The organism is Phycobacter sedimenti, assembly GCF_038148855.1.
GTDB classification, from domain to species: Bacteria; Pseudomonadota; Alphaproteobacteria; order Rhodobacterales; family Rhodobacteraceae; genus Phycobacter; species Phycobacter sedimenti.
The window spans coordinates 62,189-172,455 of the sequence record NZ_JBBVGR010000006.1 but is presented as its reverse complement, the minus strand read 5'-3'; the positions used below and the strand labels follow the sequence as shown (position 1 = coordinate 172,455).

Here is a 110,267-nt window from a genome sequence, read left to right as displayed (position 1 = left end):
TAGAAATCGTCCGCGCCGTCGATGTTCGGGGTCAGGATCAGATTGTCGGACATCCGTGTTACTCCTTGCCCACGGCGCGGCGGATGGCGGCGCGGAACTGGTTGTCGTCATAAGATGAGCGGCGCGCGGCCACGTGCTGATCCGGGCGGATCAGGTAGACGCCGCTGTCATTGTCGCCAAGGTAACGCTCCTTCAGCGCCATGGTCTTGTCGTCCTTGATGGACAGCGCCAGGCGCGTGACTTCGATACCGTCTTCCTCGATCAGATCGGGGGCTTCGGCGTCGATGGTCAGCAGGGTGAACTTGTCCGCCAGTTTCGGCAGCAGGAATTCATCGCCAAGCGGCGCATCGGGGCAGGGCGATCCGGGGCGGGTGCGCTCCGGCCCATTGGGCAGGGCATCGGCTGAATTCAAGGTGGAGCCATCATAGGTGCAGGGCACCGACAGGCGCCCCGAGTTCACCAGGGGACGGGCAAATTCGTGATGCTCGCTGAGGTCCAGCACCGCATCGCGCAGCACGCGGGACATTTCCGATTTCGGCGTGATGAAATCGGTGGAGCGGCTGGAATTGAGGATGTTCTCATCCGCGCCATGAATGCGTTCCTGGTCATAGCTGTCGAGCAGGCTTTCGGGCGCCTTGCCCTCCATCACCAGTTTCAGTTTCCAGCACAGGTTGTCGGTGTCCTGAAGGCCCGAGTTCGCACCGCGCGCGCCAAAGGGAGAGACCTGATGCGCAGCATCGCCCGCAAAGATCACCCGGCCATGGCGGAATTTCTCCATGCGGCGGCACTGGAAGGTGTAGATCGACACCCATTCCAGTTCGAATTTCACGTCTTCGCCCAGCATTTCTTTCAGGCGCGGGATGACGTTTTCGGGACGTTTTTCGCGCTCCTTGTCGATGTCCCAGCCCAGTTGCAGGTCGATGCGCCAGACGCCATCGGGCTGCTTGTGCAGAAGGGCGGACTGGCCCTTGTTGAAGGGAGGATCGAACCAGAACCAGCGTTCGGTCGGGAAATCGGCGTCCATGATCACATCGGCGATCAGGAAGTTGTCCTCGAACACACGACCCACGAAATCGAGCCCCAGCATGGTGCGGGTCGGAGAGCCGGCGCCATCACAGGCGATCAGCCAGTCGGCCTCAAGGTTGTACGACCCTTCGGGGGTGTCGATCTCAAGCGTCACGTGATCGGGATGGGTGCCGATGGCGGAGACCTTGTTGCGGCCGCGGATCTCGATCGGGGCGCCCTCGGCCTGTAGCTCCTTGACCCTGTTCACCAGGTATTCTTCGAAATAATACTGTTGCAGGTTGATGAAGGCCGGGCGCTGGTGGCCCTCTTCGGGCAGCAGGTTGAAGTCATAGACCTGGCGGTCATCGAAGAAGACCTTGCCGAGGTTCCACTGCACCCCCTTGTCCACCATCGGCTGGCCGCAGCCCAGACGGTCGAGGATTTCCAGCGGACGCTTGGCGAAACAGATCGCGCGAGAGCCGAAGCTGACCTTGTCGTTGTCATCCAGCACCACGGCCTCAATCCCCTGCTGAGCAAGGTCGATTGCGGCGGCCAGACCAACGGGGCCTGCGCCAATGATCACCACCTTGCGCCGCACCGGCGCCGGGGCGTCCTGATCCGCATGGCGTTCATACGGGTACAGGGGCACTTCAAAGATCTTGTTCATCTGGTGTCCTCCCAAATGGTGCCAATTGGCACGACTTCTCTGGTTCCCGGCCAGTATTCAGGCCGGGAGGCTGTTGTCATCGTCTCATGTCTTTTTGTGGGGCGGTACGATCTGGATCAAACCGGCCCACAGGCTGGATGGAGCCTGGGGCTCCGCCCGTTCGGCCCTGAAACCATCCCCCGGATGGTTTCCAAGACGGGCCTCACCCCTGCAGGGCGTCCCACATTTCCAGATCGCGCTGGGCGGTCCAGATGCGGGGGGTGTCGATGCCGCGGGCCTCGTCATAGGCGCGGGCGACGTTGAAGGGCAAGCAGTGTTCGTAGATCGCGTAGTCCTTGAACTTGGGGTCGCATTCCTCGCGCACCGCGTCCCAGGCCTCTTTCAGGGTGCCGTTGCGGGCGGCCACGCGGGCGGCGGGGCGGTAGGTGCTTTCGACGAAATCGCGGGTGTTTTCGATGGCGGCATTGACCATTTCCTTGCCGACCAGCGCGTCGCCACGACCGGGAGCAATCGCGTCCACGTCGAAGGACTTGATGGCATCAAGGGTATCGCCCCAGTCGCTGAAGTGACCGTCGCCGCAATAGCAGGCCGAGTGGTATTCCACGATGTCGCCGGTGAACATGACGTTCTGATCCGGCACGTGGATCACGATGTCGCCTGCGGTGTGGGCGCGGCCCAGGTGCATCAGGTCAACGCGGCGGTTGCCGAGATAGATGGTCATGTCATCGGAAAACGTGGTGGTCGGGTAGGTGAGGCCCGGAATGCTTTCGTGGCCTTCAAACAGGCGCGGGAAACGCTGGAACTCGCTGTCCCAATCTTCCTGACCGCGTTCCACGACCATGGCGCGGGCCGTATCGCCCATGATGATCTGCTGCGCGCCAAAGGCCGAGGCGCCCAGAACCCGCACCGCGTGATAGTGCGTCAGCGCCACATGGGTGATCGGCTTGTCGGTCACCGAGCGGACGCATTCGATCACCTTGTTCGCCAGACGCGGGGTGGCCTGCGCCTCGACGATCATCACCGAGTCATCGCCGATGATCACGCCCGAGTTCGGATCGCCCTCGGCGGTGAAGGCGTAAAGCCCCTCACCCACCTCGGTGAAGCTGATCTTCTTTTCCGTCATGTCGCCTTGCGACGCGAATGCCTTTGCCATGTGTTCAGTCCTTTTGCGGTGGGCCGAAGAACGCGCGTCAGGGGCGGTCTTCGGTGCCTGTGTTGTTTGAGGGGGCGCTTAGCGCTTGTAAGGGTCGTCCAGCGCGGGCAGCACCTTGCCCACACAGTCGCCAAAGCCGATCATGTAGCCGTCGCCTTTGGCCGCGCCCTTGAGTGTCAGCGTGTCGCCATCGGCGATGAAGGAACGCTCCTCGCCCGTCTCCAGCGTCAGCGGTTCCTTACCGCCCCAGCTGAGTTCCAGAAGCGAGCCGCGGCTTTCCTTGGTCTCGCCCGAGATGGTGCCAGAGCCCAGGAGGTCACCGGCATTCATCGGGCAGCCCGAGGTGGTGTGATGCGCCAGCTGCTGCGCAGCGGAGTAGTACATTTCCTTGTAGTTGGTGCGCGCGATGGTGGTGGCCGGTTTGCCTTCCGGCGCCATCGTGACCTCAAGATCGATGTCATAGAGCATCGGCCCGCAGTCCTTGATGTGGTCCAGCAGCTCAACCTCGCGTTCTGGCGTGTCGCAGCGGAAGGGTTCCAGCGCGGCCTTGGTCACGATCCAGGGGCTGATGGTGGTGGCGGTTGCCTTGGCCTGGAACGGGCCAAGCGGCTGGTATTCCCAGGCCTGGATATCACGCGCGGACCAGTCATTCAGCAGAACATAGCCAAAGATATTGGCGTCGGCCTCGGCCACGGTGATCGGCCCTTCGGAAGGGGTGCCGACGATGGCGCCCATTTCCAGCTCGATGTCGAAACGCGCGCAGGGGGCCCAGCGGGGGGCGTCGTCATTCGGACCCTTCAGCTGGCCCCAGGGGCGGCGCACATCGGTGCCGGACACCACAACGGACGACGCGCGGCCATTGTAGCCGATCGGGATGTGCAACCAGTTCGGCGGCAGCGCGTTTTCCGCGCCGCGGAACATGGTGCCGACGTTCACGGCATGGTTCTTGCCTGCATAGAAGTCAGTGTATTCGCTGACCATCATCGGCATGTGCAGCTCGGCGTCCTTCATCGGCACCAGGAGCGGTTCCACCTTGGCCTGTTCGGCAGCACCTTCGGACAGAAGCGCCGTCAGGCGTTCGCGCAGGGCGGCCCATACGGCGGGGCCTTCCTCCATCAGGTCGTTCCAGAAGGGCACTTCGAACAGGGCGTATTCGGTCAGGTCAATGAGGCCTGCCTCTTCGGCGGCCTGCATATCGAGGATCATATCGCCAATGGCGACGCCGCAGCGGGGATCTTCCTCACCGACGGAGAAGACGCCGTAGGGCAGGTTGTTCAGCGGAAAGGGCGTGTCGGCGGAGTTGGCCGAGGCGACCCAGGATTTCAAAAGGGGCATGGTGTCTCCCAAAACGTTATGTGCGGGCGCCGGGAATGCCCCGGCGCTGAAAACGGCTATGGCTACAGGCTTACTTCAGGCCCGGCGTGCCGTCGAATTTCTTTTCGATGTCGGACCAGCAGTCGATGTAATCGTCCTGCAGCGGCGCTTCCTTGGCAGCGAATTCGGTCAGGTGCTGCGGGAAGCGGGTTTCGAACATGAAGGACATGGTGTTTTCCAGCTTCTCCGGCCCGAGGTTCGAGTTCGACGCGCCTTCAAAGGCGTTCTTGTCCGGCCCGTGCGGCAACATCATGTTGTGCAGTGACATGCCGCCGGGGATGAAGCCCTGGGGCTTGGCATCATACTGGCCGTAGATGTTGCCCATCAGCTCGGACATGATGTTCTTGTGATACCAGGGCGGACGGAAGGTGTTTTCCGCCACCATCCAGCGCTCGCGGAACAGCACGAAGTCGATGTTTGCGGTGCCCGGCTGGCCCGAGGGCGCGGTCAGCACGGTGAAGATCGACGGATCCGGGTGGTCGAATAGGATCGCGCCGACCGGGCAATAGGTACGCAGGTCGTATTTCACCGGCGCGTAGTTGCCGTGCCAGGCGACCACGTCGAGCGGCGAATGGCCGATCTTGGTCTCGTGGAACTGCCCGCACCATTTGATGGTCACGGTCGAGGGCACTTCGCGGTCTTCAAACGCCGCCACCGGCGCCTTGAAGTCGCGCGGGTTGGCCATGCAGTTGGCGCCGATGGGGCCACGGCCCGGCAGTTCGAACTTCTGACCGTAGTTTTCGCAGACGAAACCGCGGGCGGGGCCTTCCAGAACCTCGACGCGGTACAAAAGGCCACGCGGCAGGATTGCGATTTCTTTCGGCTCCAGATCGATGATGCCAAGTTCGGTGCAGAACCGCAGGCGGCCCTCCTGGGGGACGACCAGAAGTTCACTGTCAGCCGAGAAGAAATAGCTGTCTTTCATCGACTCGGTGACCAGATAGACATGGCTTGCCATGCCGACCTGGGTGTTCACGTCCCCGGCGGTGGTCATGGTGCGCATACCGGTGAGCCAGGTCAGCGGCTCGCCCCCGTGCGGCACCGGATCCCAGCGGTACTGACCAAGCGAGGTCACATCGGGATCGACGCAGGGCGCGGATTTCCAATAGGGCAGGTCGATCTTTTCATAGCGGTGGGAATGCTTCACCGAGGGGCGAATGCGGTAGCACCAGGTGCGCTCGGGGCGCTCGGCGGTAAAGGCGGTGCCGCTCAGCTGTTCGCCATAAAGACCGTAATTGCATTTCTGCGGGCTGTTCATGCCCTGAGGCAGAGCGCCGGGCAGGGCCTCGGTTTCATAGTCATTGCCAAAGCCGGGCATATAGCCCTCATGCGCCCCGGCAAGCGACGGGGCCTGGATCATTTCGTGCGGATGTACAGGACGATTCATGGCGCGTTCCTCCTTTTCTGCTTGCCGGGGTAATAGTTGTTTTTGTAACTAACAAGGGCAAGGAGACCTAAATGCCGGAAAAAGATGATTTCGTTTTGCAGGATTTCCTGCCCTTCCTGCTGAACCGCGCGGCCGAGGAAAGCTCGCTCGCCTTCCAGTCTTATTACAAGAACCGCTATGGGATGCTGCGCAACGAATGGCGGGTTCTGTTCCACCTTGGGACCTATGGCACAATGACGGCCAAGGACATCGGCCAGCGCGCCAAGATCCACAAGACCAAGATCAGCCGCGCCGTCGCAAAGCTGACCGAGCGGCGGTTCATCACTCGCAGCCGGGACGAAAGCGACCGTCGGTCCGAGCATCTGCAGCTGACCCCGGCGGGCGAGGCGGCCTATCGGGACTTGCGCGGCCAGGCGGCAAGCTATGACAAGCAGCTGGCAGGCCGGTTCACGGCCGATGAAGAAAAGGCCCTGCGGCGCATGCTGCGCCAATTGGCGGGGATCGAGCCATAGACATTTGCCTGCGGGGCGCTCAAATGACAGCCACAGGCGCCTCTGCGCACAACCCAAGGAATGCCCGATGCAACAGCCAGACCCACGCGCCTATGCCCTGATCAACTGGCTGGCTGAGAACGGGTTGCGCGGTCGGGATCGCGAGGTCTTTTTGGAGGCCTTTTGTGAGGAAATTGTTGCGGCGGGCCTGCCGCTGATGCGGTTGCATCTGGCCCAGCGAGCCTTTCACCCTCAATTTGGGGGTATCGGATTCAGTTGGACGCGCGGTGACGGGATTTCGAAAGAGCACTACGAGCACAGAGAAACCCCGCGTGATATCTGGCTCCAAAGCCCGCTCTTTCACCTTCTGGCCCTGGATCTGGAGGAGTTCCGGTCGGACCTGGATCAGCAGGACAGGGAGAGGTTCCCGATGCTTCAGGACCTGTTTGAACGTGGTGCGACCGACTATTATGCACTCGGCCTCCGCTTTACCGAGGTGGAAGGCCCGATGGATCCTCATCATCCGTCCGAGGGCGTGCTGATCTCCTGGACGGCGGATTGCCCGGATGGGTTCAGTGACGAAGATGTGCAGCTTCTGCGTAAGGTGTCATCTCACATGGGGCTCGCGCTGAAATCCATGTCTAATCAGCAGATGGCACGCGATCTGCTGCAGGTCTATCTGGGGCGGGACGCGGGCCGCCGGGTGCTGTCGGGAGAGATCCAGCGCGGGTCATCCGACAAGATCAACGCGGTGATCTGCCTTTTCGATCTCAAGGGGTTTACCAGCCTTGCCGAACATATGCCGGGGCCGGAGGTGATCGACATGCTAAACGATTACTTCGGCATCGCCGTTGGCGTGATCCAGTCCCATGGTGGCAATATCCTCAAGTTCATGGGCGATGGCATGCTGACGATGTTCAACCTCGGCTCGCTTGAAACGGACGCCAAGGCGGCCCTTGATGCGGCCAGCGAGCTGCGCCGCAAAATGCGTATCAGAAACCAAGAGCGGACGGACGCAGGAATGCCCGCACCGGATTTCACCCTGGCGCTGCATGCAGGTGACATCCTTTATGGCAATATTGGCGCGGCCAACCGGCTGGACTTTACCGTGATCGGCCCGACGGTGAACCAGACCTCCCGGATTTCAGGGCTGCACAATTCCGTAGGGCAAAGCGTGATCCTGTCCGAAGACGTGAGGCGCGCTGCGGCAAAGACGGGGCATGATCTGGTGTCTCTGGGTCGCTACATGCTGCGCAGCGTGCCCGAGCCGATCGAGCTGTTCACAATCTACGAGCCGGTCGAGACACCGAGCTGAGGCTCAGATATTGACCTCGACACCCGGCAGATTCAGCTCTTTCATCATGTCGCGCAGCTCCTGCCGGGCGGCAATGTTCGAGATGTTGAGCTGTTTGACGCCGACATCCTTGAGATCCAGCAAGGTCAGCCCGCGCGGGAACAATTCGCGGAAGATCACCCGCTCGGAAAAACCGGGCGCGATGCGGAAACCGATGCGTTTGGACAGCATCTTGATGGCGCGTTCCATCTTTTCCTTGTTGACCATGCGCTGGGTGCCGACGCGGTTGCGGATCACGATCCAGTCGATGGGTTTGAGGCCGGCCTGCGCACGCAGCTGGCGGGCGTTCCACACCATCTCGGAATAGACTGACGGCCCGGTGATCTTTTCGCCTTTTTCATCGGTATGGGCCAGAAGATCGAAATCCACGAAACTGTCATTCAGCGGCGTGATCAGCGTATCGGCCAGAGAATGTGCCACCTGACTGAGCCGCGTGTGCGAACCGGGACAGTCGATCAGGATAAAATCCATGTCCGGCTCCAGGCTGGCCACGGCGGCAGACAGGCGGTGATCATAGATGTTTTCACCCGGTTGCAGCCTGTCAGGACTGATCTCGGGCAGTTCGTGTAGCTCGACGATCGGCAGATCCAGGCCTTCCTGCTGCATGAAGGCCTTGCGGTTTTCCAGGTACCGCCCCATCGAACGTTGCCGCAGGTCCAGATCCAGCGCGGCCACCTTGTGGCCCATCCGGGCCAGGGCAGTTGCCACATGCATGGAAACGGTGGATTTGCCCGCACCGCCCTTTTCGTTGCCGACGACAATGATATGCGCCATTCACTGATCCCTTTAGCTTCCCGCGCCATGGGCGCGATTTTTGGCGGACTATAGACAGAGCCCGAATCAATGAAAAGCGCAGAACGGCCCGAAATAGAGCCTGTTCAGGATCTGCCCGGTGGGATGGGATCACGCGCATCGGACAGGTGTGCGAGCTTGGCGATCAGTTCGTCGGATTGCCTTTTGCAAGACACCTCTCCGGTTGGGGCGGCGTCATCCTGCAGACACAAGCCGCCGTGACCGATCAGAGGCCCATCCTTCATGTTTCTTCCCAGGGCTTGGCGCCGGGCTTAAAGGCCGAGTTGGGCCAGTTTGTCGAAGGTCGGGGCGAGGTTGTGCTCATAGGGCAGCCAGTCCGGTGTCGATCGATGGTAGATCGGTTTGCGGGCCTGCTGCGATGATGCGGTTTGAATGGCGTCCTTGCGGTTTTCCGGGTGCAGGCAGTCGTCAGACCATTCCAGATCGCAGAAATCCACCAATGCTCGGATGTGCTTTTCCGGCTCCTTGGTCAGTTGATCGTAATCGACACGATGGATCCGATCCGGAAACAGGTCCATCCAGTGCCCCATCAGGTCCTGTATCAGGGCCTGGTATTGCGCGATGTCATCCGTGTCATAGATGAACCCGTTGCCACTGCCGCGCAGGCACACCTTGTACAGCGACCAGGCCATGTCACGGGCAGGGCGTGTGGTGTAGACGATCCGCGCTTCCGGGAAGGCCGCCAGAAGGCCGCCGACCCAGCGGAAATTCAAGGGCATCTTGTCAACGACAACAGGTGCGCCGCCGGTATGACCCTGCATCGCCTGTCCCAGGGCGTCCCGAAGGGCCTGTGCATGGGCCCGTGTGAACTCCGTCTGCCCTTCGGTCTGCATCTGCTTGAGCAGATTGGACATGGCGGTCGTTGCATATTGCAGCTCTCCTGCGCCAGCCACACCCGGGGCACCGCAGAGGATGCGCTCCGTCACGGTTGAGCCTGAGCGCGGCAGTCCGACGATGAAGATCGGCCGGAAGGGGATATCCGAGGCTGCGGCCGGGGCCGGACGGTCAAATATCTGCTTCAGATGCTCGAACAGGTCTCCCTCGCTCTTGATCGAATATCCGATCATCTGCTTCTTGAGGCTGTTGCCATGTTCCAGATGTTCAAACGCGGCCTCGTATTGCTTTGCGTCATGCAGGGCCTTGTGCAGGGCAAAACGCAATTCAATCTCTGCAGCGGTGCTGAGGCTTGCCTGCTCCAGCAAGAGCAGCATGGACTTCAGATGGGGGTGCTCGGCATCATAGGTGATCAAGTTGGACAGGGCGCGGTGTGCGGGCGTCAGGTTGGGCGCCATCTCGACGGCTTTTTGCAGATGCTGCTGCGCGGCCTCTTTTTTGCCTTCGGCAGATGCAATAAGTCCAAGCCGGTATTGCGCCTCCGCGCCGGCCGCCGAGGTGCTTGAGACCGCCTCGTGGCAGGCTTTGGCCTCCTCGAGGCGATCCAGATTGCGCAAGGATTGGCCAAGTGTATTGAGCAGCTCATCCGTCACCTGACCGCGTTCAACCAGGGAGGAGAGAGCCTGAACAGCCTCCAGATGGTGCCCCTGTGCGTCCAAGGACATCGCAAGGGTCTGCACCATCCGCGCGTTGTTCGGATCAAGCGTGACCGCCTGGCTCAGATGCTTGGTTGCCTCCTCCAGGTGATAAAGCTGAAAAAGCGCAGCGCCGACATTGAAATGCCCGATGGCGGTATCGCCTCCAACTTCAAGGCTGCGCTTGAAAAAGCCAAGGGCCTTGGGCTGATCGCCCAGCGCCTGCAGGCAGGCCCCCTGCAGGTCCAGCAACGGCACAAGATCCGGTGCGCGGCGGGCAAGACGCTGCGCTGCCTCCAGCGCGGCGGCGTTTTTCCCGCTTTGGTACAAGGCAACAACCGCGTTCACCTCCGCCTGGCTGACAGGTGCGGACGCTCCGCCCCGGCGATGCTTTTTCGTGGCGGCACGTGAGGCTCTGCGGCGGCTGGAGGAGGACAAGGTACAAGGTTCCTGAGCAAAAGTTTACGCAATTTCGTCCCAATTATGATGAAAATACCCTACCAAAAGGCAAATACTGCTTGTGGCGCAGTTGGGCGGCTCGTCCGGGTGCCACGCTGAAACAAAAAAAGCCGCCCCCGAAGGAGCGGCTTTGCGAAGCGAAAGAAGGGAGGCTTAGAAACCCAGACCTTCGTATTTCTTCTTGAACTTGGAGACGCGGCCACCGGCGTCCATCAGACGGGTCGAACCGCCGGTCCATGCGGGGTGCACGGAGGGGTCGATGTCCAGCGACAGCTGGTCGCCTTCCTTGCCCCAGGTGGAACGCATCTTGATGATGGTGCCATCGGTCATCTTGACGTCGATGAAGTGGTAATCGGGATGGGTGTCGGCTTTCATGATACCACTCCTTACGCTTTGGTTTTGTAGTTTGCGTCTTCGGCGATACGGGCGGATTTGCCGCGGCGCGAACGCAGGTAGTACAGCTTGGAACGACGCACGCGGCCACGGCGCACGACGGTGATGCTGTCGATATTGGTCGAATGCAGCGGGAACACACGCTCCACGCCTTCGCCAAAGGAAATCTTGCGGACGGTGAAGGAACCGGCGATGCCCGAACCGTTCTTGCGGCTGATGCAGACGCCTTCGTAGTTCTGAACACGGCTGCGCGAGCCTTCAGTCACTTTGTAGCCGACGCGGATGGTGTCACCGGCTTTGAAATCGGGGATCTCTTTCCCCAGGGCGGCGATCTGTTCCGCCTCCAGCTGTGCGATCAGGTCCATCTGATCTTCTCCTATTCTGCTCGTGGTTTTTCCACGAAGTTGTGCGCGGATATGAGAGCTCTTGGTCTTCACCGGGTCCCGCAGATGCAGCCCGCCAGAGATCACACCGATCGTTCCTTTGGTTTCGCCGCCCGCGCTTCTGGGGGTAGGTCGAAGAAGACCCGCCAGATACGTTGCGCAAACAGACAAAAAGCCCGGAGCCGCAAAAGCGAATCCAGACCGGCGCTGTGTATGCCGGGATGGCCTGTGAAGCAAGGGTAATCCTGCTGAGCAGACGAATTCCAGAAGACAGGCGGAGCGGCAGTCAGATCGATGAAAAAGCCGCAGACCAGTTCTCGAACTGGTTGTGCCCATATCTGCGGCCCGACAGTAGGCCGCAGATGGCAAGGCGTATTGGGATAGCGCGTACGATCAGGCGGTCTGATCATCCACTGCCGCGTCAGGCGCGTTCTTCTTCACCGACTCGATGCCGTTGTCGCGGCCCGAGGCGCTGGTGTAGCTCTGCGAGGTGCCGATCACCTGACCGTTGGTGGCCTTGAGGTTGAACATGAACTTGCCCGCAGAGGTTTCCTTGCGCTCATACCGCGCGTCCTCGCTTGCGTTCTTCTTCACAGACTCGATCCCGTTCACGGCGCTGGCCTTCTGCTTGTAGCCTTCGCTGGCCAGGATGTTTTCGCCGTTGCCTGCCTTCAGGCGAAAGCGGAATTCGCCAGCCTTGTCTTCGTAAAGTTCAAATTTTCCAGCCACCGTATGACCTCCTGTCATCATAAAAACTCAAGGAAGAGATAAGCACGGCTTTGCCATCACGGCAACGGCTTCCACGGGGAAAAGCCGGGCCGCGGCATCATGAACGATGACCAAAGGTCAGCTTTCATCCTTGTCGCGGCTGTAGGTTTCCCACAGATCGGGTCGACGCGCCCTGGTGATTTCCTCGCTCATCTGATGCCGCCATTCGGCGATCTTGCCGTGATGGCCGGACATCAGGATCTCGGGGATCTCGCGGCCCTTCCATTCTGCGGGGCGGGTGTATTGCGGATGCTCCAAAAGGCCCGAGGAAAAGCTCTCTTCCTCGGTCGAGGCCTGGTTGCCCAACACGCCCGGGATCAGTCGCACGGTGGCATCGATCAGCGCCTGGGCGGCGATCTCTCCGCCGGTCATGACGAAATCGCCGAGGCTGACCTCTTGGATGCCGTAATGCTCCAGCACCCGTTCATCCACGCCCTCGAACCTGCCACACAAAAGGGTCATGCCGTCGCAGCGGGCCAGGTTCTGCATCATCTTCTGGTCCATGCGACGCCCGCGCGGGGACAGGTAGATCAGTGGCCAGTTGCCGCTGACCCCTTCCATCGCGTGCTCAATCGCGTTGCCCAGCACATCGGGTCGCAGCACCATGCCCGCGCCGCCGCCAGCGGGTGTGTCATCCACGTTGCGATGCTTACCGACGCCGAACTGGCGCAGGTCGATCGTCTCCAGCTGCCACAGCCCTTCCTGCAGGGCCTTGCCGGTCAGGCTTTCCCCCAGAACACCGGGAAAGGCGGTGGGAAACAGCGTCAGGATCTTGGCCTTCCACACGCCCGCCAGATCCGGCGTTGGCGTCATCAGCTCTCGGGGTTTCAGCGTCGGGCGGATCGCCTTGCGCCCATGGGACTTTGCCGGGGCGGGTTTGGAAGGGGTGTCGCTCATTGCGGATCGGCCATCTGTAAAAGGAGTGTGCAGGTGCTATAGCGCCCACTCCCGTTTTTGAAAACCGGCGCGGGCGGTCCTTGAAAAAGGGAAGCGGTTAGAACAGGCCTTCGGGCGGATCTGCGATAATGCGGCCCTGTTCAAGGTCCACCGTAGGCACAACGGCCAGGGTAAAGGGCAAAAGAACCGTGGTTTTCATGCCGGGGCCGTGCAGCTCCAGCAGGTCTGCGGCGCCGTGGTTCTGCACTGCCTTCACCCGTCCCAGTAGCGCTCCACCTGTGTCATAGACTTCAAGCCCGATCAGATCGGCATGATAGTACTCGTCATCCGGCAGGCTGGGCAGGCGGTCGCGCGGCGCGAACAGGCGCAGGCCTTTCAGGTCGTCCGCCTCTTCCTTGGTCTCTATGCCACCCAGCCGCGCGGCAAAGCCGTTCTTGATCGCCGAGGTGAGCGTGACCGAATAGGTCCTGCTGCCATCCTCGGTGCTGAGGGGGCCATAGGCCTCGATGTCTTCTGGAATGGCGCAAAAGCTTTTCAGGCGCACCTCTCCGCGCACCCCAAAGGCACCGGCCACTGCGCCGACGCAGATCAGATCGCTCATGGCTTAATCCTGTATGGCTGTTGATTGCTGGCCGAATTCATTCCACACTATCTGGGACATTGGGTCATCCATGACAAGATCTAGTTTCAGGCTGTCGGCTTTGGGAGGCGGCAGCGGCCGGAAACTGCCTTTTGGTTGGCTTCGATGACGGATACCCCCGATACTGCCGCTCCCGCCAAGCAAGAGGTTGACGATGCAGGTTGCCGTTTCGCTGCTGCCCCATCTTGATCTGGCGTACATCCAGTATCGCGGCCGCTTTGCGGTTGCCGACCTGCCGCGTGTGGCCGAAGGCCTGAACGGTATCGACGGCTATTCCGACCTGGGGGCGACCTTCGATGACATGAGCCTGGTTACTGACATGGACATCGGCTTTGCGGATCTCAGCAACGTGGCCCGCCTGACCTCTGCCCGTCTTGGCGAGCAGGGGCGCATCCTGCGGTCCGCGATCTGGGCACCCACGGATCTGAGTTTTGGCCTGGCTCGGATGTACCAGATGGCCTCGGCCATGAGGGGCAATCTGGAGGTGGAGGTCAGTGCGGATCAGGCCACCTGCCTTGCGTGGCTGGGTGTGCAGGCCACGTCCATCGATGAGCTGCTGAGTGGATCCAGGGTGGTTGTCCTGCCAGAGCAGGCTTAGCGGGTCTCGATCTGCAGGGCTTCGGCGCGGCGCTCCCAGCCTTTCTGTTCCAGTTCCGGCGTGTCGTCCTCGGTGACTTCCGGGTGGCCGATGCAGAAATATCCGATCAGCTGCCAGCCTTCAGGGGCGTTCAGGTCGCGGTTCAGCTGTTCGGGATCAATGACCGAAACCCAGCCGAGGCCCAAACCTTCGGCCCGCAGGGCAAGCCAGAACAGCGTGATTGCGGCGACAACGGAATAGCGGCGCATTTCCGGCATGGTGCCCGCGCCCAGCCCGCTGCCCTTGGGGGTCGTGTCATCGCAATAGACCGCGAGTTGCACCGGTGCTTCGCGCATGCCCGAGAGTTTCAACCCCGCATAGCGTTCGGCCTGCGGGCCTGAATAGCCATTCAGAGCCTCGGCATTGGCCGCTTCAAAGTTTCTGAGGGCGGCGGTTCGGGCGGTATCGCTTGTGATGCGAAAGATGCGCCAGGGCTCGCTCAGGCCCACCGAAGGGGCCATCGAGAAAGCAGAAAGGCAGCGCGCAAGCACTGCCTCATCCACTGGGTCAGTGCGAAAGCGGCGCACATCGCGCCTGAGCCGCATCAACCGGTCCAATTCGCTGCGGAACCCTTCGGGGAATGCTCCCTCGGTGACGGTATCCCGCAGCGTCATGGTCTTATTCCGCGTCTGCGGGCGCTTCTGCTTCTTCAGCAGCTTCGGCAGCCTTGGCGGCTTTTTCTTCAGCGCGCTCCTGGGCTTTCTTGCCGGGGACAGCTTTCTGCGGGTTGTTGCGCTCTTTCTTGGTCAGAACGCCAGCCGCTTCGAGCATGCGTGCAACGCGGTCGGTGGGCAGGGCGCCCTTGTCGAGCCATGCCTTGATCGCGTCCACGTCCATTTTCACGCGCTCTTCGCTGTCTTTGGGCAGCAGCGGGTTGTAGGTGCCGAGCTTTTCGATGAAGCGGCCGTCACGGGGCATGCGGCTGTCAGCTGCCACGATGCGGTAGAAGGGACGCTTTTTCGAGCCGCCGCGGGCCAGACGGATTTTCATTGCCATGGGTTCAGTCTCCTTTGATGGCGTTGACCGGGAAGGACCCGGTTATTTCGTTCAGTCTCATGTGCTCCAGGGGATCGGGGAGGATCATTCCTGGTGTTTCTTGTGGTGGCGGATGACCTCATCGATGATGAAGTTCAAGAACGCCTTGGCGAATTCAGGGTCCAGATCGGCCTGTTGCGCCAGGTCTTCGAGCCGTGCGATCTGCTTTGCCTCGCGGGCCGGATCGGACGGGGGAAGGTCGTGTTCGGCTTTCAGCTTGCCCACCGCCTGGGTGTGCTTGAAGCGTTCGCCAAGGGTGTAGACAAGGATCGCGTCCAGCCGGTCGATGCTTTCGCGGTGCCCTTTCAGGATCTCGGCTGCGCGGGCCACAGGATCATTGGTCGTATCAGTCAATGGCCCATCCTTTCGGTTTGAACAGCGGGTCGGCATAGTGGCTGATTTCCATCTCGATCCCATGCGCCAGCTGGCTACCCTTCAGAGCGGCGGGCGAGGGATGACGATAGACCGCGTCGCTGCCGTCGATGGTTTCGGCGTCATTGTCCTTCTTGGCACCCAAGCGTTCGGCCAGGCGGATGGAATCGAGGTTTTTGGGATCGATGTAACTGACCGCCCCGTCCCAGCCCAATTCGTTATAGTAGTAGTTGCGCGCGGCGCTGGTGGCTTCCAGCGCGTAGCCCTTGCCGGCCTTGTCGGGCCAGATGATCCAGGCGATTTCACGCTCGGGCCATCCTGCGGGCTTCCAGCCGCCGGCCATGCCGTAGGTCTCATCGGTTATCTTGTCGTGGATCATCCACATGCCAAAACCGCGGATCTGCCAATGCCCCATTTCGGCGGCATAAAGCATCCAGGCCTCATAGGTGTTCAGCGGTCCGCCCATGAAGCGCGCGCGATAGGACGAAAAGGTCGCCTTGAAATTCGGGTAATCCTCTGGCTCGGGGCCGCGCAGGATCAGACGCTTGGTTTCGATGGTTGGTATGGAGGAGGCAGGCATTACGCGTAGGCCTCCATACCGCCGTCAGCCACTTCAGCCGGAGACAGGTGACGCCAGAGTTCCAGCGTGCCAAAGCGCGGGTGGGTGTAATCGCCGTCACGGCGCGCTCCCAGACGTTTTGCCACCGCGCGGGAGGCGTGGTTTTCCGGGTTCACCAGGCTGATCGCGGTCTCCCAGCCTAGAACGTCATAGGCATAGGAGCGCGCGGCGGTTGCCGCCTCGGTCGCATAGCCCTTGCCGCCGAAGCCTTCGAACAGGTCCCAGCCGATTTCCGGCTCGGGCCAGCCATGGGGGTTCCAGAGGCCGATATTGCCCGCCAGCTTGCCAGAAGATTTCTCGTCAACGCTCCAGCGGCCATAGCCCAGCATCTGCCAATGGCCGATCTCGCAGGCCAGGTGCCGCCAGACCTGCTCCGGCTTCATCTGCCCGCCCACGTAGGTCGCGCGATCGGACGCGTAGAAGGCGCACATGGTGTCGAAATCCGACAGGGCAGGTGCGCGCAGGATCAGGCGTTCGGTCTCGATGGTGGGGACGGTCACGGTCATTGGGCGTTACTTCTTCTTGCCAAACCCTGACAGGCCACCGGGAAGGCCGCCTATGCCGCCAAGACCCGGCAAGCCGCCGGGCAGACCGCCCTTGCCGCCAAGCGCCTTGGCTGCGGCCTCCATTGCCTTGGGGTCAAGTTGGCTGGGGTCCATGCCGCCGGGCAGACCGCCCGCCATATCGGGCATGCCGCCGCCCTTGCCGAACATGCCCTTCATGGCCTGTTTCAGCATCTTGCCTTTGCCCATCTTGCCCATCTTCTTCATCACATCCGCCATCTGGCGGTGCATCTTCAGAAGCTTGTTGAGGTCAGAAACCTCCATGCCAGAGCCCGCCGCGATGCGTTTCTTGCGCGAGGCCTGCAGCAATGCGGGGTTGGCACGTTCCTTCTTGGTCATGGACTGGATCATGGCGATCTGGCGCTTCAGCACCTTGTCGTCCATACCGGAATCTTCGACCTGTTTCGCCATCTTGGCCATGCCGGGCATCATCTGCATCATGCCCTGCATGCCGCCCATCTGGAGCATCTGTTCAAGCTGCATTTTCAGGTCGTTCATGTTGAACTGACCCTTCATCATGCGCTTCATCATCTTCTCGGCCTGTTCGGCCTCGATGGTTTCCTGGGCCTTCTCGACCAGGGCCACGATGTCGCCCATGCCCAGGATGCGGCCCGCGATCCGGTCCGGCTCGAAGGTCTCGATGGCGTCCATCTTCTCGCCGAGGCCGACAAAGCGGATCGGCTTGCCGGTCACGGCACGCATCGACAGCGCCGCACCACCGCGCCCGTCGCCGTCCATCCGCGTCAGGACCACGCCCGAGATGCCGATCTTGGCGTCGAACTCCTCGGCGACCTCGACCGCGACCTGACCGGTCAGACCGTCGACCACCAGCAGGGTTTCGCGCGGCGAGACCACATCGCGCACGTCTTCGACTTCCTGCATGAGGACTTCGTCGATCTGCAACCGGCCGGCGGTGTCGAGCATGTAGACGTCATAACCACCCAAGGCCGCTTGCTGCTTGGCGCGTTTGGCGATGTCGACGGGTTTCTGACCCTTGACGATGGGCAGGGTGTCAACACCGATCTGGGTGCCCAGAACGGCCAGCTGATCCATCGCCGCGGGGCGATAGACGTCGAGCGAGGCCATAAGGACCTTTTTGCCTTCTTTTTCTTTCAGGCGTTTGGCCAGCTTACCGGTGGTGGTGGTCTTACCCGAGCCCTGAAGGCCGACCATCAGGATCGGCGCGGGCGGGTTGTCGATCTTGAGTTCCCCCGGATCGCCTTCACCGCGCAGGGTGTCGACCAGGGCATCATGCACGATCTTGACGACCTGCTGGCCCGGCGTCACCGATTTGGTCACGGCCTGGCCGGTGGCCTGGTCCTGCACCTTTTTCACAAAGTCACGCGCCACAGGCAGCGACACGTCGGCCTCAAGCAGGGCGACGCGCACCTCGCGCAGGGCGGTCTTGACGTCTTCTTCGGACAGGGCGCCCTGTTTGGTCAGCCGGTCAAATACACCGGAAAGGCGTTCGGATAGATTTTCAAACATGCCTTGCGGCCTCCTTTGAGCCGGTTTCGGTTTCCTGCCCCCGTATGTAGGGACCATGACGCCCATGCACAAATGCCCCCACGGGCGTAACACGCTGGTGGAGGGCGATCCCCGGCATGGTGCGGGGACCGGAAGACTTGGGAATCTTCCGGGAAGTTGAGCAGTCCCTACGCCGGATCGGTTGGGGAGTCAACTCTGCAGGGGGCAAGAGGGGGGCGGGGGCGGTGAGGGGCCGCATTGTACCCCCGGCGTTTTTGCGGCAAAGAGTGACGACAACACATTGCCAATTGCGGACCGACAGCCACATGACGACAAGCGCCGTGGATACTTCGACCATGCCCATCTCGTCGGATGCTTTGTTGGCGCGCCTCGATGGTTGGGGGCTGCCCTATAAGCTTCATGAACACATCCCCCTGCGCACCGTCGAGGACGCCAAGACGGTCGAGGATCAGATCATCGAGCCGGGCGTGGCTACGCTTCGGATCAAGAACCTCTATCTGCGGGACCGCAAGAAGCGCAATCTCCTGGTCTCGGTCGAGCAGGACCGCGAGATGGACCTCAAGGCGCTGGGCCGCGAGATCGGCGCGCCGGGTCTCAGCTTTGGTTCGGCGGATCGGCTGATGGAACATCTGGGGATCTTTCCCGGCGCCGTCAGCCCGCTGGCGATGATCACCGGCGTCGAAAAAGGCGTGATCTTCCATTTTGACCGGGCAGCGCAGGACGCGGATGTGATCTGCATGCACCCCCTTGTGAATGACCGCACCGTGGTGATGGCCCGCGCCGATGTGCTGAGCTTTTTCGACCGGATTGGGGTCGATGTGAACTGGATCTGAGAGCGGAGCCTTTCGCGCGCCGCACCATCTACAAAGGAATGACATCCTCATGACCGACACCAAACGTATCGTGCTGTCCAGCGATCATGCCGCCATCGACATGCGGCAGGCCATCGCGAAACATATCGCCGAAAAAGGCTGGGAGGTGGTCGATATCGGCCCCACCACCCCCGAAAGCACCCATTACCCCAAGCACGGCGAAGCCGCGGCGCAAAAGGTCGCCTCGGGCGATTGCGTGCTGGGCATCATCCTGTGCGGCACGGGGCAGGGCATCATGATGGCCGCGAACAAGGTCAAGGGCATCCGCTGCGGTGTCTGCTCTGACACGTTTTCGGCGCGGATGATCCGCCAGCACAACGATGCCAATATCCTGTCGATCGGCGCGCGCGTAGTGGGTGAGGGGCTGGCTCTTGATATCGTGGACGCTTTCCTTGATGCCGAGTTCGAAGGCGGCCGTCACGGCACCCGTGTCGACATGATCAAGGAGATCGAAGCCTGATTGGCCGAAATCCAATCCTTCCTGCAAAGCAAAGAGCCCCCGGTCTGGGGGCTCTTTTCGTCTGTGAGTGAGGTGTCTTGGAGTGGGGGGCAGATCAGGCCGCCAGGGCCTCGATCTGGGATTTTGCCTTGGCGAGGGCTGCGCCTTCGTCGATGGCAAGGGTGTCGGCGGCGACGATCTCGACCTCGGTGATGCCCATGAAGCCCAGCATGTGGCGCAGGTAGCCGGTGGCAAAGTCGATGGCAGAACCGGCTTCGGTGCCGCCCGAGGCAACGGCGATGATGGCGCGTTTGCCTTTCAGCAGACCGGCCGGGCCTTCCTCGCTATAGGCAAAGGTCAGGCCAACGCGGGCAACCAGGTCGATCCAGGCTTTCAGACCGGCCGGCACCGAGAAGTTGTAGATCGGCGCACCGATCACCAGGGTGTCGGCCGCTTTCAGTTCTTCCACCAGCGCGTCGGACTGCGCCAGCAGCTGTTTCTGCTCGTCGCTGCGCTGATCGGCAGGGGTGAAGTTGGCCCCGATCCAGGCCTCGTCCAGCAGCGGCAGCGGCGTTGCCAGGTCACGGCGGATCACCTCGTCAGCGCCGAGGCGCGCGACGATCTGAGCGGTGAGGTCACGGGAGACGGACCCCTCGCGGCGGGCGGAAGAGTCGATGTGCAATACGGTCTTGGTCATTGTCTTTTGTCCTGTTCTGCGGTGAAGCTTTGAGGATTGAAATGCGTTATTGCAAATCCGAACGCAATTGTCGAAATTTCACAGGGCATGCGCAATTATGCACAGGGTTGCTGCAGTAGGTGACGGGACAACGGAGGCATGAATGGAAAACTGGGATGAGGTGCGCACCGCGTATCAGGTGGCCCGCATGGGAACTGTCAGCGGCGCGGCCGAGGTTCTTGGCGTTCACCACGCCACGGTGATCCGCCACATCGACGCGATCGAGGCACGGCTTGGCGTCAAGCTGTTCCAGCGTCATGCCCGCGGCTATACCCCGACCGAGGCGGGGCAGGATCTCCTGCGCGTGGCTCAGACCACGGATGACCAGTTCAGCCAGCTTGCCGGACGTCTGAAAGGGCAGGGGGATGAGGTCACCGGTGAGCTGGTTGTCACCTCGCTGTCGTCGATGTCTCACCTTTTGGTGCCCGTGCTGACCGAGTTCCAGCAGATGCACCCCGGTCTGATCATTCGCTACCTCACCGGAGAGCGCCTGTTCCGCCTTGAATACGGCGAGGCGCATGTGGCGCTGAGGGCCGGCAATGCACCGGATCAGCCCGACAACGTGGTGCAGCCCTTTCTAAGTCAGCGGATCGGCATGTTTGCCACCAGGGATTACGTGGAAAAACACGGAATGCTGAAGGGCGTGGAAGATCTGGCCAATCATCGCTTTGTTGGCAACGATAATGAAAACAGCCGTGCGCCGTTCTATCGCTGGCTGCGCGAGCATACCACGCCAGAGACGATCATGTTCCGCTGCACCGACGGGATCGCCATGCAGGAGGCGGTGCTGGCCGGGGCGGGGATCGGTTTCCTGTCCCTCTGGGAGGCTGCGCGCCACGATAACCTGGTGCAGATGATGGAGCCTTTGAAGGAATGGGAGGGCAGCCTGTGGCTGGTGACCCATGTGGATCTCCACCGCACCAACAAGGTGCAGAGCTTCCTGAAGTTCCTGAAGGAAAGGTCCAAGGAATGGGTGGCCTGACACCTGCCCTCAGGGGGCATCTGGCCATGCTCTTGTTCTCGGCGCTGGTGGCGGGCTCTTTCTCGCTGGGCGTGATGGTGGCCAATGAAATCGCGCCCGCTGCGCTCAACACGGCGCGGTTTGCCTTGGCTGCGGTGATCATCGGCGCCGTTGCGCTGGCTACGCGGAAGTTTCGTGCCAGCCATTTTCGGGCACCCTGGCGGTTTCTGGTGCTGGGCGGGCTGTTTGCGGCCTATTTCGTGCTGATGTTCTATGGGCTGCAGACCGCCGATCCGGTCAGCGCCTCGGCTGTTTTCACCCTGACCCCGGTGATGAGCGGGGTCTTTGGTTGGATCCTCTTGCGGCAGGTGACCACTCCGCGCATGGCCCTGGCGCTGGCGATCGGAGCCACGGGCGCGCTTTGGGTGATCTTTCGCGCCGACTGGTCCGCCTTTGTGGCCTTCGAGATCGGGCAGGGGGAGATGATCTATTTCCTTGGCTGCATTTCGCATGCCATCTACACGCCAATGGTACGCAGGCTGAACCGCGGAGAGCCTGCGGTGGTATTCACCTTCGGGATGCTGATTGCCGGAGGTGTGATTCTTGCGGTTTTCGGCTGGAATGACATCCGCGCGACGGATTGGTTGAATCTTCCCGGGATCGTCTGGATCGGACTGTTCTATCTGGCGATCTTCGCCAGCGCGACCACCTTTGTGTTGCTCCAGTATGCGACCCTGCACCTGCCCTCGGCCAAGGTGATGGCCTATACCTACCTGACACCCAGCTGGGTGATTGTTTGGGAGGTGGCGCTGGGGCGCCCGGTGCCTTCTGGGCTGCTGCTGGTTGGGATCGCACTGACGGTCATCGCGCTGGTGTTGCTGTTGGAGGATGATGCAAAACCGGCCCGCGCGCCGACCTGAAGGCGCCTATTCCTGCACCTCTGCTTCTTCGCCGCCCAGTTCGGAGGCGAGGAAGCGTTCAAAGGCATCCAGGTTCACCGGTTCGAACTGGCCAAACCCCTGCATCCAGACCGAGGCGCCGCGCAGCGCGTCCGGTTGCAGTTTGCACCATTTCACGCGGCCCCGCTTCTCCTGCGCAATCAGCCCGGCGCGGGTCAGGATGGTCAGGTGCTTGGAAATCGCCGCCAGCGACATCTCGAAAGGTTCGGCCACGTCAGTGACCGCCATGTCATCCTCCAGGAGCATGGTCAGAATTGCACGCCGCGTGGGATCGGCAAGCGCAGCAAAGACGGTATCAAGATCGCTAGACATCGACCCGCACAGTATTGCGCAGGCGGGGCAAAGGGAAGCGCGGATGACGCGGTCACAGGCTTTGCACAACGATGGCCGCACCAGAGATCAGGAGCAGCAGCAATACTGCCTTGCGAAAACCCTTATCGCTGACGCCCTTGAAGGCCCGGACACCGACGAATGCTCCGATCAGGGTGAAGGGAACCGAGACCGCTGCAAAGATCAGCAGCTCTTTGTCCAGCTTCCCGATCAGCAGCATGGCACCTGCCGCAAAGGCCAGGACCAGCAGGTTGAACGGCTGATAACGTTCCCTTTGCGCGCTGGCGGAAAAACCCCTGAGCTGCAGCCAGACCAGAGGCGCAACGCCCGACAGTCCGGCAAAGCCTCCCATCACACCACCGGCAAGGCCAATCAAACGATCCCCCATGCCTTCGCCGCTGGGGGCAGGGCGCGGTTTGGGCCAGCCTGCAAACTGCAGAAAGGCGTAGGCGATCAGAAAACCTCCGACCATGGATTTGACAAGGCCCGGATCCATAAGGGCCAAAAGGCCTGCGCCAAAGGGCACGCCGACCAATCCGCCGGACAAGAGGTAGCGGCCCTTGCGCCAGTTCAGCGCAGATGACAGGCCCAGCAGCCCCACGATCTGCCCGACCAGCGCCGAGACGATGATGAGAGGCGGCACGATCTGGGGCGGCAACACGAGAAACCAAAATCCCGAGGCGACAAGCGCGGTGCCAAACCCGGCAAAGCCATTGATGAAGCCAGCGGCCAGCGCGCCAATGGCCAGGACCGCAAGACTGTGAAGTTCGATGGAGGTTCTCCCGACTGATTGCCTGCACCCTCTGCGCTGGGCATCCATATGGCAAGCCCGTTGAGAGGCGTCCTTATGGGGAGGAAGGCATGGTTGCGCAGCGTGGCATCTGGGCTGGGTTCAATACTTAACCGAAAAGTTGAATACGGAATCCGGCGCGTTTTTGACCGAGTGCCAAGCTTTCGGTGGATTTCGAAAATGGGAAGAGCGAAAAATATCCATCATTTACAGCGCCTTAATCCATGTGTCGCAGTGCCATCTGAACAATTGACTCTTTACCCCGCACCCCTTAGCACCCTCAACAGAATTCACGTGAGGATGGCGCCCGTGACAGAGGATGACCAAAAGCAGCGCATGGCGCAGCTGGAGGCCAAGCTGGCGGCGGCGCGTAAGGCGCAAGAGCCCAAGCCGCGCGTGGATGAACACTACTCTCTGGCCAATCAGGCCTGGCGGATGGTGATCGAATTGGTGGCCGGTCTCGGGATCGGCTTTGGCATCGGATACGGGCTGGACCAGCTGTTTGGAACCCTGCCCATCTTCATGGTGCTGTTCATATTGCTGGGGCTTGCCGCCGGGGTGAAGACGATGCTTCGCACGGCGCAGGAGATCCAGGACGAGAAACTGGCCGAAGAGGCCGACAAAAATGCGCAAGACCGGGACTGACCCAAAGGGGCAGCTTTCGGCGACAGGAGACACGGACAGATGGGCAAGATTTTCTTTTATGTGGCACTGGCGCTGGTCCTCGTCTCGGGGGTGTTTCTCGCGCCCGAGCATGCCGAGCTGGCGATCCACCCGATGGATCAGTTCAAGGTTTCTCCGCTGTTCGGGGATCACATCGCTTGGTACACGCCGACCAACGTGACCCTGTGGATGGGCCTGGCCATCGTCGCGGTCTTTGCCCTGCTGGTTCTCGGCTCTTCCCGCCGCGCCATCGTGCCGAGCCGCGCACAGTCGGTTGCGGAACTCGCCTATGGCTTCATCTACAAGATGGTTGAAGACGTTGCTGGCAAGGACGGTGTGAAGTTCTTCCCCTATATCATGACCCTGTTCATGTTCATCGTGATGGCGAACTTCCTGGGCCTGATCCCCGGTTCCTTCACCACCACCTCGCACATTGCCGTGACCGCCGTTCTGGCCGCGCTGGTCTTCTTCACCGTGACCATCGTCGGCTTCGTCAAGAACGGCGCCGGTTTCCTCGGTCTGTTCTGGGTGTCGAGCGCGCCGCTGGCGCTGCGCCCCATCCTGGCCATCATCGAGCTTATTTCCTACTTCGTGCGCCCCGTCAGCCACAGCATTCGTCTTGCTGGTAACGTCATGGCTGGCCACGCGGTTCTGAAGGTGTTCGCAGGTTTTGCCGCCGCTCTGGGCGCATTCAGCTTCCTGCCGATCTTTGCCATCACCGCAGTCTACGCGCTAGAAGTTCTCGTGGCCTTCATCCAGGCCTATGTGTTCACCATCCTGACCTGCGTGTACCTCAAGGACGCACTGCACCCGAGCCACTAAGGCAGGATAGACCCCTCATCCGGGGCGGGCCAGGTGGCCCTCCCGCGACCTCAAATCACCAATTCCATCGTAAGGAGAGAAATCATGGAAGGCGATATCGCACAACTCGGTCAGTTCATCGGCGCAGGCCTGGCAGCAATCGGTTCCGGCGCAGCCGCAATCGGTGTGGGCCACGTTGCCGGCAACTTCCTGGCAGGCGCTCTGCGCAACCCGTCGGCAGCCGCCGGCCAGACAGCTACCCTCTTCATCGGCATCGCGTTTGCAGAAGCCCTGGGCATCTTCTCGTTCCTGGTCGCTCTGCTGCTGATGTTCGCTGTCTAAGACCTCAGGAACCTCAATCCTTACGGCCGGGCGGCGCGGATCCTCGCGCTGCCCGGTGTAACGGCAAGTTCCCAAGGAGAACGACATGGCATCAAACACGCAAGAGGCAGCACACGGCGCAGCGGATGCCGCGCACGGCTCTGCACCGGGCATGCCGCAACTGGATTTCTCGACCTTCGGAAACCAGATCTTCTGGCTCGCCGTTGCTCTGGTCGTGATCTACCTCATCCTGTCGCGCGTAGCCCTGCCCCGCATTGCGGCGGTACTGGCCGAACGCCAGGGAACGATCACCAATGACCTCGCCGCGGCTGAAGATCTGAAAGCCAAGGCGGTCGAGGCCGAAAACGCATATAACAAGGCCCTGGCCGACGCTCGCGCCGAGGCGCAGCGCATCGCTGCCGAGGCCCGCGCTGAAATTCAGGGCGATCTGAACGACGCAATCGCCAAAGCGGACGCGCAGATCTCCGCCAAGGCCGCCGAGTCCGAAAAGGCTATTGCCGAAATCAAGGCCGGTGCTCTGGAAAGCGTAAAAGTCGTGGCCAACGATACCGCAGAGGCGCTGGTCACAGCTCTGGGCGGCAAGGTCGACGCCAAGGCCGTAGCGGCTGCGGTCGACGAACGGATGAAAGGATAAGGACATGCGCACAGTTCTGGCAATTGCCCTGACCCTTGGTGTCTCGTCACCTGCTTTCGCTGCCGGTGGTGGCATGGACCTGTCCAACACCAATCTGGTTGTTGCGCTGGCTTTCATCCTGTTCATCGGCATCCTGCTGTTCGCCAAGGTTCCGACCCTGATCGGCGGTCAGCTGGACGCCCGCGCCGAGGGCATCCAGAAAGAGCTGGACGAAGCCCGTGCCCTGCGCGAAGAGGCTCAGACCATCCTGGCATCCTACGAGCGCAAGCAGCAGGAAGTTCAGGCTCAGGCGGACCGCATCGTGGCAGCCGCCCGCGAAGACGCTGAAAAGGCTGCTGCCGAAGCCAAGGTCGATCTGGAGAAGTCGATTGCGCGCCGTCTGGCCGCAGCCGAAGAGCAGATTGCTTCTGCCGAAGCCTCCGCCGTGAAGGAAGTTCGTGATCAGGCGATCTCGATTGCTGTCGCAGCCGCCGATCAGGTGATTGCAAAGCAGATGACCGCCACCGAAGCGAACAAGCTGATCGACGCGGCTATCGCGGATGTTGAGTCCAAACTGCACTAAACAGCAGTAACGTGACCGTTCACAAGAACCCGGCCCAAGCGGCCGGGTTTTTTCGTAGCTTCGGGGATGGCCACACTTCTTATGCTTTTGGATAGGCACGCTCTCCAAATGTTCGGTGCATCAGGGCTTTTGGGCAACTGCATGGTCAGCCAGATTGACCTATGCTTGTAGGGGAGTAATCATCAAGGAGGCCCTGTATGACCCAAAAAGGACAAAGCGAAGCCTGTGCTATCAATGGTCCGATGGGATCAGCATTTCAGCGACTCAGGATCCAGAGGTCCGCCGGAGCGTCCGAAGCAGGACGTGTGATTGCAACCTATTGCATCGGGAAACTGACCGGTGGCCGGGACGGAAAGCGCGGTACGGCAATGCCCGACTGCCCATTCCTGCCCGATTTCGCGCACCCCTGAACAAAGACAGATTGCCCAGTTCTGTCGTAACTCGGTTTTCACCCTGTCCGATTAGACTTTTGCTGATGTGAATTTTTGCAAGTACGGGTGTGAGTATGGAGGGGCTGGAGAGGCAGATCAAAGAAGCGATGGGCGCACATGGCTGCTGGAAACACCGGCTGCAGGAGGCTGTTTCGTTCGGTAGGCTCCGTGATAGCGCCGAGGATATCGCGCGGGATGACCGCTGTCGCTTTGGAAAGTGGCTGCGTGACCTGCAAGACGATCCGGAAATCCGCACGTCCCCCGAATATACTGCCGTCGTCGCTGCTCATGCCCGGTTTCACGAGGCGGCGGGACATGTGGCCAAGTGTTTGGAGAATGATAGGAGGGATGCGGCCTCGGTACTCCTGAACGGGGCCGATTTTCAGAAGATATCGGCGGCTTTGGGCAAGGCGATGATCGAGTGGCGCAACAGCCTGCAATAGACGGTCGCGGGCGGCGCTGCTCAGGATTTGCTCTTTTCATGCTCCAGCCGCTGGCGGGCCACGTCGGCATTTCGCTCGGCCCGCTGATGGTCCATAAGTGCCTGTTTCACATAGTCCAGATGCCGCTCCACCGCCTCGCGGGCCGCAGCCGGGTCGCGGGCCTGAAGCGCGGTATTGATGGCGCGGTGCTGCTCGAGGATCGCCTCGTATGACGTGTACTGCTGAAACATGACCTTGCGGTTGTAGAACACGCCTTCTCGCAGCAGATCGATCATCGAGCGCATCATGTGCAGCATGATGACGTTGTGGCTGGCATCCATGATGGCCGAATGAAACTGCGCATCAAGCTGGGCCGCCTCTTCGGATTCCGCTGGGTTTCCTGCGGCTTCCATCTTGTCGAAAATGGTCTGGATCACCTTGAGATCATCATCTGACCCAAGCCGAGCCGCCCGTTCTGCCGCCAGCCCTTCCATGTCGCGCCTGAATGACAGGTAATCAAAGACCGCCTCATCGTGGCTCGAAAAGAGCTGCACCAACGCAGGGGAAAAGGCCGAGCCGAGCACATCCCCCACAAAGACCCCGGACCCCGCCTTGGAGGTCAGAAGACCCCGGTCCTGCAGTTCCGCAATCGCTTCGCGCAGGGAGGGACGCGACACGCCAAGGCGCTCGGCAAGCTCCCGTTCTGCCGGAAGGCGTTCTCCGGGGGACAGAATGCCCCGCAGGATCAGCTGCTCGATCTGCCGCACAACCGAGGTTGAGAGTTTTTCGGGCTGAACTTTTTGAAACGGCATCTCGGTTTCTGGCCTTGCGTCAGTGGTGCTATGGGGTCCGCAATTGGTCAAATCATATGACCACGGTCCGTGCAACCCCGCAAGCGCCCGGCAATATCCGCAAAGACCTGATCACTCTTCTGTAATAATAGGTCAGTTTTGTTGACTTAATGGTGCGGGATCGTACCCTGATCACTGACTCGCATCTGGGAGACCGCCATGTCGTTGAAAGAGATCTTTGCCAATCGCGTCCTGCGCATGAAGGCCTCGGAAATCCGCGAACTGCTCAAACTGCTGGACCAGCCGGGCATTCTGTCTTTTGCAGGCGGCATCCCGGATCCGGCGCTTTTCCCGGCAAGCGCCTTCGCCACGGCCTTTGAGCAGGCGCTTTCGGGCGGCCAGCAGGCGCAATCCCTGCAGTATTCCGTCAGCGAGGGATACCTGCCGCTGAAGGAGTGGATCGTTGATCGCATGGCGCGGCTCGGGATCATCTGCACGGCAGAGAACATCCTCATCACCTCCGGCTCGCAGCAGGCCCTCGACTACCTTGGAAAACTGTTCCTGTCGCCTGGCGATACGGCCCTTGTGACGGCCCCGACCTATCTGGGCGCCCTCGCAGCCTTCAACGCTTATGAGCCGAGATACGACCAGCTCAGCCTCGAGGGCAACCGCACCGCCCAAAGTTATCAGGATGGGGCAGCGATGGAAGAAAGCGCGATCAAATTCGCCTACCTGTCCTCGGACTTTGCCAATCCCACGGGGCAGACCGTGAGCGATGAGGCGCGTGCGCGCCTTCTGGACCTGGCCGAGGATCTGGACTGCGCCGTGATCGAAGACGGCGCCTATCAGGACCTGCGCTATGATGGGGCCCCCGTCGCGCCGATCCTGGCGATGGAACTGGCCCGTAGAGGATCCATCGAAGACTGCCGTACCGTCTATTGCGGCTCATTTTCCAAGACGCTCTCGCCGGGTCTGCGCGTCGGGTGGGTGGTGGCTGCCAAACCGGTCATCGCACAAATGGTGCTGATCAAACAGGCGGCCGACCTCCATTCGGCGACGGTGAACCAGATGGCCGTGAATACCGTGGCGCGGCAGATCTTTGACAGCCATGTTGAGACGGTGCGCAGTGCCTACAAGGCGCGCCGTGATGCCATGCTGGGCGCGCTCCAGAGGCATATGCCGCCCGGTGTCCAGTGGACCCGACCCGAGGGAGGCATGTTTGTCTGGGTCACCCTACCGGCAGGTGTCGACAGCACAGAGCTTTTGGCGCGCTCGCTTGAGACGGTGAAGGTGGCCTTCGTTCCAGGGCAGGCCTTCTTTACCGATGGCAGCGGCAAGAACACGCTGCGCCTCAGCTTTTCCGTTTTGGGCGCGGCAGATATCGAAGAGGGTGTCGCGCGTCTGGGGCGGTTGGTCTCGGATGGTCTGCCAGCCTCGGCGGCGACTCGGCAGCAGGCGACACAGATGGTATGATGCTGCCGTTGTCCCGGCCTTATCGACCGGGAAGATGAGGTGAGTCGACCATGCGCCCTGTGACGATTGCTGTGTGTCTTATGCTCATGGGCTGCGCGGCGCCCAGCTCTCACTTTCAGGGGATTGACCCGGTGCGGGTGACGGTGGAGGGCAGCACCTTTGACCTGCGGCAAAGGGGAACGCTGGTGGAGGCCGTCCGCGTGAACCCGCAGTATGCACCCCGCCTTGGCCCTTTGCGGCACAGAGCTCGGCGCGCCATGGCGCTCGCAAGTGGCTGTGACGTGAAATGGGTCATGGGGGATCAGGCGGTTCTCTTGGGGCGCTTGAATTGCCCATAACGCTCCAGTTGGCCCCCATTGGCCATGATTGCGGGGTTATCCACAAGATATGGTGGCTCGTGTCCGCCTTCTGGCCCGATTTGGGGGCAGCAGCGTTGACTCGGGGCCTCCGAACCTGCTGAGGTTTTGGACACGAGAATCACAAAGGGGCAGCTTTGCGCTTTTCCAAACTCAGGCTCAACGGCTTCAAAAGCTTTGTCGATCCGACCGATCTGATCATCGCGGATGGGCTTACCGGCGTTGTCGGGCCGAATGGCTGCGGCAAGTCGAACCTTTTGGAAGCGCTGCGCTGGGTGATGGGAGAGACGCGCGCCCGCGCCATGCGCGGCGGCGGCATGGAGGACGTGATCTTTGCCGGCACGTCCTCGCGGTCGGCGCGCAATTTCGCTGAAGTCAGCCTGCAGATCGACAACAGTGACCGTCTGGCGCCCTCTGGGTTCAATGACAGCGACCAGCTTGAGATCGTGCGCCGGATCACCCGCGATGTGGGCAGCGCCTACAAATCCAACGGCAAGGATGTGCGGGCGCGCGATGTGCAGATGCTGTTTGCCGATGCCTCGACCGGTGCGCATTCGCCCGCGCTGGTGCGGCAGGGGCAGATTTCCGAACTGATCAACGCCAAGCCCAAGGCCCGCCGCCGTATTCTTGAAGAGGCGGCGGGTATTTCCGGCCTTTATCAGCGTCGTCATGAGGCAGAGCTGAAGCTCAAGAACACCGAACAGAATCTTCTGCGCGTCGACGATGTGATCGAACAGCTTGCAGCGCAGCTGTCGCAACTGGCGCGGCAGGCCAAACAGGCGCAACGCTACCGCGACATCGGAGAAAAGCTGCGCCTGGCCGAGGGCATGTTGCTTTATCGCCGCTGGCGGGAAGCGGATGACGCGCGTCAGGCCGCGGAGGAAGAGCTGCGCGTCCGGATCACCCAGGCTGCCAAGGCCGAAGCGCTGAGCCGTGCGGCGGGCGAAAAGCGTGCCAAGGACGAAGAGGCCCTGCCGCCCCTGCGCGAAGAAGAGGCCATCGCGGCCGCGATCCTGCAAAGGCTTGTGGTGCAGCGCGATGCGCTGAGCGACCAGGAGGCGCAGGCACGGCAGGCGATCGAGCGGCTGACCTCTCGTATCCAGCAGCTTGGCAATGACATCGAACGCGAAGGCGGACTGAATCGCGACGCCGGAGAGACCATCGAACGTCTTGAATGGGAGCAGCGCGAACTGGCCAAGGCCAGCGAAGGGCACGACGACCGCCTGTCCGAAGCGGCCGAGCTGGCGCGCGATGCGGGGCAGATCCTTGAGGCACGCGAAGAGCACCTGTCGCAGGTGACCGAGGATGTGGCCCGCCTTGCCGCCCGTCACCAGTCGGCCCGACGCCTGGTCGAGGATTGCCAGCGGGCGCTGACCCGCGCGAGCGACGAGGGTGATAAATCCCGCGCCGCGCAGGACATGGCGCAAGAGGCGCTGGAGCAGGCGCAGGAGCGGTTTGAGGCTGCTGTTGCTGCCGAGGAAGACGCCCGCGAAGCCGCCGAGGCCGCCGAAGAGGCTCTGGCCGCCGCCGATGAGCTGCGCGCCGATACCCAAGAGCGTGAGACCGAGGCGCGCTCGCAGCGCTCCGAGGCCGAAGGAGAGCTGGGCACCCTGCGCGCCGAGGTCACCGCGCTTGCCAAACTGGTGGAGCGGGACACGGCCGAGGGCGGTCAGGTTCTGGATGAACTCAGCGTGACACCTGGTTATGAAAAGGCGCTTGGCGCGGCCCTTGCCGACGATCTGCGTGCGCCTTTGGCGGATGTGGACGGCCCGACAGGCTGGGTGACGCTGGCTGGATATGATCGTGATGCGCCGCTCCCTGATGGGGTGGAGCCCTTGGCGAAATTCGTCTCGGGTCCAGACGCTCTGGCGCGGCGGATCGGCCAGATCGGCCTTGTCGAAGGCGATGCTGCCCGCGATCTGCAGCCAATGCTGAAACCGGGACAACGGCTGGTCACGCTCGAAGGGGATCTTTGGCGTTGGGACGGATATCGCGCCTGGGCCGAGGATGCGCCCAGTGCCGCCGCTTTGCGGCTGGAGCAGCTCAACCGTCTGGAGGCGCTGAAACAGGATCTGGAGCGGGTCGGTGCCCGCGCCGATGGCGCCCGCGCCGCCCATGAGGCGCTTTTGCGCAAGCTGGAAGAAGTCTCTCAGGCGGATCAACTGGCCCGTCAGGCCCGCCGCGCCGCCGATCAGCGTGTCGCGGACGCGGCCCGCGCGCTCAGCCGGGCCGAGGCGGATCGTAATATGGCCGAGGGCAAGCTGGAAACCCTTGGCATCGCTTTGGCCCGCCACGATGAAGACGCCATGGCCGCGCGCCTGCAGTTGAGCGAAGCGGAAAAGGCTTTGTCTGAACTTGGCGATCTCGACGAGGCCCGCAGCCTTGTCGAGGACATCAAACAGCAGGTCGAAGCCGCCCGTATCACCATGCTGACCCACCGCTCCTCCCATGACGAACTGCGCCGCGAGGGCGAGGCGCGCACCAAACGCGCCCAGCAGGTCACCAAGGAACTGTCCGGCTGGCGCCACCGTCTTGAGACTGCCGAGCGTCGGATCGAGGAACTGGCCGAACGGCGTGAGGCCTCACAGGAAGAACTGGAAGACGCCCATGCGGTGCCGACAGAGATCGCCGAGAAACGCGAAGAGCTGAACGAGGCGATCGAGGAGGCCGAGGCGCGCAAGGCCGCTGCCACGGACGCGCTGGTCGCTGCCGAAGGCGTACTGCGCGAGGCGGTGCAGGCCGAGCGGGATTGCGAGCGGCTGGCCTCCGAGGCGCGCGAGGCCCGTGCCCGCTCGGAAGCACGGTTCGACGCGGCGCGCGAAACCGTCACCCATGCCGCCGAGAGGATCGCCGAGGAGCAGAATTGCGCGCCGCAGGCCCTGCTCGAACAGCTCAATACAGACCCGGATCAGATGCCCTCGGCCGAGGCGCTGGAAGCGGAAGTCTCTCGTCACAAACGGCAGCGTGACGCGCTTGGCGCGGTGAACCTGCGCGCCGAAGAGGACGCCCGCGAGATCCAGACCGAACATGATGAGCTGGTTTCGGAAAAGCAGGATCTGGAAGAGGCGGTAAAGACCCTGCGCAGCGGTATTGCCAGCCTCAACCGCGAAGGGCGTGAACGCCTGCTGACCGCATTCGAACAGGTCAACGCCAGTTTCGCCATGTTGTTCACGCATCTCTTCGGCGGCGGTGAGGCGAACCTTGTAATGGTCGAAAGCGACGATCCGCTGGATGCGGGGCTTGAGATCATGTGCCAGCCGCCGGGCAAGAAACTCTCGACCCTGTCCTTGCTGTCAGGTGGGGAGCAGACGCTGACCGCCATGGCGCTGATCTTTGCGGTCTTCCTGTCGAACCCGGCACCGATCTGTGTGCTCGACGAGGTGGATGCGCCGCTGGATGATGCCAACGTGACGCGCTTCTGCGATCTTCTGGACGAGATGTGCCGTCAGACCGACACGCGCTTTTTGATTATCACCCACCATGCCGTGACCATGGCGCGCATGGATCGGCTCTTTGGGGTTACCATGCAGGAAAAGGGCGTCAGCCAGTTGGTTTCGGTCGATCTGAAAAAGGCCGAAGCCCTGGTCGCATAGCGGTCTGCGGCTTTGCCGGTTCTGGATTGAGCCAGAGCACCGGAAACTCCCCGTAACGTCTTTTGGGAAATTCTTGTGTGGGGACCGCCAGCGGCTTAGGGTCTTGCAAAAGACCACAGGAGAGACCCTATGCATCTAGCCAGATCCCTTGCCGCCGTTACCTTTGCCTTGTGCCCCTTGGCTGCAATGGCCGATAACCTCTATGCAACGGATGCTGGTAGCCTTGCACGCTTCTTTGAAGATGAGGGCGCTGAGGTCGAAACGACGGCCGACAATGTGGGTGATCCCAAGCTGCGCGTGAATTATTACGGGAACGAGTTTTCCGTTTATTACTTCGGTTGCGATAACAATGTGAACTGCAATGCGGTGCAGTTCTTTTCCGGTTATGCGACCAACGGGTCCGTACGGCTTGCCTCGATCAACGAATGGAACATGCAGAACCGGTTCCTCCGCAGCTATGTGGCCGAAGAAGGGTCAACCCGGATCGAGATGGACATCTTCATGGGGCGCGACGGCATCAGTGCCGATGACTTTGCCCGCCAGGTGTCGATGTGGTCGCAGGGCATGAGGGAATTCGAGGAGTTCATCGGCTGGTAGGCCGACGCCCATCAGGTAAGATATGCAGGGCAGGGCGGTGTCACCAGATCGTGACGCCGCCCTGCTGCGTATCCGGGGTAGGATACGCGCATGAGACATATTCTTTCTGCATCACTCTTTTTACTCTGTCCGGTAGTTGGTCTGGCTGAGGCTTGGGGCTTGCGCCAGACGGATCGGCCTTTTGACGCGGCTGAACTTGCAGCCCTGCCAGGCCAGTCGTTTGTCTTTTTTGACGATGGCGAGGCGGCTTTTGGTGCCAACGGGGCCTATTCCTACACCTATTCTGCAGGGAACGGCGGTGGCACCAGCTGGGGCAGCTACCGCCTCGCCCCTGATGGGAGTGTGTGTGTCGACTTTCTAAATGGCTTCTCCCGCTGTGATCTTTATGTTCACAGCGGCAATCGTGTGGTGGTGATCACCGAAACAGGAGAGCGATATCCCGTACGTTAGAGCCGGTTCAATAGCGCGGGCGTCGGCCAGGCATCGGCCGGGAGGCCTAGCCGTTTCTGTTCGGCCTGAACGGCGCTCCGCGTCTTGGCGCCAAGGATGCCATCGATGTCTCCGACGTCATACCCCATGGCCTGCAGCTTGGTCTGGAGCTGCTTCATCTGCGCACCGCTGAGACCCTGATCGGGCTTTCCGGCGTCATAGACGGCCGCGCCTTCCAGCCGTGTGGCAAAGTAGGCGGCGGTCATTACGTAGGTAAAACTCTGGTTCCATTCGAAATAGACGTCGAAATTAGGGTAGGCGAGAAAGGCCGGCCCCTTGTGTCCCTGCGGCAGGATCAGGGAGGCAGGCATCGCGGGGTCGGGCAGCCGCCCTTCGCGCGGGGCAACGCCCATACGGGACCAGTCGGCCACGGGCAGCTTTTGCGCCGGGCCGGTGAGCGACAGGTCGATGCTGTCGGGCAGGCGTACCTCCTGGATCCACGGTTCGTTCCCGCGCCAGCCAAGGTGGGACAGCATCTTGGCCCCGGACATCAGCGCATCGGGGGCCGAGGTCTTGAGCGTCACATGGCCGTCGCCATCCGCATCGACGCCGTTTTCCAGAATGTCGCGGGGCAACATCTGCACCATGCCGATTTCTCCGGCCCAGGCACCCGTGGTGGTGGCCGGGTCGAAGTCGCCATGAGAAAACAGCTCCAGCGCGGCAAAGATCTGTGGCCGGAACAGTTCGGGACGGCGGCAGTCATGGGCTAGCGTCACCAGCGCGTTGCGGGTGTTGAAATCCCCCTGAACGGCGCCGTAGTCGGTCTCAAAGGCCCAGAAGGCCAGAAGGACACCGCGGTTGATGCCATAGGTGCTTTCGATCCGCCGGAAAACACTGTCGTATTTCTCGGACATGGACCGGCCGCGGTTGATCCGGTTCTGGGAAATCAGGCGGCGGGAAAACTCGATGAAGGGTTTTTGAAACACCCCCTGCGCCCGGTCCGCGCGCAGCACCTTTGGGTCCTGCTGTGTACCCTTGAAGAAGGCATTGACCGTGGAGGGCTGAAAGCCTGCGGTCACGGCCTCCTGTTTCAGTCCTTGCACGAAATCGGAAAAACGGCCGCCGCATTGAGCCATGGCGCTTGCGGGAAGCAGCGCGGCAGCTGCGAGGGAAAGGGCCAGTGTGCGCATGCGTTCGGTGTCCTTTCTAGACAACAGGAGGTGGCCTTTGGGGCGTTGCCTTCTTCTGTGCTAGAAGATCGCCGCGATGGCAACCGTCAGCGCAAGTCCAAGCCCCCATGTCTTCCAGAGCATTTCGGTACAGCGGCGGATTGCGTGGGCATCCGCGCTTTTGGCGCCTGTCTCGTTTACCCATGGAAAATCGCGCATTGTCCCGTCGTAAGAGCGCGGTCCGGCCAATGCGACCTGCAGCGCACGGGCCATGGCGGCCTCGGGCCAGCCTGCGTTGGGGGATCGGTGCTGGCGTGCGTCTGCGGCAATCGATGGCCAGTCGCGCAGAACGCCTCCGGCAAGGGCCATCAGGATGGCTGTCAGACGCGCGGGGATCAGGTTCAGAAGATCGTCAAGCCGCGCCGCGGCCCAGCCGAATTCCTCGTACTGCGGGGTGCGGTAACCGATCATGCTGTCGGCGGTATTGATCATCTTGTAGACGATCAGCCCCGGCAGCCCGCCCAAAAGAAACCAGAAGGCCGGGGCGATGACCCCGTCAGACATGTTCTCGGCGCCGCTTTCGATGGCGGATCGCGCCACTTGCGGCCCAGTCATATCCGCGGTGTCGCGGCTCACGATCATCGCCACCGCATCGCGCCCACCCTGCAATCCGCCTCGCAGACCATGAACCACCGCCATGAGATGATCGACGAGAGAACGTTGTGCGATGAGGATCGCGGCCACCAATATTTCGACGGCAGGCCCAAAGAGCGACAACACCCAGCCAAGGACGAGACCGGCCGCCACCAGAACCAGCACCGCCATAACGCCCTTGGAACGGCGTCCGGCACCGGCGTTCAGCCGCTCGTCGAGTTCTTTCACCAGTCGGCCCATCAGAACCGCAGGATGCGGCACGCGATCCCAGAGCCAGCGCGGCTCTCCGAATACGGCATCGAGGATCAGGGCGAGGCCCAGAATGGCGGCAGTACTCACAGGGCGGCCTCCAGACGCTGCCAGCCTTGGGCCGGCGGCAGGCCAAGGCGCAGGTAGTTGGCGGAATAGGGGAAGATGCGGCTCCAGACATGGGCGCGGGCCAGCCGGTCCTGCCAGGCGGCGGCATCTTCAACATGATAGAGCCGGAACAGATCTGTTCCCCCAGCCAGCTTGGCGCCTTTTGGCAAGACCAGCCCGTCGAGGCGCTGCGCGTCCTGTGCCAGTCTCTTGCGGGTCTCAGCTGCCCAGGCCGTATCCGACAGCGCCTTGATCCCGGTTTTCAGGGCCGGACCCGAGACCGCCCAGGGGCCTTGCAGATCCGAGAGTTGAGAGATCAAGGCGGGATCGCCAATGGCAAAGCCAAGCCGCAGCCCCGCCAACCCCCAGAACTTGCCAAAGCTTTTCAGCACCAGTGTTCCAGGCTTGTCAGCCAGATGAATGAGGCTTCGCTCGGGGCAGACATCGCAAAAGCTCTCGTCGATGATGCGAAACGGAGCGGTCAGCTCGCGCGCTTGCCACAGGCGCCCATCGGGGTTGTTGGGGTGCACGGCGACACAGGCTTCCGCAGGTTCACACTCAGCCAGGCGCCAGCCCTGGGCTTTGAACGCCGCCGCGTGCTCGTTGTAGGTGGGTGTCTCGATCCGAACCCACCGGGCATCGGCGAGGGACGGGGCCAGGGCAATCAGGGCAGAGGCCCCGGGTGCACTGAGGACGGACGCGCCGTCCGGCACTTTCCAGAACCTGCGGGCTGCGGCGTGCAAATCCTCAGCGGCGGTGGTGTCTGGCAGGGCGGACCAATCGTCTGGTGCAAACTCCGGCAGGGGATAGGGCGCAGGATTGATGCCGGTCGAAAGATCGATCCAGTCAGAGCGAACGCCGCCGTAACGCGCCATCGCAGCCGACAGGTTCCCACCGTGATCCCGCGCTGCGGCCTTAGAATTCAGATCGCCGGTTGCCGTATTGATCGCCGCCATTTGAGGCCCTGACTCAAGGAAGGCACCAATCGGCTGGTGCCGGACTTGAGCCGTATGAAACAGGTCAGGTGATAAAGCAACCAGTCGGCGCAATCAGGGCGGGAAACTTTGGCCAAAAAGGCATACAAAGTAGGGAATTCCTTAGCTTCGCCCGTGCGGGGCCTCCCAGTCGATCACCGGGTTGATCGGCAGGATGCGGCTCGGGTTGATGGTGTCGTGGCTATAGTGATAGTGGCGCACGATGTGATCCATGCCCACGGTCTCCCTGACACCGGGCCATTGGTACAGCTCGCGCGTATAGGCCCAGAGGTTCGGATAATCGATCAGCCGCTTGCGATTGCATTTGAAATGCAGGTGGTAGACCGGGTCGAACCGCAGGAGGGTGGTGAAAAGGCGCCAGTCTGCTTCGGTGACGCGGGTGCCCAGCAGGTAGCGGTGTTCGGACAGCAGGTCTTCGAGCCAGTCGAGCGTGTCGAACAGGGGCGCGATCGCCGCGTCATAAGCCTCTTGAGTGGTGGCAAAGCCGCAGCGATAGACCCCGTTGTTGAGCGTGTCATATATGCGCGCGTTCACCGCTTCGATCGGCTCGCGCAGCTCTTCCGGCCAGTAGTCGTCGTGATTGCCGGTAAGATCGTCAAAGGCCGAATTGAGCATGCGGATGATTTCCGAGCTTTCGTTCGAGACGATGGTTTCGCGCTGTTTGTCCCAGAGGATCGGCACCGTGACACGGCCTGAATAGGTGGGATCCGCGCGTGTGTAGATCTGATAGGCGTAGTCATGGCCAAAGAGAGTGTCCCCCGTGGCGCCGTGATCGTCCTTTTGAAAGGTCCAGCCACGATCCAGCATGTCCGGGTGCACCACCGAGACCGAGATATGATCGGTCAGGCCTTTCAACCGGCGAAAGATCAGCGTCCGGTGCGCCCAGGGGCAGGCAAGCGAGACATAGAGATGATAGCGCCCGCTTTCGGCGGTAAAGCCGGAATCGCCCGAAGGGCCAGCGCTTCCGTCCGGCGTGATCCAGTTGCGGAACTGCGACACCGAGCGTTCGAAGGCACCGCCCGTGGATTTTGTATCGTACCATTTGTCATGCCATTTTCCGTCAACCAAAAGGCCCATCGATCTCGCTCCTATCCGTTCCAGCCCTGGAAAATAGGCAGACTCTGACTTTCAGCCCACGCCAATAGGCGCGCAGCCACCCTGCGGATCTGCACACTCCTGTTTCTGATGGCCTCACGGCTGCGGCAACAGGCGCCGGATTTTGAGAAAAGTTCACTTGATTTTAGGTGATTGTGAGTCATCTTGGGACTCGTTGCAGATCAGAAGATCCACATCAGGAAGGCATGCGTCATGACCACCTATGTTCCGAGGGCCGTTCAGGAAGCGCTGGATGCCGCACGTATTCAGGGTATGAAAAAGAAAAGCCGCCTGCGCGTTCAGGTTGGCGAGTCCCAATTCCCGGTCTTGCGGATGTGGAAAGATGGGTTTTCCGTGGAGGAGGCCAACGCGCCGCAACTGCGCGGCCTGGTGGACCTTTACGATGGCGCCCGCCATCTGTCGCAGTGTCTGATCGTTGCCTCCGAGGCGGAAGGCGGAGAGATGCGGTATGATTTCAAGCGCTCGACGGCTGCTGCCGATCAGGCTCCGCTTGACTTCTATCGCGCACCGGATGCGCCCGTGGGCCTGATCTCCTATGACGGGCTGCACGGCGAGGCGTAATCTCTCGCTGCAGAAAGCCCGCTTCACTTATTAGGGCAGTCGGTTGATTGCATCTGTGGACGCAGCCCAAATGCCGCGTCCATTTTGTTTTGATTACTGGAGATCCGAGAAGGCCTCGGTCAGACGCGCGCAGGCTTCTTCGATGCGGGATCGCTGGGTGCCAAGGTTGAAGCGCAGGAAATTCTCGCCGCCGGTGCCAAAGGTGGTGCCGTGGTTGGCGGCGATCTTTGCGCCCTGTTCGACCCTCGTGGTGAATTCCTCGCGGCTCATGCCGGTGCCAGAGAAATCGACCCAGGACAGGTAAGTCGCGGCCAAGGGCATCGAGGACAGCCCGGGGATCTTTTCGATCGCGGCGTCAAAGACCTTTCGGTTGCCATCCAGATAAGCAACCAGTTCGTCGGCCCATGCGGCGCCCTCGGGCGAATAGGCTGCGGCGGTGGCGTATTGCCCGGCCGAGTTCGGCGCCAGTGCAAGCGCCAGCATCCGGCGCTGGAACTGCTCGCGCAGGTGTGGATCGGGGATGATAACCTGACCCGTGTGCAGCCCGGCAAAGTTGAAGGTTTTCGACGGGGCTGTCAGCATCAGGAGCCGCTCGGTCGCTTCGGGCACGGCGTTCTGCATCGGTATATGGGTATGGCCGGGGTAGACAAGATCGTGGTGGATCTCATCGGACAGGAGGATCAGATCGTGGCGTTTTGCGAAATCCGCAACCGCCTGTAGTTCGGCCTGGCTCCAGACACGACCACCGGGGTTATGCGGTGAGCAGAGGATGACCATCTTTTCCTTGCCGGTCATCTGGGCGTCATAGGCGTCGAAATCCATCTCGTAGCGGCCATCAGTGTTGGTCATCAGGCATTCGACCACCTCTCGGCCCGCGTTGCGGATCACCTTGGCAAAGGCATGATAGACAGGCGTGAACAGAACGATGCCGTCACCCGGCTTGGTGAAGGTATCAAGGCACATGCCCACACCGTTGACGAGACCGGTGGTGGTGAAGATCGCATCGGCCTCCACCTCCCAGCCATGGCGGTTCTGCATCCACCAGCGGATCGCATCCTTGTAGGGCTTTTCGCAGTTCACATAGCCATAGACACCGTGATCGGCCATCTCGCGCATCTTGTCGGTGACAACGGACGGCACGGCAAAATCCATGTCCGCCACCCACATCGCCAGACCATCATCGGGCGAGACGCCATAAAGGCTCTCCATCATGTCCCATTTGGCGCAATGGGTGCCGCGGCGGTCGATGAGGGTGTCAAAATCCATGGCTTTAATCTCCGTTTGTCTGACAGCGAAGCTACGCACAATGGCGCTGCGCGCAAGGGGGGCGTTGCAGGGCCGGGTGCAATCGCCTAAATCATGCCCATGAAACGTCCGATCCTGATCCATCCCGACCCCCGCCTGAAGAAGGTCTGCGTGCCCGTGCCCGATATTTCGGACGAGCTGCGCGTGCTGGCCGACGACATGCTGGAAACCATGTATGCCGCGCCGGGTATCGGTCTGGCCGCGCCGCAGGTGGGTATCCTGCAGCGGGTGATCGCGATGGACTGCATCAAGGAAGGCGAGGGCGATGCGCGCCCGCTGGTAATGTTCAACCCCGAGATCGTCGCGTCCTCTGATGAGACCAACGTTTACGAGGAAGGCTGCCTGTCCATCCCCGACCAATACGCCGAAGTCACCCGTCCCAAGGAGGTGCAGGTGAAATGGATGGACCGCGACGGGCGCGAGCAGAGCGAGACCTTTGATGGCCTCTGGGCGACCTGCGTGCAGCATGAGATCGACCACCTGAACGGCAAGCTGTTCATCGATTACCTGAAACCGCTGAAGCGACAGATGATCACCCGCAAGATGCAAAAGCTGAAACGCGAGCGCGCGCGGGACTGAAACACCCCGCCTTTCTGAGCATGAGGGTCTGACCATGGCCGTTCTCCCGATCCTTAAATGGCCCGATCCACGGCTGACGCAGCACTGTGCGCCGGTGGAGCAGGAACATCTCGACGATCTGATCGCCGATATGTTCGACACCATGTACGCCGCCAATGGCCGGGGCCTGGCGGCGCCGCAGGTGGGGGTGATGAAGCGGCTTTTCGTGATGGACTGCACCTGGAAAGAGGGCAAGCGCTCTCCGATGGTGATGATCAACCCCTCCATCATGGCGGTTGAACGCGTCCCGGTGACCATGGAAGAAGGCTGCCTGTCGATCCCTGGCGTCATGGTGCCGGTTGAACGCCCCGTGGCCGTCACCGTGCAATGGACCGCCGCCGAGGGGGACATTCACATGGCCGATTTCGATGGGTTCGAGGCCCGCTGCATCCAGCATGAATTCGACCATCTGAACGGCACCCTGACCTTCGATCACCTGACGCCCGAGGCCCGCGCGGCAGTTGAGGCTGAATACACCGCCCTGAAAGGGAACACCGAATGACCGTCCGCCCCTGCCTGCCCTGGCCCGACAAACGCCTGCGTACCCGCGCCGAAGAAGTCACCGAGATTACCGACGAGATCCGCCAGATCTGGCAGGACATGATCGACACGATGGAGGCAATGCCCGGCGTGGGCCTCGGTGCCAACCAGATCGGGGTCATGCTGCGCCTGGCCGTCGTGGATGGCTCGACCGAGCGCGGCAAGGCGGTGCGTATGGCCAACCCCGAAATTCTGCACGCCTCGACCCAGCTGCGCGAACACGAGGAAGCCTCGCCCAACCTTCCGGGGGTGTCGGCCAAGGTGAAACGCCCCCGCGCTGTCACCGTGCGCTACATGGACGAACACGGAGAGATCACCGAGCGGGATTTTGTGGGCATCGAAGCGACATCGGTCCAGCATCAGATCGACCATCTGAACGGCAAGCTTTACATCGACCGTCTCAGCAAGGTGAAGCGCGACATGCTGATCCGCAAATCCAAGAAACTGACCGGCTGAGGGGGGGCAGGGCCATGCGCGTCGTCTTTATGGGAACGCCCGAGTTTTCCGTCCCGGTGCTGGATGCCCTGGTCGAGGCTGGGCATGAGATCGCTGCTGTCTATTGCCAGCCGCCGCGCCCGGCAGGACGTGGCAAGAAGGACCGCCCGACGCCAGTTCACGCACGTGCCGAGGCACTGGGCCTTGAGGTGCGCCATCCGGTGTCCTTGAAAGGAGCCGAAGAGCAGGCTGCGTTTGCAGCACTTGAGGCCGATATCGCTGTGGTCGTGGCCTATGGGCTGATTCTGCCGCAGGCTGTTCTTGATGCCCCGAAACAGGGCTGCCTCAATATCCACGCCAGCCTTCTGCCGCGCTGGCGCGGCGCGGCGCCGATCCACCGGGCGATCATGGCAGGCGATGCGGAAACCGGCATCTGCATCATGCAGATGGAGGCGGGGCTGGACACCGGCCCGGTCCTCTTGCGCCAATCGACCCCCATAGGGGGTGAGGAAACCACCGCTGGGTTGCACGACCGACTGTCGGAAATGGGCGCCGGGCTGATCGTCGAGGCGCTGGCAAGCCTGCCCGAGCTGACACCCGAAGTGCAGCCCCAAGAGGGCGTCACCTATGCCGCCAAGATCGACAAGGGCGAGGCGCAGGTCGATTGGAGCAAACCGGCGCAAGAAGTGGATCGCAAGATACGCGGGTTGTCGCCCTTTCCCGGTGCCTGGTGCGAGATCAACGGTCAGCGGGTGAAACTGCTGGCCTCGCGCCTTGTGAAAGGCACCGGCGCGGCGGGCGAAGTGCTGGATGATGCACTGACGGTGGCCTGCGGCAGTGGCGCGGTGGAGCTGCTGCGCTTGCAAAGGGCAGGCAAGGGCGCGCAGGATCGCGATGTCTTCCTGCGCGGCTTTCCGGTGGCAAAGGGCACGCGCCTGTAGTCTGCGATTGTTGTAGCGCGCACGCCCTTTCTTTTGTGAGGCAGGGATGCAATCCTGTCTCTGTTTCGCCGTGTTTGTGGAGAGAATGAGATGCCCATTGTCGCGCTTGTCATCATCGGGGCCGCTGCCGGGTTTCTGGCCACGCGGCTGATGCGGATCGAGGCGGATATCATCACCACGGTTGCCATCGGCATGGCGGGAGCTGTGATCGGCGGTCTGGTTCTGCGCACGCTTCTGGCGGTGATGGGTATGCTGTCGGGGTTCGTGGGTGCCGTCCTCGGTGCCCTGGCGCTGATCTGGATCTGGCAGAAGTATTTTCAGAAATAGCGGTGTCAGCCGCGCGGCGGGCGGCTTTTGTAAACTGGCAGGTGCCAGCCAAACAGGATGGATCCCGCGCGCAGTGCCCAGCACACAACTGCGCAGGCCAAAAGGGCAGGCCCCGTGTCCACTCCGGCCCAGATCGCCGTGACGGCAGTGATTGCCCCGGCCATGGCGCAGGAGATGTAGAGCTCGCCCTGTTTCAGCACCAGCGGCACCTCATTGCAGACCACGTCCCGCATCAATCCGCCCAGCGATCCGGTCGCCATGCCCATCAGCACCACGATCACCGGCGGTTTGCCCATGGCGATGGCCGCGCCGGTGCCTGCCGGAACCGCGACGGCAAGGGCGAAACTGTCGAGCCAGATCACCCATTTCATCCGGCTTTCCACCAGATGGGCCGTGACAAAGACCACTCCGGCGGCACCGGTTGCAAGGAGGATGAAATTCGGATCATCCACCCAGAACACAGGGTGGCGGTCCAAAAGGAGGTCACGCACCGTGCCGCCGCCCACCGCCGTAAGGCAGGCCACGAAGGCAAAGCCGACAATATCAAGCTGCGCCCGGCTGGCCACCAAGGCGCCGGTCAGGGCAAAGATCAGAACCGAAGCGTAGTCAAGCAGCGTCAGAACTGTCATGGGCTGCTTCTCCGGTCTTCGGCTCAGGCCGATTTGCGCTTGCCGTTCTTGAACGGGGCCATGCCCGCGCGGGCCAGCTCATCGGCGCGCTCGTTCTCGGGGTGGCCTGCGTGGCCCTTGACCCATTCCCAGGTCACATCGTGCCGGTGCTGTGCCGCATCAAGGCGTTGCCATAGTTCGGCGTTTTTCACGGGTTTCTTGGCGGCATTCTTCCAGCCGTTCTTCTTCCAGCCGAAGATCCAGCCGGTGATACCGTTCTTCACGTAGTTGCTGTCGGTGACGATGGTGATCTTGCTGGGGCGGCTCAGGCTTTCGAGCGCATTGATCGCGGCCAAAAGCTCCATCCGGTTGTTGGTGGTCTCGGGCTCGCCTCCCTGAAGTTCGCGCTCCTTGACGATCTGGTCGCCCTCAATTGCGCGCAGCAGAACGCCCCATCCGCCGGGGCCGGGATTTCCGGAGCAGGCTCCGTCGGTATATGCAAAAAGATCAGCCATGGGCGGTCATTACTACGAAGGTTTCCTCGGCGCCAGCCAGTCCTTTGCCATTCCCCTTGCGGCTGCGAAAGACGGTGAACCCGGCGTCGGCCAGCAGCTGTCTGAGTTCTTCCTCACCGTAATAGGCATAAAAGCGCCCCAGGGAATCGCGTCCCTCTCCGCTGCCCAGTTTCATGCCGATGCTGAAGGTACCGCGCGGTTTCAGGGCGCGTTTGATGCGGGCAAGTTCTGTGGGGAAATCGGCGCGCGGGACATGCAGCAGGCTGAAATTGGCCCAGATGCCATCGTATTCTGCCTCTGTCTCCAGCGCCTCGAAGGTGCCGATCATGACGTCGAGCCCATATGCCGTACGAGCATGCTCTGCCATCTGCGCCGAGGCATCCAGCGCATCCGTGTCATAACCGTCATCGCACAGCCGTGCCGCCCAGTGGCCGGGGCCGCAGCCGAGGTCCAGCACCCGTGCGCCCTTGGGCAGCCGTTCGGTGAAGGCGGCGTAGTCCTCTTCCTGATCGGTATCCTTGCTGCGGGCAAAACCCTTGGCATAGTCCGCTGCCGCGCGGGCATAGACCGCGAGTGTTTCACTATCGCTCACAGGTATACCCCGACAGAGAGGCAGAGCAGAACGATCGCCGTCAGCAGCAGCCGCAGGCGCATCCACCATGGGGGCGTCAGGTCCCACAGGAAAAAGACGTAGTCGAGCAGAAGAAGACCGGCAAAGCCGTAGATCAGGTTCTGTGCGGCCGCTTCGGGGCCGCCACCGGTCATGAAAAATGCCCAAAGCGCAGGGACGACCGACAGCCCGTAGCCAAGCGCGGCCTGCGCTCCGCAGGCCTTTGTAGCAAAGCCCCAGAGGACGCCGGACATGAAGCTGAGGATCACGGAGCCATAGAACAGCTGCACATAGGGTCCAACAAAGCGCGGCCCCAGCTCAACCGCGCCCCAGGCCTGCAAATCGGGCAGATGCGTGGTGGCCGCGCCCCAGATGAAGGGGATCAGACCGGCAAGGCCAAGTATCAGCGGGGCAAAGGGGATTCTCATCATGCGCGCTCCAGGGCCAGCCGGGCGGCCAGAGCGGCAAAGATCGCTGCAAAGCCGCGGTTGAGCCAGGTCAGAACACGCTCAGAACCGAGCATCAGATCGCGGGCCTTGGCGGCGAAAAGACCGTAGAGCACGAAGACGAGGAATGTCAGCGCCATGAAGATCGCGCCAAGCAGCGCCATCTCGGAGGTGGCGCTGGCTGGATTGCCTGAAAGGAAAGGCGGCAGCAGGGCAAGAAAAAAGACCGACAGTTTGGGATTGAGGATATTGATCAGGGCGCCGCGTCGCGCGATGCGCAGCCCCGGCTGAGAGCGGGTTTCCGATGAGATCGCGAGGGCTCCGCCGGATTTCAGCGCCTGCCATGCGAGATAAAGCAGATAGGCGACGCCTGCGAATTTGACGATCTGGAACAAAACAGCAGAGCTATGCATCACCGCCGCCAGTCCCAGCGTGGCCGCGGCAAGGTGGGGCAGGATGCCCAGAGTGCACCCAAACGCCGCCCAGACAGAGGCTCGTGCGCCCTGACCGAGGCCAAGTGCCAGCGTGTAGATCACACCCGTGCCCGGCGCGATGACAACCACTAGGGCGGTGATCAGGAATTGTAGTGAGATCATAAAGGGCCTCCAGTGTCTGTGCACAGCGCGATCCACCTTTTGGTAGCACGAGATGCCCACAGCGGGGAGTCCCCCAAGGTGGCAAGACACGATCTGTCGCGTGAAGCCTTTCGGGAGGGTAGATTTGTCCTCAGGCCGGGGTGCGCAGAACGCGTGGCACCTTGAATTCGACCCGCTCCACGGCTGTTTCTACCGTTTCGACGGTAACGTCAAAGCGATCCCGGAAGGCGTCGATCACCTCGTTCACCAGAAGCTCCGGAGCCGAGGCGCCTGCCGTGATGGCCACGCTCGTAATGCCGTCCAGCGCGCGCCAGTCGATGTTTTCGGCTCGCTGCACCAGTTGCGAATAGGCACAGCCCGCCTTTGCGCCGACTTCGACCAGGCGACGGGAATTCGAGGAATTGGGGGCGCCGACAACCAGCAAGGCATCCGCCTTGGGCGCGACAGCCTTGACCGCTTCCTGACGGTTGGTGGTGGCGTAGCAGATGTCTTCCTTGTGGGGGCCGACGATACTGGGAAAACGGGCCTCAAGGGCGGCAACGATGTCCTTGGTGTCATCCACCGAAAGGGTGGTCTGGGTGACATAAGCCAGCCGATTCGGGTCGCGTACCTCAACGGTGGCCACATCTGCCGGGGTTTCGACCAGCAGCACCTCACCTTCGGGCAGCTGTCCCATGGTGCCGATGGTTTCGGGGTGGCCCTTATGGCCGATCATGATCATCTGCAGGCCTGCCTCGGCGTGGCGCTGGGCTTCGATATGCACCTTGGAGACCAGCGGGCAGGTCGCATCCACGTAGACCATCTGACGCGCTTCGGCCGCGGCCGGGACAGATTTGGGCACCCCGTGGGCTGAAAAGATCACCGGGCGGTCCTGCGGGCATTCGTCCAGTTCTTCAACAAAGACAGCGCCTTTGGCGCGCAACCCGTCCACCACGTATTTGTTGTGCACGATCTCGTGGCGCACGTAGACCGGCGCCCCCCATTTCTCGAGCGCCATTTCGACGATCTTGATGGCCCGGTCAACGCCCGCGCAGAACCCGCGCGGTGCCGCAAGAAACAGGGTCAAAGGCGGCTTGGTGCCCTGAGCGGTGCCAGCCTGCAAATTGGTATCTCGGGTCTCGGGTGTCATCGCGCATCTCCTTGCAGGGCAGAGGTAGGGTTTTCTGCCGGTAAGGTCCAGAGGCTCCGGGGAAAGGTGACGCCCGGCCCTTGGCTGTGGTGCTGAATTCGATCCGCCCGCAGGTGTGATCCGGTGGGACGATACCGCCAAAATGACGGAAAATTAACCTGATGTCGGCATGGTTGAGCAGGATGGGCGCAAGGCTCGCTGATCCATTCTTTGTGAAGCGATCCTTTTTCGCAGAGCATCCATGGGTTTTTGGGGGCCAGAGTGGCGAACGGAAAGAACGCAGAGCGAACCAGCACCGCCCTGGAGCGTAGTGCACTGGAAGACAACATGGATCGCCGTTTCCGCACTGTGCGGAGCACGGCCTGTCTTGTCATGATCCTTGGCGCGCTGTGGGCGGTATTCGGCATTTATCTTCAGGAACCGGCGGTCTTTGGAATTGCCTTTGTGGCGGGCCTTGGGTCGGCGACTGCCTGGTACATGGTGCAGACCACTCATACTTTGATTGCGCGGATGATATGGTACACGACGGGGCTTCTGGCCGTCCTTGGGGCCGTGTTCACACTTCATCCTGCGAGCAACGCCGAGATGATGTTTGTGGCCCTGCTTGGCGGGCCTTTCATGACCTTTTCCTTGAAACGGGAAAAGCCACTGATCATGGGCCTTATCGTCGGTATCCTGTGCGCCTGGGTTGGCTATCGGTTGTTAGGGCATGACTATTGGGGCCCGGCCATTTTCGACGAAGAGTTCTCGCGCAGCTACCTGTCGGTGCCTATCATGCTGACGATTTTCGGTATCATCATGGTCGAAATGATGGCCTTCGGGCGACTGACCGATGCCTACAGCGAAGAACTGTGGAATTCCCATCAAAAGGAGCGCAAGGCGAACCGCGCCAAGAGCGAATTCCTCGCTGCCATGAGCCATGAGATCCGTACGCCAATGAATGGCGTCATCGGGATGGTCGAAATCCTCGAGAATACACAGCTTTCGACCGAGCAGAGGCGTATTCTTCATGCAATCAAGGAATCGTCTTCTGCCTTGTTGTGGATCATTGATGACATCCTCGATGTGTCCAAGATCGAAGCGGGCAAGATGGAACTGTCCAACGCTCCCATGCGTCTGTTGCCGGTCGTGGAAAGCGTAGCGGAAACTCTGCGCGCTCATGCAGATCAGAAGCGGGTCGAACTCTCCCTGTCGGTTCAGGCCAATGTGCCCGATATCATACAAGGGGATGCCGGGCGCCTACGCCAGATCCTGCTGAATCTTCTGGGCAATGCGATCAAGTTTTCGGCCCCGCAAAAGGATGAGCCCTGCGGGGTCGTGAAGCTGCGAGTGCAAATGGATGAGGCCGAGCGGATCGAATTCGTGGTCGAAGACAATGGTATCGGAATGGATGACGACGTCCAGGCCGCAATCTTCCAACCCTTCGAACGTTCGGGCGATGTGGTCAAGCGGATGATCCAGGGCAATGGGCTTGGCCTGACCATCGTCAAACAGCTCGCCGAAAAAATGGGCGGAGAAGTGATTGTGAGCAGCACCCTGGGTGAAGGGTCGGTCTTTACCCTGCGTCTGCCCGTCGTGAATGGCTCGGGTCCGCTCAAATGCCTGCGTCTTTCGGGAACGCAGATCGTCGCCATGTTGCCAAGAGGGGGCGACAGCGCCAGTTGGTCCTCCTATGCCCTGGCTGCGGATTGCGACATCAAATGGGTGTCAAACCGGGATGAATTTCTCTCGATGGCTCGCGACGCGGATCCCAACAAGATTTTCGTGCTTGCGGCGTCTACATCTCAGGATCGCACCAGCGAGTGGCTTCGCGCCCGGCTCGCCGAAGATGCCCCCGATGTTAAGCTGCTCTTGTTCAACCGGGACCGGACCCAGGTGAGCGGAATGCGAACGAAAAGCCAGTACGCCGTCCAGGACCTGCCTATCCTGCCCAGTCATTTCTGGGACGGGCTTGCCTATCTTTCGGGGCGCAGCCCAGGTCAAAGTCAGATGCCGGTGGCGGGGAAAAAACCTCGTGGAGCATCCGGCGGTGGTCGGATCCTGGTGGCGGAGGACAACGAGATCAATCAGGCCGTCCTTGAATCCCAACTGGAGCTTCTGGGCTATTCCGCTGTTGTGGTGCGGGACGGGAAAGAGTGCCTGGAGGCTTGGAAAACGGGGCAGTTCGACGCGGTCCTTACGGATTGTCAGATGCCAGTCATGGATGGTTTCGAATTGACACAGCATCTTCGGGATGTCGAGGCAGAGGAGAGGCGTCCGCACACCCCGGTGATTGCGGTCACGGCCAATGCGCTGGAGGGTGAGGCGGACCGCTGCCTGGCGGCCGGGATGGATGATTACCTGTCCAAGCCCGTCACGATTGCGGCGCTTGAAAAGGTGCTTGAGCGCTATGTTCCACTGGGGACCTCCTTGAAGAATGCCCCTCTGCGGGACGGCCTCCCTCCTGCCGCAGGCTCTGCATCTGGGTAACAGTGGCGTTGCCTGAATGCAAAAGGCACCCTTGGTAGAGGGTGCCTTTTCTGTCCATCAATCCCGCGAGCTGAACCGGTAACGTTACGATTGGGCCGCAACGGGTGAGCGTTGCTCCGCAGGATAGTCGCGCGGAGGACGTCCGATGACGTCTTTCAGCTCTTCCAGCTCGATGAAATTGTCTGCCTGGCGGCGCAGCTCGTCCGAGATCATCGGTGGCTGGCTGCGAATGGTGGAGACCACCGAGACCCTGACACCCTGGCGCTGCAGGCTCGCGATCAATGGCCGGAAATCCCCATCCCCGGAAAAGAGCACGATATGATCCACACGCGGTGCCAATTCCATGGCGTCGACGGTCAGTTCGATGTCCATGTTGCCTTTGACCTTACGGCGCCCCATGCTGTCCGTGTATTCCTTGGCTGGCTTTGTCACCATGGTGAAGCCGTTGTAGTGCAGCCAGTCCACCAGGGGGCGGATCGGTGAATACTCGTCGTTTTCCAAGAGGGCCGTGTAATAAAAGGCGCGCAACAGCTTTCCGCGGCGCATGAACTCCTGCCGCAAGAGCTTGTAATCGATGTCGAATCCCAGTGCCTTTGCGGCCGCGTACAGGTTCGAACCATCGATGAACAGCGCAAGCCGTTCGTCTTTGTAAAACATAAAAACAGTCCTTCCGATATGCCCGCATCGCCAGATGTACCGTGAGTGAATGCTAATAAAGGGCGAAACGGGTGGACATAATGTATGTTATTTGGCACCTGCTGCAAGTAAAAGGATCATCTGAAATGGCGCCAAAATGACCGAAACCCGGTCAAATGCGTATATCGCACTGGGCGGAAACCTCAAATTCTGCGACCTGCTGCCGCAGCACACGCTGGCTGCTGCGGTTGCCGACCTTGCCGGCGGACAGTGTCGGCTGCGCGCGGTTTCCCGATTCTACAGCACGCCCTGTTTCCCGGCGGGGACCGGTCCGGACTATGTGAACGCAGTGGTTCACGTTGAAACGGGCCTGTCACCTGAAGACCTGTTGCAAGAGCTGCATGGAATCGAAGCCCGGCATGCCCGCCAAAGGGAGCAGCGCTGGGGTATGCGAACTCTGGATCTGGATCTGGTCGACTACGCCGGAAGGGTTCTGCCGAACCCCGGTGAATACGATCGTTGGCGCAGCTTGCCGCTGGACGCTCAGATGCAGCGGGCGCCGGAGGAGTTGATTCTGCCGCATCCGCGCCTTCAGGATCGGGCCTTTGTTCTGGTCCCTTTGTGCGATATCGCGCCCGATTGGAGTCATCCTGTGCTGCTGAAATCGGCCAAAGACCTGCGCGATGCGCTGCCAAAAGCCGAAATCGACGCCGTAATCCCGATTTATTGACCTCAGGCGACCTTTTCTGCGCTTGTCAACAAAAACATATCGGCTTAGAAGTCTCCCTTCTGGACCCGCATAGATGATGGAGAGTCGCCCATGGCCCGCGTGACGGTTGAAGACTGTGTAGACAAGGTGCCCAACCGCTTTGAACTGGTGATGCTGGCTGCCCATCGTGCCCGTGAGATTTCGGCAGGCTCGCCGATCACTGTTGATCGCGACAACGACAAGAACCCCGTCGTGTCCCTGCGCGAGATCGCCGAAGAAACCCAAAGTGCGGATGAGCTTCGTGAACGCCTGATCGAGAGCAACCAGACCCAGATCGAAGTCGACGAGCCCGAAGAAGACCAGATGGCACTTCTGATGGGTGCCGAGAACGACAAACCCACCGAGGACGACATGTCCGAGGAGAAACTGCTGCGTGCACTGATGGAGGCCCAGGGGCAGGGCTGAGCATCGCACATATCACTACCTGAGGCTGCGGATCGGATATGACATCTCCCGAAATTTCCGCCGGAGACCTGATTGCTCTGGTCCGCAACTACAACCCCAAGACAAACGCTGACCGCATTGCCGCAGCTTATGAGTTCGGCAGGGAAATGCACGAAGGGCAGTTCCGCCACTCGGGGGAGCCCTATTTTTCGCATCCGGTCGCGGTCGCGGCGATCCTGACAGAGCAGCGGCTGGATGATGCGACCATCATCACCGCGCTTCTGCACGACACCATTGAAGATACCAAGGCCTCCTACGAGGAGGTCGCCCGCCGGTTCGGCGATGAGGTGGCGATGCTGGTAGATGGCGTCACCAAGCTGACCAATCTGCAGCTTTCCAGCCGGGAAACAAAGCAGGCCGAGAATTTCCGCAAGCTGTTCATGGCCATGTCCAAGGACCTGCGGGTTATCCTGGTGAAGCTGGCCGACCGCTTGCACAACATGCGCACGATCAAGGCGATGCGCCCGGAAAAACAGGCTCAGAAGGCGCGTGAAACCATGGACATCTATGCACCCTTGGCGGGCCGCATGGGTATGCAGTGGATGCGCGAAGAACTGGAAGATCTGGCCTTTCGCGTGCTCAATCCCGAAGGGCGCCAGTCGATTATCCGCCGCTTTGTCACGTTGCAGCGGGAAACCGGCGATGTGATACACCGGATCACAGGCGACATGCGTGCGGAACTCGACAAGGCCGGGATCGAGGCCGAAGTCTTTGGTCGCGCCAAGAAGCCCTATTCGATCTGGCGCAAGATGCAGGCCAAGGATCAGGGATTTTCACGTCTCTCCGACATCTACGGATTTCGCGTGATCACCCAGTCCGAAGAAGACAGCTACCGGGCACTGGGCGCCATTCACCAGCGCTGGCGCGCGGTGCCTGGACGGTTCAAGGACTACATCAGCCAGCCCAAGTCCAACGGCTATCGTTCAATCCACACCACCGTTTCGGGGCGGGACGGCAAGCGCGTCGAGGTGCAGATCCGCACCCGCCAGATGCATGACGTGGCCGAAACCGGTGTTGCGGCGCATTGGTCTTACCGGGACGGGGTGCGCTCGGAAAACCCCTTTGCGGTGGATCCGGCGAAATGGATCTCTTCGCTCACGGAACAGTTCGATGCCGAGGAGGATCACGACGAATTCCTCGAAGCGGTCAAACTGGAGATGTATTCCGATCAGGTCTTCTGCTTCACACCCAAAGGCGATGTGATCAAGCTGCCCAAGGGCGCAACGCCGATCGATTTTGCCTATGCAATCCATACCCGTATCGGTCACGCCTGCGTGGGCGCCAAGGTGGACGGAATCCGGGTGCCGCTTTGGTCGCGCCTGCGCAACGGCCAGTCGGTCGAGGTGATCACCGCCGAGGGTCAGACACCGCAGGTCAGCTGGCTGGAGATCGCCACCACCGGCAAGGCCCGCACCGCCATTCGCCGCTCCCTGCGGGAGGCGGACCGGGCAAGATTCGTAAAGCTGGGGCACGAATTGGCGCGCTCGGCCTTTGAGCATGTGAACCGCAAGGCGACGGACAAGGCGCTGGAAACCGCGGCCCGGGCCTTGCGCGTCAGCTCCGTGGACGAGCTGTTGGCGCGCCTCGGCGCAGCCGAGATCGTCGCGCATGATGTCGTGCAAGCAGTCTATCCGGACCTGACCGCCCACGAGGCCGAGGAAATTTCCATGCGCCGGGCGGTGATCGGCCTGGAGCCGGGCCAAAGCTTCGAGCGTGCCCCCTGCTGTCAGCCGCTTCCCGGAGAGCGGATCATCGGGATTACCTTCCGGGGGCAGGGCGTCGTTGTTCATGCAGCCGATTGTGATCGCCTGGGGGAATATGAGGATCAGCCGGAGCGCTGGGTCGACGTTCATTGGCACAGCGGAACGCACCCTGCGGTTTACAGCACCACACTTGAGATGATCATCGGAAATGATGCAGGAGTGTTGGGGCGAATTTGCACATTGATTGGTGAAAAGAAGGCCAATATTTCGGACCTGGAATTTGTTGACAGGAAACCGGACTTTTACCGGCTTATGATCAATGTTGAACTGCGGGATGTGGAACAGCTGCATTCCCTATTGTTGACACTGGAGGCGGAAAGTCATGTCGCCGAAGTGGTGCGGTTCCGGGAACAGCCGATGAAACGCACGATTCCGGGATAGTGGTTCGGCTGGAACTGGGAAGGACGCAGACCGTTGGTATTCAGGCGCCGGGACAGACGTCCGCCCCTACGTGCGGTTGCGGATTTTTTCTGGCCGCGTGGCGGTTGGACCCGCGCCTTTCACTACGTCAAGCATCGCGTCCGCAGGTTGCCCGATTCCCCTGAACGCATTGCACGCGGTGTCTGGGCTGGCGTTTTCACTACCTTCACACCGTTTTACGGTATGCACTTCGTGGTGGCCGCGATCATCGCGCGGCTGATGAATGGCAATATTCTGGCGGCGCTCAGCTCGACCTTTTTTGGCAATCCTCTCACTTATGTGCCGATCGGAGTCGTGTCGCTTCAGACCGGGCACTGGTTGCTCGGGACCGAATTTGACCAGGAGGTGGATAAATCCCTCGTTGGCAAATTTCTTGCCGCCGGCGACGATCTCAAGGACAATCTGTTCGCTCTTTACAGTGACCAGCCAGCCGACTGGCACGGGCTGCACCTGTTTTATGACGAGGTTTTCTATCCCTACATGGTCGGTGGCCTGATTCCGGGCGCGCTGACGGCGACGGTCTGCTATTTGATCAGCCTTCCTCTGATCAGGGCCTACCAGCAAAGGCGGCGGGCCAAGATCAAGGCCAAATTTGAAGAGATCAAGCGCCGCGCCGCGTTGGAAGGCACCGATGTTCAGCAGATGCCTGTCAAAAAGGGCCTGAAGACCAGCCTCAAATCCTCTCTGGGCGCGCGTGTCAAAAGGCGGGCGGACTAGGCCAGTTGGATTTGCGCCGTGAGCGCGCGAAATCGGGGTTGCTCCTGCGGCCTGCCCGTCTAGTCTCTGGCGCAGGACAATCCTTTCAGGATCAGGGATCATGACTGTGAACAAGGCAGAAAACCGGCTGCGGCTGGGAGTGAACATTGACCACGTGGCCACTGTGCGCAACGCCCGTGGTGGCGACAATCCGGACCCGGTACGCGCCGCCCTTCTGGCACAGAACGCAGGTGCCGATGGGATCACCGCGCATCTGCGCGAAGACCGTCGTCACATTATCGACAGTGACATCGACGGCATAATGAAGGTCCTGCGTGCGCCGCTCAATTTCGAGATGGCGGCAACAGAGGAGATGCAGTCCATCGCTCTACACCACAAGCCCCACGCGGTCTGCCTTGTTCCCGAAAGGCGCGAGGAGCGCACCACCGAGGGCGGTCTTGACGTGGCCGGGAATGACAATGCCCTGGCCAAATACATTGCGCCGCTCAGCGCGGCAGGCAGTCGGGTTTCCATGTTCATTGCTGCCGACAAGGCACAGGTGGAGGCCAGCCATCGCATCGGCGCCCCTGTGATCGAACTGCACGCAGGTGCCTATGCCGATGCCTGGGCCGAAGGGCGCTGGGATGTGCGCGATGCGGAGCTTGCCAAACTCACCGAGATGGCCGCCTATGCCGATGAACTGGGTCTGGAGGTCCATGTGGGTCATGGCCTGACCTATGACAGCGTAGGCCCGATTGCCGCCTTGCCGCAGGTAAAGGAGCTGAACATCGGCCATTTCCTGATGGGAGAGGCCATGTTTGTCGGCCTGCCTGCCGCCATCGCGGAAATGCGTCGACTGATGGACGCGGCACGGCAGGTGTAGCGGAATGGGCGCACCATCTTCGCTTCTTGCCGCGCTGGGCTGTTTGGCTGTATTCGCCTCCGCCCCGGCTTCGGCTCAAAGCCTTGAACCCTGTGACTGGGTAGCGTCGGCCGCAAATCTGGTCTCGCCATGGGAACAGAACAGCCGGACATACGCCAACGGTGCAATCCGCATTGCCCTGCTGGACACGGGCGGAGAGCCGGTCTGCTGCTCCCGTCATCTCCTGATCCTTTCGCCAGACCCCGAGTACGGACAAGCCTGCAATGTCATGTCCTTTGGGCAAGGCATGGGGTACTACGAGATTTTCCTGCCAAAGACCCGGTCCAGTTATGATCCGGCGCGCGGCCTTTCTTTGGTGGTACCTGTCGGCCAGTTCGATCCCGATACCGGGAGGGTGGATCTGGACAGCCTGAGTGCTGTGGTGGTGACAATCAATCAAGCCACGGGGCAGGTCACAGTGGAATAAGGCCTAGCCCGACAGGGGCCTTTGGCGCCCCTTGCTGCGTTGAGCGGAGGCTGCCATGTCGGGATGCATGAGCTGCGATCCGAACGGAAAGGGAAGACGATGATCCTTGGCATCGGCACCGATCTTGCCAATATCGAACGGATCCAGCGCACGCTGGATCGCTTTGGCGACCGGTTTCGAAACCGGGTTTTCACCGAGGTAGAGCAGCGAAAATCGGAACGCCGCCGCGATGTGGCAGGCACCTATGCCAAACGCTGGGCCGCCAAAGAGGCCTGCTCCAAGGCGCTGGGCACCGGCCTTCGCATGGGAATCGCCTGGAAGGACATGTCGGTCAGCAATCTGCGGACGGGCCAGCCGGTGATGCATGTGACCGGCTGGGCGGCCGAACGGCTGGCGAAAATGACCCCTCCGGGTCACGAAGCCTTCATCCACGTGACCCTGACCGACGATCACCCCTGGGCGCAGGCCATGGTTCTGATCGAGGCGCGACCCATTGCCGACCGTGGCTCCGAAACCAGCGGCGAAGCTTGACTTAGGCTCTGTCGGCCCGCATGTAGCCCCCGACCCAACTCTATTACACCGGAGAGCCCGATGACGGCCAAACACCATGCCGGACATTCGATCCTTGAGACGATCAAGACCATTGTCTATGCCCTGCTGATCGCGGGCGTCTTTCGCACGCTCTTCTTTCAGCCGTTCTGGATTCCGTCCGGCTCGATGAAAGAGACGCTGCTGATTGGCGATTTCCTTTTCGTGAACAAGATGGCTTACGGCTATTCCTACGCGTCCTGCCCCAGCGTTCGGCTCGGCTTTGTGGGGATCTACATCGATGCCGGTGACATCTGCGGTTTTCTGGATGGCGACAACAGCCGTATTCTGGGCAGCGAGCCCGAGCGCGGCGATGTGGTGGTCTTCCGTCACCCGGTGACAGGCACCGACTTTATCAAGCGTCTGGTCGGGCTGCCGGGGGATCGCATCCAGGTGAAAAACGGCGTCCTGCATATCAATGGCACCGCCGTGGCCCTGAAGGATGCGGGCGAATTCGAAGAGGTAATGGAGCGTCAGGGCCCCATGGGATCCTATCCGCGCTGCGAAAATGCTCCGGTTGGACAAGGCGCGACCTGCAAGAAAACGCGCCAGATCGAAACCCTGCCGGGCGGCACCGAGCATGTCGTCCTCAATATCGCCAATCAGGGCATGGATCACACCGGCGTTTACCAGGTCCCCGACGGTCACTACTTCTTCATGGGGGACAACCGCGACAACTCGAGCGACAGCCGACTGCCGCAGTCTGCCGGTGGCGTCGGTTTCGTCCCCTATGAAAACCTCATTGGTCGCGCGGACCGTATCATGTTCTCTTCTGCTGGCCGGTCGATGCTGTTTTTCTGGACCTGGCGCAGTGATCGTTTCTTCAAGGGGATCGAGTGAAGCTGTCAAAGGATATGCGCGCCCTCGAGGCGCGGATCGGCCATACCTTCGCCCGGCCTGACCTTTTGGTGCGCGCGCTGACACATGCGTCGGTCTCTTCTGCGACCCGGCAGGACAATCAGCGGCTGGAGTTTCTGGGCGACCGGGTGCTGGGTCTTGTGATGGCGACGGCTCTTCTGGAGCATGACAAGATGGCGACCGAAGGCCAGCTTGCGCCGCGTTTCAACGCGCTTGTGCGCAAGGAAGCCTGCGCCGATGTCGCGCGGGAGATCGATCTCGGCGCGGTGCTGAAACTGGGTAGGTCCGAGATGATGTCGGGCGGTCGGCGCAAGCTGGCCCTGCTTGGAGACGCGATGGAGGCGGTGATCGCCGCTGTCTACAAGGATGCCGGGTTCGAGGCCGCGCAGGCGATGATCCTGCGGCTGTGGGGTGACCGGGTCGGCGCCGTCGAAGAGGATGCCCGCGATCCCAAGACGGCGTTGCAGGAATACGTGCAGGCTCGTCGGCAGACGCCGCCATCCTATGTACAGGTTGCCCGCGAAGGGCCGGATCATCAGCCGATTTTCACCATTGCGGTGCGGCTCGAGGATGGCACAGAAGAACAGGCCTCTGCCGGGTCCAAACGTCAGGCCGAACAGGCCGCAGCCAAGGCCCTTTTGACACGATTGGAGCAAGACAAATGACCACACGCGCCGGGTTCATTGCCCTGATCGGAGAGCCGAACGCAGGCAAATCCACCCTTCTGAACCGTATGGTGGGGGCCAAGGTCTCGATCGTCACCCACAAGGTGCAGACCACCCGCGCCCGCATTCGCGGCGTGGCGATGGAGGGCGAGAGCCAGCTTGTTTTTGTCGACACACCGGGTCTTTTCAAACCCCGTCGGCGCCTGGACCGCGCCATGGTCGCTGCCGCCTGGGGCGGGGCTGCCGATGCGGATGTGGTCGTGCTGCTGATTGAGGCGCACCGGGGCGTAACCGAAGGCGTGGAGCGGATCCTCGAAGGATTGGGCGATATCGGACAGGGCCGCAAGGTGGCTTTGGCAATCAACAAGATCGACAAGGTTCAGGCCGAGGATCTTCTTGGCCTTACCAAGAAACTGAACGACGCCTACCCGTTTGCCGAGACCTTCCTGATTTCTGCCGAGCGCGGCCACGGCGTCGAGGATTTACGCCACTGGCTGGCCGAACAGGTGCCCGAGGGGCCGTGGCTGTACCCCGAAGATCAGATCGCAGATTTGCCGATGCGCATGATCGCGGCGGAAATGACCCGCGAGAAGCTGACCCTGCGTCTGCATCAGGAGCTGCCCTATCAGCTGACCGTCGAGACCGAGAATTGGGAAGAGCGCAAGGATGGATCAGCTAAGATCGACCAGGTGATTTACGTGGTCCGCGACGGCCATAAGGGCATCGTACTGGGCAAGCGCGGCGAAACGATCAAGGCCGTCAGCCAGGCCGCCCGCGCCGAGCTGGAAGAGTTCCTGGACCGCAAGGTCCACCTGTTCCTGCAGGTGAAGGTGCGGCCCAACTGGCTGGAAGAGGCGGAGCGCTACTCGGAAATGGGGCTCGACTTCAAAGACGGAAACGCATGAGCCGCCTGACGGCCCGTTTCTGGGTCGATGCCTATCTGGCCCGACTGAGGTTTCAGGAGATCCCGGCCTTCGTGACCGCCCATGGCGACGACACTGCGGGCGCGGTTCTGGTCAAGCTGAACACGTTGGATGGTCAGGCCGAGGCCTTTCACCGCTCCTACGATCTGATGAGCGGGGACCGCAAATGGATCTCTCTGGCGGCCGGGGCAGAGATGGATGTGGACACCGCCATCACCAAGCAGCGCGGGTTCGATCCCGACCTCTGGGTAATAGAGGTCGAGGACCGGCAGGGCCGGCATTTGCTGGACGAGCCGGGGCTGGAGTAGGCGATGGACTGGCGCGATCACGGCATCTTGCTGAGCCTGCGCCGCCACGGGGAAAGCGCGGCCATTATTGATGTTTTCACCGAAAGCCATGGCCGCCACGCGGGTGTGGTGCGCGGCGGGGCCGGGCGGCGCATGGCGCCGATCCTGCAACCGGGCGCACAGCTGGATCTGACCTGGCGGGCGCGGCTGGAGGAACACCTTGGCAGCTATCAGGCCGAACCTCTGCGCAGCCGCGCGGCGGCGGCCCTGTCGGGTCGGTTGGCGCTGGCGGGCCTGAATGCGGTGACGGCGCTGTTGTCCTTTTGCCTGCCGGAACGCGCGGCCTATCCCGCTCTTTACGCGCGCACAGAACAGCTTTTGGATCTGTTGGAGCAAGAGGAGCTTTGGCCGCTCGCCTATCTCCACTGGGAGGTTGCTCTGCTTGAGGAGATGGGATTCGGTCTGGATCTGACCGCCTGCGCCGTGACGGGCACGCAAGAGGGGCTGACCTATGTTTCCCCCAAAACCGGGCGCGCGGTGTCAAAGGCTGGCGCGGGGGAATGGGCGGATCGCCTGCTGCCGCTGCCACCGGTGCTGCTGGGGCAGGGAGAGGCCGCAAACAGTGAGATCTCCCTGGCCTTGGGCACCACAGGGCATTTCCTGGAACATCACCTGGCGCCCTCGCTGGGCAATCGCCCTCTGCCAGAGGCACGCGGACGGCTTTTGGACCTGATCAGCCGTCTGCATTGAATAGCAACTCGCCACCCGCCTCGTTTCGCAGGATCAGAACATCGCCTGCGACCTCGGCTTCGGTCATGCTTTGAAGTGCTTCAAGATAGCGTGTTTCCTCCAGCAAATCGGGGCAGACCGCGCGGGTGGCGGAAAGGTTCTTGGCTTCAAACCATGGATATGGCGCTGACAGCTCGGCGCGATAGGCATTGCAGGGTCCCTGACCTGCGATTTGGCCGGGCTTGGGGAATTCAAGGGTTGCCGTAGCAACATAGGTTTTGCCATTCATCTGGCTCAGCACCCATGTCTTTCCAGCCGCGCCATAGGCGGAGAGCGTTTCATCCCCTGCACAGGCTGCAAGCGGGATCATGGCTGCAGCTGTAAGCACGCCGCGCTTGCGAAAGGCTTGAAACAGGGTCTGGAGCATTGTCGTTCAGCTTCCTTCTTGTTCGATGAGGGTTGCGATTCTTGCGCCGATGGCTGCGCTGCCCTTGATCGACGGGTGGATCCGGTCAATGGCGTGAAAAGACAGATCGCCGTGGGGTACCAGGCCGTCCAGTGACAGGAAGAACACGCCTTCGTTTTCCTCAGCGAGCAATGCAACCCGGCGATCCAGCTCTTGTCCGTCCTTTTTGCAGTGATCAATGGGAGAGCCACGGCCCGGACTGCGCAGATAGCCGGTATAGATCACGCGGGCGCCGGTGGCGCGCAGTTGCGCGATCAGATCGGGGATCGCGCCATCGCTGGCATCCTTTGCCGCCAGCCGGTCCAGTTTGCGGGTGCAGGCGATACAGCCACAGCCGAGCCACAGATCATTGCCACCGCCGTTCACCACGATCCAGTCCCAGTCTCCCGGGCGAAACTGTTTGGGTATGTTCAGACCAGCAGCGCCAGTCAGGGGCAGGGGATAGATCATCCGGGCAGCAATGACCGAGCGGTCCACGACGGGCTCTTTCAGCGCGCTTTCCATGGCGTCAGAGACGGCCTGCCCGGTGCCGCCGTTCCACGCCAGCATGGAATCCCCCATGACCAGAATGCGGGCGTCCGGTTTGCGCGCGGGCGCCTCTCCGCAGCCGACAAGGGGCAGCAGGGTGGTCAAGAGGATCAGAACCGGGCGCAACAGTACAATCATGTCAAAGGTGTACCGCCGCATAGGTTGAAGGGAAACGGGAAATTGCACCGCCTCCTCCCCAACGGCGCAGCACAGCAAAAAAGAAGCCCGGCACAAAGGCCGGGCCAGTCGGGGATGTCCCCGGGGAGTGATCGTTGTGAGGGGGCCGTCAGGCCAGCAGGCGACGTGCAATCACCTGGGCCTGAATTTCGGCGGCCCCTTCGAAGATGTTCAGGATCCGGGCATCGCAGAGCACGCGGGAGATCTTGTACTCCAGCGCAAAGCCGTTGCCGCCGTGGATCTGCAAACCGTTGTCGGCGGCAGCCCAGGCGACGCGGGCGCCCAGAAGCTTGGCCATGCCGGCCTCAAGGTCGCAGCGGTGGCCGTTGTCCTTTTCCCAGGCCGAGAAATAGGTCAGCTGGCGCGCGACCATGATCTCTACCGCCATCATCGCCAGCTTGGACGACACGCGCGGGAAGTTGATCAGCGATTTGCCGAACTGCTTGCGGTCCTGGGCATACTGCATGGCGATATCGAGCGCCGACTGCGCGACGCCAATGGCGCGGGCTGCGGTCTGGATGCGGGCAGATTCAAAGGTCTCCATCAGCTGCTTGAAGCCCTTGCCTTCTTCACCGCCCAAAAGGTTCTCGCCTTTGACCTTGAACCCGTCAAAGCCCAGCTCGTATTCCTTCATGCCGCGATAGCCCAGCACCTCGATCTCGCCGCCGGTCATGCCTTCGGTGGGGAAGGGGTTTTCGTCGGTGCCGGGGATCTTTTCGGCCAGGAACATCGACAGGCCGCGGTGATCGGTGGTGTCGGGATTGGTGCGCGCCAAGAGGGTCATCACATGGGTGCGGGCCGCATGGGTGATCCAGGTCTTGTTGCCGGTGATCTCATAATCGCCATCGGCGTTCTTCACTGCGCGGGTGCGAAGGGAACCAAGGTCGGAACCTGTGTTCGGCTCGGTAAAGACTGCGGTGGGTAGGATTTCGGCGCTGGCGATCTTGGGCAGCCAGTTCGCTTTTTGCTCATCCGTGCCGCCGGCAATGATCAGCTCCGCCGCGATTTCCGAGCGGGTGCCAAGGCTGCCGACACCGATATAGCCGCGCGACAGTTCTTCTGAGACCACGCACATCGACGCCTTGGACAGGCCAAAGCCGCCAAATTCCTCGGGGATGGTCAGGCCGAAGACGCCCATTTCGGCCAGTTCCTCGATGATCTCGATCGGGATCAGCTCATCCTTGAGGTGCCATTCGTGGGCAAAGGGTTCGACTTTTTCCAGCGCATAGCGGCGGAACTGGTCGCGGATCATCTCCAGCTCTTCATCAAGGCCAGAGGCGCCGAACATGACCGAACCGGCCTGTTCCTGCATCAGCTCGACCAGTCGGGTACGGGCGGCGTTGGAGTTGCCGTCCCGGACCAGCGTCATGACCTCGGCAGTGTTCATTGCCTCTTCGGCGCTGGCATCAAGACCCAGATCCTGCAGGCGGATGATCTCACCCTGGTTCATCTGGATGCCGCCACGGATCTGCGCCAGGTATTCTCCAAAGGCGATCTGGTGGATCAGCTGCTCCAATTCATTGAACTTGCCTTCGCCATCCATGCGGGTGGCCCAGTTCTGCATCTGGCGCAGGCTGTAGACATAGGTGGCCAGCCACGACAGCCCGTGGGCTGCGGTCTGGTGCTGTTCCACCAGCGCGCCCGATACGCGGCCTTCAGCGGTCACCAGCTCGCGTACTGCGCTTTTGGCAGCGTCCAGAAGCTGGTCAAGCGGGGCAATGGTCGCTGCGGTCAATGTCAGCAACTGGGGGAGTACAATCGGCTTCATTTGCAAGTCTTGTCCGTCATGGGCCATGAATCACATCCTTCTTCGGTCGCTTGGTGGTAATCATTTCGCAGTTGCAGCGCAATAAAAATACGCCGCGATGCGGCATTTGGACCAAATATTTCGTCTTTATTTTGCCCGTGCAGCGATATGGAGGTATCGCTATGAAGAGGTATGACAAGCCTTTTTTCCGCATTCACGCCTGAAGATCTGGCCGCCGCCTTTGCCGTTGCCCTTGTTGCCGGGACGGTCAAAGGGCTGGTCGGTTTTGCCATGCCGATGATTCTCATATCGGGCCTCAGCATGTTCATGTCGCCGGAACTGGCGCTGGCCGGGCTGATATTGCCGACGCTGGTCACCAACGGGATGCAGGCCCTGCGTCAGGGCCTTGGGGCCGCGCTGCAATCGATGAAGCGGTTCCGCCTGTTCCTGCTTGTGGGACTGGTCTTCCTCTTGACCAGCGCGCAGCTGGTGCGGGTCCTGCCACAGGATGTCATGTTGCTGATCATCGGCGTCCCGGTGTCGCTGTTCGCACTGACGCAGCTGATGGGCAGGCAACTGACCCTTTCGAAACCCACCCGCCGGTCCGAAGCGCTGGTGGGCGGCTTTGCCGGGCTCATTGGCGGAATGTCGGGGATCTGGGGGCCGCCCACGGTGGCCTATCTGACCGCGCTCGGCACCGAAAAGAGCGAGCAGATCCGCGTGCAGGGGGTGATCTACGGCATGGGGGCCGTTGCGCTGTTGTTCGGCCATATCGCTTCGGGCGTGATGCGCGCAGAAACCGCGCCGTTCTCGGTCGCACTGATCCTGCCCGCGGTTCTGGGCATGTGGATCGGCGGGCGTCTGCATGACCGTATCGATCAGGTGGCCTTTCGCCGTGTGACATTGATCGTTCTTCTGGTCGCGGGCTTGAATTTGCTGCGCCGTGCCTTGATGCTGTGACAGTCGCCCAGCGACTGGGTGAAATCGGGGCAAAGTCAGCACACAGGGACAGTATCGATATGGGTAGCCGCCTGAGTGCAGATCAACTGGCCCTTGGATCCATCGTGATTTCCTTCGTTGTTCTGGGGCTGAAGCTGGTTGCCTGGTGGCTGACGGGCTCGATTGCGCTGTTTTCAGACGCCCTGGAATCCCTCGTCAACGTTGGCGGAGCCTTTCTGGCCTGGATGGCGGTGCGCTATGCCAGCCGCCCGGCGGACGCAGGTCACCCCTTTGGCCACCACAAGGCCGAATACTTTTCGGCGGTGGCCGAGGGGATCATGATCATCATCGCGGCCTTTCTGATCCTCGAACAGGCCATCTATGCCTTGTTGAGCCCGATGGCGCCTGCAGAATGGGGTTTTGCGGGGCTGTGGGTCAATGCGATCGCCATGGTGGTGAACCTGCTGTGGGCGCGGCTTCTGATCGGGCGCGGCGGCGCGCTCAAATCTCCGGCGCTGGTGGCAGGCGGGCGGCATCTGATGAGCGATGTCTGGACCTCGGTAGGGGTGCTGGTCGGCCTTGGGCTGGCGCTATGGTCCGGGTGGAGCTGGCTCGACCCCGCTTTGGCGCTGATCGTAGCGATCAACATTCTTCGTGAGGGCTTTGGCGTTGTGACCGCCTCCGTGAACGGTCTGATGGATTCCGCCGCCCCGAGCGAAGAGCGTGAAGAGATCGAAGAGATCATTCACCGCTCGGCCGAAGGGGCGCTGCAGGTGCATGGGCTCAAGACCCGCCGGGCGGGCAAGGCTCTGTTCGTGGAGTTTCACATGGTGGTTGCGGGGATGATGACGGTGCGCGCCGCGCATGACATCTGCGACCGGGTCGAGGATGCGATCCGCGCCAAATTGCCCGAAGCGAATGTCAATATCCACGTGGAGCCAGAATACAAGCTCGAGGATACCGGCATTTCCCCGCGCTGAGGCAATTGCATTTCCCGTTTGGTTGTCCTTTAACTCGCCCTACGGGGGAGAAGCGGATGGAGAATGCTGCATGATTATGGAATGGGGAAAGTTGTTGAACCCGGGGCGTCTGTGTCGACCGGATTTCGAGGAAAAGCCGGGCCGCCCCGCCTATTTGCAGGATCATGACCGGATCCTGTTTTCCGAGCCCTTCCGCCGTCTGGCCCAGAAAACCCAGGTTCATCCGCTGCACGATCATGACCACGTGCATCACCGGATGATCCATAGCATGGAAACGGTCAGTGTTGGGCGGTCGCTGGGCGCGGGGGTTGGCGCTGCGCTTGAGGACAAGAAGAGGATATCGGATGAGCAAATCAGCAGATTATCCGGTCATATCCAAGCCGCATGTCTAATGCATGATATTGGCAACCCACCTTTCGGACATTCGGGGGAAGACACAATCGGCAGTTGGTTCTCTAAGCACTTTAAAGGTAGCGGCGGGCTATTTGAGGCAATTCCTGAAAGCCAGAGAAATGAGTTTCGCAAATTCGAGGGGAATGCCCAGGGTCTCAGGATTGTGGGCAGGTTGGAATACGGTCAGCAAGATGGTGGCCTTCGCCTAAGCTATGCCACTCTCGGTGCTTTTATGAAGTATCCCTGTACCCGTGAAATGCATGACGAGATGAAGGTGGAGGATGAGATTCCTTACGTAGGCTTGAAAAAATTCGGTGTATTTGCATCGGATGCGCCGCTGTTTGAGGAAATCGCCGACGCTTTGGGCTTGATCCGCGAAAGCCAAGGCTGGTGTCGCCGCCATCCGCTCGCCTTTCTCGTCGAGGCAGCGGACGATATCTGCTACCGCATTCTGGATACAGAAGATGCTGCAACTATGGGTGACCTTCAGGTTCTGGAGGTTGTCGAAGCTCTTGAAGGAATCGCGGGTAAGGCCAACTACATGCCAACAATTCCAGCGCGAGAGCGAATCGGTGCGCTCAGAGCGGTTGCGATAACCGGGGCAATTGCAGGTGCCGTTGAAGCCTTCATGAACAATTATGATGCTATCATGATGGGCGAGTTCAACAGCGATCTTGTTGGGGCTTCATCTAAGGCTGATGGGTTCCAGAAGCTGGAGGACTTGGCGAACACTCGGATTTTCGTTGCGCGTCGGAAAACTGAACTTGAAGTTTCCGGGCGCCAGATCCTGCATAGTATTCTCGACCACTTTTATATGTTGTTCGAGGACTTGAAAGACTGCCAGTGGAATCAGGCCAAGCTGGAAGAGGAGAATTCCCACTGGGTCAAACTGATCCGGGCCGTGGATCTGGACCTGCGCGGCGTCCAGGATGACTACACGGCGCTGCACTCGCTTGCCGATTTCGTCTCGGGCATGACAGACCGCTATGCGGTCAAGGTGCGTGACATGGTCGAAGGGCGTATTCCAGCCGGTTGAACCATACCGGATCGGATCAATGAAAAACCCCGGCACATGGCCGGGGTTTTCTGTTTCTGACGTCGCGCGCGGGTTTAGCTGATCGCTGCGGCTTTCACGTCTTCGTCGATATAGGGAAGGTACTGCTCGAAGTTGTCCGAGAACATCTTGACCAGTTTGGCGGCCTGCTTGTCATAGGCTTCCTGATCGTCCCAGGTACGGCGCGGATCCAGCAGAACCTCGGGCACGCCGGGCACATCCACCGGAACGTCAAAGCCAAAGTTGCTGTCCTTGCGGAACTCGACCTCGGCCAGCGAACCGTCCAGCGCGGCAGTCAGCAGCGCGCGGGTCGCCTTGATGGGCATGCGCGAGCCGATGCCATAGGCGCCGCCGGTCCAGCCGGTGTTGACCAGCCAGCAGGTCGCGCCGTGCTGGGCGATCTTGTCACGCAAGAGGTTGCCGTAAACCTCGGGGCGGCGCGGCATGAAAGGCGCACCAAAGCAGGTGGAGAAGGTGGGCTCGGGCTCGGTCACGCCGCGCTCGGTGCCGGCCACCTTGGAGGTGAAGCCCGACAGGAAGTGATACATCGCCTGCGCCGGGGTCAGCCGCGCGATCGGAGGCAGAACACCAAAGGCGTCGCAGGTCAGCATGATGATGTTCTTGGGGTGGCCGCCGCGCGCCGTTTCGGAGGCGTTGGAGATGTAGTTGAGCGGATAGGCGCAACGCATGTTAGCTGTCAGGCTGTCGTCATCAAAGTCGAGTTCAAAGGTCTCGGGGTCGAAGACCATGTTCTCGATCACGGTGCCGAACTTTTCGGTGGTGGCGTAGATCTCCGGTTCCGCCTCGGGGTTGAGGTTGATGGTCTTGGCGTAGCAGCCGCCTTCGAAGTTGAAGGTGCCGTTGTCGGCCCAGCCGTGCTCGTCATCGCCGATCAGCACGCGGTCGGGGTCGGCGGACAGGGTGGTCTTGCCGGTTCCCGACAGGCCAAAGAAGACGGCGGCATCCACCGGGTTGCCCTTGGCGTGGTTGGCCGAGCAGTGCATCGGCATGATGCCTTTTTCGGGCAAGAGGTAGTTCAGCAGGGTAAAGACGGATTTCTTGTTCTCGCCCGCGTATTCGGTGCCGCCGATCAGGATCACCTTCTTGTCGAAATTGAGCGCGATCACGGTTTCGGAACGGCAGTTGTGCTTGGCCGGATCTGCCTGGAAGCTGGGGCAGTTGATGATGGTGAAATCGGCCAGAAAGTCATCCAGATCCTCGCGCGCGGGGCGGCGCAGCAGGTGACGGATGAAGAGGTTGTGCCAGGCCAGTTCGGTCACCATGCGCACGTTGATGGCATGGGCCGGATCAGCGCCGCCGACCAGGTCCTGCACGAAATAGTCGCGGCCCTTCATGTGCTCCAGCATGTCGGCGTAAAGCGCATCAAAACCTTCCGGGCTCATCTCGGCGTTGTTTTCCCACCAGATGGTGTCTGCGACGCTGGCCGTCTTGACCACGTGTTTGTCCTTGGGGGAGCGGCCGGTGAATTTGCCGGTGGTGACCAGAAAGGCACCACCATTGCCGAGGGTGCCTTCTTCGCGTTTCAGGGCCGCTTCGATTAGCGCGGGCTCCATCAGGTTATAGTAGACATTGCCCAGACCCTCGATACCTTGATCCTCGAGGCGGAAATTCGGGTTCACCCGTCCTGATGCCGTGCCTGATGTCATGTGTTCTTTCTCCTGTGGCGGCCAGATGACCGCATACATTTAAAGCCGCGCCCTTGCGCAAATTCGCCGGTATCGACACCGGTAGTCGGGGTCTTAACATGACGTTTTGTGCGGTGAACAGGACGCTTTGGCGCAGTTAGCGCCATCACGGCAATGTTTAGCGCAACCATCGCTCCGACGCCGGGAGGGAGGGCAGATCTTTAGTCCGCGCTAAGACATTTTTGCCCAAATTGGGCCTCATCGCAGTCATGATTCGCCAATGGGGATTGATTCGGAGCCGTGAAACGGCGATTAAGGAATATAAAAAGCGACAAGCTGAGCAGTGATTAAGGGGCGCTTTCAATGTCAAAGATTGCTTTGGTGGACGACGACAGAAACATCCTGACCTCGGTGGCCATGACGCTCGAGGCCGAGGGGTTCGAGGTCGAGACCTACAACGATGGCCAGGCGGCGCTGGATGCTTTCAACAAGAAGCTTCCGGACATGGCTGTTCTGGACATCAAGATGCCGCGTATGGACGGCATGGATCTGTTGCAGCGTCTGCGCCAGAAAACCCAGATGCCGGTGATCTTTCTCACCTCCAAGGATGATGAGATCGACGAGGTTCTGGGCCTTCGCATGGGGGCGGATGACTACGTCAAGAAACCCTTCTCGCAGCGTCTGTTGGTGGAACGCATCCGCGCCCTGTTGCGGCGCCAGGAAGCAATCAGCGGAGATGCCGCCGAAGGTGGCGCCGTGGCCGAGACCAAAGTGATGGAACGCGGCAACCTGCGGATGGACCCCCTGCGCCATGCCGTGAGCTGGAAAGGCAAGGACGTGTCCCTGACCGTGACCGAATTCCTGCTGTTGCAGGCGCTGGCGCAACGCCCCGGCTTCGTCAAAAGCCGCGATCAGCTGATGGACGTCGCCTACGACGATCAGGTCTACGTCGACGACCGGACCATCGACAGCCATATCAAGCGCCTGCGCAAGAAGATGCGCAGCGCCGATCCGGATTTTGCGGCGATCGAGACGCTGTATGGTATCGGTTACCGGTACAACGAAGAGTAAGAGCCGATACCGGCGTTGGAAGGGCAGGCGCATATGCGCGATACCGGCAAAGCGGAACATGCGTCCGATCACGATGTAGTCCTCGGGGAAGACTGGGTCTCCCCGGAGCAGTCCGTGACCGAAGAGGTGCAGGTGCGCCGGGCCAGACGCAGCTTCTTCTCGCTCAAAGGCTCGCCGCTGACCCGCAAGATCATCACGTTCAATCTGATTGCTCTGATCATCCTGGTTGCGGGGATTCTCTACCTGAACTCGTCCCGTCAAAGCCTTGTGCGGCAAAAAGCGGGCGCCTTGGTCGCCGAGGCGTCACTGATCTCGGATGTCTTTGAGGCCGAGCTACCGAGTGCAGGTGCCGTAAGTTTTGCGACCGGAGACGGTATCGACGCGGAGCAGACGCTGTCGGGGCTGACCTTGCGTGGCGGCGTTGAGGCTATGGTGTTTGATTCCAGCGGTACGATGATCGCAAGCGTAACCGGTGTGGCCCGCTCTGACGCGCTGAATGCATTGAATGAAAGCGAATCCGGCAAGACGCTGATCAGCGATGGTCTGTCGGCCCTCTGGTCCGCAGTTGGTGGACTGTTCAAGTCCGGTGATGCGGTGCGTGCACAGGCGCCATCGCTTGAGGAACAACTGGGGGCTTTGGCCGAACGCACCCTCAGTGCCGGAGCCACGATCGATACGGCGGTAGACACACGCGGGGGCACGGTCTTCTCTGCGGCGGCCCCCATCATTCACAACGGTCAGGCAATTGGCGTTGTGGCGCTGGCCTCTCCCATCGGGGAAATCGACGCCTTGGTGCGCAGCGAACGCGAGCGCGTTCTGCAGATGTTCGTGATCGCACTTTTGGTGTCCATCGGGCTCAGCCTGGTTCTGGCCTCGACAATAGCAAACCCGCTGGCGGATCTGGCCGAAGCGGCAGAAAGCGGTCGTGACCGCGGCGGGCGCAAGGCACAGCCGGGCCGCGTGCGCATTCCTGACCTCTCTGCCCGCCCCGACGAGATTGGCCGCCTGAGCCTTGCGCTGCGCGGAATGGTAAAAGCGCTCTACAGTCGCATCGATAGTAACGAACAATTTGCAGCTGATGTGGCACATGAGATCAAGAACCCTCTCGCCAGCCTTCAGTCGGCGGTTGGGACGTTGCGCATGGTGAAGCGTGAAGATCAGCGGGAGAAGCTTATGGAAGTTATTGAGCATGACGTTCGCCGCCTTGATCGGCTGGTAAGCGATATCTCGAATGCCTCCAGGCTGGATGCCGAGCTGGTCAAGGAAGAGGAAGAGGAATTCGACCTGCTGAAGATGCTGACGAATCTCAACCAATTCCTTGGCGAAGATGCGCGCGGCCAGGGGATCGATTACATCACCGACCTGCCGGCGCAGCCTATCATTATCCACGGACTTGAGGCCCGTCTTGCACAGGTGTTCGTAAACCTGATCACCAATGCGATTTCCTTCTGCGAAGAAGGCGATGCCATCCGCGTCTGGGCCCGCCGCCGCGCCAACCGGGTTCTGGTGGTGGTCGAGGATACCGGACCGGGGATCCCTGAACAGGCGCTCTCCAACATTTTCAAACGTTTCTATTCTCAGCGCCCGGAAGAGCATTTCGGAAACAACTCCGGCCTTGGGCTCGCGATTTCGAAACAGATCGTCGAGGCCCATGGTGGTGTGATCTGGGCTGAGAATATTCGCCCGACGGAGGTGGATATCACGTCCGAACCGCTTGGCGCGCGTTTCGTGGTCGGCCTGCCGGTCTGATCCGCGCTTCTGAATGTCCGGCATCAGCGACCTCTGCCTCCATGCCACTTGCGTGGCACTGCACGGTCGGGCGCTATTGATCCGGGGGCAAGCAGGAAGCGGGAAATCCGGACTTGCCTTGCAGCTGATGGCCTTTGGGGCCGAGTTGGTGTCTGACGACAGGGTGCTGTTGCGTGAGCAAGACGGGCATCTTCATGCGCGGGCGCCTGAAGCCATCGCCGGACTGATTGAAGCGCGTGGTATCGGGGTTTTGATCGCCAAATGCGCAGATGAGACGCCGGTGTGTGCAATTGTGGATCTGGACAGGGTTGAAGTCGACCGGCTTCCGGCACAGGTATTCGAGCTGATACGAGGGATCAGACTGCCGGTCCTGCGCCGCGTGGAAGCGGCGCATTTCGCACCGGCCCTGATCCAATATCTCAAACGCGGAGCCATGGACCCGGATGCCTGACGCCACTCCTGAAACACCGCCCGTTGTCCTGGTCACGGGACCCTCTGGGGCGGGGCGCACCAGCGCGATCAACGTGCTTGAGGATCTCGGGTTCGAGGCGATAGACAACCTGCCGCTGCTGCTTTTGCCAAAACTGATCGAGGCTGCCGGAATCTCGGCTCCGATGGCGCTGGGTCTCGACAGCCGCAACCGGGATTTTTCGCCCGCCGCGTTATTGGACATGATCGACATGCTGGCAGGGCGGAGAGATGCCAAACTCTCGGTTCTTTACCTCGACGCCCGCCCGGAGGTCCTGCTGCGGCGCTATTCAGAAACCCGGCGCAGGCATCCCCTGGCACCGGCCGAGACACCGGAGGTTGGCGTTGCGCGTGAGCTGGACCTGATGGCCCAGATCAGGGAGCGGGCGGATATCCTGCTCGACACCTCGGAAATGAACGTGCACCAGCTCAAGGCCGAGATCGAGCACTGGTTTGCCCCGCATGGCCGCGCCCTGGCTGTTTCGGTGCAGAGCTTTTCCTACAAACGCGGTGTGCCGCGCAGCGTGGACCTGGTGTTCGATTGCCGGTTTCTGGCCAATCCCTATTGGCAAGAGGAGTTGCGCGCACTGAACGGGTGTGACGGTGCTGTACAGGCTTACGTGAAGGCCGACCCTTTGTTCGATGGGTTTATCTCGCGCGTGATCGACATGGTCAGTTTCCTTTTGCCAGCCGTGCGGCAGGAAGGAAAATCACACCTTTCTATCGCATTCGGCTGTACCGGCGGGCAACACCGTTCGGTGACACTGGCAGAAACCCTCGCCAAGACCCTTGCAGAAGACGGACAGCAGGTGTCAATTAGGCATCGCGAGCTGCAAAGCTAGCCACAAAACGGAGAGGCCGGGTTGATCGGGATTGTGATTGTCGCGCATGGGGGACTGGCCAGAGAGTATCTGGCGGCGGTCGAGCATGTGGTCGGTGCGCAGCCGAACTTGCGGGCGATCACCATCGCGCCTGATGATGACCGGGACGACAAGCAGCGCGAAATCTGTATTGCAGCCGATGAGGTCGACACAGGCGACGGAGTGGTGATCGTGACGGATCTGTTCGGCGGGTCTCCGTCGAATCTGAGCCTGCGCGCCTGCGCTCCGGTGGACCGACGGATTCTCTATGGCGCCAACCTTCCCATGCTGATCAAACTTGCGAAGTCCCGTCATCTGCCGGTGGCTGATGCGGTGCGTCAAGCCATGGAAGCTGGTCGCAAGTACATCAATTCGCAAAACATCAACCCCGCAGGGGAGTAACATTTTTCAATGGCTGTCAGAACACTTGAGATCGTAAATGAAAAAGGCCTGCACGCCCGCGCTTCGGCCAAACTGGTTGAGGTCGTTGAGGGGTTCGATGCAACGGCCGAAGTGTCAAAGGACGGTTTGTCCGCCTCGGGCGACAGCATCATGGGGCTTTTGATGTTGGCAGCTTCGAAAGGAACGACTATTGACGTCGAAACCTCGGGGCCTGATGCAGATGCCCTGGCTGAGGCTCTTGAAGCGTTGGTCGCCGACAAGTTCGGTGAAGGGTTCTGATCGCAGAGAGACTTGCGAAACAGGGGAAGGGCAAAGTGGCGGACACGGCGCATGACCATGACGGCGGCCTTACGCCGGAAAGCGATACGCAAACGGGCGAGGTCTACGACCGGCGCACGCTGACCTATGCCAATTCCTTTGACGACCGCTGGACCTCGATTGCGATCCGGACGATCGAATGGTTCACCGGCAAACTGACCATCCTGCGCATGGTGAAGAAGTTTGAGCGGCAAAACGCCCAGTATCGCGGTCAAAAGTTCTGGCGTGGCGCGCTCAATGTCATGGGCATCGACCTTTTGACTCCGGAAGAGCAGATCCGCAACATTCCCGCCGAGGGGCCGGTGGTGATCGTCGCCAACCACCCGCATGGCATGGTGGACGGGATGATCTTTGCGGATCTCATCGGCCGCACCCGGCTTGATTATCGCATTCTGACACGCTCGGTGCTGACGGGGCTGGATGAGGCGGCCACGTCGTTCATGATTCCGGTGCCCTTTCCGCATGACCCAGACGCACAGCGCAAGATGGTCGAGATGCGGGCAAAGGCGATGGGGCATCTGAAGGAAGGCGGTGTTGTTGCCCTGTTCCCATCAGGTGTGGTGATGTCATCGGACAGCTGGTTCGGCCCCGCCATCGAACGGGAGTGGAACGTTTTCACCGCCCAGTTGATCCGTCGTTCGGGCGCACGGGTGGTTCCGATTTTCTTCCCCGGATCGAACTCTCGCTGGTATCAGATTGCCTGCCGGATCTCACCGATCCTGCGTCAGGGGCTATTGCTGCACGAGATCGTGCGCTCCTGCAACAAGCCGCAGGCACCGGTCGTGGGCAAGCCGCTGACCGACGAGCAGATGGAGCGCCTGCACAGCGATCCGCGCGGCTTCATGGCCTGGCTGCGGGAGCATACCCTGTCGCTGGGCAACAAGAGCTGAAATTGAAGCCCGGATCCTGAGGGAATCGCAGACACCCAAGCAGCGTCTTGGCGGGCCGGGAAGCCGCTGCCTATCGGGTCGGAACGGGGGTTTCGCCCCGATAATCATAGAAACCGCGTTGTGTCTTGCGGCCAAGCCAGCCGGCCTCCACATATTTCGTGAGCAGCGGGCAGGGGCGGTATTTGGTGTCCGCAAGACCTTCGTGCAGCACGTTCATGATCGCAAGGCAGGTGTCGAGGCCAATGAAATCCGCCAGCTCCAGCGGTCCCATGGGGTGGTTGGCCCCCAGTTTCATCGATTCGTCGATGGATTTGACCGATCCTACACCTTCGTAAAGCGTGTAAACGGCCTCGTTGATCATCGGCATCAGGATCCGGTTCACGATGAAGGCGGGAAAATCCTCTGCGCTGGCGGCGGTTTTCCCAAGGCGTTCCACAACGGTCTGGCAGGCGGCAAAGGTTTCTTCATCGGTTGCGATACCGCGGATCAGTTCGACCAGTTGCATCACCGGCACCGGGTTCATGAAGTGAAAGCCCATGAACCGTTCGGGCCGGTCGGTGCGACTCGCCAGGCGGGTGATCGAGATCGAGGAGGTGTTGGAGGTAAGAATCGTATGAGGTTTCAGATGCGGCTGCAGATCTTCAAAGATGGCTTGCTTGATGGTTTCACGCTCCGTTGCCGCTTCGATCACCAGATCCGTTGCGCCGATATCGGCCAGCGACAAGCTCGGAGTGATGCGCGCCACGGCGGCCTGAACCTCGGCTTCGCTGATCTTGCCGCGGCTTGCCTGCCGGGCAAGGTTTTTCTGGATCGTCGCCAGGGCCGCATCAAGAGCGGTTTGATTTACGTCATTAATTACAACGTCATAGCCCGCAATCGCCATGACATGGGCAATGCCATTGCCCATCTGTCCTGCCCCGATTACGCCGATTTTTTTGACTTCCATGCCCATGGCTCCCTGGCTGCCTGCCGGGCGATCTTATCGGCGGTTTCGGGGGCGGCACAAGGCCGCACCGGCGCTATTTTAGCCAAATTTGAGGTTTAGGGAATTTGCAAGCTTTGGGTCTCAAAGTGACTATCGGGTGAAAATTTGGTGGGACTATGAGCTACGAGCTGAATAGCGCTAGTGCGCTTTCGGTCGGAACATGTTGCTATGCGGGGTCAAGGCTACAAGTGCGTGGGCCCGCGCGTGATTTGGACGACCCTTACATCGCATTCCTTGGCGGGACAGAAGTGTTCGGGCGGTTCGTCTCCGAGCCGTTTCCTGCCGTGACCGAATCCCTGTTGAATGTCCCTTGCGTGAACCTTGGTGGTGTGAATGCGGGGCTGGACAGTTTCCTGGGTGATACGGGCCTGATGCGCGTGGCGCAGGAGGCTGATTTTGTTGTGATGCAGGTGCTGGGGGCACAAAACCTGTCGAACAGGTACTACAAGGTCCATCCCAGGCGAAATGACCGGTTCTTGCAGGCGCGTCCGGCCCTGATATCGCTCTATCCAGAGGTGGATTTTACGGAATTTCATTTCAACAAGCATTTGCTCAGCCGCCTCAGGGATATTTGCGAAGAGCGTTTTGAGACGCTGCGGGTTCATATCCAGTCGGACTGGGTCAGCCGTATGGGGGACTTGATCAGCACTCTGAACAGGCGGCTTGTTCTGCTTTGGCTGCGTTACAATCTGGGTGGTGTGGAACTGATCAACCGCGAACCGGTGCTCGTTGATCAGGGGATGATTGACCCGCTGCGTCATCTCGTCAAAGGGGTCGTGGAAATGCCTGTTACAACTGCTGGCCTGGCCAATGACGTGGCCGGCATGGAGATGGGACCGCTCGACTTGCCGACGGCGCGTCTGATGCTCGGCCCCAAGGAACACAACAGGATCGGCTCCACCACTGCGGAATATTTGCAGACGATCGTGAATGCGGGGTAAGGTGAGGCGGCTTCAGGCCCCCGGCGGCGGATACGACTCGCGCGGTGTTTTGCGCAAAGAAAAGGCCCGCATCTGATGCGGGCCTTCTTGGTTCTTGGTCCGTCCCGGCGACAGACGCCGGGCGTGATCAGCCCAGTTTCTCGGTAAGCTCAGGCACCGCCTGGAACAGGTCAGCCACCAGGCCAAAGTCGGCGACCTGGAAGATCGGCGCTTCTTCATCCTTGTTGATGGCGACGATGATCTTGGAGTCCTTCATACCCGCGAGGTGCTGGATCGCACCGGAGATGCCGACCGCGATGTACAGCTCGGGCGCGACGACCTTGCCGGTCTGACCCACCTGCCAGTCGTTCGGTGCATAGCCCGAATCGACTGCGGCGCGCGACGCACCCACAGCGGCGCCCAGCTTGTCCGCCAGACCTTCGATCAGTTTGAAGTCCTCTTCGGAGCCGACACCGCGACCACCGGAGACAACCACGCCGGCCGAGGTCAGCTCGGGTCGGTCGGAGGCGGCAACCTTGTCTTCGATCCATTCGGACAGGCCCGGGTTTTCGGCAGCACCAGTGGTTTCCACCGAGGCAGAGCCACCTTCACCAGCGGCATCGAAGGTCGAGGTGCGGAAGGAGATGACCTTTTTGGCGTCTTTCGACTTCACGGTCTGGATCGCGTTACCGGCGTAGATCGGGCGCTCGAAGGTGTCGCCGTCGACCACTGCGGTCACGTCGGAGATCACCATCACGTCCAGCAGGGCCGCAACGCGCGGCAGCACGTTCTTGGCGTCGGTGGTGGCCGGGGCAACGATATGCTCGTAGTCGCCCGCCAGCGAGACGATCAGCGCTGCTGTCGGCTCGGCCAGGCGGTGACCCAGCGAGGGGTCCTCGGCAACCAGAACCTTGGCCACACCGTCGATCTTGGCGGCGGCGTCACCTGCGGCGGCGGCGGATGCACCGGCACACAGAACGGTCACGTCACCCAGTGCCTTGGCGGCGGAGACAGCCTTGGCGGTGGCGTCCAGCGCCAGCTCGCCGTTGTTCACTTCGGCAAGGAGAAGAACAGCCATTACACAGCCCCCGCTTCTTTGAGTTTCGCAACCAGCTCGTCGACCGAACCCACGATGATACCGGCCGAGCGCGCTTCGGGCTCTTTGGTCGAGACCACTTCGAGGCGCGGCGAGACATCGACGCCGTAGTCGGCGGCGGTTTTCTCATCCAGCGGCTTTTTCTTGGCCTTCATGATGTTCGGCAGCGAGGCATAACGCGGTTCGTTGAGGCGCAGATCCACGGTGACGATGGCAGGCATCTTCACGGAGATGGTCTGCAGGCCGCCGTCGACTTCGCGGGTGACCTTGGCGTTGTCGCCGTCGATGTCGATCTCAGAGGCAAAGGTGCCCTGCGACCAGCCCAGCAGAGCCGACAGCATCTGACCGGTGGCGTTCATGTCGTTGTCGATGGCTTGTTTACCAGCCAGAACCAGACCGGGCTGCTCTTCCTCGACGATCTTGGCGAGGATCTTGGCCACGGCCAGCGGTTCGATGTCGGTATGAACGTCATCGGCGGCAACAACCAGGATCGCGCGGTCCGCGCCCATGGCGAGGGCGGTGCGCAGGGTTTCCTGAGCTTGTTTAACACCGATCGAGACCGCAACGACCTCGTCTGCCTTGCCGGCTTCCTTCAGGCGGATGGCCTCTTCGACGGCAATCTCGTCAAAGGGGTTCATCGACATCTTGACGTTGGCGAGATCGACACCGCTGCCGTCCGCTTTGACGCGGACCTTCACGTTGTAGTCGATCACGCGTTTGACAGGCACGAGTACCTTCATTTTGCGTTCTCTCCTTAACAAATGGCCTGTCGCGTGGGCGGCGGGCCTTCATGCTCTCGCGCCGTTGATACCGGGTCAGCAATGCGGGCAACAGTGAAAAATCGTCACGTTAGCGGCCCCGGACGTCGCGTCTGTCTGTTTGGCGCATCAATTTTGCAAGAATGTTTCGTAAGGGAAAGACATCTGCCGCAACGGCAGGTTTCCTGTGCCGGGCGCGCGCCGGGGCACGGTTGCCCCGAGCGATTCGTGTGGGTTTGCGCGGCTCTAACGGTTTGCGCCGGGGACCCAGAGCACGTCCCGTGCGCCGTTGTCATTGGCCACGCGTGACGCAACGAAGAACCAGTCGGACAGGCGATTGAGGTATCGCACGGCGGCCGGGTTCACCTCTTCCTCGGTGGCAAGCTCCGTGGCCAGCCGCTCGGCGCGGCGTGCCACGGTGCGGCAGACGTGCAGATGGGCCGAGAGTTTCGAGCCACCCGGCAGAACGAAACTGCGCAAAGGCTCCAGATCCTTGTTCATGACGTCAATTTCCACCTCAAGCCGCTCGACCTGAGCGTCCGCCATCCGCAGGGGCGGGTATTCGGCTTCGGCGTCCTTGGCCATGTCGGGGCGGCACATGTCGGCGCCGAGGTCGAAGAGATCATTCTGGATGCGGGCAAGGGCCTCGTCCATGTCGCCTGTCGCCTCAAGGCGCGCGACACCCACAAAGGCGTTCAGCTCGTCCGAGGTCCCATAGGCGCTGACCCGGGCCGAATGTTTGGCCACGCGCTGCCCGTCGCCGAGGGCGGTGTCGCCCTTGTCACCGGTGCGGGTGTAGATCTTGCTCAGAACAACCATATTCCTCAGCCTCCTTGCGAGCGCAGATAGACGAAGGCCACGATCAGGACCACGGCGATGAACTGGAACAGCAGCCGCAGGCGCATCATCTTGTTGCCGTACTTGTGATTGAAGGCGCCGCCTTTGCCAAAGCCGCCCATGCCGATCACCAGCACGATCACCACTGCCGCCATGGCCACAACGGCCAGAATGAAGAGCGGATCACCCATTGCTCATGCTCCTTCGCATTTGTCTTGTCCCGGTCTATCGCCTGCCTGGGCAGATGGCGACCGCGAATCCGCTATCTAAGGCGGGCAAGGATGCGGTCAATTGACCGGGTCGACAAAATCCGGCGCAGGAACCCGGCGATATGGGTCGGCGTGGTCACATAGTACCGTGGTCGGGGGCGGCGCGATTCGCAGGCATGGATCAGTTTTGCCGTCACTGCCGAGGCGGGCAGCTCAAAGGTATCCGGCCCCTTGCTTTCGTAAAGGCGCTTGAGGAGGCTCTTTTCGTAGAGGTCCCGCAAGGGCGAGGCCTGCCAGTCCACGAAGCGTTCGAAATGCGGGATCGAATTCTCCCGGATCTTGGAGGTCACGGGGCCGGGTTCGATGAGGACAACGTGGATGTCGGTGTCTATCAGTTCGATCCGCAGCGTATCGGTCAGCCCCTCAACGGCATATTTTGTCGCCACATAGGCGCCGCGCCAGGGGAAAGAGACCATTCCCAGGATCGAGGAATTCTGCACGATGCGCCCATGGCCTTGGGCGCGCATCACAGGGATCACCTGCCGCGTCAGCTCGTGCCAGCCGAAGAAATTGCTTTCGAAAATTGTGCGCAGGGCCTCGGTCGGCAGGTCCTCGACCGCGCCGGGCAGCCCGTGGGCACCATTGTTGAACAGCACGTCCAGGGTGCCGCCGGTAGCCTCCAGCACCTCGCGCAGACCAGAGGTGATCGTTTCGGAATCGGTGTAGTCGATCAGCGGGCTGTCGAAGCCTTCGGCGCGCATCTGGTCGCAATCGCGCTGCTGGCGGCAGGAGGCAAAGACCCGCCAGCCGCGAGCCCGCATGCCGCGTGCGGCGTCCAGACCGATGCCGGACGAACAGCCTGTGATCAGGATTGTTTTCTGCATGAAGGCCCCCGCGCCAAGATCTGCCAGACTTGCGGGTCGTTATGGGGCTTTTTTGCTTACCAGTGAAGCGGCGATCCAGCCGAAGTGTTCATTGTCGGGGGTGCGCAGATGTAGCCAGTCGGCGCCATTGTCATCGATGACGATCACCTCGTCCCCGGCCAAAAGGCGCGTGATGATCGGATAGGCCGTGCCTGGACCCTCCCGCATGTTGACCCGAGAGGCTCGAATGTTGCGGATGTCCGCTTTGGCGGCAGCTGGCTGGCTGATGCCATCGTTCTCGGCCGGTGCCGGTTGCTGGTCCGCGGCGGCTGGCGCGCCATTTTCGCGCCAATCAGCTTGCAGGCCGCCGCCAAGACCCTCTTCGAGCGAGGCAAGCTGGATGCCCCCCGATCCAAGCCCTGCATTGAACAGGCTAGCGGATGCCGATCGCGTTGTGTCTGTGCCGCGTTTCTGGGTTGTAGCAATCGTTGTCGGTGTCCGCTCTTCGTCAACACGCGCGCGCACCAGTTCCTTGTGACGCATCTCGATCGTGGTGCGCGTCACCAGGGATGCAGCCGTAACGGTGATTTCATCTTGCGTGTCGCGGTTCGGTTCGCGCCCAGACGCTTGTGCGATTTCAACGACCGGGCGTTCTGGCGGGGTGAAACCTGCCCCGCCGCTGAGCTCATAAAAGCCCCAGCCGAGAAAGGCAAAAGACACCAAAACAAAGCGCGACATGGCGCATCCCCCAGATCATAACTTCAATGACAAGCCGCCTGCGGCAGCTGGCCCCGCAACCTGCGCTCCAAACCCGCGGTCGGGTATGGGGCAGGCGGTGGAACCATAGGCAGCACAGGCTTAATCCTATGTGAAAACGGGTCCGAAACACAGGGGAGAGTCGGTTTTCTTCTCCCCCAACCCGCGGACCGGTGTGCTCTTGGTACAAAGCGCCGCTTTACCGCGGCAGACGGGGGCAGTATTACCACGATATGAGCGACCTGGTAGAAGACCCCGACCTCCCCTCCGCGCCGCAGAATGGCGAAGTGCTGGAACCCCTGCGCCGCGCCATTGGCGAGCGCTACCTGACCTATGCGCTGAGCACGATCATGCATCGGGCGCTGCCCGATGCGCGCGACGGGTTGAAGCCGGTTCACCGGCGGATCCTTTACGCAATGAGCCGCCTGCGGCTGACATCGACCGGTGGTTTTCTGAAATCGGCGAAGATTTCCGGCGATACCATGGGGGATTTCCACCCGCATGGGGACGCGGCGATCTATGACGCGATGGCGCGCCTCGCGCAGGATTTCAACGTGCGCTACCCGCTGGTGGACGGTCAGGGCAATTTCGGCAATATCGACGGCGATAACCCGGCGGCCTCGCGCTATACCGAGGCGCGGATGACCTTCGTTGCCGAGGCTATGCTTGAAGGCCTCAGCGAGGATGCGGTCGATTTCCGCGACAACTACGATGGCCGCCTGACCGAACCGGCGGTTCTGCCTGCGACCTTTCCGAACATTCTGGCCAATGGCGCCAGCGGCATCGCGGTGGGCATGGCGACGAACATTCCGCCGCACAACATCGCCGAGCTGATCGACGCCTGTATCCACCTAATCAAGGCCCCCGGCGCCGATGACGACACGCTTCTGAAATACGTGCCCGGCCCTGATTTTCCCACCGGCGGCATCATCGTGGAGCCGAAGGAGAATATCGCCAAGGCCTATCGCACCGGGCGCGGATCGTTTCGGCTGCGCGCCACCCACGAGGTCGAGGATCTGGGCCGTGGCCAGTGGCAGATCGTGGTCACGGAAATCCCCTATCAGGTTCAGAAATCCAAGCTGATCGAGAAGATCGCCGAGCTGATTCAGACCAAGAAGGTGCCGATCCTCGCCGATGTGCGTGACGAGTCGGCCGATGACATCCGCATCGTGCTGGAGCCGAAATCCAAGAACGTCGATCCCGAGATCCTGATGGGGCTGATGTTCCGCAACTCTGACCTTGAGGTGCGCTTCTCGCTCAACATGAACGTGCTGATCGACGGGGTGACGCCCAAGGTCTGCTCGATGAAAGAGGTGCTGCGCGCCTTCCTTGATCATCGCCGGGACGTGCTGCAGCGCCGCTCGCGCCACCGGATGGCCAAGATCGATCACCGGCTCGAGGTGCTCGACGGTTTCATCATCGCCTTCCTGAACCTCGACCGGGTGATCGACATCATCCGCTATGACGAGGACCCCAAGGCCGCCCTGATGCGCGAGGATTGGTCCAAGGATCATCCCCGCGCCCAAGACGAGGCCGATTACGTGACGCCCGCCGCCGGGGCAGGTGAGCTGACCGAGGTGCAGGCCGAGGCGATCCTCAACATGCGCCTGCGCTCCCTGCGTAAGCTGGAAGAGATCGAACTGACCCGCGAGCGCGACGCCCTGCGCGCGGAACGCGCCGGGCTGGTCGAACTCTTGGGGTCAGAAGAGTTGCAATGGACGCGCATCACCGAACAGCTGCGCGAGACGAAAAAGACGTTTGGCAAGGAGTACGAAGGCGGTTCCCGCCGCACCCGTTTCGCCGAAGCCGGTGAGGTCGAGGATGTTCCGCTTGAGGCGATGATCGACCGCGAACCGATCACGGTGGTCTGCTCTCAGATGGGCTGGATCCGGGCGATGACCGGCCATATCGATCTCAGCCGGGAACTGAAGTTCAAGGATGGCGACGGCGCGCGTTTCATCTTCCATGCGGAAACCACGGACCGGCTGTTGGTCTTTGGCAGCAACGGGCGGTTCTATACCCTGTCTGCTGCCAACCTGCCGGGTGGTCGCGGCATGGGCGAGCCGCTGCGCCTGATGGTGGATCTGCCCAACGAGGTCGAGATCGTCGATATCCTAATCCATAACCCCGAAGGCCGACTTCTGGTGGCCTCATCCGCGGGTAACGGCTTTATCTGCGCCGAAAAGGACATCGTGGCACAGACCCGTGGCGGCAAGCAGGTGCTGAACGTCAAGGACGATGAAAAGGCCAAGGTCTGCGTTCCTGTGACTGGTGATCACGTGGCGGTGGTCTCGGAAAACGGCAAGTTCCTGGTCTTCTCTGTCGAAGAGATGCCGGAACTGTCGCGCGGCAAGGGCGTCCGCCTGCAGAAATACAACATGGCGCGGGGCAAGCAGGGTTCGCTGGAGCTGGACGGCGGTCTGAGTGACGTCACCACCTTCAACTGGGACGATGGCCTCTCTTGGGAAATGGGCGGCGGCAAAACCCGTCATGAAACCGACCTTGGCCAGTGGCTGGGCAAGCGGGCCGGTGTCGGCAAACGCCCGCCCTATGGTTTCCCGCGCAACTATAAATTCAAATGATTGCCTCTGGGGTTTACCGGCGCCGCCCGCTCTGGCTATCTGCCAGCGACCGGCACTTGGCCCGGTGCGATTGAGGGAAAAGACATGATCCGACTTCTCGCCTTTTTGGGCCTGTTCGCCCTGGTTGCGGCCTGCAGTGAAACCCAGCTCAATGAGCCGCCCGAGGATCTGGGTGCCTTCAAGGTGCGGGTGGCCCATGTCTACACCGAGAAAGCGTTGAAATGGCCGATGTCCCGCGACGCGGACCAGTCCGAATGGACAGAACCGATGAAAACCGCGCTTGAGGCGCGCCTGCGCCGCTATGAGGGCAGCCAGGAATACGATGTGGCGGTCACGCTCGAAGGCTTCATGCTGGCGCCGCCGGGCGTACCGATCCTGTTCAACCCCAAGAGCGTCGCGGTGGTGAATGTCTTTGTCTATGATGTCGCCAAACAGGAATTCCTGGCCGACAAGCACCAGATGGAGATCTTCGAGGACACCACCGGGGAAAGCGCGATCGTCGGCTCGGGCCACAGCCGTACCAAGGAAGAGCAGATCGCGGGCCTTGCGCTCAATATCGCCGATGCGGTCGAAGAATGGATGGCCGAGCAGCACAAGGAAAACGGCTGGTTCGCCCCCCGTGAAGAGGCCAGCGAAGAGGGCTAAACCTCTGAACCGGGCCCGAAACCCGGGCAATCCGGCTGAACTTGGCCAAATCCGCATCTGTCAAGCAGGAACGGGTTGATTTTTGCGCGCAAACCAAATAATCGGCGCGCGCAGAGGAAACCGGGTCGCAGATGGACCCCACATTTCAAAAGGGCGCCAAGAGAATGGCTAAGGAAAAGTTTGAGCGTAATAAACCGCACGTCAACATCGGCACCATCGGCCACGTTGACCACGGCAAGACCACGCTGACCGCAGCGATCACCAAGTACTTTGGTGACTTCAAGGCGTATGACCAGATTGACGGCGCGCCCGAAGAAAAGGCCCGCGGCATCACCATCTCGACCGCGCACGTTGAGTATGAAACCGACGCGCGTCACTACGCCCACGTCGACTGCCCCGGCCACGCCGACTACGTGAAGAACATGATCACCGGTGCGGCGCAGATGGACGGCGCGATCCTGGTTGTGAACGCAGCCGACGGCCCGATGCCCCAGACCCGGGAGCACATCCTGCTGGCGCGTCAGGTTGGCGTGCCTGCGCTGGTCGTGTTCATGAACAAGGTTGACCAGGTTGACGACGAAGAGCTGCTCGAGCTCGTCGAAATGGAAATCCGCGAACTGCTGTCGTCCTACGACTTCCCCGGCGACGATATTCCGATCGTTGCAGGCTCCGCCCTGGCGGCGATGGAAGGCCGTGACCCGGAAATCGGCGAGAACAAGATCCGCGAACTGATGGCAGCCGTGGACGAGTACATCCCGACCCCGGCACGTGCTGTCGACCAGCCGTTCCTGATGCCGATCGAAGACGTGTTCTCGATCTCCGGCCGTGGTACCGTTGTGACCGGCCGTGTCGAGCGTGGCGTGATCAACGTTGGCGACGAAATCGAAATCGTCGGCATCAAAGACACCACCAAGACCACCTGCACCGGCGTTGAAATGTTCCGCAAGCTGCTGGACCGCGGTGAAGCAGGCGACAACATCGGCGCGCTGCTGCGCGGTATCGACCGTGAGTCGGTTGAGCGTGGCCAGGTTCTGTGTAAGCCGGGCTCCGTGACCCCGCACACCAAGTTCGAAGCCGAAGCCTATATCCTGACCAAGGAAGAAGGCGGTCGTCACACCCCGTTCTTTGCGAACTACCGTCCGCAGTTCTACTTCCGCACCACCGACGTGACCGGCACCGTGACCCTGCCGGAAGGCACCGAGATGGTGATGCCGGGCGACAACCTGAAGTTCTCGGTTGAGCTGATCGCGCCGATCGCGATGGAAGACGGTCTGCGCTTCGCCATCCGCGAAGGCGGCCGCACCGTCGGCGCTGGCGTTGTGTCGAAGATCATCGAGTAATCAGCAACGCTGATTGATCAAACGGAAAGGCCGCCCTTGGGGCGGCCTTTTTGTGTGAACGCGATGACACAGAGACTCGCAGATCGAACCTGTGTGGAAGTACATCAAGTAACCACAGCTATGCTGTGATGGTTGCGACAGGGTATCCGCGCCACAGCGTGAATTTCCCGAGGGCAGCCCGGCGGAAAATCCGCAAGCACCTTTTGCGGGAAACCTTTTGCAGGCATAAGACCTTGCAGCGCAGTGGCGCCAGGACCTGCTGAACAAGCCATCTGTGATTGGGGAAGCAAAAGGGGGATTTGGTATGGGATGGTCCAAGGCGGTGCAGCTTTTTGTTGAATCAACTGGGTCGATTCACTCTAAACGGGTAAATGCAGCGTGAAAATCAAAATGGAGCATTTGTTTATGCGTTCGATTATCCTCGTCACGTTTTCTGCCATGTTAGTCGCATCTTGTGGCGCTGGTGGCTCGCCCTCGACTTCAAAGCCTTCGGCTTACGGAGTGGCCGTTTCCTGGGACAAAAACCGGAAGTCCTTCTCTGGCACCGCCGGGTCAGCCTGGACGGAAGAGGATCTTCGATCAGACAAGAATGGTGGAATTTGCGGTGCCGACCATTCATTGAGAGATCTGAACGTTTCGCGCCAAGAAAACGGCACGCTCGCCTTCACGGGAAGGTGCGTCTAAGTCCTGGACGACGAAGTCGTGCCTAGGCCCATCTTGAGGGGGTTGACGTCAGTTTGCCTTCTCTTCGGCCTCTTCTGCCCAACGACTGATACGGGCCTCATACCGCATTCAGGGAACCGCGCAGGAAAAGCCCCGCCCTTTGGTTCTGCTGGGGTAAGGTTCGGCAAATTCAGCCAAGGCTTTTAATGGCGTCCGGCGTGCGGCCTGCAGCCCGGTCTGCCTTGTCCGTGATGTCATCTAGGCAGGCCTCAAGGCTTTGGCGCAGCGCTTCGGCTTCCTCATCGGAAGGGCGTTTGGGAACCGTCTCTGTCCATTCCTGGCACATCAGTACGCCCTCGGAGAAGGGGAGCGGCAGCATCTGTTTGTCCCAGGTGGGCAGTTTCATGACCTTCTTTTCCGCAAAAGCGACGGTAAAGACCCTGCAGCCGGTCATGCGGGCCCAAACGATGGGAACGGTCGAGGAAATCCGTGCCGGGCCACGGGGGCCGTCGGCCGCTATTCCGATCGAGCAGCCTTCTTTGGTGCGGCGTACCACTTCGCGTGAGAGAGCGACATGGCGCTGATAGCTGCCCATGGGAATGGTTTCAAAGCCCAGGCGCACGAGGATCTGACCGGCCAGACGCCCGGCCCGTGCGGCTGAAGTCAGTGCGCAGATCCGCCCCAAGGATGTGTCAAAAAGGTAGGGTGCCATGATCAGCCTCTGGTGCCACAGCACAAAGATCACCGGCTCACCGCGTTTGACGCAGGCGTCCATGTCCTCAAAGCCACTGCGCTGCCAGCGCGAGGTGCGATGGGCGAATCGGACATAGGTGGCGAACATGGCTTCAATGCTCCGATTGAAGCGCGGGCTGTCTGCAATTCTTTTTCTGAGGCTCACGGCAGGGATCCTTTCACTCCCCTCTTAATCCAGCAGATCAGTGGCTGCCAGTCCGGGAAAGGGAAAGGGCGGATTGACGGGTTTTGGCGCCATTTCCCTCTTGCCTCCCGCGCGGTGGTGGCTTAGGAACTGCCGCACCGTAGGGGTATAGCTCAGTTGGTAGAGCGACGGTCTCCAAAACCGTAGGTCGCGGGTTCGAGCCCTGCTGCCCCTGCCATTTCCTCGACACTGATGAAGATCGAAGCGGTCACGCCGTATCCGCGGTGCTTTGCATTGGGCGCGGCAGGCTGTCTTCTGAACAGGTACCGTCCCGCCACAGAAGTCCTGCGGCGAAACGGGTGCTTGAGAGACAATCGAAAGAACGCTCTGACCGTGTGGGATCAAGCCGCGGCGTTCACCTTGCTGACCGATCGGGAGTTCCGCTTTTTCGTGTGGGCGGGAACATCCAGATGCGCCGGAGGAAGCCCCTGCATGTGGCGTTCAAAGATCATGTCGAATCCTCGCTCGATATTGACCGCAAACCCGGCCGTATCAAAGAGAGGAGAGGACAGCCGCCTGCGTTTCAGCTTCGCACGCAAAGAGGCCAAAGCCTCAAGATCATTGGCGAGGGCCAGAGCCTTCTCCTCGTACTCGGCTTCATCCTTGGCGATCAGTTCCGGCATGCCGACCGCGCTGACAAGGCTGGCCCCCACACGGGCAGCAAACTGACGGCCGGGCATGGTCAGAAGCGGCAGCCCCGCCCACAGCGCATCGCTCGCGGTGGTATGCGCATTGACGGTGAATGTATCGAGGAACAGATCGGCAACCCGGTGCCGCGCCAGGTGTTCGTCAGTTGCCATGCGCGGAGCGAACACGAGCCGATCGGGGTCGATACCGCGGTTCTTGGCCTCCTGACGCAGATTGGCACGGGACACGGGTCCCCCGTCGAGCAGCCACAGGACACTGTCCGGGGTCTGTTCGAGAATGCGCATCCAGATGTCGAACTCACGGGGGGTGATCTTGTAGCTGTTGTTGAAGCAGCAGAGCACCACCCCCTGGTCGGGAAGCCCGCAATCGCGGCGGGTGAACTGTTGACCGGAAATGGGACGTTCTCGGTCATTCACCTGATAGCTGTGGGGCATGCGGATGAGATATTCGTCGAAGTAGCGTTCGCTGCCGGGCGGGCAGGTCACCGAATCTCCGATCAGATAGTCAAAGGCCGTGCTTCCCATGGTCCCGGGATACCCCAGGTACGACACGTGAAGAGGAGCGAGCCTGTTTGCGAACAGCTCGAAGCGGGTATCCCCGGTATAGCCCTTCAGATCAATCGCGATATCGAGCTGATCGGATTGGGCGATTTCGGTCACCTGCGCATTGGACAGATTGGCTACATCGCGGAAGCGCGCCACATCGCGTGCGACACGGTTGCGGGCCTCATCGGCCGGTGCACTGCCGTAAGAGTAGGCCGTGACCTCAAACCTGCTCTTGTCGTGAGCGGCAAACAGCCCCCCCATCAGGTTCATCGTCGCATGATCGTGGAAGTCGGACGAAAAGTACCCGATACGCAGTTTTGCCGGACGCTGTGCCGCGCGCGCAGGCGTTCTGGCGGCAACGCTGGGCATGAGATCGTTTGCGTGTGCCTGCGTGCGAAGCCGCAACAGGTCGGGGTTGTCCTCAAGCGTCATCATGACGAAGGGCGAGCATGAGACACCCTGCAGGCCCAGGTTCCGACGATGCTCGTTGTATTCGGACACCCATCTCCAATCGTTGAGCTGCGCCATCATGTGCATCTTTTGCGCGCGGGCACGGTCATTGCCGGGATTGGTTGCCAGAACCTGTTCGAAGTTGCGAATGGCGTTTTCCTGATTGCCGGACTGGAGTTCCATCTGGCCAAGATTGAACCGGGCCTCGGTCAAATCCGGAGCAAGGTCACAGGCTTGTTGAAACAGTGTTTTCGCCTCTGCCAGTTTCCCGAGGCGGCGCAGGGCATTGGCCCAATTGTAGATCAGTCGCGGGTTGTTTGGGCACTTCTGGTTTGCCCGCTCCAACAGGTCTGCGGCTTCTGCCAGATCCCCCTGATGTGCCAGTATGTTGGCCAGGCTGTTGAGGGTCGGGATGTGATCGGGATCCAGCGAAAGGCACTTTCTGTAAAGCGCGATGGAATCGCTTGTGCGTCCCATCTTGTTGCAGACGTCGCCCATGGCTGCATAGGTGCCCGGCGCGCGGGGGTTGAGCTCGCAGGCCTTGTGCAGGCATGTCGCGGCCTCGTCCAGATTTCCGGCGTTCAGGTGGCACTGTCCGAGCAGGTCCCACAGGAAATGCGAGCGCCTGTATGAGTTCAGCATTGAGGCGCAAGAGGATGCGGTTGCTTGGAACTGACCGGCTGCAAAGCTGTCTGTCAGCTGCTTTTGCGTCTCAGCCGAGGGATTCTGTTCTGATTGCATCCGCTGCTGGAGAGAATTCAGAGCCTTGAGGGCACGGGCATTCTTTGGGAACTTTTTCAGGATGTCGCCATAAATGCGGGCGGCGTCATCCAGTTTCGCGTCACGTTCCAGGCGCTGCGCTTTGTTCAAAGAATTTGCAATGGTCATGGAGTCCTGTCTCACTTGCATGCTATGGCCGACCTCTGCACCTTCTGATGACTTACCGGGCCGTCGCGAATGACCATGGCCGAAGAGAATTAAAAATCGATTTATCGGGATTTATGGTCATTTTGTGGGATCTGCGCCGCGGTGTCGGCGCCAGTCTTGGCTGCAGCCCCGGCGTCGATTGAAAACGCCTGCCGCTCCTCTTAGGCTCCGCCTGTGGATCCCTAATCACCGGTTTCAAAATGTGCAGCGCCAAGCCGACAAACCCATATGCCGATCTGCCGCAGAAGGCTTTTTGGAAAAGCGCTGTCGCAGCGCATAACCCGCTCGAGATATCAGAACTTTGGAGGCCCGCGTTCGCAATTCTTCCCACGGACAAGGTGGTGACTGCCGGGTCCTGTTTTGCGCAGCACTTCAGCCGCGCGCTGTGCGCGCGGGGCTATCGCTGGCTGGACGCCGAGCCCGCGCCCGAGTTGTTGACCGAAGAACAGGCGCGCAGCTTCAACTACGGGATTTTCTCTGTTCGGACCGGAAACATTTATACGGCGCGTATGCTGCGCCAGTGGCTGCAGCTGGCCATGGGCGCAACAGACGCAGAGGCTCCGGAGTGGACAGAGGTATGGCAGGCCAAGGCGCGCGTTCAGGACCCGCTGCGCCCCGTGATCGAACCGGGTGGATTTGCGTCGTCGGACGAGCTGATCGCGTCTCGCAGCGCCACGCTTGCCGCACTGCGCAGGGCCGTGCGAAAGGCCGATGTCTTTGTTTTCACCATGGGATTGACCGAGAGTTGGCGAAACCGGAAGACCGGCATGGAATACGCGCTGTGTCCGGGCACCGCTGGCGGAGTGTTTGACCCGGAGGTGCATGTTTTCCACAATCAACGCTATTCGGAAATCCTCGAGGACATGAGTGCAGCGCTGGAGCTGATGCGCGCGCATAATCCGCGGCTCAAGGTCTTGCTCACGGTGTCCCCGGTGCCGCTGACCGCCACGGCTTCGGGGGAACATGTGCTGACGGCCACGTCCTACTCCAAATCCGTCTTGCGGGCGGTGGCAGGCGATCTGGCTGCCGACCATGATGATGTCGACTATTTCCCGTCCTACGAGATCATTACCCACCCTGCCTTTCGCGGCATGTTCTATGCCAGCAACCAGCGCAGTGTGATTGCCAGGGGCGTCGACCACGTGATGGAAAGCTTCTTTGCCGCCCAGCAGGCTCATTTTCCGCAAAAAACAGCTCGGACAGGGACCAAGGTGCGGTCTGTTCAGGGAGATCGTGGCGGTCGGGCCGTGAAATGCGAAGAGGAAATGCTGGATGCTTTCGCCCGATAGTCTGTCAATTTGCATTTATGGCGACAGTCATATTGCCTGTATCAAACATGCGCTGGATGAGGGCCTGGTTTCGGTGCCGCAGGGTGGACTTGAGTTCTGGGGGGCGAGCGGTCCGGCCTTTCGTGGCATTCATCTGAAAGGCGGTCGCCTGCAGCCCCAGACCCAAGAGTCGCAGGAACAGGTCAGGATGATCAGTGACACCGGGCGCGATAGTCTGGGGCCTGAGGATTTTGACGTTTTCCTTTTTGTCGGCAGCCGCCTGCGGTCTCAGTCCTATGTGGTGCCAATGCTGTGGCGGGCGCAGGACGACGCGGGATACCTCAGCAAGGCGGTGCGCGATGCGGTTCTGGACCGCTGGCTGACCGGTTGCCGATCCTACCGAGCAGCATGTGCCTTTGCCGCATTAGGCCAGGCGCGGGTGTTCTTTTCACCGGCCTCCTTCATGAATGATCAGGTGCTTGACGAAAAGGTCATCGTCCGGTCGATCAACCAGCAGGCCACGGCAGAACAACGCGCCGCTTTGTGGGAGGGCATTGCGCGGAGGATGGCACAGGATGGCGTTTCATTGATCGCGCAACCCGAAGAAACCGTCACCCGCGGATGCCTGACGCGGATGGAATTTGCCTCCAGCCGCGCGACAGAGTTGCAGGACCCCGTTCACAAGAACGGAGCCTTTGGCGCATTGCTCCTGAAAGAGCTGTTTGCGCGGCTCGCCTCGGATCCTGCCGGTGCAGGGGCCACAGCCGATGCACCGGCCTGATGTCCTTCCTGCCGTAGGGCTTGAATTTGATGCCCACAGCGGCTAAATCCCGGCGAACCCGCCTTTAGAGAGATCACGCCACATGGCCATGACCAATCCAGTTCAGTTCATCCAGCAAGTCCGCGCCGAAGTCAGCAAGGTCGTCTGGCCAACCCGCCGCGAAGTGCTGCTGACCACCGTGATGGTCTTTATCATGGCGGCCCTGACGGCGACCTTCTTTGCCCTTGTCGACCTCTTGATCCGCACCGGTCTTTCCGGACTGCTGGGGATGTTCGGCTGACACAGGCGAGGCTGGATGCAGGCAAGGGGCGGACAGGGCGTAAAAGCCGCTCAGCCTCTTGATCTCGCTCTCGCCTGAGGGTAGTTGGGCCGGTAACTCTGGCATGGGCGTGCGGCGAATCGTGTTGCGCGCCGCTTTTTGTTAGGGGCAGGGGCCCCTGGCCAAAAACCGAATTATGATGAATGCGGCGCAATGCGCCCGGCAAAACAAGGACGATCAGGCTCATGGCGAAACGGTGGTATTCGGTCAGCGTTCTTTCGAACTTCGAAAAGAAAATCGCAGAGCAGATCCGCGCCTCTGTTGCCGAACACGGGCTTGAGGACGAGATCGACGAGGTTCTGGTCCCCACCGAAGAGGTGATCGAGGTCCGCCGCGGCAAGAAAGTCACCACCGAGCGCCGTTTCATGCCCGGCTACGTGCTGGTGCATATGGAAATGTCCGACCAGGGCTACCATCTGATCAACTCGATCAACCGCGTGACCGGCTTCCTGGGTCCGCAGGGCCGCCCGATGCCGATGCGCGACGCCGAGGTTCAGGGTATCCTGGGCCGCGTTCAGGAAGGCGAAGAAGCTCCGCGCACACTCATCTCCTTTGAGATCGGCGAGAAGGTCAAGGTCAACGACGGACCCTTCGAGGATTTCGACGGCATGGTCGAGGGCGTGGACGACGACAACCAGAAGCTCAAGGTTACCGTGTCAATCTTCGGCCGCGAAACTCCGGTCGAGCTGGACTTCACCCAGGTCACCAAGCAGGGCTGATCTGCATCCATAATTGGACTTCAAGGCGCCGTGTTGCTTCATGCAGCGCGGCGTTTTTTGTTTTGCCTGACGCTCCCGCAGTGCTCAGCTTGTTGGGGGTGCGAGGAACTCCGACAGTTGGGCGGCGACGGGTGTCGGAAGATACTCAAGTAGTAGGCTCTCAACCTCCAGTCGCTCGTCGCCATCAAGTACCCATGGGGTGACAATGGTCTCACTGGTTTCGCCCGCTTCTTCAATCTTCAGAACATAAATTCCACCTTCAAAGCTGATCGACTTGATGGTGGGCCATTTGATATGTCCCGTCACGCCGTCGGCGATATGGAAAAGCCCGTCTGGCGCAAATTCAACCTCGAGTACCGCTGAGGGAGAGGATGATTTCCCGCGCAGGCGTTGCCTGAGGTCGCGTAGGATGCGGATAGTGGCGACCGAGATCATGAGTAATGAAAAGACGGACAGGAACCAGATTCCCTTGTTGGGATCCTTCACTGGCCAAGCGCTGAGAATTGGCGGCGACCAGTAGAAAAAGTTGAATGCAAAGATGGCAAGGAGCAGAATCTTGTGCGCCAGCATGCTTTGACTGCCATACGTTTGGCTGTAGCGCACAAGCGGAGTTCGCGAGGTGGCGGAAACAGTTTTAGTGGTGGAAATAGTTATTGGTTTCAATCGTTCGCTCTCATAGCAATGAGTGTTCAATCAGCCTTCGGCCCAACGGTAAACGGAAACCTGGATTTTCCATTCCTGTGATTTTCAGCCTAGGGTAGAACCGCATTTTTGGCGAGAGTAGCCAAGCGCCTCAGTTGCCAATGCTGGAGGTGCTTGCCAACCCCATCATTCCTCCGCATGCCGCCCTTGCTACACTTGCTTCAGGGCATCCACAAAGCGGTCGATCTCATTGTGGGTGTTGAAGTAATGCACCGAGGCGCGTGTGAGGGCATTCAGATTGCGAGCATCCATATCAAGGCGGGCGCAGGTCACGGGCGAGACTGAGACGTTGATCTGGCGGGCGCGCAGGGCGTCTGCGATGCCCTTGGGGTCGATCCCGTCTTTAGTGAATGTGACGATCCCGCATTTCCTGGCACCCAGATCATGCAGGGATACGCCCTCAACCGCGCCAAGCGCATCGCGCAGGTCCTGGGCCAGCGTGGTCACGCGCGCCTCGATATTGGTCAGGCCGATGCGGCGCGCATAGCGGACGGCCTCCATCAGCCCGACACGGCCTGCGACATAGCTTTCCCAGTTCTCGAACCTTTTGGCGCCTGGGGCCAGCTCGTAGCTGTCTGTCCCTGTCCATTTTGCCGACAGAAGATCGATGAACGGAGGGTCGATCTGGTCGAGGATGTTTCGGCGCACGTAGAGGAACCCCGTCCCCCGCGGTCCGCGCAGGAACTTTCGCCCGGTGCCCGACAGGATGTCGCATCCGATCTGTTCCACATCGACGTCAATCTGCCCGACCGATTGGCAGGCATCCAGCAGGTAGAGAACGCCATGCTTTTTCGCGATCGCGCCGACCTCTGCGGCTGGGTTCACCAGCCCGCCCTGGGTCGGCACATGGGTGATGGCGATCAGCCTGGTGCGGGGGGTGATCATGGCCTCCAGCCCCCCGACATCGATCTGACCGCTCTCATCCGACGGCGCTAGGTCGATTTCAAAGCCGAGCCGACGCGACTGCTGCAAAAGGGCGAGGTAGTTGGAGGCATATTCAGAGGAATGGGTGATCACCCTGTCTCCCGGCTCCAGATGCAGGCCGTAAAAGGCCATGTCCCAGGCGCGGGTGGCGTTCTCGACAAAGGCAATCTCATCAGGCTTGGCGTTCAGAAGGCCTGCGAACTCCGAATAGAAGGCTTGGATGTCCTCCTGCGCCCGCCGCTCTGCCTCGTACCCGCCGACTTCGTTTTCGTCTCGCAGAACCCGTTGCAGCGCGTCAAAGACGGGCCTCGGCATCAGCGACGAGCCTGCGTTGTTGAAATGCAGTACTTTCGCACAGCTCGGTGTGTCCGAACGGATCTGATCAATATCAATCATGAGGGAAAGTCTCTGCTGTTAAAACATCTTTGGGGCGTTCTGGTCCGAGGGGAGCCTATGCGCTTTCAACGTGTTGCTGCAACTCTGAAGACCCGTAGGTCGCCCCGGTCCTGCGCACACAGATGTTGCGGCCAAAGTTCTTGCCAACCCGCCCTTTCCCCTGTACACGCCGCCTTTATCGTCTTCGGGCGAGATTCTCTCGTGGGAGGTCTATGGGTCGCGACCCGGATACCGGACCACGCAACACAGAACCGGGTGGAACGCGTTCCACCCCTGTTGAAAGGAAAACCAAATGGCTAAGAAGCTTGTTGGTTCGATGAAGCTGCAGGTTCCTGCAGGTCAGGCAAACCCCTCTCCGCCAGTGGGTCCGGCGCTTGGTCAGCGCGGCATCAACATCATGGAATTCTGCAAGGCGTTCAACGCCAAGACCGCAGACATGGAGCCCGGCGCGCCGTGCCCGACCGTGATCACCTACTATCAGGACAAGTCCTTCACCATGGACATCAAGACGCCCCCCGCGTCTTACTACCTGAAGAAGGCCGCCAAGGTGAAATCGGGCGCCAAGACTCCCTCGCGTGAGACTGTTGGCACCGTGACCGCTGCTCAGGTGCGCGAGATCGCCGAAGCGAAGATGAAAGATCTGAGCGCCAATGACGTTGAAGCGGCGATGCAGATCATCCTGGGCTCTGCCCGCTCCATGGGCATCGAGGTGAAGTAAGATGGCAAAGCTCGGTAAACGTACCCGCGCAGCGCGCGATGCCTTCGCAGGCAAAGAGAACCTGACCGTCGAAGAAGCAGTTGCCCTGGTCAAGGCCAACGCAACCTCCAAGTTCGACGAGACCATCGAAATCGCCATGAACCTGGGCGTTGACACCCGTCACGCAGACCAGATGGTGCGCGGCGTTGTCGGTCTGCCCAACGGTACCGGCAAGGACATGCGCGTTGCGGTCTTCGCACGTGGCGCCAAGGCGGATGAAGCCAAGGCAGCCGGTGCGGACATCGTTGGTGCAGAAGACCTGATGGAAACCATCCAGGGCGGCACCATCGATTTCGATCGCTGCATCGCGACCCCGGACATGATGCCCGTCGTTGGCCGTCTGGGTAAGGTTCTTGGTCCGCGCAACCTGATGCCGAACCCCAAGGTCGGCACCGTGACCATGGACGTCAAGGCCGCTGTTGAAGCGGCCAAGGGCGGCGAAGTTCAGTTCAAGGCGGAAAAAGGCGGTGTCGTGCACGCAGGTGTCGGCAAAGCGTCCTTCGATGAAGCCAAGCTGGTTGAAAACATCCGTGCCTTTGTTTCGGCTGTTGCCAAGGCAAAGCCGTCGGGTGCAAAGGGTGCCTACATGAAGAAGATCGCGCTGTCTTCGACCATGGGTCCCGGCGTGACCGTCGATGTGGATCAGGCCGTCAGCGAGTAAGCTGCGCCTTTCGAATTCTGAGTGGCCCGTGCGAGTTTCTCGTGCGGGCCATTGCTTTGCAGGGCATGAAAACGCTCGGGAGTGTCGGTGCTGGCAAGTTTTTGCGAGACTGCGATTTACCTCTTGGAAATCGGTATCGAAGCGACTATCAACCACTTGAGGTAAAGCGTGCGATTCGTCGTGCGCTTTATTTCATTTCGTCCAAGATGGTGGGTGGCCTTTCGATCGGGCCTTAATTTCCCTCCTGAGACGGGAAAGACCAATAGATCGAGGGTTTCTATACCCTCGGGCGACTTTGGCTAACCCCGTATTGCGGACTTGAACGCCGGGCCATCTGGTCTGGCACATCAAAGAGCCGGGGAGCGCAAGCCCCCCAAAACCTGGAGAGAACTGTGGATAGAGCCCAGAAAGAGAAATTGGTCGAGGAACTCGGCCAGATCTTCGAAAGCTCTGGCGTCGTGGTGGTTGCTCACTACGCCGGTCTGACAGTTGCCGAGATGCAGGATCTTCGGGCACGCGCACGCGATGCCGGAAGCGCCGTGCGTGTTGCCAAGAACAGGCTCGCCAAAATCGCCCTCGAGGGTAAGCCGTGTGAAAGCATGTCTGACCTGCTGACAGGGATGACCGTTCTTACCTACTCCGAGGACCCCGTGGCAGCTGCCAAGGTGGCCGAGGACTTCGCCAAGGATAACAAGAAGTTTGAGATCCTCGGTGGTGCAATGGGTGAGAACGCTCTGGACCGCGCAGGCGTCGAAGCCGTGTCGAAGATGCCGTCCCGCGAGGAGCTTATTGCCTCCATCGCTGGCTGCATCGGCGCACCCGCTTCCAACATCGCCGGCGCAATTGGCGCACCTGCAAGCAATATCGCAAGCATCCTTTCGACCATCGAAGAGAAGGCGGAAGCTGCATAAGCGGTTGGCACTGAATGACCGGTGTGGGGCTTATGCTCACACGCTGGAAACACACACTTTATAACGGAAAGAGCTGATAAAATGGCTGATCTGAAGAAACTGGCAGAAGAGATCGTTGGTCTGACCCTGCTTGAAGCACAAGAACTGAAAACCATCCTCAAAGATGAGTACGGCATCGAGCCCGCAGCTGGCGGCGCCGTCATGGTTGCAGCGGCTGGCGACGCCGGTGGCGCAGCTGAGGAAGAAAAGACCGAATTCGACGTCGTTCTGAAGAACGCCGGCGCGTCCAAGATCAACGTGATCAAGGAAGTTCGCGGCATCACCGGTCTGGGCCTGAAAGAAGCCAAGGAACTGGTCGAAGCCGGCGGCAAGATCAAAGAAGGCGTCTCCAAGGACGAAGCCGAAGACATCAAAGGCAAGCTGGAAGCAGCTGGCGCCGAAGTCGAGCTGGCCTAAGCCTCGCTTGCGGGACATAGAGGTGGGGGTTTCCTTGAAGCCCTGCCTCACGCTCCCTCAGAATTTGGCTGGATCCGGGGAAACCCGGGTCCAGCCGAACCTGTCTCAGAAAGGGACCTTGTCGACAGGTCTTTTTCTTAGATGCGGTTTACGTGATCGGGAGGCGGCCATTCGGGACGGCAGCCATGAATTGATCCGAGCGCTCTATCTCGTATGGGCAAGATGCCGAAGCCCGGCGGCATCCTTGTCCGGTGAGAAATTCGAAAGGTGACATCTGACATGGCTCAAACGTTCCTTGGCCAGAAACGTCTTCGCAAGTACTATGGCAAGATCCGCGAAGTGCTGGATATGCCGAACCTCATCGAGGTTCAGAAATCCTCCTACGACCTGTTCCTTCGCTCCGGGGATGCCGACGTGCCCCTTGACGGTGAAGGCATCAACGGTGTCTTTCAGTCGGTCTTTCCGATCAAGGATTTCAACGAAAACTCCGTTCTGGAGTTCGTGAAATACGCGCTGGAAAAGCCGAAATACGACGTCGAAGAATGCATGCAGCGCGACATGACCTATTCGGCGCCGCTGAAGGTGACCCTGCGTCTGATCGTCTTTGATGTGGATGAAGATACCGGCGCCCGTTCGGTCAAGGACATCAAGGAACAGGACGTCTTCATGGGCGACATGCCCCTGATGACTCCGAACGGCACCTTTGTCGTCAACGGCACCGAGCGTGTGATCGTCAGCCAGATGCACCGTTCGCCCGGTGTGTTCTTTGACCACGACAAGGGCAAGACGCATTCTTCGGGTAAACTGCTCTTTGCCTGCCGCATCATCCCGTACCGCGGCTCATGGCTGGATTTCGAATTCGACGCCAAGGACATCGTCTTTGCCCGTATCGACCGTCGCCGCAAGCTGCCTGTGACCACCCTGCTTTATGCGCTGGGGCTGGACCAGGAAGGCATCATGGATGCCTATTACAACACGGTCACCTTCAAGCTTGAGAAAAGCCGTGGCTGGGTCACCCCGTTCTTCCCGCAGCGTGTGCGCGGCACCCGTCCGACCTATGATCTGGTCGATGCCGCCACAGGTGAAATCTTTGCCGAAGCCGGCAAGAAGGTCACCCCGCGCGCGGTCAAGAAGATGATTGACGAAGGCACCATCACCGAGCTTCTGGTGCCGTTTGAACATATCGTTGGCAAATACGTTGCCAAGGATATCATCAACGAAGAAACCGGCGCCATCTACGTGGAAGCAGGCGACGAGCTGACCCTTGAATTCGACAAGGACGGCGATCTGATCGGCGGCACCGTCAAAGAGCTGATCGATGCAGGCGTGACCGAGATCCCGGTACTGGACATCGATAACGTCAACGTCGGTCCCTACATGCGCAACACCATGGCGATGGACAAGAACATGGGCCGCGATACCGCGCTCATGGACATCTACCGCGTCATGCGCCCGGGCGAGCCGCCCACCGTCGAGGCCGCTTCTGCGCTCTTCGACACCCTGTTCTTCGACAGCGAGCGCTATGACCTCTCTGCGGTTGGCCGTGTGAAGATGAACATGCGCCTGGCTCTGGACGCCGAGGACACGATGCGCACCCTGCGCAAGGAAGACATCATCGCCTGTATCAAGGCGCTGGTGGAACTGCGTGACGGCAAGGGCGACATCGACGACATCGACCACCTGGGCAACCGCCGGGTGCGTTCGGTTGGCGAGCTGATGGAAAACCAGTACCGTGTCGGCCTGCTGCGCATGGAACGTGCCATCAAGGAGCGCATGTCCAGTGTCGAGATCGACACCGTGATGCCGCAGGATCTGATCAACGCGAAACCGGCGGCCGCCGCTGTGCGTGAATTCTTCGGCTCCTCGCAGCTGTCGCAATTCATGGACCAGACCAACCCGCTGTCCGAAGTCACCCACAAACGCCGCCTCTCGGCGCTTGGGCCGGGCGGTCTGACCCGCGAGCGTGCAGGCTTTGAGGTCCGCGACGTGCACCCGACCCACTATGGCCGGATGTGCCCGATTGAAACGCCGGAAGGTCCGAACATCGGTCTGATCAACTCGCTGGCCACCTTTGCCCGCGTGAACAAGTACGGCTTCATCGAGACGCCCTACCGTGTCGTCAAGGACGCGCAGGTCACCGACGAAGTGCACTACATGTCCGCGACCGAGGAAATGCGCCACACCGTGGCCCAGGCTAACGCGGCTCTGGATGCGGACGGCAAGTTCCAGAACGATCTGGTCTCCACCCGTCAATCCGGTGATTACACCCTGGCTCCGCGCGAAAGCGTTGATCTGATTGACGTGTCGCCCAAGCAGCTGGTCTCGGTTGCGGCCTCGCTCATTCCGTTCCTGGAAAACGACGACGCCAACCGCGCTCTGATGGGTTCGAACATGCAGCGTCAGGCGGTTCCGCTCCTGCGTGCCGAGGCGCCCCTGGTCGGCACCGGTATCGAGGAAATCGTGGCCCGCGACTCGGGCGCTGCGATCATGGCGAAACGCGCCGGTATCATCGACCAGGTCGATGCCCAGCGTATCGTGATCCGGGCGACCTCGGATCTGGAACTGGGCGATGCGGGCGTGGATATCTACCGCATGCGCAAGTTCCAGCGGTCCAACCAGAACACCTGCATCAACCAGCGTCCGCTGGTGAGGGTGGGTCAGGAAGTGCGCAAGGGCGAAGTGATTGCTGACGGTCCGTCGACCGATATGGGTGAACTGGCCCTCGGCAAGAACGTCGTCGTCGCCTTCATGCCCTGGAACGGCTACAACTACGAAGACTCCATCCTGATCTCCGAGCGGATTGCCCGCGACGACGTCTTCACCTCGATCCACATCGAGGAATTCGAAGTCGCCGCCCGTGACACCAAGCTCGGCCCGGAAGAGATCACCCGCGACATCCCGAACGTGGGTGAAGAGGCGCTGCGCAACCTCGATGAGGCGGGTATCGTCTACATCGGCGCGGACGTGGAGCCGGGTGACATCCTGGTCGGCAAGATCACTCCGAAGGGCGAAAGCCCGATGACGCCGGAAGAAAAGCTTCTGCGCGCCATCTTTGGTGAGAAGGCATCGGACGTGCGCGACACCTCCCTGCGTGTGAAGCCGGGCGACTACGGCACCGTGGTCGAAGTGCGTGTCTTCAACCGCCACGGCGTTGAAAAAGACGAGCGCGCGCTGCAGATCGAGCGTGAGGAAGTCGAACGCCTCGCCCGTGACCGCGACGACGAGCTGGCGATCCTGGATCGCAACATCTACGCCCGTCTGCGCGGCATGCTGCTGGGCAAAACCGCGGTCAAAGGCCCGAAAGGCATCAAGCCGGGCTCGGAAATCACCGAAGAGCTGCTGGCATCGCTCAGCCGTGGTCAGTGGTGGATGCTCGCCCTGGAAGACGAGCAGGACGCCCAGATCCTTGAGGCCCTGAACGAGCAGTACGAAGCGCAGAAACGCGCACTGGATGCCCGTTTCGAAGACAAGGTCGAAAAGGTCCGTCGCGGCGACGATCTGCCCCCGGGTGTGATGAAGATGGTCAAGGTCTTCATCGCCGTGAAGCGCAAGCTTCAGCCGGGCGACAAGATGGCCGGCCGTCACGGCAACAAGGGTGTGATCTCGAAAGTGGTGCCGATGGAGGACATGCCGTTCCTCGCCGATGGGACTCCGGTCGATTTCTGTCTGAACCCGCTGGGCGTTCCGTCGCGTATGAACGTTGGTCAGATCCTTGAAACCCACATGGGCTGGGCCGCACGCGGTCTTGGCATCAAGGTGGACGATGCGCTGCAGGAATACCGTCGCTCCGGCGATCTCACCCCGGTGCGCGATGCGATGCATCACGCCTATGGCGAGAACGTCTATGACGAAGGGATCGCCGAGATGAGCGAGACCGATCTCCTTGAGGCGGCAGCCAATGTGACCCGCGGTGTGCCGATTGCAACGCCTGTCTTTGACGGCGCCAAAGAGGCAGACGTCAACGATGCGCTGGTGCGGGCTGGCTTTGACACCTCCGGTCAGTCGATCCTGTTCGACGGCCGCACCGGTGAGCAATTCGCGCGTCCCGTCACCGTTGGCATCAAGTACCTCTTGAAACTGCACCACCTGGTCGACGACAAGATCCACGCGCGTTCGACTGGTCCGTACTCCCTCGTCACGCAGCAGCCGCTGGGTGGTAAGGCGCAGTTCGGTGGTCAGCGTTTCGGGGAGATGGAGGTCTGGGCTCTGGAAGCTTACGGCGCCGCCTACACCCTGCAGGAGATGCTCACCGTCAAGTCGGATGACGTCGCAGGCCGGACCAAGGTCTATGAAAGCATCGTCAAGGGCGAAGACAACTTCGAAGCGGGCGTACCGGAATCGTTCAACGTTCTGGTCAAGGAAGTCCGTGGTCTCGGCCTGAATATGGAACTCCTGGATGCGGAGGTTGAGGAGTAAGGGCGCTTGCCCTTCTCCCGTCCCCCCTTCCGCAAAATTTGAGGTATCAAAATGAACCAGGAAATCACCAACAACCCGTTCAACCCGCTGACGCCGCCGAAGGTTTTCGACGAGATCAAAGTCTCGCTGGCGTCGCCGGAACGGATTCTGTCGTGGTCCTATGGCGAAATCAAAAAGCCCGAGACCATCAACTACCGGACCTTCAAGCCCGAGCGTGACGGTCTGTTCTGCGCCCGTATCTTTGGCCCGATCAAAGACTACGAATGCCTCTGCGGCAAATACAAGCGCATGAAATATCGCGGCGTTGTCTGCGAAAAATGCGGTGTGGAAGTTACCCTGCAAAAGGTCCGCCGCGAGCGTATGGGCCACATCGAACTGGCTGCGCCCGTCGCCCACATCTGGTTCCTGAAGTCGCTTCCCTCCCGCATCGGCCTGATGCTGGACATGACCCTGCGCGATCTGGAGCGGGTTCTCTACTTTGAGAACTACGTGGTGATCGAGCCGGGCCTCACCGATCTCACCTACGGTCAGATGATGACCGAAGAAGAGTTCATGGACGCGCAGGACCAGTACGGCATGGACGCCTTCACCGCCAATATCGGCGCCGAAGCGATCCGTGAAATGCTGGCTGCGATCGATCTGGAAGCCGAAGCCGAGCAGCTGCGCGCCGATCTGGCCGAAGCCACTGGTGAGTTGAAGCCCAAGAAGATCATCAAGCGTCTGAAAGTGGTCGAAAGCTTCCTCGAGTCGGGCAACCGCCCGGAATGGATGATCATGACCGTGATCCCTGTCATCCCGCCGGAACTGCGGCCGCTGGTGCCGCTGGATGGGGGCCGTTTCGCGACTTCTGACCTCAACGACCTTTACCGTCGTGTGATCAACCGGAACAACCGTCTGAAGCGCCTGATCGAGCTGCGCGCGCCCGATATCATCGTGCGCAACGAAAAGCGGATGCTGCAGGAATCCGTTGACGCCCTGTTTGACAACGGCCGCCGTGGCCGGGTCATCACCGGCGCCAACAAGCGTCCGCTGAAATCGCTTTCGGACATGCTGAAAGGGAAACAGGGCCGCTTCCGTCAGAACCTTTTGGGTAAGCGCGTCGACTTCTCGGGTCGTTCGGTCATCGTGACCGGCCCGGAACTTAAACTGCACCAGTGCGGTCTGCCGAAGAAGATGGCGCTCGAACTCTTCAAGCCCTTCATCTACTCGCGTCTGGAAGCCAAAGGTCTGTCCTCCACCGTGAAGCAGGCGAAGAAGCTGGTCGAAAAAGAGCGCCCCGAAGTGTGGGATATCCTCGATGAGGTGATCCGCGAACACCCCGTCATGCTGAACCGTGCGCCGACGCTGCACCGTCTTGGCATTCAGGCGTTTGAACCCACGCTGATCGAAGGCAAGGCGATCCAGCTGCACCCGCTGGTCTGCTCGGCCTTTAACGCCGACTTTGACGGTGACCAGATGGCCGTGCACGTGCCGCTGAGCCTTGAGGCCCAGCTGGAAGCGCGCGTCCTGATGATGTCCACCAACAACGTTCTGTCGCCCGCAAACGGCGCGCCGATCATCGTTCCCTCGCAGGATATGATCCTGGGTCTCTACTATGTGACCCTCGAACGCGAAGGCATGGTGGGTGAAGGCAAGATCTTCGGCACCATCGAGGAAGTCGAACACGCGCTGAACGCCGGTGAAGTGCACCTGCACTCCAAGATCACCGCGCGTGTTCCTCAGATCGACGAGGAAGGCAACGAGGTTCTCAAGCGTTTCGAGACCACGCCCGGCCGTGTGCGTCTGGGTGCGCTTCTGCCCAAGAACGCCAAGGCGCCGTTCGAACTGGTGAACCGTCTTCTGCGGAAGAAAGAGGTGCAGCAGGTCATCGACACCGTCTACCGTTACTGCGGTCAGAAAGAGTCGGTCATCTTCTGTGACCAGATCATGACCATGGGCTTCCGCGAGGCGTTCAAGGCGGGCATTTCGTTCGGCAAGGACGACATGGTGATCCCCGAGGGCAAGTGGCCCATCGTGGACGAAACCCGTGATCAGGTGAAAGACTTCGAACAGCAGTACATGGACGGCCTGATTACCCAGGGCGAAAAGTACAACAAGGTTGTCGATGCCTGGTCCAAGTGTAACGACCGCGTCACCGAGGCGATGATGAACACCATCTCCGCCGACAAGCGTGACGAGAATGGCGCCGTGATGGAGCCGAACTCGGTCTACATGATGGCCCACTCCGGTGCGCGTGGCTCGGTTACGCAGATGAAACAGCTGGGCGGTATGCGGGGCCTGATGGCCAAGCCGAACGGCGACATCATCGAGACCCCGATCATCTCGAACTTCAAAGAGGGTCTGACCGTTCTGGAGTACTTCAACTCCACCCACGGTGCCCGTAAGGGTCTGTCGGATACCGCTCTGAAGACGGCGAACTCTGGCTACCTGACCCGCCGTCTTGTGGACGTGGCTCAGGACTGCATCGTGCGCGAGCATGACTGTGGCACCGAGCGTGCGATCACCGCAGAGGCCGCGGTCAACGACGGTGAAGTGGTCGCCTCCATCGGCGAGCGTATCCTGGGTCGTGTGGCTGCCGAGGACATCAAGCGTCCCGGCACCGAGGAGATCCTGGTTGCCCAGGGTCAGCTCATCGACGAACGCATGTCCGATGCGGTCCAGGAAGCCGGTGTCGCCACTGCGCGTATCCGCTCGCCGCTGACCTGTGAAAGCGAAGAGGGCGTCTGCGCCATGTGCTATGGTCGTGACCTCGCACGCGGCACCATGGTCAACTCGGGTGAAGCTGTCGGCATCATCGCCGCGCAGTCGATCGGTGAACCGGGTACACAGCTGACGATGCGGACCTTCCACATCGGCGGTGTTGCCCAGGGTGGCCAGCAGTCGTTCCTCGAAGCAAGCCAGCAAGGCACCATCGTCTTCGAGAACGCGCAGACCCTGAAGAACTCCAGCGGTGAAACGCTGGTGGTCGGTCGGAACATGAAGATCATCATTCAGGACGATCAGGGCGAAGAGCGGGCCAGCCACAAGCTGGGCTACGGCTCCAAGCTGTTCGTGACCGAAGGCCAGAAAGTGGCGCGCGGCGACAAGCTGTTCGAATGGGACCCCTACACCCTGCCGATCATCGCCGAAAAGCCGGGTACCGCGAAATACGTCGACCTCGTCTCGGGTCTTGCGGTGCGCGACGAGACCGACGAAGCCACCGGCATGACCCAGAAGATCGTGATCGACTGGCGGGCGGCGCCGCGTGGCAACGACCTCAAGCCGGAAATCATCCTTGTGGATGCTGACGGTGAGCCGGTCCGCAACGATCTGGGCAACCCGGTGACCTACCCGATGTCCGTTGACGCGATCCTGTCCTGTGAAGACGGGCAGCTGATCGAGGCCGGTGACGTTGTCGCGCGTATCCCGCGTGAGGGCGCCAAGACCAAGGACATCACCGGTGGTCTGCCCCGTGTGGCCGAACTGTTTGAAGCGCGTCGTCCTAAAGACCACGCGATCATCGCGGAAATCGATGGTTACGTGCGCTTTGGCCGCGACTACAAGAACAAGCGCCGCATCTCGATCGAACCGGCAGATGAGACGCTGGAAACCGTCGAATACATGGTGCCCAAGGGCAAGCACATCCCGGTGCAGGAAGGCGACTTCGTGCAGAAGGGTGACTACATCATGGACGGGAATCCGGCGCCGCATGACATCCTCTCCATCATGGGTGTCGAGGCTCTGGCCAACTACATGATCGACGAGGTTCAGGACGTCTATCGCCTGCAGGGTGTGAAGATCAACGACAAGCACATCGAGGTGATCGTTCGCCAGATGCTGCAGAAGTGGGAGATCTCCGACTCCGGTGACACGACGCTGCTGAAAGGCGAGCACGTGGACAAGCAGGAGTTCGACCAGGCCAACGAGAAGGCGCTGGCCCGTGGCAAGCGTCCGGCTCAGGGCGAGCCGATCCTTCTGGGTATCACCAAGGCGTCCTTGCAGACCCGCTCCTTCATCTCGGCGGCCTCCTTCCAGGAGACCACCCGCGTGCTTACCGAAGCTTCGGTTCAGGGCAAGAAGGACAAGCTGGTCGGCCTCAAGGAGAACGTCATCGTGGGCCGCCTGATCCCGGCCGGCACCGGTGGGGCCACCCAGCAGATGCGTCACATCGCGCAAAGCCGCGACAACGTGGTGCTGGAAGCCCGCCGCGAAGAGGCCGAGGCCGCAGCGGCCCTGGCCGCGCCGGTCATGGACGACGATCTGTCGGGCGGCGATTTCGACAATCTGGTGGAAACCCCGGAAAGCCGCGATTGATCTGCCGATCACATGAGAAAATGAAAGACCCCCGCGCCGATGGTGCGGGGGTTTTCTTTTGGGAGATGCAAAACGCAAACCCTCTTTTCAAATTGAGACTTTGGGTGTTTTCTGCTGCTTAAGAGAGCGCTGAGGCGCATTCACCTAATCCGCAGATTTTCCAACCCAGACGGAGTGCCGGATGACCCCAAACCAGACTGGTGCCCTGTTGATGATGGGCAGCATGGCGGCCTTCACCTTTAACGACACGCTGGTGAAAACGGTGGGCGCCGACCTGCCGCTGTCGCAGATATTGGTCATTCGGGGTGGGGCTGCGACGGTGCTGATCTTCCTGTTGGCACGTTACCTAGGCAGCCTGCGGATGAACCTGCCGCGGCGGGACTGGATGCTGGTGCTGGGGCGCTGCCTGTCCGAGGCGGGGGCGACTTTTCTGTTCCTCAGCGCCCTGATGTTGATGCCGCTGGCAAATGTGACGGCGGTCTTGCAGATGTTGCCGCTGACCGTCACCCTGGGCGCTGCGCTGTTCTTTCGCGAAAGCATCGGCTGGCGGCGCATGGCGGCGATCCTTGCGGGCTTCGTGGGCATGCTGCTGATCGTGCGGCCGGGACCGGAGGGATTTGACAGTGCGTCCCTCTATGCCCTCGGCGCGGTGGGCTGCGTGACCGCGCGGGATCTGTTCACCCGAAAGATGTCAGCGGCAGTGCCGTCGATGACTGTGACGCTGATGGCATCACTGACGGTCTTTGCATTCGGGCTGGTCTACAGCACCCAGCAGGATTGGCAGCCCATGCGAGGTGACCACTGGCGGATGTTGCTGCAGGCGGCCTGTTTCATTTTCGCAGGCTATCTGTTCTCGGTCATGGCGATGCGCAACGGAGACGTGGCCGCTGTGTCCCCCTTTCGCTACACGGGTCTGCTTTGGGCGATCTTCCTTGGCTGGTACGTGTTCGATGCGCTGCCAAGCGGCCTGACCTTGATCGGCGCGGCCATCGTTGTGGCTGCGGGTCTATTCACCCTTTACCGGGAGCGGCAGCAGGCAGGGGGATGAAAACGCCCGTGCGACCGCGGCATTGTCCACGTTGAAGGTGCGCTTCAGGTGGTCGACCTCTTCGGCGGTGACCGGTGAAAGCCTGACCTTCTTGCCGCGTCCTTTAGAACGGGAGTCATTGAACCCGTTATGCCCCCGCATGTACATATCGCCATCGGGAAAGGTGAGCGTCGGGGTCTCTTTCCACAGGATGTGATGGCCCTGATGCATGATCGTCCGATCCGACCCACCCGGCACCACCACGCCAAGGGAAAGCGCCGCATAAGCCTCACGGTCTGGGGTGATCGACAGACCTTCCGGGCCAGCCCGGTAGATATAGCCCCGGTTGAAGTCGATGGTGGTCAGCGGATAGCGCTGCCAGACTGGTTTCAGATCCTGGGCGGCCTGCTTCAGTCGTGCGATGAAATTCACCGCCATGGCATCGTCGTCATCCAGGCGGAATTGTAAACAGGGCGCCCCGGCATCTTCGCGGGCGGCGTTCAGTACGCGGATCATCTGGCGGCGGTGATTGTCTGGGGGCTGCATCGAGACGGCCACGTTCGGGAGGTCTTCGGTCAGCGCAAGAAGCCGTTCCAGATAGGCCTCGGGAAAGCACTCTCCAACCACCACATGAAGCTGAAAGTCCTGATCCGTCTGAGCGATGACCGAGGGCAGGCTGATGGTTTCAAAGAGGCGGAACCGTTCTTCGAGCCGTGCGGGCGCATAAAGGAAGGCACGACGCTCGGCGAGATTTTCGTGCACGATCTTGTAGCCCCCAAGCCCGACATAGGAGAAACGGCACAATCCGATAACCTGCATGGAGTGGGGTCCTCTTCGATCTGGCGGCGGGGCAGGGGGTCAGCGGGCGCCAAAGACACTGCGGACATGGTCTTGCCGTATGGCAAAGCGGGCTTCGAATTCGCAAATCTGTGCGGGCGTCAGCGGGGTGACGCGAACGGGTTTAACGGGCTTTTGTCGAGAGTCGTTGTAGCCGTTGTGAGTGCGCACGAACATCGGCTGATCGCTGATCGTCACGGTGGGCATGAACCGCAGGATCTTTTCATGGGCAAAGTTCATGATGGTCAGGTTGCAGCCCCCCTGCACATACATCCCGAGTGAGGCCACATAGTAAGGCCGGTGGATTTCCGTCGCCGCGATCCCGTCCTCGCCCAGTTCGGCCACATAGCCCTGATTGAAATCCACCGCGACGGTCTTGTTCCTCTGGATCAGGCCGGGGCAGTCCTGAACCGTCTGCCGCAGCCGCTCGACAAAATCGACAGATACGGCATCGTCATCGTCATGGCGGAACTGCAGGCAGGGCGCGGCGGGATCGCGGCGCGCCTTGTTCAGGATCTCTTTCATCACCTGCCGCTGTTTGCGCGGTGGCTCGCTGTGGATGCGCACCTGGGGCATGCCCGCAGTGATGTCGTGGAGCCGGTCGCGATGATGCTTGGGCAGGCTATCCCCGATAACGATGATCAGCTCGAAATCCTGATCGGTCTGCGCGCGCAGGCAGGGCAGGGCGACGGTCTCCATCAATTGGAACCGTTCTTCCAGGCGCTGGTCGGCGTACAGATAGGCGATCCGTTCTTCCAGGCTATCGTGCTCGACCTGAAAACCACCGATTGCGGGGTAGGAAAAACGACATAGGCCGATGACTTGCATGAGGGAGCCGTCCTGATTATCCACTGCGCGACTGGACTATGCATGGCGCCCGGCCGACGGGCAAGGAAAGCGTTCGCTGGGCGCGCTTGCGGGAGTTCATCGCCAGTTCCCGGCAGATCCCGGCGCAGGGCGGTGCGAAAGGGCCTGCTGCGGTTGACAACTCCGCCGACTCCCCATATACGCGCGCCTATCCGGCATCCGGGGGCCGCCCCTAAAGCCGATATCACTATTGTAGTGGCACAAGGTTCGGGCACTTTTATCACCCGGATCCTCTGTAAACCCACCGCGTCGTTCACCTCGGAATGGGAACGAATGCGGTTTTTGCGCTTGCGGACGCGTAAGTGCCGGAAATATGAGCCGCACGCTTTATCGCGTGCATGACATGACAGTTGCGAAACGGGGAATAGACCGGAATGCCAACGATTCAACAGCTGATCCGCAAGCCGCGGCAGCCGAAAGTAAAACGCTCCAAGTCCATGCATCTGGAGCAGTGCCCCCAAAAGCGCGGCGTATGTACCCGCGTTTACACCACCACACCGAAGAAACCGAACTCCGCTATGCGGAAAGTGGCCAAGGTTCGCCTGACCAACGGTTTCGAAGTGATCTCCTACATCCCGGGTGAAAGCCACAACCTTCAGGAACACTCTGTGGTTCTGATCCGCGGCGGTCGTGTAAAAGACCTTCCCGGTGTGCGTTACCACATCCTTCGCGGTGTTCTGGATACCCAGGGCGTCAAAGACCGTAAGCAGCGCCGCTCCAAGTATGGCGCGAAGCGTCCTAAGTAAGAAGAAGGATAAGCAAAGATGTCACGCCGTCACGCTGCTGAAAAACGCGAAGTTCTGCCCGACGCCAAATATGGCGACCGCGTTCTGACCAAATTCATGAACAACCTGATGATCGATGGTAAGAAATCGGTCGCAGAAAAAATCGTCTACAACGCATTCGACCGCGTTGAAGCCAAGATCAAGCGCGCGCCCGTGGAAGTGTTCCACGAAGCCCTCGACAACGTGAAGCCCTCGGTTGAGGTTCGCTCGCGTCGTGTGGGTGGTGCCACCTACCAGGTTCCGGTTGAAGTGCGCCCCGAGCGCCGCGAGGCCCTGGCCATCCGCTGGCTGATCACCGCTGCCCGCGGCCGCAACGAGAACACAATGGAAGAACGCCTCGCCGGTGAGCTGCTGGACGCTGTACAGTCCCGCGGTACCGCCGTTAAGAAGCGCGAAGACACCCACAAGATGGCAGAGGCCAACAAGGCCTTCTCGCACTATCGCTGGTAAACCCTTCAGAGGCTACACACCATGGCACGCGAATATCCGCTCGAACTATACCGTAACTTCGGTATCATGGCGCACATCGACGCAGGTAAGACCACCTGCTCTGAGCGTATCCTGTATTACACCGGCAAATCCCACAACATCGGTGAGGTGCACGATGGTGCAGCCACCATGGACTGGATGGAGCAGGAGCAGGAACGCGGGATCACCATCACCTCGGCTGCGACCACCACCTTCTGGGAACGCACCGAAGACGGTCAGACCGCTGATACCCCCAAGCACCGCCTGAACATCATCGACACTCCCGGCCACGTTGACTTCACCATCGAAGTTGAGCGTTCGCTGGCGGTTCTCGACGGTGCAGTCTGTGTTCTGGACGCCAACGCCGGCGTTGAACCCCAGACCGAAACCGTGTGGCGTCAGGCTGACCGCTACAAGGTTCCGCGTATGGTGTTCGTCAACAAGATGGACAAGATCGGCGCTGACTTCTTCAACTGCGTCCGCATGATCGAGGACCGCACCGGTGCCCGCGCGGTTCCGGTTGGTGTTCCGATCGGCGCAGAAAACGAACTCGAAGGCCTGATCGACCTGGTCACCATGGAAGAATGGCTGTGGCAGGGCGAAGACCTGGGCGCAAGCTGGGTCAAGGCTCCGATCCGCGACAGCCTGAAGGACATGGCCGATGAATGGCGCGGCAAGATGGTCGAAGCGGCCGTCGAGCAAGACGACGACGCCATGATGGAATACCTGGAAGGCAACGAGCCCGACGTTCCGACCCTGCGCAAACTGCTGCGCAAGGGTACCCTGGCGCTGGACTTCGTTCCGGTTCTGGGTGGCTCGGCGTTCAAGAACAAAGGTGTTCAGCCGCTGCTCAACGCTGTGATCGACTACCTGCCCAGCCCGCTGGACGTTGTCGATTACATGGGCTTCAAGCCGGGTGACGAAGAAGAAGTTCGTAACATCGCCCGCCGCGCGGACGACGACATGGCTTTCTCTGGCCTGGCGTTCAAGATCATGAACGACCCCTTCGTTGGCTCCCTGACTTTCACCCGGATCTATTCCGGCGTGATCAACAAGGGTGACAGCATCCTGAACTCGACCAAGGGCAAGAAAGAGCGCGTCGGTC

Annotated in this window: 115 protein-coding genes and 1 tRNA gene (2 of these 116 running past the window's edge); 65 read left to right on the top strand and 51 right to left on the bottom strand. The window is 60.8% G+C overall.

Annotated features, from left to right (window positions below):
* From AADA15_RS12270 to hmgA, 5 genes are all read right to left on the bottom strand, one after another.
* Positions 1-53, bottom strand: partial view of a DUF2783 domain-containing protein gene (locus AADA15_RS12270; protein ID WP_341641842.1) — the start only. The gene continues 160 nt to the left of window position 1, outside the view; 53 of the gene's 213 nt are visible here — the first part of the coding sequence; it begins with the start codon at positions 51-53; its stop codon lies beyond the left edge, outside the window.
* A 5-nt stretch (positions 54-58) separates the two neighbouring features.
* A complete protein-coding gene (locus AADA15_RS12265) occupies positions 59-1,672 on the bottom strand; it encodes an FAD-dependent oxidoreductase (RefSeq protein WP_341641841.1) in 1,614 nt (537 codons plus the stop codon).
* Between the two features lie 202 nt (positions 1,673-1,874).
* Complete coding sequence (locus AADA15_RS12260) at positions 1,875-2,825, bottom strand: MBL fold metallo-hydrolase (RefSeq protein WP_341641840.1); 951 nt, start codon at positions 2,823-2,825, stop codon at positions 1,875-1,877.
* 78 nt (positions 2,826-2,903) lie between these two features.
* Positions 2,904-4,160, bottom strand: coding sequence for a fumarylacetoacetase (fahA, locus tag AADA15_RS12255; RefSeq protein ID WP_341641839.1), 1,257 nt, complete (start codon positions 4,158-4,160; stop codon positions 2,904-2,906).
* Between the two features lie 70 nt (positions 4,161-4,230).
* Positions 4,231-5,586: a homogentisate 1,2-dioxygenase gene (hmgA, locus tag AADA15_RS12250; RefSeq protein ID WP_341641838.1), complete on the bottom strand. Its 1,356-nt coding sequence runs from the start codon at positions 5,584-5,586 to the stop codon at positions 4,231-4,233.
* A 71-nt stretch (positions 5,587-5,657) separates the two neighbouring features.
* Between hmgA and AADA15_RS12245 the strand changes: the two genes are divergently transcribed.
* Together AADA15_RS12245 and AADA15_RS12240 are read left to right on the top strand one after the other, a co-directional pair.
* On the top strand, positions 5,658-6,098 hold the full coding sequence (locus AADA15_RS12245; RefSeq protein ID WP_341641837.1) for a MarR family winged helix-turn-helix transcriptional regulator: 441 nt from the start codon (positions 5,658-5,660) through the stop codon (positions 6,096-6,098).
* A gap of 67 nt (positions 6,099-6,165) precedes the next feature.
* Positions 6,166-7,392: an adenylate/guanylate cyclase domain-containing protein gene (locus tag AADA15_RS12240; protein ID WP_341641836.1), complete on the top strand. Its 1,227-nt coding sequence runs from the start codon at positions 6,166-6,168 to the stop codon at positions 7,390-7,392.
* 3 nt (positions 7,393-7,395) lie between these two features.
* Here AADA15_RS12240 and AADA15_RS12235 read toward each other — a convergent pair whose 3' ends face one another.
* From AADA15_RS12235 to rimM, 7 genes are all read right to left on the bottom strand, one after another.
* A complete protein-coding gene (locus AADA15_RS12235) occupies positions 7,396-8,205 on the bottom strand; it encodes a division plane positioning ATPase MipZ (protein ID WP_341641835.1) in 810 nt (269 codons plus the stop codon).
* 290 nt (positions 8,206-8,495) lie between these two features.
* Positions 8,496-10,211 (bottom strand): tetratricopeptide repeat-containing sulfotransferase family protein, encoded by a 1,716-nt coding sequence (locus AADA15_RS12230; protein WP_341641834.1) that lies wholly within the window; start codon positions 10,209-10,211, stop codon positions 8,496-8,498.
* 174 nt (positions 10,212-10,385) lie between these two features.
* Positions 10,386-10,607, bottom strand: coding sequence for a 50S ribosomal protein L31 (rpmE, locus tag AADA15_RS12225; RefSeq protein ID WP_065271573.1), 222 nt, complete (start codon positions 10,605-10,607; stop codon positions 10,386-10,388).
* Between the two features lie 11 nt (positions 10,608-10,618).
* Entirely contained in the window at positions 10,619-10,990 is a 372-nt protein-coding gene (rplS, locus tag AADA15_RS12220; RefSeq protein WP_274847625.1) for a 50S ribosomal protein L19, read from the bottom strand.
* Between the two features lie 411 nt (positions 10,991-11,401).
* The gene (locus AADA15_RS12215; protein WP_341641833.1) at positions 11,402-11,737 is read right to left on the bottom strand and encodes a YegP family protein; all 336 of its coding nucleotides are present in this window, start codon (positions 11,735-11,737) and stop codon (positions 11,402-11,404) included.
* A gap of 117 nt (positions 11,738-11,854) precedes the next feature.
* Positions 11,855-12,673 carry a tRNA (guanosine(37)-N1)-methyltransferase TrmD gene (trmD, locus tag AADA15_RS12210; protein ID WP_341641832.1) on the bottom strand — a complete coding sequence of 273 codons (819 nt, stop codon included), beginning with the start codon at positions 12,671-12,673 and terminating at the stop codon, positions 11,855-11,857.
* A 97-nt stretch (positions 12,674-12,770) separates the two neighbouring features.
* Positions 12,771-13,274, bottom strand: a complete 504-nt coding sequence (gene rimM, locus AADA15_RS12205; RefSeq protein ID WP_341641831.1) for a ribosome maturation factor RimM — start codon at positions 13,272-13,274, stop codon at positions 12,771-12,773.
* A 193-nt stretch (positions 13,275-13,467) separates the two neighbouring features.
* On the opposite strand from rimM, the gene AADA15_RS12200 reads away from it, so the two are divergent.
* Positions 13,468-13,911 carry a hypothetical protein gene (locus AADA15_RS12200; protein ID WP_341641830.1) on the top strand — a complete coding sequence of 148 codons (444 nt, stop codon included), beginning with the start codon at positions 13,468-13,470 and terminating at the stop codon, positions 13,909-13,911.
* Here the strand turns inward: AADA15_RS12200 and bluB are convergent.
* The 6 genes from bluB to ffh all read right to left on the bottom strand — a co-directional run bounded on the left by bluB (position 13,908) and on the right by ffh (position 18,027).
* Positions 13,908-14,564 carry a 5,6-dimethylbenzimidazole synthase gene (gene bluB, locus AADA15_RS12195; RefSeq protein ID WP_341641829.1) on the bottom strand — a complete coding sequence of 219 codons (657 nt, stop codon included), beginning with the start codon at positions 14,562-14,564 and terminating at the stop codon, positions 13,908-13,910. The two genes, AADA15_RS12200 and bluB, sit on opposite strands and share 4 nt — an antisense overlap.
* A gap of 4 nt (positions 14,565-14,568) precedes the next feature.
* The gene (gene rpsP, locus AADA15_RS12190) at positions 14,569-14,946 is read right to left on the bottom strand and encodes a 30S ribosomal protein S16 (RefSeq protein ID WP_341641828.1); all 378 of its coding nucleotides are present in this window, start codon (positions 14,944-14,946) and stop codon (positions 14,569-14,571) included.
* Between the two features lie 84 nt (positions 14,947-15,030).
* Positions 15,031-15,375: a chorismate mutase gene (locus tag AADA15_RS12185; protein WP_341641827.1), complete on the bottom strand. Its 345-nt coding sequence runs from the start codon at positions 15,373-15,375 to the stop codon at positions 15,031-15,033.
* A complete protein-coding gene (locus AADA15_RS12180) occupies positions 15,332-15,937 on the bottom strand; it encodes a GNAT family N-acetyltransferase (RefSeq protein WP_341641826.1) in 606 nt (201 codons plus the stop codon). Before AADA15_RS12180 ends, AADA15_RS12185 begins: the two co-directional genes overlap by 44 nt.
* Positions 15,937-16,482, bottom strand: coding sequence for a GNAT family N-acetyltransferase (locus tag AADA15_RS12175; RefSeq protein WP_341641825.1), 546 nt, complete (start codon positions 16,480-16,482; stop codon positions 15,937-15,939). The genes AADA15_RS12180 and AADA15_RS12175 overlap by 1 nt, the downstream gene beginning before the upstream one ends.
* A gap of 6 nt (positions 16,483-16,488) precedes the next feature.
* On the bottom strand, positions 16,489-18,027 hold the full coding sequence (ffh, locus tag AADA15_RS12170) for a signal recognition particle protein (protein ID WP_341641824.1): 1,539 nt from the start codon (positions 18,025-18,027) through the stop codon (positions 16,489-16,491).
* Between the two features lie 305 nt (positions 18,028-18,332).
* Here ffh and AADA15_RS12165 point away from each other — a divergent pair, with 305 nt between their 5' ends.
* On the top strand, positions 18,333-18,860 hold the full coding sequence (locus AADA15_RS12165; protein WP_341641823.1) for a prolyl-tRNA synthetase associated domain-containing protein: 528 nt from the start codon (positions 18,333-18,335) through the stop codon (positions 18,858-18,860).
* A 49-nt stretch (positions 18,861-18,909) separates the two neighbouring features.
* Positions 18,910-19,359, top strand: coding sequence for a ribose 5-phosphate isomerase B (gene rpiB / locus AADA15_RS12160; RefSeq protein WP_341641822.1), 450 nt, complete (start codon positions 18,910-18,912; stop codon positions 19,357-19,359).
* Between the two features lie 94 nt (positions 19,360-19,453).
* Here rpiB and AADA15_RS12155 read toward each other — a convergent pair whose 3' ends face one another.
* Complete coding sequence (locus tag AADA15_RS12155) at positions 19,454-20,035, bottom strand: FMN-dependent NADH-azoreductase (RefSeq protein WP_341641821.1); 582 nt, start codon at positions 20,033-20,035, stop codon at positions 19,454-19,456.
* A 142-nt stretch (positions 20,036-20,177) separates the two neighbouring features.
* Here AADA15_RS12155 and AADA15_RS12150 point away from each other — a divergent pair, with 142 nt between their 5' ends.
* Together AADA15_RS12150 and AADA15_RS12145 are read left to right on the top strand one after the other, a co-directional pair.
* Positions 20,178-21,056, top strand: coding sequence for a LysR family transcriptional regulator (locus AADA15_RS12150; RefSeq protein ID WP_341641820.1), 879 nt, complete (start codon positions 20,178-20,180; stop codon positions 21,054-21,056).
* On the top strand, positions 21,044-21,955 hold the full coding sequence (locus tag AADA15_RS12145; RefSeq protein WP_341641819.1) for a DMT family transporter: 912 nt from the start codon (positions 21,044-21,046) through the stop codon (positions 21,953-21,955). The genes AADA15_RS12150 and AADA15_RS12145 overlap by 13 nt, the downstream gene beginning before the upstream one ends.
* 6 nt (positions 21,956-21,961) lie before the next feature.
* Here the strand turns inward: AADA15_RS12145 and AADA15_RS12140 are convergent, their stop codons facing one another.
* A complete protein-coding gene (locus AADA15_RS12140) occupies positions 21,962-22,306 on the bottom strand; it encodes an ArsR/SmtB family transcription factor (protein WP_341641818.1) in 345 nt (114 codons plus the stop codon).
* A 52-nt stretch (positions 22,307-22,358) separates the two neighbouring features.
* On the bottom strand, positions 22,359-23,144 hold the full coding sequence (locus tag AADA15_RS12135) for a sulfite exporter TauE/SafE family protein (RefSeq protein WP_341641817.1): 786 nt from the start codon (positions 23,142-23,144) through the stop codon (positions 22,359-22,361).
* A gap of 279 nt (positions 23,145-23,423) precedes the next feature.
* Here AADA15_RS12135 and AADA15_RS12130 point away from each other — a divergent pair, with 279 nt between their 5' ends.
* The 6 genes from AADA15_RS12130 (at position 23,424) to AADA15_RS12105 (ending at position 26,990) form a co-directional block, all read left to right on the top strand.
* Positions 23,424-23,759 carry an AtpZ/AtpI family protein gene (locus AADA15_RS12130; RefSeq protein ID WP_341641816.1) on the top strand — a complete coding sequence of 112 codons (336 nt, stop codon included), beginning with the start codon at positions 23,424-23,426 and terminating at the stop codon, positions 23,757-23,759.
* A 39-nt stretch (positions 23,760-23,798) separates the two neighbouring features.
* Positions 23,799-24,599, top strand: coding sequence for a F0F1 ATP synthase subunit A (locus AADA15_RS12125; protein ID WP_341641815.1), 801 nt, complete (start codon positions 23,799-23,801; stop codon positions 24,597-24,599).
* 84 nt (positions 24,600-24,683) lie between these two features.
* Positions 24,684-24,920, top strand: a complete 237-nt coding sequence (locus AADA15_RS12120) for a F0F1 ATP synthase subunit C (RefSeq protein WP_008205040.1) — start codon at positions 24,684-24,686, stop codon at positions 24,918-24,920.
* A gap of 85 nt (positions 24,921-25,005) precedes the next feature.
* Positions 25,006-25,554, top strand: coding sequence for a F0F1 ATP synthase subunit B' (locus AADA15_RS12115; RefSeq protein WP_341641814.1), 549 nt, complete (start codon positions 25,006-25,008; stop codon positions 25,552-25,554).
* Positions 25,555-25,558: 4 nt separating this feature from the next.
* Complete coding sequence (locus AADA15_RS12110; protein ID WP_341641813.1) at positions 25,559-26,116, top strand: F0F1 ATP synthase subunit B; 558 nt, start codon at positions 25,559-25,561, stop codon at positions 26,114-26,116.
* Positions 26,117-26,621: 505 nt separating this feature from the next.
* Positions 26,622-26,990 (top strand): CZB domain-containing protein, encoded by a 369-nt coding sequence (locus AADA15_RS12105; protein ID WP_341641812.1) that lies wholly within the window; start codon positions 26,622-26,624, stop codon positions 26,988-26,990.
* A 20-nt stretch (positions 26,991-27,010) separates the two neighbouring features.
* Here the strand turns inward: AADA15_RS12105 and AADA15_RS12100 are convergent, their stop codons facing one another.
* On the bottom strand, positions 27,011-27,781 hold the full coding sequence (locus tag AADA15_RS12100) for a FadR/GntR family transcriptional regulator (protein WP_341641811.1): 771 nt from the start codon (positions 27,779-27,781) through the stop codon (positions 27,011-27,013).
* Between the two features lie 198 nt (positions 27,782-27,979).
* On the opposite strand from AADA15_RS12100, the gene AADA15_RS12095 reads away from it, so the two are divergent.
* The 4 genes from AADA15_RS12095 to AADA15_RS12080 all read left to right on the top strand — a co-directional run bounded on the left by AADA15_RS12095 (position 27,980) and on the right by AADA15_RS12080 (position 34,229).
* Positions 27,980-29,233: an aminotransferase-like domain-containing protein gene (locus AADA15_RS12095; RefSeq protein ID WP_341641810.1), complete on the top strand. Its 1,254-nt coding sequence runs from the start codon at positions 27,980-27,982 to the stop codon at positions 29,231-29,233.
* 493 nt (positions 29,234-29,726) lie between these two features.
* Complete coding sequence (locus AADA15_RS12090) at positions 29,727-33,182, top strand: chromosome segregation SMC family protein (RefSeq protein ID WP_341641809.1); 3,456 nt, start codon at positions 29,727-29,729, stop codon at positions 33,180-33,182.
* Positions 33,183-33,311: 129 nt separating this feature from the next.
* Positions 33,312-33,779, top strand: a complete 468-nt coding sequence (locus tag AADA15_RS12085; protein ID WP_341641808.1) for a YbjN domain-containing protein — start codon at positions 33,312-33,314, stop codon at positions 33,777-33,779.
* Positions 33,780-33,869: 90 nt separating this feature from the next.
* Positions 33,870-34,229, top strand: coding sequence for a hypothetical protein (locus tag AADA15_RS12080; protein ID WP_341641807.1), 360 nt, complete (start codon positions 33,870-33,872; stop codon positions 34,227-34,229).
* Here AADA15_RS12080 and AADA15_RS12075 read toward each other — a convergent pair.
* The 4 genes from AADA15_RS12075 to AADA15_RS12060 all read right to left on the bottom strand — a co-directional run bounded on the left by AADA15_RS12075 (position 34,226) and on the right by AADA15_RS12060 (position 38,460).
* Entirely contained in the window at positions 34,226-35,398 is a 1,173-nt protein-coding gene (locus AADA15_RS12075) for a lytic murein transglycosylase (protein WP_341641806.1), read from the bottom strand. The genes AADA15_RS12080 and AADA15_RS12075 overlap by 4 nt on opposite strands.
* 60 nt (positions 35,399-35,458) lie before the next feature.
* Positions 35,459-36,370, bottom strand: a complete 912-nt coding sequence (gene cbiB / locus AADA15_RS12070; protein ID WP_341641805.1) for an adenosylcobinamide-phosphate synthase CbiB — start codon at positions 36,368-36,370, stop codon at positions 35,459-35,461.
* Positions 36,367-37,344, bottom strand: a complete 978-nt coding sequence (locus AADA15_RS12065; RefSeq protein ID WP_341641804.1) for a threonine-phosphate decarboxylase — start codon at positions 37,342-37,344, stop codon at positions 36,367-36,369. Before AADA15_RS12065 ends, cbiB begins: the two co-directional genes overlap by 4 nt.
* Positions 37,345-37,485: 141 nt before the next feature.
* Positions 37,486-38,460, bottom strand: coding sequence for a glutathione S-transferase family protein (locus tag AADA15_RS12060; protein WP_341641803.1), 975 nt, complete (start codon positions 38,458-38,460; stop codon positions 37,486-37,488).
* Between the two features lie 231 nt (positions 38,461-38,691).
* Here AADA15_RS12060 and AADA15_RS12055 point away from each other — a divergent pair, with 231 nt between their 5' ends.
* Entirely contained in the window at positions 38,692-39,060 is a 369-nt protein-coding gene (locus AADA15_RS12055) for a hypothetical protein (protein ID WP_341641802.1), read from the top strand.
* A 93-nt stretch (positions 39,061-39,153) separates the two neighbouring features.
* On the opposite strand, the gene AADA15_RS12050 is transcribed toward AADA15_RS12055, so the two are convergent.
* Positions 39,154-40,326: a MalY/PatB family protein gene (locus AADA15_RS12050; protein ID WP_341641801.1), complete on the bottom strand. Its 1,173-nt coding sequence runs from the start codon at positions 40,324-40,326 to the stop codon at positions 39,154-39,156.
* A 99-nt stretch (positions 40,327-40,425) separates the two neighbouring features.
* Between AADA15_RS12050 and def (AADA15_RS12045) the strand changes: the two genes are divergently transcribed.
* From def (AADA15_RS12045) to AADA15_RS12025, 5 genes are all read left to right on the top strand, one after another.
* A complete protein-coding gene (def, locus tag AADA15_RS12045; RefSeq protein ID WP_341641800.1) occupies positions 40,426-40,944 on the top strand; it encodes a peptide deformylase in 519 nt (172 codons plus the stop codon).
* A 34-nt stretch (positions 40,945-40,978) separates the two neighbouring features.
* The gene (gene def / locus AADA15_RS12040; RefSeq protein ID WP_341641799.1) at positions 40,979-41,485 is read left to right on the top strand and encodes a peptide deformylase; all 507 of its coding nucleotides are present in this window, start codon (positions 40,979-40,981) and stop codon (positions 41,483-41,485) included.
* Positions 41,482-41,979, top strand: coding sequence for a peptide deformylase (gene def / locus AADA15_RS12035; RefSeq protein ID WP_341641798.1), 498 nt, complete (start codon positions 41,482-41,484; stop codon positions 41,977-41,979). Before def (AADA15_RS12040) ends, def (AADA15_RS12035) begins: the two co-directional genes overlap by 4 nt.
* A gap of 14 nt (positions 41,980-41,993) precedes the next feature.
* A complete protein-coding gene (gene fmt / locus AADA15_RS12030; RefSeq protein ID WP_341641797.1) occupies positions 41,994-42,899 on the top strand; it encodes a methionyl-tRNA formyltransferase in 906 nt (301 codons plus the stop codon).
* Between the two features lie 90 nt (positions 42,900-42,989).
* Entirely contained in the window at positions 42,990-43,226 is a 237-nt protein-coding gene (locus AADA15_RS12025) for a GlsB/YeaQ/YmgE family stress response membrane protein (protein WP_341641796.1), read from the top strand.
* Between the two features lie 5 nt (positions 43,227-43,231).
* On the opposite strand, the gene AADA15_RS12020 is transcribed toward AADA15_RS12025, so the two are convergent.
* From AADA15_RS12020 to ispH, 6 genes are all read right to left on the bottom strand, one after another.
* Positions 43,232-43,855, bottom strand: coding sequence for a trimeric intracellular cation channel family protein (locus AADA15_RS12020; protein ID WP_341641795.1), 624 nt, complete (start codon positions 43,853-43,855; stop codon positions 43,232-43,234).
* A 23-nt stretch (positions 43,856-43,878) separates the two neighbouring features.
* The gene (rnhA, locus tag AADA15_RS12015; RefSeq protein ID WP_341641794.1) at positions 43,879-44,349 is read right to left on the bottom strand and encodes a ribonuclease HI; all 471 of its coding nucleotides are present in this window, start codon (positions 44,347-44,349) and stop codon (positions 43,879-43,881) included.
* Positions 44,342-44,941 (bottom strand): class I SAM-dependent methyltransferase, encoded by a 600-nt coding sequence (locus AADA15_RS12010; protein WP_341641793.1) that lies wholly within the window; start codon positions 44,939-44,941, stop codon positions 44,342-44,344. Before AADA15_RS12010 ends, rnhA begins: the two co-directional genes overlap by 8 nt.
* Complete coding sequence (locus AADA15_RS12005) at positions 44,938-45,390, bottom strand: DUF3429 domain-containing protein (RefSeq protein WP_341641792.1); 453 nt, start codon at positions 45,388-45,390, stop codon at positions 44,938-44,940. The genes AADA15_RS12010 and AADA15_RS12005 overlap by 4 nt, the downstream gene beginning before the upstream one ends.
* Positions 45,387-46,001, bottom strand: a complete 615-nt coding sequence (locus AADA15_RS12000) for a LysE family translocator (RefSeq protein WP_341641791.1) — start codon at positions 45,999-46,001, stop codon at positions 45,387-45,389. Before AADA15_RS12000 ends, AADA15_RS12005 begins: the two co-directional genes overlap by 4 nt.
* A gap of 130 nt (positions 46,002-46,131) precedes the next feature.
* On the bottom strand, positions 46,132-47,130 hold the full coding sequence (gene ispH / locus AADA15_RS11995; RefSeq protein ID WP_341641790.1) for a 4-hydroxy-3-methylbut-2-enyl diphosphate reductase: 999 nt from the start codon (positions 47,128-47,130) through the stop codon (positions 46,132-46,134).
* Between the two features lie 327 nt (positions 47,131-47,457).
* Here ispH and AADA15_RS11990 point away from each other — a divergent pair, with 327 nt between their 5' ends.
* Positions 47,458-49,599, top strand: a complete 2,142-nt coding sequence (locus tag AADA15_RS11990) for an ATP-binding protein (RefSeq protein ID WP_341641789.1) — start codon at positions 47,458-47,460, stop codon at positions 49,597-49,599.
* An 84-nt stretch (positions 49,600-49,683) separates the two neighbouring features.
* Here the strand turns inward: AADA15_RS11990 and AADA15_RS11985 are convergent, their stop codons facing one another.
* Positions 49,684-50,256, bottom strand: a complete 573-nt coding sequence (locus tag AADA15_RS11985) for a LabA-like NYN domain-containing protein (RefSeq protein WP_341641788.1) — start codon at positions 50,254-50,256, stop codon at positions 49,684-49,686.
* Between the two features lie 136 nt (positions 50,257-50,392).
* Here AADA15_RS11985 and folK point away from each other — a divergent pair, with 136 nt between their 5' ends.
* From folK to recO, 12 genes are all read left to right on the top strand, one after another.
* Positions 50,393-50,965, top strand: a complete 573-nt coding sequence (gene folK, locus AADA15_RS11980) for a 2-amino-4-hydroxy-6-hydroxymethyldihydropteridine diphosphokinase (protein ID WP_341641787.1) — start codon at positions 50,393-50,395, stop codon at positions 50,963-50,965.
* Between the two features lie 90 nt (positions 50,966-51,055).
* Positions 51,056-51,409 carry a DNA-directed RNA polymerase subunit omega gene (rpoZ, locus tag AADA15_RS11975; RefSeq protein WP_341641786.1) on the top strand — a complete coding sequence of 118 codons (354 nt, stop codon included), beginning with the start codon at positions 51,056-51,058 and terminating at the stop codon, positions 51,407-51,409.
* 38 nt (positions 51,410-51,447) lie between these two features.
* Entirely contained in the window at positions 51,448-53,592 is a 2,145-nt protein-coding gene (locus tag AADA15_RS11970) for a RelA/SpoT family protein (RefSeq protein WP_341641785.1), read from the top strand.
* A 33-nt stretch (positions 53,593-53,625) separates the two neighbouring features.
* Positions 53,626-54,348 (top strand): DUF2062 domain-containing protein, encoded by a 723-nt coding sequence (locus AADA15_RS11965; RefSeq protein ID WP_341641784.1) that lies wholly within the window; start codon positions 53,626-53,628, stop codon positions 54,346-54,348.
* A 100-nt stretch (positions 54,349-54,448) separates the two neighbouring features.
* The gene (locus tag AADA15_RS11960; protein WP_341641783.1) at positions 54,449-55,210 is read left to right on the top strand and encodes a pyridoxine 5'-phosphate synthase; all 762 of its coding nucleotides are present in this window, start codon (positions 54,449-54,451) and stop codon (positions 55,208-55,210) included.
* 4 nt (positions 55,211-55,214) lie between these two features.
* Positions 55,215-55,676, top strand: coding sequence for a hypothetical protein (locus tag AADA15_RS11955; protein WP_341641782.1), 462 nt, complete (start codon positions 55,215-55,217; stop codon positions 55,674-55,676).
* Between the two features lie 99 nt (positions 55,677-55,775).
* A complete protein-coding gene (gene acpS / locus AADA15_RS11950) occupies positions 55,776-56,207 on the top strand; it encodes a holo-ACP synthase (RefSeq protein ID WP_341641781.1) in 432 nt (143 codons plus the stop codon).
* A gap of 60 nt (positions 56,208-56,267) precedes the next feature.
* Entirely contained in the window at positions 56,268-57,104 is an 837-nt protein-coding gene (lepB, locus tag AADA15_RS11945; RefSeq protein WP_341641780.1) for a signal peptidase I, read from the top strand.
* Positions 57,101-57,787, top strand: coding sequence for a ribonuclease III (gene rnc, locus AADA15_RS11940; protein WP_341641779.1), 687 nt, complete (start codon positions 57,101-57,103; stop codon positions 57,785-57,787). Before lepB ends, rnc begins: the two co-directional genes overlap by 4 nt.
* Complete coding sequence (gene era, locus AADA15_RS11935) at positions 57,784-58,692, top strand: GTPase Era (RefSeq protein WP_341641778.1); 909 nt, start codon at positions 57,784-57,786, stop codon at positions 58,690-58,692. The genes rnc and era overlap by 4 nt, the downstream gene beginning before the upstream one ends.
* Positions 58,689-59,018, top strand: coding sequence for a DUF1491 family protein (locus AADA15_RS11930; RefSeq protein WP_341641777.1), 330 nt, complete (start codon positions 58,689-58,691; stop codon positions 59,016-59,018). The genes era and AADA15_RS11930 overlap by 4 nt, the downstream gene beginning before the upstream one ends.
* A 3-nt stretch (positions 59,019-59,021) precedes the next feature.
* Positions 59,022-59,747: a DNA repair protein RecO gene (recO, locus tag AADA15_RS11925; protein ID WP_341641776.1), complete on the top strand. Its 726-nt coding sequence runs from the start codon at positions 59,022-59,024 to the stop codon at positions 59,745-59,747.
* On the opposite strand, the gene AADA15_RS11920 is transcribed toward recO, so the two are convergent.
* From AADA15_RS11920 to AADA15_RS11910, 3 genes are all read right to left on the bottom strand, one after another.
* The gene (locus AADA15_RS11920; protein ID WP_341641775.1) at positions 59,731-60,153 is read right to left on the bottom strand and encodes an META domain-containing protein; all 423 of its coding nucleotides are present in this window, start codon (positions 60,151-60,153) and stop codon (positions 59,731-59,733) included. The two genes, recO and AADA15_RS11920, sit on opposite strands and share 17 nt — an antisense overlap.
* Positions 60,154-60,159: 6 nt before the next feature.
* On the bottom strand, positions 60,160-60,858 hold the full coding sequence (locus AADA15_RS11915; RefSeq protein WP_341641774.1) for an SGNH/GDSL hydrolase family protein: 699 nt from the start codon (positions 60,856-60,858) through the stop codon (positions 60,160-60,162).
* Positions 60,859-61,006: 148 nt separating this feature from the next.
* Entirely contained in the window at positions 61,007-62,692 is a 1,686-nt protein-coding gene (locus tag AADA15_RS11910) for an acyl-CoA dehydrogenase family protein (RefSeq protein WP_341641773.1), read from the bottom strand.
* A gap of 144 nt (positions 62,693-62,836) precedes the next feature.
* On the opposite strand from AADA15_RS11910, the gene AADA15_RS11905 reads away from it, so the two are divergent.
* The 3 genes from AADA15_RS11905 to dgt all read left to right on the top strand — a co-directional run bounded on the left by AADA15_RS11905 (position 62,837) and on the right by dgt (position 65,992).
* Positions 62,837-63,604: a sulfite exporter TauE/SafE family protein gene (locus AADA15_RS11905; protein ID WP_341641772.1), complete on the top strand. Its 768-nt coding sequence runs from the start codon at positions 62,837-62,839 to the stop codon at positions 63,602-63,604.
* Positions 63,605-63,663: 59 nt separating this feature from the next.
* Positions 63,664-64,563, top strand: coding sequence for a cation diffusion facilitator family transporter (locus tag AADA15_RS11900; RefSeq protein ID WP_341641771.1), 900 nt, complete (start codon positions 63,664-63,666; stop codon positions 64,561-64,563).
* A 76-nt stretch (positions 64,564-64,639) separates the two neighbouring features.
* Entirely contained in the window at positions 64,640-65,992 is a 1,353-nt protein-coding gene (dgt, locus tag AADA15_RS11895; protein WP_437343194.1) for a dGTP triphosphohydrolase, read from the top strand.
* A gap of 74 nt (positions 65,993-66,066) precedes the next feature.
* Here the strand turns inward: dgt and AADA15_RS11890 are convergent, their stop codons facing one another.
* Positions 66,067-67,677, bottom strand: a complete 1,611-nt coding sequence (locus AADA15_RS11890; RefSeq protein WP_341641769.1) for a phosphoenolpyruvate carboxykinase — start codon at positions 67,675-67,677, stop codon at positions 66,067-66,069.
* 342 nt (positions 67,678-68,019) lie between these two features.
* On the opposite strand from AADA15_RS11890, the gene AADA15_RS11885 reads away from it, so the two are divergent.
* From AADA15_RS11885 to AADA15_RS11855, 7 genes are read left to right on the top strand one after another with little or no spacing between them, the layout of a single operon-like run.
* Positions 68,020-68,727, top strand: coding sequence for a response regulator transcription factor (locus AADA15_RS11885; protein ID WP_341641768.1), 708 nt, complete (start codon positions 68,020-68,022; stop codon positions 68,725-68,727).
* Positions 68,728-68,760: 33 nt separating this feature from the next.
* The gene (locus AADA15_RS11880) at positions 68,761-70,476 is read left to right on the top strand and encodes a sensor histidine kinase (protein ID WP_341641767.1); all 1,716 of its coding nucleotides are present in this window, start codon (positions 68,761-68,763) and stop codon (positions 70,474-70,476) included.
* A 13-nt stretch (positions 70,477-70,489) separates the two neighbouring features.
* Entirely contained in the window at positions 70,490-70,927 is a 438-nt protein-coding gene (locus AADA15_RS11875; RefSeq protein WP_341641766.1) for an HPr kinase/phosphorylase, read from the top strand.
* Positions 70,920-71,786, top strand: a complete 867-nt coding sequence (gene rapZ, locus AADA15_RS11870) for an RNase adapter RapZ (RefSeq protein ID WP_341641765.1) — start codon at positions 70,920-70,922, stop codon at positions 71,784-71,786. Before AADA15_RS11875 ends, rapZ begins: the two co-directional genes overlap by 8 nt.
* Positions 71,787-71,807: 21 nt before the next feature.
* Complete coding sequence (locus AADA15_RS11865; protein ID WP_341641764.1) at positions 71,808-72,206, top strand: PTS sugar transporter subunit IIA; 399 nt, start codon at positions 71,808-71,810, stop codon at positions 72,204-72,206.
* Positions 72,207-72,215: 9 nt separating this feature from the next.
* Entirely contained in the window at positions 72,216-72,485 is a 270-nt protein-coding gene (locus tag AADA15_RS11860) for an HPr family phosphocarrier protein (protein WP_341641763.1), read from the top strand.
* Positions 72,486-72,520: 35 nt separating this feature from the next.
* Complete coding sequence (locus tag AADA15_RS11855) at positions 72,521-73,414, top strand: lysophospholipid acyltransferase family protein (RefSeq protein ID WP_341641762.1); 894 nt, start codon at positions 72,521-72,523, stop codon at positions 73,412-73,414.
* Between the two features lie 70 nt (positions 73,415-73,484).
* Here AADA15_RS11855 and AADA15_RS11850 read toward each other — a convergent pair whose 3' ends face one another.
* On the bottom strand, positions 73,485-74,360 hold the full coding sequence (locus AADA15_RS11850) for a 3-hydroxybutyryl-CoA dehydrogenase (RefSeq protein WP_341641761.1): 876 nt from the start codon (positions 74,358-74,360) through the stop codon (positions 73,485-73,487).
* A gap of 155 nt (positions 74,361-74,515) precedes the next feature.
* On the opposite strand from AADA15_RS11850, the gene AADA15_RS11845 reads away from it, so the two are divergent.
* Entirely contained in the window at positions 74,516-75,340 is an 825-nt protein-coding gene (locus AADA15_RS11845; protein WP_341641760.1) for a DUF6473 family protein, read from the top strand.
* A 127-nt stretch (positions 75,341-75,467) separates the two neighbouring features.
* Here AADA15_RS11845 and AADA15_RS11840 read toward each other — a convergent pair whose 3' ends face one another.
* The 6 genes from AADA15_RS11840 to AADA15_RS11815 form a co-directional block, all read right to left on the bottom strand.
* On the bottom strand, positions 75,468-76,397 hold the full coding sequence (locus tag AADA15_RS11840; RefSeq protein WP_341641759.1) for an electron transfer flavoprotein subunit alpha/FixB family protein: 930 nt from the start codon (positions 76,395-76,397) through the stop codon (positions 75,468-75,470).
* Positions 76,397-77,155: an electron transfer flavoprotein subunit beta/FixA family protein gene (locus tag AADA15_RS11835; protein WP_274847700.1), complete on the bottom strand. Its 759-nt coding sequence runs from the start codon at positions 77,153-77,155 to the stop codon at positions 76,397-76,399. Before AADA15_RS11835 ends, AADA15_RS11840 begins: the two co-directional genes overlap by 1 nt.
* A 264-nt stretch (positions 77,156-77,419) precedes the next feature.
* Positions 77,420-77,992, bottom strand: a complete 573-nt coding sequence (locus tag AADA15_RS11830) for a cob(I)yrinic acid a,c-diamide adenosyltransferase (protein WP_341641758.1) — start codon at positions 77,990-77,992, stop codon at positions 77,420-77,422.
* 5 nt (positions 77,993-77,997) lie between these two features.
* Complete coding sequence (locus tag AADA15_RS11825; protein ID WP_341641757.1) at positions 77,998-78,201, bottom strand: twin transmembrane helix small protein; 204 nt, start codon at positions 78,199-78,201, stop codon at positions 77,998-78,000.
* Between the two features lie 71 nt (positions 78,202-78,272).
* Positions 78,273-79,103 (bottom strand): SDR family NAD(P)-dependent oxidoreductase, encoded by an 831-nt coding sequence (locus AADA15_RS11820; RefSeq protein ID WP_341641756.1) that lies wholly within the window; start codon positions 79,101-79,103, stop codon positions 78,273-78,275.
* Between the two features lie 39 nt (positions 79,104-79,142).
* Positions 79,143-79,820 (bottom strand): SH3 domain-containing protein, encoded by a 678-nt coding sequence (locus tag AADA15_RS11815; RefSeq protein ID WP_341641755.1) that lies wholly within the window; start codon positions 79,818-79,820, stop codon positions 79,143-79,145.
* 251 nt (positions 79,821-80,071) lie between these two features.
* Here AADA15_RS11815 and parC point away from each other — a divergent pair, with 251 nt between their 5' ends.
* The 3 genes from parC (at position 80,072) to tuf (ending at position 84,405) form a co-directional block, all read left to right on the top strand.
* Entirely contained in the window at positions 80,072-82,420 is a 2,349-nt protein-coding gene (parC, locus tag AADA15_RS11810; protein ID WP_341641754.1) for a DNA topoisomerase IV subunit A, read from the top strand.
* 84 nt (positions 82,421-82,504) lie between these two features.
* Complete coding sequence (locus tag AADA15_RS11805; protein WP_341641753.1) at positions 82,505-83,065, top strand: hypothetical protein; 561 nt, start codon at positions 82,505-82,507, stop codon at positions 83,063-83,065.
* Between the two features lie 164 nt (positions 83,066-83,229).
* Positions 83,230-84,405 (top strand): elongation factor Tu, encoded by a 1,176-nt coding sequence (tuf, locus tag AADA15_RS11800; protein WP_341641734.1) that lies wholly within the window; start codon positions 83,230-83,232, stop codon positions 84,403-84,405.
* Between the two features lie 853 nt (positions 84,406-85,258).
* Here tuf and AADA15_RS11795 read toward each other — a convergent pair.
* A complete protein-coding gene (locus AADA15_RS11795; protein ID WP_341641752.1) occupies positions 85,259-85,966 on the bottom strand; it encodes a lysophospholipid acyltransferase family protein in 708 nt (235 codons plus the stop codon).
* 141 nt (positions 85,967-86,107) lie between these two features.
* Here AADA15_RS11795 and AADA15_RS11790 point away from each other — a divergent pair.
* A tRNA-Trp gene (locus AADA15_RS11790) sits at positions 86,108-86,183 on the top strand.
* Between the two features lie 163 nt (positions 86,184-86,346).
* On the opposite strand, the gene AADA15_RS11785 is transcribed toward AADA15_RS11790, so the two are convergent.
* Positions 86,347-88,536, bottom strand: coding sequence for an O-linked N-acetylglucosamine transferase, SPINDLY family protein (locus tag AADA15_RS11785; protein ID WP_341641751.1), 2,190 nt, complete (start codon positions 88,534-88,536; stop codon positions 86,347-86,349).
* A 380-nt stretch (positions 88,537-88,916) separates the two neighbouring features.
* Here AADA15_RS11785 and AADA15_RS11780 point away from each other — a divergent pair, with 380 nt between their 5' ends.
* The 4 genes from AADA15_RS11780 (at position 88,917) to nusG (ending at position 91,662) form a co-directional block, all read left to right on the top strand.
* Positions 88,917-89,864, top strand: a complete 948-nt coding sequence (locus AADA15_RS11780; RefSeq protein WP_341641750.1) for a GSCFA domain-containing protein — start codon at positions 88,917-88,919, stop codon at positions 89,862-89,864.
* The gene (locus AADA15_RS11775; RefSeq protein WP_341641749.1) at positions 89,848-90,624 is read left to right on the top strand and encodes a hypothetical protein; all 777 of its coding nucleotides are present in this window, start codon (positions 89,848-89,850) and stop codon (positions 90,622-90,624) included. Before AADA15_RS11780 ends, AADA15_RS11775 begins: the two co-directional genes overlap by 17 nt.
* A gap of 82 nt (positions 90,625-90,706) precedes the next feature.
* Positions 90,707-90,904: a preprotein translocase subunit SecE gene (secE, locus tag AADA15_RS11770; RefSeq protein ID WP_341641748.1), complete on the top strand. Its 198-nt coding sequence runs from the start codon at positions 90,707-90,709 to the stop codon at positions 90,902-90,904.
* Between the two features lie 224 nt (positions 90,905-91,128).
* A complete protein-coding gene (gene nusG, locus AADA15_RS11765) occupies positions 91,129-91,662 on the top strand; it encodes a transcription termination/antitermination protein NusG (protein WP_341641747.1) in 534 nt (177 codons plus the stop codon).
* Positions 91,663-91,746: 84 nt separating this feature from the next.
* On the opposite strand, the gene AADA15_RS11760 is transcribed toward nusG, so the two are convergent.
* Together AADA15_RS11760 and AADA15_RS11755 are read right to left on the bottom strand one after the other, a co-directional pair.
* Entirely contained in the window at positions 91,747-92,325 is a 579-nt protein-coding gene (locus AADA15_RS11760) for a hypothetical protein (RefSeq protein WP_341641746.1), read from the bottom strand.
* 189 nt (positions 92,326-92,514) lie between these two features.
* The gene (locus tag AADA15_RS11755) at positions 92,515-93,684 is read right to left on the bottom strand and encodes an aminotransferase class V-fold PLP-dependent enzyme (protein ID WP_341641745.1); all 1,170 of its coding nucleotides are present in this window, start codon (positions 93,682-93,684) and stop codon (positions 92,515-92,517) included.
* A 292-nt stretch (positions 93,685-93,976) separates the two neighbouring features.
* On the opposite strand from AADA15_RS11755, the gene rplK reads away from it, so the two are divergent.
* The 7 genes from rplK (at position 93,977) to AADA15_RS11720 (ending at position 106,226) form a co-directional block, all read left to right on the top strand.
* The gene (gene rplK, locus AADA15_RS11750) at positions 93,977-94,402 is read left to right on the top strand and encodes a 50S ribosomal protein L11 (protein WP_341641744.1); all 426 of its coding nucleotides are present in this window, start codon (positions 93,977-93,979) and stop codon (positions 94,400-94,402) included.
* 1 nt (position 94,403) lies between these two features.
* Positions 94,404-95,102: a 50S ribosomal protein L1 gene (rplA, locus tag AADA15_RS11745; protein WP_341641743.1), complete on the top strand. Its 699-nt coding sequence runs from the start codon at positions 94,404-94,406 to the stop codon at positions 95,100-95,102.
* Between the two features lie 392 nt (positions 95,103-95,494).
* Positions 95,495-96,013 carry a 50S ribosomal protein L10 gene (rplJ, locus tag AADA15_RS11740; RefSeq protein WP_341641742.1) on the top strand — a complete coding sequence of 173 codons (519 nt, stop codon included), beginning with the start codon at positions 95,495-95,497 and terminating at the stop codon, positions 96,011-96,013.
* An 81-nt stretch (positions 96,014-96,094) separates the two neighbouring features.
* Positions 96,095-96,469 carry a 50S ribosomal protein L7/L12 gene (gene rplL / locus AADA15_RS11735; RefSeq protein ID WP_341641741.1) on the top strand — a complete coding sequence of 125 codons (375 nt, stop codon included), beginning with the start codon at positions 96,095-96,097 and terminating at the stop codon, positions 96,467-96,469.
* Positions 96,470-96,748: 279 nt separating this feature from the next.
* A complete protein-coding gene (gene rpoB / locus AADA15_RS11730; protein WP_341641740.1) occupies positions 96,749-100,885 on the top strand; it encodes a DNA-directed RNA polymerase subunit beta in 4,137 nt (1,378 codons plus the stop codon).
* A gap of 51 nt (positions 100,886-100,936) precedes the next feature.
* Positions 100,937-105,178, top strand: a complete 4,242-nt coding sequence (rpoC, locus tag AADA15_RS11725) for a DNA-directed RNA polymerase subunit beta' (protein ID WP_341641739.1) — start codon at positions 100,937-100,939, stop codon at positions 105,176-105,178.
* 181 nt (positions 105,179-105,359) lie between these two features.
* Complete coding sequence (locus AADA15_RS11720; protein WP_341641738.1) at positions 105,360-106,226, top strand: DMT family transporter; 867 nt, start codon at positions 105,360-105,362, stop codon at positions 106,224-106,226.
* Here the strand turns inward: AADA15_RS11720 and AADA15_RS11715 are convergent.
* On the bottom strand, positions 106,185-107,024 hold the full coding sequence (locus tag AADA15_RS11715; RefSeq protein WP_341641737.1) for a putative rhamnosyl transferase: 840 nt from the start codon (positions 107,022-107,024) through the stop codon (positions 106,185-106,187). The genes AADA15_RS11720 and AADA15_RS11715 overlap by 42 nt on opposite strands.
* 39 nt (positions 107,025-107,063) lie before the next feature.
* On the bottom strand, positions 107,064-107,870 hold the full coding sequence (locus tag AADA15_RS11710) for a putative rhamnosyl transferase (RefSeq protein ID WP_341641736.1): 807 nt from the start codon (positions 107,868-107,870) through the stop codon (positions 107,064-107,066).
* A gap of 413 nt (positions 107,871-108,283) precedes the next feature.
* On the opposite strand from AADA15_RS11710, the gene rpsL reads away from it, so the two are divergent.
* The 3 genes in view from rpsL to fusA are tightly spaced (at most 21 nt apart) and all read left to right on the top strand, a layout consistent with a single transcriptional unit that may run on beyond the window.
* Positions 108,284-108,655 carry a 30S ribosomal protein S12 gene (rpsL, locus tag AADA15_RS11705; protein WP_005621086.1) on the top strand — a complete coding sequence of 124 codons (372 nt, stop codon included), beginning with the start codon at positions 108,284-108,286 and terminating at the stop codon, positions 108,653-108,655.
* Between the two features lie 18 nt (positions 108,656-108,673).
* Positions 108,674-109,144, top strand: a complete 471-nt coding sequence (gene rpsG / locus AADA15_RS11700; protein WP_192965361.1) for a 30S ribosomal protein S7 — start codon at positions 108,674-108,676, stop codon at positions 109,142-109,144.
* Between the two features lie 21 nt (positions 109,145-109,165).
* Positions 109,166-110,267 carry the 5' portion of an elongation factor G gene (gene fusA / locus AADA15_RS11695; RefSeq protein WP_341641735.1) on the top strand. The gene runs 1,016 nt beyond the window's last position, so the window shows 1,102 of its 2,118 coding nt (coding positions 1-1,102); it begins with the start codon at positions 109,166-109,168; its stop codon lies off the right edge, out of view.

Bases quoted from the DNA above. Each gene is read 5' to 3' on its own strand.
- AADA15_RS12265 (WP_341641841.1), bottom strand. From the start codon at position 1,672: ATGAACAAGATCTTTGAAGTGCCCCTGTACCCGTATGAACGCCATGCG.
- AADA15_RS12260 (WP_341641840.1), bottom strand. From the start codon at position 2,825: ATGGCAAAGGCATTCGCGTCGCAAGGCGACATGACGGAAAAGAAGATC.
- fahA (WP_341641839.1), bottom strand. From the start codon at position 4,160: ATGCCCCTTTTGAAATCCTGGGTCGCCTCGGCCAACTCCGCCGACACG.
- hmgA (WP_341641838.1), bottom strand. From the start codon at position 5,586: ATGAATCGTCCTGTACATCCGCACGAAATGATCCAGGCCCCGTCGCTT.
- AADA15_RS12245 (WP_341641837.1), top strand. From the start codon at position 5,658: ATGCCGGAAAAAGATGATTTCGTTTTGCAGGATTTCCTGCCCTTCCTG.
- AADA15_RS12240 (WP_341641836.1), top strand. From the start codon at position 6,166: ATGCAACAGCCAGACCCACGCGCCTATGCCCTGATCAACTGGCTGGCT.
- AADA15_RS12235 (WP_341641835.1), bottom strand. From the start codon at position 8,205: ATGGCGCATATCATTGTCGTCGGCAACGAAAAGGGCGGTGCGGGCAAA.
- rpmE (WP_065271573.1), bottom strand. From the start codon at position 10,607: ATGAAAGCCGACACCCATCCCGATTACCACTTCATCGACGTCAAGATG.
- rplS (WP_274847625.1), bottom strand. From the start codon at position 10,990: ATGGACCTGATCGCACAGCTGGAGGCGGAACAGATCGCCGCCCTGGGG.
- trmD (WP_341641832.1), bottom strand. From the start codon at position 12,673: ATGAGCGACACCCCTTCCAAACCCGCCCCGGCAAAGTCCCATGGGCGC.
- rimM (WP_341641831.1), bottom strand. From the start codon at position 13,274: ATGAGCGATCTGATCTGCGTCGGCGCAGTGGCCGGTGCCTTTGGGGTG.
- AADA15_RS12200 (WP_341641830.1), top strand. From the start codon at position 13,468: ATGCAGGTTGCCGTTTCGCTGCTGCCCCATCTTGATCTGGCGTACATC.
- bluB (WP_341641829.1), bottom strand. From the start codon at position 14,564: ATGACGCTGCGGGATACCGTCACCGAGGGAGCATTCCCCGAAGGGTTC.
- rpsP (WP_341641828.1), bottom strand. From the start codon at position 14,946: ATGGCAATGAAAATCCGTCTGGCCCGCGGCGGCTCGAAAAAGCGTCCC.
- AADA15_RS12185 (WP_341641827.1), bottom strand. From the start codon at position 15,375: ATGCCGACCCGCTGTTCAAACCGAAAGGATGGGCCATTGACTGATACG.
- AADA15_RS12180 (WP_341641826.1), bottom strand. From the start codon at position 15,937: ATGCCTGCCTCCTCCATACCAACCATCGAAACCAAGCGTCTGATCCTG.
- AADA15_RS12175 (WP_341641825.1), bottom strand. From the start codon at position 16,482: ATGACCGTGACCGTCCCCACCATCGAGACCGAACGCCTGATCCTGCGC.
- ffh (WP_341641824.1), bottom strand. From the start codon at position 18,027: ATGTTTGAAAATCTATCCGAACGCCTTTCCGGTGTATTTGACCGGCTG.
- AADA15_RS12165 (WP_341641823.1), top strand. From the start codon at position 18,333: ATGACGACAAGCGCCGTGGATACTTCGACCATGCCCATCTCGTCGGAT.
- rpiB (WP_341641822.1), top strand. From the start codon at position 18,910: ATGACCGACACCAAACGTATCGTGCTGTCCAGCGATCATGCCGCCATC.
- AADA15_RS12155 (WP_341641821.1), bottom strand. From the start codon at position 20,035: ATGACCAAGACCGTATTGCACATCGACTCTTCCGCCCGCCGCGAGGGG.
- AADA15_RS12150 (WP_341641820.1), top strand. From the start codon at position 20,178: ATGGAAAACTGGGATGAGGTGCGCACCGCGTATCAGGTGGCCCGCATG.
- AADA15_RS12145 (WP_341641819.1), top strand. From the start codon at position 21,044: ATGGGTGGCCTGACACCTGCCCTCAGGGGGCATCTGGCCATGCTCTTG.
- AADA15_RS12140 (WP_341641818.1), bottom strand. From the start codon at position 22,306: ATGTCTAGCGATCTTGATACCGTCTTTGCTGCGCTTGCCGATCCCACG.
- AADA15_RS12135 (WP_341641817.1), bottom strand. From the start codon at position 23,144: ATGGATGCCCAGCGCAGAGGGTGCAGGCAATCAGTCGGGAGAACCTCC.
- AADA15_RS12125 (WP_341641815.1), top strand. From the start codon at position 23,799: ATGGGCAAGATTTTCTTTTATGTGGCACTGGCGCTGGTCCTCGTCTCG.
- AADA15_RS12120 (WP_008205040.1), top strand. From the start codon at position 24,684: ATGGAAGGCGATATCGCACAACTCGGTCAGTTCATCGGCGCAGGCCTG.
- AADA15_RS12115 (WP_341641814.1), top strand. From the start codon at position 25,006: ATGGCATCAAACACGCAAGAGGCAGCACACGGCGCAGCGGATGCCGCG.
- AADA15_RS12110 (WP_341641813.1), top strand. From the start codon at position 25,559: ATGCGCACAGTTCTGGCAATTGCCCTGACCCTTGGTGTCTCGTCACCT.
- AADA15_RS12105 (WP_341641812.1), top strand. From the start codon at position 26,622: ATGGAGGGGCTGGAGAGGCAGATCAAAGAAGCGATGGGCGCACATGGC.
- AADA15_RS12100 (WP_341641811.1), bottom strand. From the start codon at position 27,781: ATGCCGTTTCAAAAAGTTCAGCCCGAAAAACTCTCAACCTCGGTTGTG.
- AADA15_RS12095 (WP_341641810.1), top strand. From the start codon at position 27,980: ATGTCGTTGAAAGAGATCTTTGCCAATCGCGTCCTGCGCATGAAGGCC.
- AADA15_RS12085 (WP_341641808.1), top strand. From the start codon at position 33,312: ATGCATCTAGCCAGATCCCTTGCCGCCGTTACCTTTGCCTTGTGCCCC.
- AADA15_RS12080 (WP_341641807.1), top strand. From the start codon at position 33,870: ATGAGACATATTCTTTCTGCATCACTCTTTTTACTCTGTCCGGTAGTT.
- AADA15_RS12075 (WP_341641806.1), bottom strand. From the start codon at position 35,398: ATGCGCACACTGGCCCTTTCCCTCGCAGCTGCCGCGCTGCTTCCCGCA.
- AADA15_RS12065 (WP_341641804.1), bottom strand. From the start codon at position 37,344: ATGGCGGCGATCAATACGGCAACCGGCGATCTGAATTCTAAGGCCGCA.
- AADA15_RS12060 (WP_341641803.1), bottom strand. From the start codon at position 38,460: ATGGGCCTTTTGGTTGACGGAAAATGGCATGACAAATGGTACGATACA.
- AADA15_RS12055 (WP_341641802.1), top strand. From the start codon at position 38,692: ATGACCACCTATGTTCCGAGGGCCGTTCAGGAAGCGCTGGATGCCGCA.
- AADA15_RS12050 (WP_341641801.1), bottom strand. From the start codon at position 40,326: ATGGATTTTGACACCCTCATCGACCGCCGCGGCACCCATTGCGCCAAA.
- def (WP_341641800.1), top strand. From the start codon at position 40,426: ATGAAACGTCCGATCCTGATCCATCCCGACCCCCGCCTGAAGAAGGTC.
- def (WP_341641799.1), top strand. From the start codon at position 40,979: ATGGCCGTTCTCCCGATCCTTAAATGGCCCGATCCACGGCTGACGCAG.
- def (WP_341641798.1), top strand. From the start codon at position 41,482: ATGACCGTCCGCCCCTGCCTGCCCTGGCCCGACAAACGCCTGCGTACC.
- fmt (WP_341641797.1), top strand. From the start codon at position 41,994: ATGCGCGTCGTCTTTATGGGAACGCCCGAGTTTTCCGTCCCGGTGCTG.
- AADA15_RS12025 (WP_341641796.1), top strand. From the start codon at position 42,990: ATGCCCATTGTCGCGCTTGTCATCATCGGGGCCGCTGCCGGGTTTCTG.
- AADA15_RS12020 (WP_341641795.1), bottom strand. From the start codon at position 43,855: ATGACAGTTCTGACGCTGCTTGACTACGCTTCGGTTCTGATCTTTGCC.
- rnhA (WP_341641794.1), bottom strand. From the start codon at position 44,349: ATGGCTGATCTTTTTGCATATACCGACGGAGCCTGCTCCGGAAATCCC.
- AADA15_RS12005 (WP_341641792.1), bottom strand. From the start codon at position 45,390: ATGATGAGAATCCCCTTTGCCCCGCTGATACTTGGCCTTGCCGGTCTG.
- AADA15_RS12000 (WP_341641791.1), bottom strand. From the start codon at position 46,001: ATGATCTCACTACAATTCCTGATCACCGCCCTAGTGGTTGTCATCGCG.
- ispH (WP_341641790.1), bottom strand. From the start codon at position 47,130: ATGACACCCGAGACCCGAGATACCAATTTGCAGGCTGGCACCGCTCAG.
- AADA15_RS11990 (WP_341641789.1), top strand. From the start codon at position 47,458: ATGGATCGCCGTTTCCGCACTGTGCGGAGCACGGCCTGTCTTGTCATG.
- AADA15_RS11985 (WP_341641788.1), bottom strand. From the start codon at position 50,256: ATGTTTTACAAAGACGAACGGCTTGCGCTGTTCATCGATGGTTCGAAC.
- folK (WP_341641787.1), top strand. From the start codon at position 50,393: ATGACCGAAACCCGGTCAAATGCGTATATCGCACTGGGCGGAAACCTC.
- rpoZ (WP_341641786.1), top strand. From the start codon at position 51,056: ATGGCCCGCGTGACGGTTGAAGACTGTGTAGACAAGGTGCCCAACCGC.
- AADA15_RS11970 (WP_341641785.1), top strand. From the start codon at position 51,448: ATGACATCTCCCGAAATTTCCGCCGGAGACCTGATTGCTCTGGTCCGC.
- AADA15_RS11960 (WP_341641783.1), top strand. From the start codon at position 54,449: ATGACTGTGAACAAGGCAGAAAACCGGCTGCGGCTGGGAGTGAACATT.
- AADA15_RS11955 (WP_341641782.1), top strand. From the start codon at position 55,215: ATGGGCGCACCATCTTCGCTTCTTGCCGCGCTGGGCTGTTTGGCTGTA.
- acpS (WP_341641781.1), top strand. From the start codon at position 55,776: ATGATCCTTGGCATCGGCACCGATCTTGCCAATATCGAACGGATCCAG.
- lepB (WP_341641780.1), top strand. From the start codon at position 56,268: ATGACGGCCAAACACCATGCCGGACATTCGATCCTTGAGACGATCAAG.
- era (WP_341641778.1), top strand. From the start codon at position 57,784: ATGACCACACGCGCCGGGTTCATTGCCCTGATCGGAGAGCCGAACGCA.
- AADA15_RS11930 (WP_341641777.1), top strand. From the start codon at position 58,689: ATGAGCCGCCTGACGGCCCGTTTCTGGGTCGATGCCTATCTGGCCCGA.
- recO (WP_341641776.1), top strand. From the start codon at position 59,022: ATGGACTGGCGCGATCACGGCATCTTGCTGAGCCTGCGCCGCCACGGG.
- AADA15_RS11920 (WP_341641775.1), bottom strand. From the start codon at position 60,153: ATGCTCCAGACCCTGTTTCAAGCCTTTCGCAAGCGCGGCGTGCTTACA.
- AADA15_RS11915 (WP_341641774.1), bottom strand. From the start codon at position 60,858: ATGATTGTACTGTTGCGCCCGGTTCTGATCCTCTTGACCACCCTGCTG.
- AADA15_RS11910 (WP_341641773.1), bottom strand. From the start codon at position 62,692: ATGGCCCATGACGGACAAGACTTGCAAATGAAGCCGATTGTACTCCCC.
- AADA15_RS11905 (WP_341641772.1), top strand. From the start codon at position 62,837: ATGACAAGCCTTTTTTCCGCATTCACGCCTGAAGATCTGGCCGCCGCC.
- AADA15_RS11900 (WP_341641771.1), top strand. From the start codon at position 63,664: ATGGGTAGCCGCCTGAGTGCAGATCAACTGGCCCTTGGATCCATCGTG.
- dgt (WP_437343194.1), top strand. From the start codon at position 64,640: ATGGAATGGGGAAAGTTGTTGAACCCGGGGCGTCTGTGTCGACCGGAT.
- AADA15_RS11890 (WP_341641769.1), bottom strand. From the start codon at position 67,677: ATGACATCAGGCACGGCATCAGGACGGGTGAACCCGAATTTCCGCCTC.
- AADA15_RS11885 (WP_341641768.1), top strand. From the start codon at position 68,020: ATGTCAAAGATTGCTTTGGTGGACGACGACAGAAACATCCTGACCTCG.
- AADA15_RS11880 (WP_341641767.1), top strand. From the start codon at position 68,761: ATGCGCGATACCGGCAAAGCGGAACATGCGTCCGATCACGATGTAGTC.
- AADA15_RS11875 (WP_341641766.1), top strand. From the start codon at position 70,490: ATGTCCGGCATCAGCGACCTCTGCCTCCATGCCACTTGCGTGGCACTG.
- rapZ (WP_341641765.1), top strand. From the start codon at position 70,920: ATGCCTGACGCCACTCCTGAAACACCGCCCGTTGTCCTGGTCACGGGA.
- AADA15_RS11860 (WP_341641763.1), top strand. From the start codon at position 72,216: ATGGCTGTCAGAACACTTGAGATCGTAAATGAAAAAGGCCTGCACGCC.
- AADA15_RS11850 (WP_341641761.1), bottom strand. From the start codon at position 74,360: ATGGAAGTCAAAAAAATCGGCGTAATCGGGGCAGGACAGATGGGCAAT.
- AADA15_RS11845 (WP_341641760.1), top strand. From the start codon at position 74,516: ATGAGCTACGAGCTGAATAGCGCTAGTGCGCTTTCGGTCGGAACATGT.
- AADA15_RS11840 (WP_341641759.1), bottom strand. From the start codon at position 76,397: ATGGCTGTTCTTCTCCTTGCCGAAGTGAACAACGGCGAGCTGGCGCTG.
- AADA15_RS11835 (WP_274847700.1), bottom strand. From the start codon at position 77,155: ATGAAGGTACTCGTGCCTGTCAAACGCGTGATCGACTACAACGTGAAG.
- AADA15_RS11830 (WP_341641758.1), bottom strand. From the start codon at position 77,992: ATGGTTGTTCTGAGCAAGATCTACACCCGCACCGGTGACAAGGGCGAC.
- AADA15_RS11825 (WP_341641757.1), bottom strand. From the start codon at position 78,201: ATGGGTGATCCGCTCTTCATTCTGGCCGTTGTGGCCATGGCGGCAGTG.
- AADA15_RS11820 (WP_341641756.1), bottom strand. From the start codon at position 79,103: ATGCAGAAAACAATCCTGATCACAGGCTGTTCGTCCGGCATCGGTCTG.
- AADA15_RS11815 (WP_341641755.1), bottom strand. From the start codon at position 79,820: ATGTCGCGCTTTGTTTTGGTGTCTTTTGCCTTTCTCGGCTGGGGCTTT.
- parC (WP_341641754.1), top strand. From the start codon at position 80,072: ATGAGCGACCTGGTAGAAGACCCCGACCTCCCCTCCGCGCCGCAGAAT.
- AADA15_RS11805 (WP_341641753.1), top strand. From the start codon at position 82,505: ATGATCCGACTTCTCGCCTTTTTGGGCCTGTTCGCCCTGGTTGCGGCC.
- tuf (WP_341641734.1), top strand. From the start codon at position 83,230: ATGGCTAAGGAAAAGTTTGAGCGTAATAAACCGCACGTCAACATCGGC.
- AADA15_RS11785 (WP_341641751.1), bottom strand. From the start codon at position 88,536: ATGACCATTGCAAATTCTTTGAACAAAGCGCAGCGCCTGGAACGTGAC.
- AADA15_RS11775 (WP_341641749.1), top strand. From the start codon at position 89,848: ATGCTTTCGCCCGATAGTCTGTCAATTTGCATTTATGGCGACAGTCAT.
- secE (WP_341641748.1), top strand. From the start codon at position 90,707: ATGGCCATGACCAATCCAGTTCAGTTCATCCAGCAAGTCCGCGCCGAA.
- nusG (WP_341641747.1), top strand. From the start codon at position 91,129: ATGGCGAAACGGTGGTATTCGGTCAGCGTTCTTTCGAACTTCGAAAAG.
- AADA15_RS11755 (WP_341641745.1), bottom strand. From the start codon at position 93,684: ATGATTGATATTGATCAGATCCGTTCGGACACACCGAGCTGTGCGAAA.
- rplK (WP_341641744.1), top strand. From the start codon at position 93,977: ATGGCTAAGAAGCTTGTTGGTTCGATGAAGCTGCAGGTTCCTGCAGGT.
- rplA (WP_341641743.1), top strand. From the start codon at position 94,404: ATGGCAAAGCTCGGTAAACGTACCCGCGCAGCGCGCGATGCCTTCGCA.
- rplL (WP_341641741.1), top strand. From the start codon at position 96,095: ATGGCTGATCTGAAGAAACTGGCAGAAGAGATCGTTGGTCTGACCCTG.
- rpoB (WP_341641740.1), top strand. From the start codon at position 96,749: ATGGCTCAAACGTTCCTTGGCCAGAAACGTCTTCGCAAGTACTATGGC.
- rpoC (WP_341641739.1), top strand. From the start codon at position 100,937: ATGAACCAGGAAATCACCAACAACCCGTTCAACCCGCTGACGCCGCCG.
- AADA15_RS11720 (WP_341641738.1), top strand. From the start codon at position 105,360: ATGACCCCAAACCAGACTGGTGCCCTGTTGATGATGGGCAGCATGGCG.
- AADA15_RS11715 (WP_341641737.1), bottom strand. From the start codon at position 107,024: ATGCAGGTTATCGGATTGTGCCGTTTCTCCTATGTCGGGCTTGGGGGC.
- AADA15_RS11710 (WP_341641736.1), bottom strand. From the start codon at position 107,870: ATGCAAGTCATCGGCCTATGTCGTTTTTCCTACCCCGCAATCGGTGGT.
- rpsL (WP_005621086.1), top strand. From the start codon at position 108,284: ATGCCAACGATTCAACAGCTGATCCGCAAGCCGCGGCAGCCGAAAGTA.
- rpsG (WP_192965361.1), top strand. From the start codon at position 108,674: ATGTCACGCCGTCACGCTGCTGAAAAACGCGAAGTTCTGCCCGACGCC.